Source organism: Enterococcus sp. 1001283B150225_161107_E12 (genome assembly GCF_015556925.1).
Taxonomy (GTDB): Bacteria; Bacillota; Bacilli; order Lactobacillales; family Enterococcaceae; genus Enterococcus_B; species Enterococcus_B mundtii.
On record NZ_JADNNI010000009.1, the window covers coordinates 1 to 115,343 of the forward strand.

General features: G+C 38.3%; 99 protein-coding genes, 1 tRNA gene, 2 pseudogenes and 1 other annotated feature. Of the genes and pseudogenes, 20 read left to right on the forward strand and 82 right to left on the reverse strand.

Annotation, left to right across the window (positions count from 1 at the left end; genetic code table 11):
* The 15 genes and pseudogenes from I2F89_RS15765 to I2F89_RS08490 form a co-directional block, all read right to left on the reverse strand.
* Nucleotides 1-566, reverse strand: a pseudogene (locus I2F89_RS15765) (IS607 family transposase); the annotation flags it as partial.
* A 54-nt stretch (nucleotides 567-620) separates the two neighbouring features.
* On the reverse strand, nucleotides 621-2,261 hold the full coding sequence (locus tag I2F89_RS08425) for an immunoglobulin-like domain-containing protein (protein ID WP_229078086.1): 1,641 nt from the start codon (nucleotides 2,259-2,261) through the stop codon (nucleotides 621-623).
* Complete coding sequence (locus I2F89_RS08430) at nucleotides 2,254-5,376, reverse strand: MSCRAMM family protein (protein ID WP_195514194.1); 3,123 nt, start codon at nucleotides 5,374-5,376, stop codon at nucleotides 2,254-2,256. The genes I2F89_RS08425 and I2F89_RS08430 overlap by 8 nt, the downstream gene beginning before the upstream one ends.
* Nucleotides 5,377-5,532: 156 nt before the next feature.
* A complete protein-coding gene (locus tag I2F89_RS08435) occupies nucleotides 5,533-5,976 on the reverse strand; it encodes a PTS sugar transporter subunit IIA (protein WP_071867859.1) in 444 nt (147 codons plus the stop codon).
* A 14-nt stretch (nucleotides 5,977-5,990) separates the two neighbouring features.
* Complete coding sequence (locus I2F89_RS08440; protein WP_074799404.1) at nucleotides 5,991-8,021, reverse strand: BglG family transcription antiterminator; 2,031 nt, start codon at nucleotides 8,019-8,021, stop codon at nucleotides 5,991-5,993.
* 1 nt (nucleotide 8,022) lies between these two features.
* Nucleotides 8,023-9,630 carry a PTS transporter subunit EIIC gene (locus tag I2F89_RS08445; protein WP_229078089.1) on the reverse strand — a complete coding sequence of 536 codons (1,608 nt, stop codon included), beginning with the start codon at nucleotides 9,628-9,630 and terminating at the stop codon, nucleotides 8,023-8,025.
* A 245-nt stretch (nucleotides 9,631-9,875) separates the two neighbouring features.
* The gene (rbsU, locus tag I2F89_RS08450; RefSeq protein WP_071867856.1) at nucleotides 9,876-10,763 is read right to left on the reverse strand and encodes a ribose/proton symporter RbsU; all 888 of its coding nucleotides are present in this window, start codon (nucleotides 10,761-10,763) and stop codon (nucleotides 9,876-9,878) included.
* 17 nt (nucleotides 10,764-10,780) lie between these two features.
* Nucleotides 10,781-11,176 (reverse strand): D-ribose pyranase, encoded by a 396-nt coding sequence (gene rbsD, locus I2F89_RS08455; RefSeq protein WP_010736652.1) that lies wholly within the window; start codon nucleotides 11,174-11,176, stop codon nucleotides 10,781-10,783.
* Between the two features lie 22 nt (nucleotides 11,177-11,198).
* Complete coding sequence (rbsK, locus tag I2F89_RS08460) at nucleotides 11,199-12,107, reverse strand: ribokinase (RefSeq protein WP_195514196.1); 909 nt, start codon at nucleotides 12,105-12,107, stop codon at nucleotides 11,199-11,201.
* 278 nt (nucleotides 12,108-12,385) lie between these two features.
* Nucleotides 12,386-13,339, reverse strand: a complete 954-nt coding sequence (manA, locus tag I2F89_RS08465) for a mannose-6-phosphate isomerase, class I (RefSeq protein ID WP_195514197.1) — start codon at nucleotides 13,337-13,339, stop codon at nucleotides 12,386-12,388.
* A gap of 45 nt (nucleotides 13,340-13,384) precedes the next feature.
* A complete protein-coding gene (locus I2F89_RS08470) occupies nucleotides 13,385-14,404 on the reverse strand; it encodes a serine hydrolase domain-containing protein (RefSeq protein ID WP_074799400.1) in 1,020 nt (339 codons plus the stop codon).
* 194 nt (nucleotides 14,405-14,598) lie between these two features.
* Nucleotides 14,599-15,453 carry a VOC family protein gene (locus I2F89_RS08475; RefSeq protein WP_195514198.1) on the reverse strand — a complete coding sequence of 285 codons (855 nt, stop codon included), beginning with the start codon at nucleotides 15,451-15,453 and terminating at the stop codon, nucleotides 14,599-14,601.
* Between the two features lie 244 nt (nucleotides 15,454-15,697).
* Complete coding sequence (locus tag I2F89_RS08480) at nucleotides 15,698-17,575, reverse strand: ABC transporter ATP-binding protein (protein WP_086335140.1); 1,878 nt, start codon at nucleotides 17,573-17,575, stop codon at nucleotides 15,698-15,700.
* Nucleotides 17,572-19,299 carry an ABC transporter ATP-binding protein gene (locus I2F89_RS08485; RefSeq protein ID WP_071867850.1) on the reverse strand — a complete coding sequence of 576 codons (1,728 nt, stop codon included), beginning with the start codon at nucleotides 19,297-19,299 and terminating at the stop codon, nucleotides 17,572-17,574. The genes I2F89_RS08480 and I2F89_RS08485 overlap by 4 nt, the downstream gene beginning before the upstream one ends.
* A 15-nt stretch (nucleotides 19,300-19,314) precedes the next feature.
* Entirely contained in the window at nucleotides 19,315-19,959 is a 645-nt protein-coding gene (locus I2F89_RS08490) for a TetR/AcrR family transcriptional regulator (RefSeq protein ID WP_071867849.1), read from the reverse strand.
* A gap of 194 nt (nucleotides 19,960-20,153) precedes the next feature.
* Here I2F89_RS08490 and I2F89_RS08495 point away from each other — a divergent pair, with 194 nt between their 5' ends.
* On the forward strand, nucleotides 20,154-20,462 hold the full coding sequence (locus tag I2F89_RS08495) for a rhodanese-like domain-containing protein (RefSeq protein ID WP_074799396.1): 309 nt from the start codon (nucleotides 20,154-20,156) through the stop codon (nucleotides 20,460-20,462).
* Between the two features lie 117 nt (nucleotides 20,463-20,579).
* Nucleotides 20,580-21,200: an NAD(P)H-dependent oxidoreductase gene (locus I2F89_RS08500; protein ID WP_034686954.1), complete on the forward strand. Its 621-nt coding sequence runs from the start codon at nucleotides 20,580-20,582 to the stop codon at nucleotides 21,198-21,200.
* 132 nt (nucleotides 21,201-21,332) lie between these two features.
* On the opposite strand, the gene I2F89_RS08505 is transcribed toward I2F89_RS08500, so the two are convergent.
* From I2F89_RS08505 to I2F89_RS08515, 3 genes are all read right to left on the reverse strand, one after another.
* Nucleotides 21,333-21,629 carry a bacteriocin immunity protein gene (locus I2F89_RS08505; protein ID WP_104871513.1) on the reverse strand — a complete coding sequence of 99 codons (297 nt, stop codon included), beginning with the start codon at nucleotides 21,627-21,629 and terminating at the stop codon, nucleotides 21,333-21,335.
* A gap of 375 nt (nucleotides 21,630-22,004) precedes the next feature.
* On the reverse strand, nucleotides 22,005-22,166 hold the full coding sequence (locus tag I2F89_RS08510) for a hypothetical protein (RefSeq protein ID WP_019724465.1): 162 nt from the start codon (nucleotides 22,164-22,166) through the stop codon (nucleotides 22,005-22,007).
* Between the two features lie 11 nt (nucleotides 22,167-22,177).
* On the reverse strand, nucleotides 22,178-23,197 hold the full coding sequence (locus tag I2F89_RS08515; protein ID WP_071867846.1) for a lactonase family protein: 1,020 nt from the start codon (nucleotides 23,195-23,197) through the stop codon (nucleotides 22,178-22,180).
* A 136-nt stretch (nucleotides 23,198-23,333) separates the two neighbouring features.
* Here I2F89_RS08515 and I2F89_RS08520 point away from each other — a divergent pair, with 136 nt between their 5' ends.
* Both I2F89_RS08520 and I2F89_RS08525 read left to right on the forward strand, forming a co-directional pair.
* Nucleotides 23,334-23,696, forward strand: coding sequence for a PTS glucitol/sorbitol transporter subunit IIA (locus I2F89_RS08520; RefSeq protein WP_195514199.1), 363 nt, complete (start codon nucleotides 23,334-23,336; stop codon nucleotides 23,694-23,696).
* Complete coding sequence (locus I2F89_RS08525) at nucleotides 23,696-24,853, forward strand: AI-2E family transporter (RefSeq protein ID WP_142433738.1); 1,158 nt, start codon at nucleotides 23,696-23,698, stop codon at nucleotides 24,851-24,853. Before I2F89_RS08520 ends, I2F89_RS08525 begins: the two co-directional genes overlap by 1 nt.
* A 59-nt stretch (nucleotides 24,854-24,912) precedes the next feature.
* Here I2F89_RS08525 and I2F89_RS08530 read toward each other — a convergent pair whose 3' ends face one another.
* The 9 genes from I2F89_RS08530 to I2F89_RS08570 all read right to left on the reverse strand — a co-directional run bounded on the left by I2F89_RS08530 (nucleotide 24,913) and on the right by I2F89_RS08570 (nucleotide 35,411).
* The gene (locus tag I2F89_RS08530; protein ID WP_108144519.1) at nucleotides 24,913-25,344 is read right to left on the reverse strand and encodes a hypothetical protein; all 432 of its coding nucleotides are present in this window, start codon (nucleotides 25,342-25,344) and stop codon (nucleotides 24,913-24,915) included.
* A 95-nt stretch (nucleotides 25,345-25,439) separates the two neighbouring features.
* Entirely contained in the window at nucleotides 25,440-27,296 is a 1,857-nt protein-coding gene (locus tag I2F89_RS08535; RefSeq protein ID WP_195514200.1) for an LTA synthase family protein, read from the reverse strand.
* A gap of 265 nt (nucleotides 27,297-27,561) precedes the next feature.
* Nucleotides 27,562-28,527 (reverse strand): family 43 glycosylhydrolase, encoded by a 966-nt coding sequence (locus I2F89_RS08540; protein WP_071867842.1) that lies wholly within the window; start codon nucleotides 28,525-28,527, stop codon nucleotides 27,562-27,564.
* Nucleotides 28,524-30,056 carry an alpha-N-arabinofuranosidase gene (locus I2F89_RS08545; RefSeq protein ID WP_195514201.1) on the reverse strand — a complete coding sequence of 511 codons (1,533 nt, stop codon included), beginning with the start codon at nucleotides 30,054-30,056 and terminating at the stop codon, nucleotides 28,524-28,526. Before I2F89_RS08545 ends, I2F89_RS08540 begins: the two co-directional genes overlap by 4 nt.
* Nucleotides 30,053-30,628 carry a DUF624 domain-containing protein gene (locus I2F89_RS08550; protein WP_074799390.1) on the reverse strand — a complete coding sequence of 192 codons (576 nt, stop codon included), beginning with the start codon at nucleotides 30,626-30,628 and terminating at the stop codon, nucleotides 30,053-30,055. Before I2F89_RS08550 ends, I2F89_RS08545 begins: the two co-directional genes overlap by 4 nt.
* A 4-nt stretch (nucleotides 30,629-30,632) precedes the next feature.
* A complete protein-coding gene (locus tag I2F89_RS08555; RefSeq protein ID WP_010736672.1) occupies nucleotides 30,633-31,496 on the reverse strand; it encodes a carbohydrate ABC transporter permease in 864 nt (287 codons plus the stop codon).
* Nucleotides 31,497-31,510: 14 nt separating this feature from the next.
* Nucleotides 31,511-32,407, reverse strand: a complete 897-nt coding sequence (locus tag I2F89_RS08560; protein WP_010736673.1) for a carbohydrate ABC transporter permease — start codon at nucleotides 32,405-32,407, stop codon at nucleotides 31,511-31,513.
* Between the two features lie 213 nt (nucleotides 32,408-32,620).
* Entirely contained in the window at nucleotides 32,621-33,892 is a 1,272-nt protein-coding gene (locus I2F89_RS08565) for an ABC transporter substrate-binding protein (RefSeq protein WP_108145432.1), read from the reverse strand.
* Between the two features lie 13 nt (nucleotides 33,893-33,905).
* A complete protein-coding gene (locus I2F89_RS08570) occupies nucleotides 33,906-35,411 on the reverse strand; it encodes an alpha-N-arabinofuranosidase (RefSeq protein WP_195514202.1) in 1,506 nt (501 codons plus the stop codon).
* Between the two features lie 203 nt (nucleotides 35,412-35,614).
* On the opposite strand from I2F89_RS08570, the gene I2F89_RS08575 reads away from it, so the two are divergent.
* Both I2F89_RS08575 and I2F89_RS08580 read left to right on the forward strand, forming a co-directional pair.
* Nucleotides 35,615-36,505 (forward strand): ArsR/SmtB family transcription factor, encoded by an 891-nt coding sequence (locus I2F89_RS08575; RefSeq protein ID WP_019723205.1) that lies wholly within the window; start codon nucleotides 35,615-35,617, stop codon nucleotides 36,503-36,505.
* A 288-nt stretch (nucleotides 36,506-36,793) separates the two neighbouring features.
* On the forward strand, nucleotides 36,794-37,132 hold the full coding sequence (locus I2F89_RS08580) for a RidA family protein (protein ID WP_195514203.1): 339 nt from the start codon (nucleotides 36,794-36,796) through the stop codon (nucleotides 37,130-37,132).
* A gap of 268 nt (nucleotides 37,133-37,400) precedes the next feature.
* Here I2F89_RS08580 and nadE read toward each other — a convergent pair whose 3' ends face one another.
* The 3 genes from nadE to I2F89_RS08595 form a co-directional block, all read right to left on the reverse strand.
* On the reverse strand, nucleotides 37,401-38,228 hold the full coding sequence (gene nadE, locus I2F89_RS08585; protein ID WP_071867837.1) for an ammonia-dependent NAD(+) synthetase: 828 nt from the start codon (nucleotides 38,226-38,228) through the stop codon (nucleotides 37,401-37,403).
* A gap of 12 nt (nucleotides 38,229-38,240) precedes the next feature.
* Nucleotides 38,241-39,713 (reverse strand): nicotinate phosphoribosyltransferase, encoded by a 1,473-nt coding sequence (locus I2F89_RS08590; RefSeq protein WP_195514204.1) that lies wholly within the window; start codon nucleotides 39,711-39,713, stop codon nucleotides 38,241-38,243.
* A 704-nt stretch (nucleotides 39,714-40,417) separates the two neighbouring features.
* On the reverse strand, nucleotides 40,418-40,777 hold the full coding sequence (locus tag I2F89_RS08595) for a DUF1827 family protein (RefSeq protein ID WP_023520312.1): 360 nt from the start codon (nucleotides 40,775-40,777) through the stop codon (nucleotides 40,418-40,420).
* A 189-nt stretch (nucleotides 40,778-40,966) separates the two neighbouring features.
* Between I2F89_RS08595 and I2F89_RS08600 the strand changes: the two genes are divergently transcribed.
* Nucleotides 40,967-41,719: a MerR family transcriptional regulator gene (locus tag I2F89_RS08600; RefSeq protein WP_195514205.1), complete on the forward strand. Its 753-nt coding sequence runs from the start codon at nucleotides 40,967-40,969 to the stop codon at nucleotides 41,717-41,719.
* Between the two features lie 43 nt (nucleotides 41,720-41,762).
* On the opposite strand, the gene I2F89_RS08605 is transcribed toward I2F89_RS08600, so the two are convergent.
* From I2F89_RS08605 to groES, 5 genes are all read right to left on the reverse strand, one after another.
* Nucleotides 41,763-42,686: a LacI family DNA-binding transcriptional regulator gene (locus I2F89_RS08605; protein WP_195514206.1), complete on the reverse strand. Its 924-nt coding sequence runs from the start codon at nucleotides 42,684-42,686 to the stop codon at nucleotides 41,763-41,765.
* Between the two features lie 16 nt (nucleotides 42,687-42,702).
* Entirely contained in the window at nucleotides 42,703-42,975 is a 273-nt protein-coding gene (locus I2F89_RS08610) for a hypothetical protein (RefSeq protein WP_074799385.1), read from the reverse strand.
* A gap of 72 nt (nucleotides 42,976-43,047) precedes the next feature.
* Entirely contained in the window at nucleotides 43,048-44,454 is a 1,407-nt protein-coding gene (locus tag I2F89_RS08615) for a PTS sugar transporter subunit IIC (RefSeq protein ID WP_104871532.1), read from the reverse strand.
* A gap of 331 nt (nucleotides 44,455-44,785) precedes the next feature.
* Entirely contained in the window at nucleotides 44,786-46,411 is a 1,626-nt protein-coding gene (groL, locus tag I2F89_RS08620) for a chaperonin GroEL (protein ID WP_195514207.1), read from the reverse strand.
* Between the two features lie 36 nt (nucleotides 46,412-46,447).
* A complete protein-coding gene (gene groES, locus I2F89_RS08625) occupies nucleotides 46,448-46,732 on the reverse strand; it encodes a co-chaperone GroES (protein WP_019723198.1) in 285 nt (94 codons plus the stop codon).
* 464 nt (nucleotides 46,733-47,196) lie between these two features.
* On the opposite strand from groES, the gene I2F89_RS08630 reads away from it, so the two are divergent.
* The gene (locus I2F89_RS08630) at nucleotides 47,197-47,859 is read left to right on the forward strand and encodes a CPBP family intramembrane glutamic endopeptidase (RefSeq protein WP_071866415.1); all 663 of its coding nucleotides are present in this window, start codon (nucleotides 47,197-47,199) and stop codon (nucleotides 47,857-47,859) included.
* Nucleotides 47,860-48,031: 172 nt separating this feature from the next.
* Here I2F89_RS08630 and I2F89_RS08635 read toward each other — a convergent pair whose 3' ends face one another.
* The 9 genes from I2F89_RS08635 to I2F89_RS08675 form a co-directional block, all read right to left on the reverse strand.
* The gene (locus tag I2F89_RS08635; protein WP_071866416.1) at nucleotides 48,032-48,841 is read right to left on the reverse strand and encodes an MBL fold metallo-hydrolase; all 810 of its coding nucleotides are present in this window, start codon (nucleotides 48,839-48,841) and stop codon (nucleotides 48,032-48,034) included.
* Between the two features lie 54 nt (nucleotides 48,842-48,895).
* On the reverse strand, nucleotides 48,896-49,768 hold the full coding sequence (locus tag I2F89_RS08640) for a two-component system regulatory protein YycI (RefSeq protein ID WP_010736689.1): 873 nt from the start codon (nucleotides 49,766-49,768) through the stop codon (nucleotides 48,896-48,898).
* Nucleotides 49,769-49,770: 2 nt separating this feature from the next.
* Nucleotides 49,771-51,078: a YycH family regulatory protein gene (locus I2F89_RS08645; RefSeq protein ID WP_195514208.1), complete on the reverse strand. Its 1,308-nt coding sequence runs from the start codon at nucleotides 51,076-51,078 to the stop codon at nucleotides 49,771-49,773.
* Nucleotides 51,075-52,916: a cell wall metabolism sensor histidine kinase WalK gene (walK, locus tag I2F89_RS08650; protein WP_010736691.1), complete on the reverse strand. Its 1,842-nt coding sequence runs from the start codon at nucleotides 52,914-52,916 to the stop codon at nucleotides 51,075-51,077. The genes I2F89_RS08645 and walK overlap by 4 nt, the downstream gene beginning before the upstream one ends.
* A gap of 4 nt (nucleotides 52,917-52,920) precedes the next feature.
* Nucleotides 52,921-53,625: a response regulator YycF gene (yycF, locus tag I2F89_RS08655; RefSeq protein WP_019723593.1), complete on the reverse strand. Its 705-nt coding sequence runs from the start codon at nucleotides 53,623-53,625 to the stop codon at nucleotides 52,921-52,923.
* A 302-nt stretch (nucleotides 53,626-53,927) separates the two neighbouring features.
* Complete coding sequence (locus I2F89_RS08660; RefSeq protein ID WP_195514209.1) at nucleotides 53,928-54,935, reverse strand: DUF1002 domain-containing protein; 1,008 nt, start codon at nucleotides 54,933-54,935, stop codon at nucleotides 53,928-53,930.
* A 256-nt stretch (nucleotides 54,936-55,191) separates the two neighbouring features.
* Nucleotides 55,192-56,262: a hypothetical protein gene (locus I2F89_RS08665; protein WP_195514210.1), complete on the reverse strand. Its 1,071-nt coding sequence runs from the start codon at nucleotides 56,260-56,262 to the stop codon at nucleotides 55,192-55,194.
* A 363-nt stretch (nucleotides 56,263-56,625) separates the two neighbouring features.
* Nucleotides 56,626-57,483 (reverse strand): DegV family protein, encoded by an 858-nt coding sequence (locus I2F89_RS08670; RefSeq protein ID WP_195514211.1) that lies wholly within the window; start codon nucleotides 57,481-57,483, stop codon nucleotides 56,626-56,628.
* Nucleotides 57,473-58,048, reverse strand: coding sequence for a DUF1836 domain-containing protein (locus tag I2F89_RS08675; RefSeq protein ID WP_010736696.1), 576 nt, complete (start codon nucleotides 58,046-58,048; stop codon nucleotides 57,473-57,475). Before I2F89_RS08675 ends, I2F89_RS08670 begins: the two co-directional genes overlap by 11 nt.
* 381 nt (nucleotides 58,049-58,429) lie before the next feature.
* On the opposite strand from I2F89_RS08675, the gene I2F89_RS08680 reads away from it, so the two are divergent.
* Nucleotides 58,430-58,502: transfer RNA gene (locus tag I2F89_RS08680), tRNA-Lys, on the forward strand.
* Between the two features lie 190 nt (nucleotides 58,503-58,692).
* Here the strand turns inward: I2F89_RS08680 and I2F89_RS08685 are convergent.
* The 12 genes from I2F89_RS08685 to I2F89_RS08740 all read right to left on the reverse strand — a co-directional run bounded on the left by I2F89_RS08685 (nucleotide 58,693) and on the right by I2F89_RS08740 (nucleotide 72,036).
* Entirely contained in the window at nucleotides 58,693-58,854 is a 162-nt protein-coding gene (locus I2F89_RS08685) for a hypothetical protein (RefSeq protein WP_161642838.1), read from the reverse strand.
* A 333-nt stretch (nucleotides 58,855-59,187) separates the two neighbouring features.
* The gene (locus I2F89_RS08690) at nucleotides 59,188-60,192 is read right to left on the reverse strand and encodes an SIS domain-containing protein (RefSeq protein WP_074799381.1); all 1,005 of its coding nucleotides are present in this window, start codon (nucleotides 60,190-60,192) and stop codon (nucleotides 59,188-59,190) included.
* A 10-nt stretch (nucleotides 60,193-60,202) separates the two neighbouring features.
* Nucleotides 60,203-61,252, reverse strand: a complete 1,050-nt coding sequence (locus tag I2F89_RS08695) for an SIS domain-containing protein (RefSeq protein WP_071866424.1) — start codon at nucleotides 61,250-61,252, stop codon at nucleotides 60,203-60,205.
* 12 nt (nucleotides 61,253-61,264) lie between these two features.
* Nucleotides 61,265-62,086: a PTS system mannose/fructose/sorbose family transporter subunit IID gene (locus I2F89_RS08700; protein WP_066025588.1), complete on the reverse strand. Its 822-nt coding sequence runs from the start codon at nucleotides 62,084-62,086 to the stop codon at nucleotides 61,265-61,267.
* Complete coding sequence (locus I2F89_RS08705; RefSeq protein ID WP_066025554.1) at nucleotides 62,070-62,855, reverse strand: PTS mannose/fructose/sorbose/N-acetylgalactosamine transporter subunit IIC; 786 nt, start codon at nucleotides 62,853-62,855, stop codon at nucleotides 62,070-62,072. The genes I2F89_RS08700 and I2F89_RS08705 overlap by 17 nt, the downstream gene beginning before the upstream one ends.
* 17 nt (nucleotides 62,856-62,872) lie before the next feature.
* Complete coding sequence (locus tag I2F89_RS08710) at nucleotides 62,873-63,343, reverse strand: PTS sugar transporter subunit IIB (protein WP_071866425.1); 471 nt, start codon at nucleotides 63,341-63,343, stop codon at nucleotides 62,873-62,875.
* Nucleotides 63,344-63,353: 10 nt separating this feature from the next.
* Nucleotides 63,354-63,773 (reverse strand): PTS sugar transporter subunit IIA, encoded by a 420-nt coding sequence (locus I2F89_RS08715; protein ID WP_066025589.1) that lies wholly within the window; start codon nucleotides 63,771-63,773, stop codon nucleotides 63,354-63,356.
* Nucleotides 63,774-63,856: 83 nt separating this feature from the next.
* Complete coding sequence (locus I2F89_RS08720) at nucleotides 63,857-66,631, reverse strand: sigma 54-interacting transcriptional regulator (RefSeq protein ID WP_086335152.1); 2,775 nt, start codon at nucleotides 66,629-66,631, stop codon at nucleotides 63,857-63,859.
* A 560-nt stretch (nucleotides 66,632-67,191) separates the two neighbouring features.
* Nucleotides 67,192-69,867 (reverse strand): mannosylglycerate hydrolase, encoded by a 2,676-nt coding sequence (mngB, locus tag I2F89_RS08725; RefSeq protein WP_115358254.1) that lies wholly within the window; start codon nucleotides 69,865-69,867, stop codon nucleotides 67,192-67,194.
* A gap of 268 nt (nucleotides 69,868-70,135) precedes the next feature.
* Complete coding sequence (locus tag I2F89_RS08730; RefSeq protein ID WP_161642842.1) at nucleotides 70,136-71,236, reverse strand: PTS fructose transporter subunit IIC; 1,101 nt, start codon at nucleotides 71,234-71,236, stop codon at nucleotides 70,136-70,138.
* Nucleotides 71,237-71,254: 18 nt separating this feature from the next.
* Entirely contained in the window at nucleotides 71,255-71,578 is a 324-nt protein-coding gene (locus I2F89_RS08735) for a PTS fructose transporter subunit IIB (protein WP_005225262.1), read from the reverse strand.
* The gene (locus I2F89_RS08740; protein ID WP_010734325.1) at nucleotides 71,575-72,036 is read right to left on the reverse strand and encodes a PTS sugar transporter subunit IIA; all 462 of its coding nucleotides are present in this window, start codon (nucleotides 72,034-72,036) and stop codon (nucleotides 71,575-71,577) included. Before I2F89_RS08740 ends, I2F89_RS08735 begins: the two co-directional genes overlap by 4 nt.
* A 247-nt stretch (nucleotides 72,037-72,283) precedes the next feature.
* Here I2F89_RS08740 and I2F89_RS08745 point away from each other — a divergent pair, with 247 nt between their 5' ends.
* Complete coding sequence (locus tag I2F89_RS08745; RefSeq protein ID WP_139843972.1) at nucleotides 72,284-74,218, forward strand: BglG family transcription antiterminator; 1,935 nt, start codon at nucleotides 72,284-72,286, stop codon at nucleotides 74,216-74,218.
* 203 nt (nucleotides 74,219-74,421) lie between these two features.
* Here I2F89_RS08745 and I2F89_RS08750 read toward each other — a convergent pair.
* From I2F89_RS08750 to I2F89_RS08770, 5 genes and pseudogenes are all read right to left on the reverse strand, one after another.
* Nucleotides 74,422-74,787 (reverse strand): annotated as a pseudogene (locus I2F89_RS08750) (HAD hydrolase family protein); the annotation flags it as partial.
* A 54-nt stretch (nucleotides 74,788-74,841) separates the two neighbouring features.
* Nucleotides 74,842-76,572 (reverse strand): ABC transporter permease/substrate binding protein, encoded by a 1,731-nt coding sequence (locus I2F89_RS08755; protein ID WP_071866430.1) that lies wholly within the window; start codon nucleotides 76,570-76,572, stop codon nucleotides 74,842-74,844.
* On the reverse strand, nucleotides 76,565-77,758 hold the full coding sequence (locus tag I2F89_RS08760) for a quaternary amine ABC transporter ATP-binding protein (protein WP_019723090.1): 1,194 nt from the start codon (nucleotides 77,756-77,758) through the stop codon (nucleotides 76,565-76,567). Before I2F89_RS08760 ends, I2F89_RS08755 begins: the two co-directional genes overlap by 8 nt.
* A 196-nt stretch (nucleotides 77,759-77,954) precedes the next feature.
* Nucleotides 77,955-78,590, reverse strand: a complete 636-nt coding sequence (locus tag I2F89_RS08765; protein WP_086335156.1) for a GntR family transcriptional regulator — start codon at nucleotides 78,588-78,590, stop codon at nucleotides 77,955-77,957.
* Between the two features lie 236 nt (nucleotides 78,591-78,826).
* Entirely contained in the window at nucleotides 78,827-79,645 is an 819-nt protein-coding gene (locus I2F89_RS08770) for a GH25 family lysozyme (RefSeq protein WP_086335157.1), read from the reverse strand.
* Nucleotides 79,646-80,292: 647 nt separating this feature from the next.
* On the opposite strand from I2F89_RS08770, the gene nrdH reads away from it, so the two are divergent.
* The 3 genes from nrdH to nrdF all read left to right on the forward strand — a co-directional run bounded on the left by nrdH (nucleotide 80,293) and on the right by nrdF (nucleotide 83,874).
* Nucleotides 80,293-80,517, forward strand: a complete 225-nt coding sequence (gene nrdH, locus I2F89_RS08775; protein ID WP_010734318.1) for a glutaredoxin-like protein NrdH — start codon at nucleotides 80,293-80,295, stop codon at nucleotides 80,515-80,517.
* Nucleotides 80,518-80,698: 181 nt separating this feature from the next.
* Nucleotides 80,699-82,858: a class 1b ribonucleoside-diphosphate reductase subunit alpha gene (nrdE, locus tag I2F89_RS08780; protein WP_195514213.1), complete on the forward strand. Its 2,160-nt coding sequence runs from the start codon at nucleotides 80,699-80,701 to the stop codon at nucleotides 82,856-82,858.
* Between the two features lie 50 nt (nucleotides 82,859-82,908).
* A complete protein-coding gene (nrdF, locus tag I2F89_RS08785; protein WP_010734316.1) occupies nucleotides 82,909-83,874 on the forward strand; it encodes a class 1b ribonucleoside-diphosphate reductase subunit beta in 966 nt (321 codons plus the stop codon).
* A gap of 75 nt (nucleotides 83,875-83,949) precedes the next feature.
* On the opposite strand, the gene I2F89_RS08790 is transcribed toward nrdF, so the two are convergent.
* From I2F89_RS08790 to I2F89_RS08800, 3 genes are read right to left on the reverse strand one after another with little or no spacing between them, the layout of a single operon-like run.
* Nucleotides 83,950-84,984 carry a dihydrodipicolinate reductase gene (locus tag I2F89_RS08790; protein ID WP_195514214.1) on the reverse strand — a complete coding sequence of 345 codons (1,035 nt, stop codon included), beginning with the start codon at nucleotides 84,982-84,984 and terminating at the stop codon, nucleotides 83,950-83,952.
* A 28-nt stretch (nucleotides 84,985-85,012) separates the two neighbouring features.
* On the reverse strand, nucleotides 85,013-86,113 hold the full coding sequence (gene ald / locus I2F89_RS08795) for an alanine dehydrogenase (protein ID WP_074799371.1): 1,101 nt from the start codon (nucleotides 86,111-86,113) through the stop codon (nucleotides 85,013-85,015).
* Between the two features lie 18 nt (nucleotides 86,114-86,131).
* Complete coding sequence (locus I2F89_RS08800; RefSeq protein ID WP_195514215.1) at nucleotides 86,132-87,472, reverse strand: aminotransferase class III-fold pyridoxal phosphate-dependent enzyme; 1,341 nt, start codon at nucleotides 87,470-87,472, stop codon at nucleotides 86,132-86,134.
* Between the two features lie 287 nt (nucleotides 87,473-87,759).
* Here I2F89_RS08800 and I2F89_RS08805 point away from each other — a divergent pair, with 287 nt between their 5' ends.
* A complete protein-coding gene (locus tag I2F89_RS08805) occupies nucleotides 87,760-88,788 on the forward strand; it encodes an AEC family transporter (RefSeq protein WP_195514216.1) in 1,029 nt (342 codons plus the stop codon).
* 39 nt (nucleotides 88,789-88,827) lie between these two features.
* Nucleotides 88,828-89,835 carry an NAD(P)-dependent oxidoreductase gene (locus I2F89_RS08810; RefSeq protein WP_071866437.1) on the forward strand — a complete coding sequence of 336 codons (1,008 nt, stop codon included), beginning with the start codon at nucleotides 88,828-88,830 and terminating at the stop codon, nucleotides 89,833-89,835.
* Between the two features lie 323 nt (nucleotides 89,836-90,158).
* Here I2F89_RS08810 and I2F89_RS08815 read toward each other — a convergent pair whose 3' ends face one another.
* Entirely contained in the window at nucleotides 90,159-90,791 is a 633-nt protein-coding gene (locus I2F89_RS08815) for an NAD(P)H-binding protein (protein ID WP_195514217.1), read from the reverse strand.
* A gap of 171 nt (nucleotides 90,792-90,962) precedes the next feature.
* Between I2F89_RS08815 and I2F89_RS08820 the strand changes: the two genes are divergently transcribed.
* Nucleotides 90,963-91,871, forward strand: a complete 909-nt coding sequence (locus I2F89_RS08820; RefSeq protein ID WP_195514218.1) for a cation transporter — start codon at nucleotides 90,963-90,965, stop codon at nucleotides 91,869-91,871.
* Between the two features lie 110 nt (nucleotides 91,872-91,981).
* Here I2F89_RS08820 and I2F89_RS08825 read toward each other — a convergent pair whose 3' ends face one another.
* The 4 genes from I2F89_RS08825 to I2F89_RS08840 all read right to left on the reverse strand — a co-directional run bounded on the left by I2F89_RS08825 (nucleotide 91,982) and on the right by I2F89_RS08840 (nucleotide 97,668).
* Complete coding sequence (locus I2F89_RS08825; protein WP_195514219.1) at nucleotides 91,982-94,999, reverse strand: polysaccharide lyase 8 family protein; 3,018 nt, start codon at nucleotides 94,997-94,999, stop codon at nucleotides 91,982-91,984.
* Between the two features lie 137 nt (nucleotides 95,000-95,136).
* Nucleotides 95,137-95,937, reverse strand: coding sequence for a PTS system mannose/fructose/sorbose family transporter subunit IID (locus I2F89_RS08830; protein WP_029593929.1), 801 nt, complete (start codon nucleotides 95,935-95,937; stop codon nucleotides 95,137-95,139).
* A complete protein-coding gene (locus tag I2F89_RS08835; RefSeq protein WP_010734299.1) occupies nucleotides 95,930-96,727 on the reverse strand; it encodes a PTS mannose/fructose/sorbose/N-acetylgalactosamine transporter subunit IIC in 798 nt (265 codons plus the stop codon). Before I2F89_RS08835 ends, I2F89_RS08830 begins: the two co-directional genes overlap by 8 nt.
* Before the next feature lie 17 nt (nucleotides 96,728-96,744).
* On the reverse strand, nucleotides 96,745-97,668 hold the full coding sequence (locus I2F89_RS08840; RefSeq protein ID WP_074799365.1) for a PTS mannose/fructose/sorbose transporter subunit IIAB: 924 nt from the start codon (nucleotides 97,666-97,668) through the stop codon (nucleotides 96,745-96,747).
* Between the two features lie 217 nt (nucleotides 97,669-97,885).
* Between I2F89_RS08840 and I2F89_RS08845 the strand changes: the two genes are divergently transcribed.
* From I2F89_RS08845 to I2F89_RS08855, 3 genes are all read left to right on the forward strand, one after another.
* On the forward strand, nucleotides 97,886-98,593 hold the full coding sequence (locus I2F89_RS08845) for a GntR family transcriptional regulator (RefSeq protein ID WP_195514220.1): 708 nt from the start codon (nucleotides 97,886-97,888) through the stop codon (nucleotides 98,591-98,593).
* A gap of 266 nt (nucleotides 98,594-98,859) precedes the next feature.
* The gene (locus I2F89_RS08850; protein ID WP_019722288.1) at nucleotides 98,860-100,023 is read left to right on the forward strand and encodes a glycoside hydrolase family 88 protein; all 1,164 of its coding nucleotides are present in this window, start codon (nucleotides 98,860-98,862) and stop codon (nucleotides 100,021-100,023) included.
* 12 nt (nucleotides 100,024-100,035) lie between these two features.
* Nucleotides 100,036-101,823, forward strand: a complete 1,788-nt coding sequence (locus tag I2F89_RS08855) for a glycoside hydrolase family 35 protein (RefSeq protein ID WP_115358269.1) — start codon at nucleotides 100,036-100,038, stop codon at nucleotides 101,821-101,823.
* Nucleotides 101,824-101,886: 63 nt separating this feature from the next.
* Here I2F89_RS08855 and I2F89_RS08860 read toward each other — a convergent pair whose 3' ends face one another.
* The 9 genes from I2F89_RS08860 to I2F89_RS08900 form a co-directional block, all read right to left on the reverse strand.
* A complete protein-coding gene (locus tag I2F89_RS08860) occupies nucleotides 101,887-103,023 on the reverse strand; it encodes an AI-2E family transporter (RefSeq protein WP_010734294.1) in 1,137 nt (378 codons plus the stop codon).
* A gap of 107 nt (nucleotides 103,024-103,130) precedes the next feature.
* Nucleotides 103,131-103,844: an MgtC/SapB family protein gene (locus I2F89_RS08865; protein WP_010734293.1), complete on the reverse strand. Its 714-nt coding sequence runs from the start codon at nucleotides 103,842-103,844 to the stop codon at nucleotides 103,131-103,133.
* Between the two features lie 141 nt (nucleotides 103,845-103,985).
* Nucleotides 103,986-104,687, reverse strand: a complete 702-nt coding sequence (nagB, locus tag I2F89_RS08870) for a glucosamine-6-phosphate deaminase (RefSeq protein WP_023520342.1) — start codon at nucleotides 104,685-104,687, stop codon at nucleotides 103,986-103,988.
* 192 nt (nucleotides 104,688-104,879) lie between these two features.
* Entirely contained in the window at nucleotides 104,880-106,112 is a 1,233-nt protein-coding gene (locus tag I2F89_RS08875) for a Fic family protein (RefSeq protein WP_115358270.1), read from the reverse strand.
* A 186-nt stretch (nucleotides 106,113-106,298) separates the two neighbouring features.
* Entirely contained in the window at nucleotides 106,299-107,492 is a 1,194-nt protein-coding gene (locus I2F89_RS08880; RefSeq protein WP_086335167.1) for an MFS transporter, read from the reverse strand.
* An 80-nt stretch (nucleotides 107,493-107,572) separates the two neighbouring features.
* Nucleotides 107,573-108,250 (reverse strand): TVP38/TMEM64 family protein, encoded by a 678-nt coding sequence (locus tag I2F89_RS08885; RefSeq protein WP_086335168.1) that lies wholly within the window; start codon nucleotides 108,248-108,250, stop codon nucleotides 107,573-107,575.
* Nucleotides 108,251-108,862: 612 nt separating this feature from the next.
* Nucleotides 108,863-109,213 carry a hypothetical protein gene (locus tag I2F89_RS08890; protein ID WP_071866449.1) on the reverse strand — a complete coding sequence of 117 codons (351 nt, stop codon included), beginning with the start codon at nucleotides 109,211-109,213 and terminating at the stop codon, nucleotides 108,863-108,865.
* A gap of 123 nt (nucleotides 109,214-109,336) precedes the next feature.
* On the reverse strand, nucleotides 109,337-109,531 hold the full coding sequence (locus tag I2F89_RS08895) for a hypothetical protein (RefSeq protein ID WP_019722298.1): 195 nt from the start codon (nucleotides 109,529-109,531) through the stop codon (nucleotides 109,337-109,339).
* A 382-nt stretch (nucleotides 109,532-109,913) separates the two neighbouring features.
* A complete protein-coding gene (locus tag I2F89_RS08900; RefSeq protein ID WP_229078088.1) occupies nucleotides 109,914-111,422 on the reverse strand; it encodes an RNA-binding domain-containing protein in 1,509 nt (502 codons plus the stop codon).
* A 645-nt stretch (nucleotides 111,423-112,067) separates the two neighbouring features.
* Here I2F89_RS08900 and I2F89_RS08905 point away from each other — a divergent pair.
* The gene (locus I2F89_RS08905; RefSeq protein WP_010734286.1) at nucleotides 112,068-112,325 is read left to right on the forward strand and encodes a hypothetical protein; all 258 of its coding nucleotides are present in this window, start codon (nucleotides 112,068-112,070) and stop codon (nucleotides 112,323-112,325) included.
* 332 nt (nucleotides 112,326-112,657) lie between these two features.
* On the opposite strand, the gene rplL is transcribed toward I2F89_RS08905, so the two are convergent.
* The 4 genes from rplL to rplK all read right to left on the reverse strand — a co-directional run bounded on the left by rplL (nucleotide 112,658) and on the right by rplK (nucleotide 115,177).
* Nucleotides 112,658-113,026 carry a 50S ribosomal protein L7/L12 gene (gene rplL, locus I2F89_RS08910; protein WP_010734285.1) on the reverse strand — a complete coding sequence of 123 codons (369 nt, stop codon included), beginning with the start codon at nucleotides 113,024-113,026 and terminating at the stop codon, nucleotides 112,658-112,660.
* 58 nt (nucleotides 113,027-113,084) lie between these two features.
* Nucleotides 113,085-113,588 (reverse strand): 50S ribosomal protein L10, encoded by a 504-nt coding sequence (gene rplJ / locus I2F89_RS08915; protein WP_071866450.1) that lies wholly within the window; start codon nucleotides 113,586-113,588, stop codon nucleotides 113,085-113,087.
* Nucleotides 113,589-113,758: 170 nt separating this feature from the next.
* Nucleotides 113,759-113,884 (reverse strand) — a sequence feature (ribosomal protein L10 leader region).
* A gap of 79 nt (nucleotides 113,885-113,963) precedes the next feature.
* Nucleotides 113,964-114,653 (reverse strand): 50S ribosomal protein L1, encoded by a 690-nt coding sequence (gene rplA, locus I2F89_RS08920; protein ID WP_010734283.1) that lies wholly within the window; start codon nucleotides 114,651-114,653, stop codon nucleotides 113,964-113,966.
* A gap of 101 nt (nucleotides 114,654-114,754) precedes the next feature.
* Nucleotides 114,755-115,177: a 50S ribosomal protein L11 gene (gene rplK, locus I2F89_RS08925; protein WP_010734282.1), complete on the reverse strand. Its 423-nt coding sequence runs from the start codon at nucleotides 115,175-115,177 to the stop codon at nucleotides 114,755-114,757.
* Between the last annotated feature and the right edge of the window lie 166 nt (nucleotides 115,178-115,343).

A 115,343-nucleotide genomic window follows, 5' to 3' on the forward strand; every position in this document is an offset into this window, starting at 1 on the left:
GTAGTTCCATAAATACGGAAACTAAAAACGTGAATGATTGAAATTAAATCTTCAACTAATTCCTGTTGTGGCTATAATCTGGGTTATAACATACAATAATCGTCATACGAAACTTTGCCCATGTTTTTAACCCGTACAAATCTATCTTTGGATGTGATATAAATGGTGTCTATGTTTCCCGCCATTACTTCGTCTAACAACAGACTCCATTTTTTGCGCTTGTAATTAAGACCACTGCCAATATCCACAAATACATCATCTAAATTTATGCCTTTTCCATTTACATAATTTCTCAAAAACTCCACTTGATTGTTCAAGTCATCTTTTTGTCCGACACTAGACACTTGAGCGTAAGCAATGTTCTTTTTGCCACTTGTTTTATTGCCTTTGATGTAAGTTAAATACTGGTCTTCTGTATACTATCTTCGATTTTTTGGTGTCCGATGTGCTTTTAACATACCATCGTTAGCCCAACGTTGTAGCGTTTGCACAGAACCCCCTAATCTTTCTGCCATATGCTTTGGTGCTCCATCATTATTTCTCCTCTCATAAAAACCACAGCACATAAAACTACTTTTGTGGATATTTGTATATAAAAATCACTGCTGTTTAGTTTCTCCTTATTCGCTCAATTTCTCTGGCATTTCTGGATCGTTGTCTTGAATAATGACATGAAAAGATACTGTCGTTTCTGTAAATGTATCTTTGACCGTCAAATAAACAGGGTAGGTTCCAGGTGTATCCCAAGCGATTTCTTCTATGATCTCAACATCTTCTATGCCTATCCTCTCTTCACGATCCGACACGGAGATCCCTGCTAATAAATCTGACTTTTCTTCGCCTACAATGATTCTCTTATCCTCTATCCCAGAAAATACAGGTGGTTCATTGATTACTTGGATGCTCCCAAAGGTTTTGGTGATGCCTCCATGTGTATCTTGGACTTGAAGAGGAAAACGATAGGTATTTAATCGGGAAGTGTCGATTTTCTCCCAAAATGGCAGATCGATTGCCACATGTAATTGCTCAACCGGATCTTCACGATCTGCAAGAACTAGTTTTGCTAGATAGCTTTCTTTATTCAGTTCACTAAATACAGGAAGAGTCATATGCGTATTTGTAATCGTCGGCGCTTCATTTGTTAAGTGAACACGGATCGTTCGCTCTGCCGCTCTTTTGCCATACCGATCAACGACATTCCCAATTCTTACGAAGTAGTTTCCTGGTACATAGGGGACAAGATCGGATGCTAAGATGTTTTCCGAAGTAAGATTGATGGCACCATCTTCTTGATCATTTACGGAGAAATAATCAAATAAAGAGAATGATTGATCAACAGGTAAAACGAGCTGGTTCGGCCCCGCGATTATTGGTGCTTCATTGGTGATCGTCATATTACTTATCAGCTTGGCACTTGCTCCAAATTGATCAGTCACAGAATAAATCACTTCATAACTGCCTTCTTTTTCTGTCTGGAGTGTGGTTTTCACTTGAATCTCTGCGGTCAATTCACCATCTTCTTCATCGTGAGCGGAAATGCCAGCCAATAAGTCAATACTTGAACCGATCGTGGCGTGATCACTTTGTCTTACTTGTTGAATGGTCGGGGAGTGATTAAACAGAAAGGTGACTGTCGCAACACTCACTTTCCCTTTTGAATCAGTTGCTGTGATCTGCATCACTTGATAGCCAGATTCGTTAGGATTGACGGGCGTATAATGGATCACTGGAACGGGATCACTTCCTTGAACAACAGTAAAATAGGTAAAGGGATCAATTGCTGTTCCTCTTGGTAAGATCTGCAATGGGTCGTTTACATGCACGTAGGGACTTTGCCAGTGATTGTCGCTCTCTGGAATTGCTACAACCTCCGATAGCGTAACTTTTTGTTCGTCTTCTGCGAGGCGATGCGTGAGATTGCTTCTTGATACTGAATTTTCTAGACTTTGAGGTACTGTTGTTGCTTCAAGGTAAGCGATCCTCAGCTGATTGGTTTCATCCTTGATCGTTGCTTCAGCGGGGAGAGTCAATGGTTTTCGAAATTGAGAAGCAAACTCAAACAACTGAGAAGAGTTCTCTTCTTTTTTCAGATGGCTCTCCTCTGGTGTTTTCACTTTGATTGCCTGTTTCGTTTTGTTTGAAGCGGGCCCCACTGTTGGTGAGACTTCTGTTTGTTGTGGTTTACAACCAGTAACTAATAAAACAACTGAACAACTGAATATGAACAAGCCAAATCTCATGTATTTTTTCCTTTTAGTCATTCAACCCACCCCTTTTTTGTTGATAGATCAAAACACCACTCACTCCTAGAAATAAGCTACCTAGCCCTACTAGAGAGACAGAAGTACGACTATTCGTTTTAGGTAAATTCCGAGTATTATCCTGCTTTTTCGCTTCTTCTTTTTTCTCGTTTTTTGGTGTATTGAAATAAACAGTCTGCTCTTGATTAGTCAGATCATCTTCACGTGCAACCTCATTTTCTTGTTCAGATTCGTAGTACAAAATATGAGTGGCAATCAGCTGATCATTGGCTTTTAGCGTATTGGCTTTCATTTCCAGAAAAACTTCAAACTGATCTTCTTTACTCTTTGCTGTGTAGGTTGAGATTGCTTCGTTGATGACTTCTCCGGTGTCACCTTTTCGGTACTGCGTCACTACGGTATACGTATGACCGACTTCAATGGCTGCTCCTTTGATCCAGACTACGTCTTTTAATTGATTGTCTTTGGTTGGGTCAAGCTCCTTGCTTCCATCGAGAGATGTGAACAAACTCGTCAATGCTAATTTTTCTCGTTCGTTATAGGCTTCTAATACGATCAACTCACCATCTTTTTCAACAGTTACTGTAAAGTCTAAAGGTTCTTCTAATGGTAAATACCCTTCTAATGGTTTTCCTTCAATAAATTGATAGGTGCCATAGGGCAAATCGCCTACTTCGATTCTCCCCTCATCATCCGTGAGATATTCTTCAATAAATTGAAGATTTTCCTCGCCATTTTCTGATTTTTCTACTTGATATAGGCCAAATGGTACTTGCACCAAAGGTTGTTCATTCAAGCGATCTCGTTTGATCAACTCAATGGGTTGTCTTGCTAAACGGTTAGGGACTTCTAAGCGAATCAATGCACTATGATTTTCCACTGTTACACTGAAAATCAATGGTTCTTCTAACGGGAGATAGCCTTCTGGCGCTTTGACTTCATGAAGCTCATAGCGATCCACGCCCCAAGGTAAGCTCTCAGTTGTCACTAATTCCCCTTTTTGATTCGTTTCAAAAATCTCAGTTTTTTCTGTATCATTCGGACGCGTCATTGCTACAAATGCCCCTTGTCCATCATTCGCCCAAGTATCAAAAATCTTGAATTGTGCGCCAGCATAGGGAATTTGTTGTCCTGTTTCTTGATCGATCTTGATGAGATGTACGCGTGATTCGATGATTTCATCTTCTAATAAAAAGAAATGTGTATAACCTTCCTCACTGATCGTCACTTCAAATGGTTCAATGATCAAATAGCCATCCGTTCCTTTTGTTTCAGCGATCGTATACGTGTCATAGGGTAAATCTATAAATTTAAAGTAGCCGTTTTTTTCAGTGACTTGGACAAATTCTTTTCCTGTGGTATGAGCGGTGGCTGTTAGTTCGATTCCTTCGAGTGGTGGTTTATGATTCGTTTGATTGGTTGTTAATGCGTGTAAAATTTCGAAGATAGAAGTGGGGATAAGAGGTTTTGAACCAAATTTATACCCTTCGACATGACCCTTGATGACGCGATCAGTGACTGTTTTACTATGGATAGCCACTGTTTCATTTTGTCCTGCGTAGGTCAAATGTATAGGGTAGATCGTCGGATCTAAGTTATAGCCTTTCGGTGGAATGGTCTCTTGTAAATAATAGGTTCCTAGTCTTAACCCTTTTAGCTCAGCTGATGCACTTCCATTAACCTCTTCCATCGTCAATTCCGCAACTGTTTCTCCGTCTTTGTCCGTTAATTTATAGACAGCTCCGATCAATTGGGCACCTCCTTGAGGCTGATTGCCTGTTTCTGCATCTTCTTTGATGACCATCAAATTAGCTGTCTGTTCTTGATTAGCTAATGTGATACTCGTCAATTCATTCACTTTGACAGTGACAGTCTGGGGCGTTGGATTTAAAACGTAGCCTTCTGGCGCTTTGATTTCTTGAATCGTAACAACCGTATCAACGAGTAGATCATGCCAAATAGCAACACCATCAGAATCTGTCGTCAATTCTTTTATCTGTCCATCCGCAGTCGTGAAACGAAAAACGGCGCCTACTAATGGTTGTTTTGTTTGTTGATCGACTTTGCGGATACCTGCATGTCCATATTTTTGCACGCGTAACTGAAAGGAAGTTCTTGTCAGCTGCGGCACTCTACCGACTACCATATTTTGTGTATAAGGATGTTGGTACACGACGATTGCTCCTTGATAACTACTGGGGATATGATAATCAAATGCGATCTCACTTGTCGCCGGCGCCTCTTTCGATGCAGTGACAGTTACTTGATTCCCTTGCTTTTCAATGGTTACTCCATTGATTTGTTGAACAGGCGATGAGCTATAATTCGAAAATGCTCCTGTTGTGTCGGTCAATGTTTGGCTTTCGCCAGCTTTTATATCCAATATTTGTCCATCAAAACTCGGTTGGGTATAGAACCGTTCCACTTGTTCCATCACTGTTCGTTTGAATGTTTGGTAATCGTTCATTGTCAAAACACCAGAAATACTGGTGGGGGTGATTCCTTGTTGCTCCCAAGCAAGGAGTTGAGTCATCAATTCTTTTTCCATCGTGTAGTTTGTCGCAATTACCCCATAGTATTTGATCAAAGAAATTTTCTTCAATAATTCTGTATTTTGAATACTTGAATTATACCCGCTATTTTCTCCGATATTCAGCGCTACTCCTTGTTCCAGACAAAGCGCAATCTCTCCCTTCACTCGCTTGCCGTACCAACCAATTTCTCTGCCACCATTAGATAGATGGATATCGATATGAGGGATATGGATTGCTGGATCAACAACGACACTTTCATTTGCAAATGGATCAGCCAATCTTGGAGAATGTTCATGGATCGCCGCTTCAATATAATTCGTCGAGCCAATAGTAATCAATTTCCCATTGGCCCTTTGGACTAATTGATAGTTTTTTTTGAAACTTGTCCAGCTATTATCTGGTGGGATTGTTTGTTCAGCTGTAAGTAAAGTTTGATTGGGGTCTGATGCAGTGATTTGTTGATACGTGGGGAGGTCAGGCAATGTTTCTGCCGAGACTGGTCTTACTTTCATTTGAAAAAAAATCGTGATTAAAATAATGATCGGTAGCATCAAAAATAGTGATTCAGAGGATTTCTTCATTCTTTGACTCCTTTCCTTAGTGAGATAAATCAACTGAGAACGTGATGTCTTCTCCTCGCACCTCCTTCACTATATAATTACGATTTTGGCGAGATTCTCCCAAAAAAATAGAAAAAAAAACGACCAATCAATTGATTGGTCGTCGCGTATTTTACGTCAAAACTCCTCAGCTTGTTTTAAGATTTGTTGGATTTCCTCTACTGTTTGGGCATCGCTCAATGCCATCACTTGATCGACATCGGAACAAAAAAAGGCAAGTTCTTGTAAACTTGTTAATTGTTGGTTTTCTCGCATGATCACTGCAAATAAAATCGTTGCGACTTTCTTTTCTTCGTCGATACCAAAGTCAACGCCATCAGGTACTTGGAACAAAAAAATACCCTCTTCAACAATCTGTTCATCTTTTGCTTTTCCATGTGGAAGTGCCACAAAGTTGCCGATATAGACACTTGCTGCTTCTTGGCGAGCAACCATCGCATCGATATATTCCTTTTGGATGACTCCTTTTTCAAGTAGTTGTTCACCAATCTGCTGAATGGCTTCTTGCCAGCTACCAAACTGTTGGTTCAACCAAATATGTTCAGATGAAATCTCAAGCATCAATAGAGCCCCCTTTATTTTTTTATTTCATCGATCAAAATTTTAGATAACAACTGATAGATGATTGCCTCATTTCCTGATCGAAAAATCTCAGTATTCAAATCATTCATGATCAATGCACCACTTATTTTTCCAAGTAATTTTCCAGTAGCTTCGTCAATAGGGGAAGGTGCTAGCATCACTAACATTCTTGATAAATCAACTTTCGTTTTGTCCATTCCCTCGATCTCCAATACTTGCTTCAATTGAAAAATACAGAATAAAGGTTCCGTGATCTCAGAACTAGAGGTATGGAAAAGCCCCATGTTGGTATGAGGTAACCCGATCGGCGCTTGTTGATATCTTTTCATTAAACGCTGATAGACTTTTTCTTTATCTTGGACCACCCCTGTAGGTAAATAGTCGAAAATATCCTTCAACGTAGCTTCTACTGTCGTTGGATTGTCTAATTCTTGAATGAAGAAATACTGGAGTAGCTGATTGATTTTACTCATCATCAACACCGTTTCTTCATAAGTATCTTCGATAACAGAAGGTTGATCAGCTAACCGGATATGTGCCGTTCGATGTGCTGTCAAACGAGCAAATTCTGCTTTTAATTGTTTGATTTCTTCTTCAAGAAGTAACGGTGAAACTAATAGATATTTCCCCTCATAGCCACTTAAGATCGAAGTAGAAATGACGAGATCATACTCTTCTTCTAAATTGATTTTCTTTAGATCAGCGATTCGATAAAAATGGATATGTTGAACAAATGGGAAGTATCTCTTTAGTTTTAACTCAAGCATACTTGTCGAAGCTAAGCCACTAGGGGAAAACCCGGCGATTTTGATCGTGCTGTCCTTTGGTGTTTTTTCTAATGAGTTCGCAAAGTGTAGAACCATATAAGCAATTTCTTCTTCGGATAGTTTCTTTTCTTGAAAAATCTGCTCGATTCCTTGACGGATGGCTTGGGCGATCTCTTGATACTGGACCATGATTTTTTCCAAGATTGGATTAGTCAATTGTTCTTCTTGAAGTACCGCTCGAGAAAATACTCCTGATAAATGGGTCAACAACATTTTGTAGAGTGTTTCATCTTGGTAGAATGGATTATTTGTTGCTTCACTGACTACTTGGATCAATTGTTTCACAAGATAAGCGAGTTGCGTATCAAATGTTTCTTCAAAGAAATCCTGATCAAAGGAATTCGAGAAATCATTTAATAGACTAGCAAAAAAGACGATTTCATTGACTGGATAAAGTTGTTGCGTTTCCTTAGCGATTTTAGAAAATAAAGCTTTGGCGATACGTAATAACTCTTTATTCACTAGTCCAGTGTAGGTTTCATTCGTCAGCACTTGATTTTTTTTGACACGGTCGATCGTAATGCTGAGTATCAAAACTAAATGTTCCAGTTTCCGGTCACTTAATTCTTTCTTTTGTTGAACCAATTCTTCTCGTACCACTTGACGCGCCAGTAATAAACTATCTGTCGTGATAAATTGAAAAAAGAAATTCGTTGTCGTATCAAATTCCAGCAAGTGAAAGATTTCATACGCATTGATTTCCAACTCTAAGATATTTGCGATCAGCAATCTTCGGTATTTTTCCGGTCCAGTGATTTCATAACCACGGTTACGAGTGATAGATAGCGGTAGCTGTTTCATACTGGTTTCAAGTTGCTTGATATCAGCATAAAAAGTCGTGTTACTAATCAAATACTTTTCTAAAAAATAACTTAAAGACAATGGTTCTTTCGTGAGTAACAGTTCTAATAAAATCGCATGTTGCCTTTCGATTGTCGATAGTTCCATCTCTTTTTCGTTCAGTAGTTGGCGCAGTTGTGTCATTGTTTCAGGTGTTGCTTCAATCGTAAATGACCCACGGGCTATTTTTTTCAGCGAAGCATTTACTTCCTCGAGCGATCGTTCTAATTGCTCCAACTCGCGGTATACAGTCCGTTTGCTGACACGTAAAACATTGACCATTTTTTGTATAGAAACAGGTGCTGGACTATTGATGAGTTCTGTCAATAATTCTTTTTCCCTTGGTGACAAATACATCTTAGTCCACTTCCTTTACTAAGGATAAATAAGTTTTGGTACTGACAAAATGATCAATGATCAACAAATGCTCCACTTGTTGTTGCAGTTGATACGCCTTTGCCATACTTTCATTCGCAAGATATACCACTTCTTTTTCGGGTACTAGGTCTTCGACGGCTGCTTTTTCTACAGATAGACCAACCTGATATTCCTTGGCTAGCTTCATTAAAATCGTCATCCCCATCGTTTGTGAACCTCGTCGATTTCCTTGGTATAAAAACACAACTCTGGTTCTAGGTTGTTCAACTTCTTGTTGTTTTTTGATCTGAGGTTCAATGTTTATTTCATGAAGTTGCTGCTTGATCAATGGTAGATACGACTCAACTTCTAAAAAATGATCGACAGCAATGATCTGACTTTCTTTGGCTTTTTCTTGCGCCAAAGATTGAAAGGCGCTTTGTACGATCACCAATTGTTTCTTGTGATTCGGCAGATCGTAAATCGATGTATAGCTTATAGGTATATCTATCCCTTGCGCATGCAGTTTTTTCTTCAAAATGGCTGCGCCCATTGCACTAGAACCCATCCCGGCATCGCAAGCAAAGATGATTTGGTTGACCGCTTCATGATTCATCAGTTGGCTCCTTTCTTGGAGGATTGATTCCACAGGTTTCGTTTTTTTCAATAACAGTATGGCACAAACAAATGTAGCAAGCGCACTGAGAATAATACCTAAAATGACACCTGCTAATTGTGAGGGTGGTGTATTCCCTAAAATAATCACCAATGAACCTGGTGAAACCGGAGCATTCAACCCACTAGCAAATAGTTGGAACACAAACGTTCCAGTCGCTCCCCCAACCATGACTGCAAAAAAAAGCGCAGGTTGCATCAAAACAAAAGGAAAATAGATCTCATGGATTCCTCCCACTGCTTGGATCATCAATGCTCCACCTGCTTTGACACTTTTTTCTCGATCACCAGCAAATAAAAATGCACTCAAAATCCCTATTCCTGGCCCAGGATTGGCTTCCATTAAAAATAAGATCGAATGCCCCGTATGTTGTGCCATCTCCATTCCTATAGGTGTCAAGATGCCGTGATTGATGACATTATTCAAAAATAAGACCTTTAACGGTTCCAGCACTAAACTGACTACTGGTAACAAATGTTGTTCAATGAGCCAATAAACAAAGCGTCCAACATAAGATAAACTACCTTCAACAAGTGGTTGGATGACCAGTATACCTAACAAACAGACAAAGCCACCGATTAGACCGATCATCAAATTATTCAGCAACATCTCATAGCCAGGCTTGATTTTCGGCGCCAACCAACGATCCGTCCAGTGAAAAAGACCACCTGTAATCAAACCGATAACCATCGCGCCAAATAGTTGTGGAAGATCAGAAACTACTATCATACCGATGACAGCAATCCCACCTGCTACAGCTGCTTTTTGATCAAAAATCTTTGCTCCAGAGTAACTGATCAAAATGGGCAATAACAGATAAATCAACCAGTCAGTAACATGGACAAGTGTTTGGTGCAAATCACCTGATACGATATTTGCTACAATCGATAACAAACCCCAAGCAATAAAAATACTTAGATTTGGTATGATCATTTGTTTGAAATAATGTAGTAATTGACGAAACCAGGTTAATTTCGCCACTGCATTAGCAGGAAGCGCATTCAAATTCTCCCCCACGTTGATCACCTGCCCTTTCTACTTCAGCAGACTGCGCTTATGCTTTTTTTCAGATAGCTCTATTCTAACAGTTTCCGTTATCTATTTTCCACAAAAAAAATTGGGCAAGTAACCGCAGTCACTTCCCAATTTTTTTAAAATAACACTTCTAACAAAATATCTTATATCAAAACAGTCATCGTTGCGGCTGCTAAGATAAGGACCAAGCCAATGATCGTGACAGTCATTTCTTTTTTCGTTTTCTTTTGTCCTAAGAACCAGATACCAGTCAAGGTTGCTAGAACAACAGAAGTTTGCGACAAGATGAAGCCCGTTGCCAAACCATTCATATTTGGTTGTGCAGAAATCAAATAGGTCAATGCAGCAAAGGCAAAAAAGAAGCCAGAAAAAATTTGTTTATAAGAAACAACTTCCGTAAATGCTGATTTTTCATGCCCTCTCATACTTAATACAGCGGTGTAGATGATCGCCACTAAGACCATCCCCATTGCTTGTGGCAAGAAAGCGTGCATTCCGTCGATGGTTGTTGCTTGAGGTGCTGCGGAATATGCCCAATACCCAATCTCTCCGACTGCTAATAATAAAACCGCTTTTTTCAGTAAACTGCTATTTTCTTTGGTTTTTTTCTCAGTCCAAACAGTCATCCATGCGCCTAAAATAATCAAGATCAATGCTAATCCACCAAGAATCTTCGCTGTCGTTCCTGGCCAATTGCCTAGCGCAAAAACACCCCATAATGAAGCCCCAAGTAATTGAAAAGCTGTGGTGATAGGCATTGCACGTGACGAGCCAATCAGTGTGAAAGATTGAAAAGTAATGATTTGAGCAGTCGCCCAGCCCACACCGGAAAGAATAGAAAAGACAAGATCCATTCCAGATGGCAGTGCTATGCCATTGATCAGGGCAAAAATAAGTGCGAATATCAAAGTTCCTATTGTTGATCCCAAAATCTGGTTCACAGGACGTCCACCGATCTTCGAAGCAATCGTTGGATAAAGTCCCCAACCTAGTAATGGTCCTAATCCGATCAATAATGCTGTTGCATTCATTTATTACATCTCCTTTTTTAGAATACGACGCCACTTTCTAACAAGATATTCGCATAAGGAGTCATCTCACCTGTGCGAATAAATGCGTGACAATTGTTTAACTCAGTTTTCATTTCACTATGCGGAATAAACGTGATCGGTGTCTCCGGCATTTCTTTTTGGATTTCTAAAAGAATGTCAGGATTCTCTTTTTTGATTTCCTCTGCTAGATAAATACGTTGCACCTCTAATTCTGACAACACATTGCGTAAGACTTCCATAAAGCTAGGAACCCCTTGCGTGACTGCTAAATCGATTTTTTCAGTGGTCATAGGTACAGGCATTCCTGCATCTCCAATACTTAATTTATCAAAATGTCCCATTTGTGCAATCACTCGTGAGATATCAGAATTGATTACTTTTGTTTTTTTCATTATTTGTTCATCCTTTCCGCAATCAGATTAATTCATGTTTATATGGAATAGACGGTTGAGCACCAAAACGTTGAACAGTCACAGAAGAGGCTTTATTACCATAATTGATTGCTTCTTCTAGGTTGCTGAAGTCTTTGGCTAATACACTGCTCATCGCGCCTATAAAGGTATCCCCAGCAGCCGTTGTATCCACTGCATGGACTTTAAAAGCTGGTACGATCCCACTAGCGCCGTCAGCAATATCATAATAAGCGCCTTTACTTCCGATCGTGATGATCACGGCTTCAATACCTAATCCATGAAAGACTTGTGCCGCCTCTTTCAGACTTTTTTCGTCGGTAATAGTGATGCCTGTTAAGATCTCCGTTTCTGTTTCATTCGGAATGATCATGTCTGTCACTGCTAATAACTCATCCGGAACATTTTCTAGCGCCGGTGCCGGATTCAAGATCGTTTTCACGCCAGCTTCTCGAGCGATTTTGAATGCTTCGATCGTTGGTTCTATAGCGCTTTCAAACTGAGCAATAATAAAATCACTTTTTTGGATGATTGTTTTGTTTTCTTGCACTTGTGTTACGGTAAACGCATTGTTTGCACCAGCATGGATCATGATACTATTTTCACCTTGGTCATCAACAATGATATACGCTTGTCCAGTCGCTTGATTTTCTAATGTCGCTACACCAGATAAATCGATTTCTTCTTGTTCAAGTAATTCTGTCATCGTTTTTCCTGCTTCGTCTTTACCCACTCCACCAATAAAGTAAGTTTTTGCCTCCGAACGTCTAGCAGCAACCGCTTGGTTAGCTCCCTTCCCTCCACCAGCTGAAAAAGTTTCTTTCGTATGGATCGTTTCTCCAGGTTTTGGCATATAAGTCACACGGATGGTTCGATCTAAATTGATACTTCCGATAACTGTAACAGTATTCATCGTTTTCCCTCTCCTTTAACAAGAAAATCATTTTAACGTTCTATTAAAACGTTTTAACTCTACGAGAAGAATATAACATATTTTGTAAGTGATTTCAACAAGCAACTTTTCAACTATAAAACTAACTGTAATTTGTACCTTCTTTGTTCTTATATCACTAGATCAATGATAGCCAATCACTGATCTAAAAAAAAAGCACCAACCAAAAATAGGAAGTCCATTTTCGGTTGGTACGCTTTATTGTTGTCGCTGAACCTAGCAACGACAGTTTTATCTTATTATTTTTTTCCTGGCTCAGAAGCGATGATCGAAAGTTCTCCTTGAACTTTCCACTCCGTGATATCGCTTGGTAAGATCGCACTTGTTCCTTTTTCTAATGGGTATGTTTGGTTGTCTATCACCAATTCTCCCGCACCATCAATAACTGTCATCAATGTATACGGTGCTTGTTTTTTAAAGGATGTGATTCCTTTGATGTCCCATTCGTAGACGTTGAAAAATTCTGTTTCTACGTAAGTGACGATCGAAGAGTTTCCTTGACGGATCTCTTTGATCTGTAATTCAGGAGCTTTTGCTGGTACTGTTGTTACGTCGACCGATTGTTGGATGTGTAATTCCCGAGTGTTTCCTTGATCGTCTTTGCGATCATAATCATAAACACGATAAGTCGTGTCTGAACTTTGTTGTGTTTCTAAAATCATGATCCCTTTACCGATTGCATGGATCGTTCCACTTGGTACGTAGAAAAAATCACCTTTTTTGACAGGAACTTTTTTCAATAAATCATCCCAGCGACTATCTTTGATCATTTCGGCTAACTCTTCACGTGTTTTTGCATGATGACCATAGATGATCTCTGCCCCTGGTTCGGCATCAATGATGTACCAGCATTCTGTTTTTCCTAGTTCTCCTTCATGTGCCATACCATAAGCATCATCCGGATGAACTTGGACAGATAGATCATCTTCTGCATCTAAGATTTTGATCAATAGCGGAAAAACTGGTTCTGTTGGATGGCCGAATAATTCCTTATGTTCTTTCCATAGATCATCTAGTTTCCAGCCTTTGAATGGGCCATTTTCAACGACACTCACGCCATGAGGATGCGCACTGATCGCCCAATCTTCCCCAATTTTATCATTTGGGATATCAAAGCCAAAAACACTACGTAAGCGACTGCCTCCCCAGATTTTTTCTTGAAAAACAGGTTTTAAAAATAATGGTTCTTGCATACGTCAAACTCCTCTCAATTTTCAATTGCTATTATAGCATTATTTTCAGTGTAACGCTTTCTCTTGTAAATAAATTTCAATGATTTCATCCCGACATTTTAGATATTCTTCACGATGATCGTTTGGATGCAGGCGATTGGATAGAAAGATGAACGCTTCTTGATCGATTGGGTCGATCAATAGAAATGTCCCTGTATAGCCTGTATGGAATAGTAATGGGTGCCCATCCTTTTTATCTTGTTTTAAATCCCATCCGAGTGAGCGACCACCTTTACCAGTTGGCGTATGATCAGCCAATAAGGAACGGATGGTTGCCTCTTCCAAAAAATGACCAGAATCTAACTTTCCGTATTGCAGATACATCCGGACAAACTTCTCACAATCCGCAAGATCAATAAATAGACCAGCATTACCTGCATGTTCTGCTAACACTCGTGCTTTTGGATCATGTGTCAAGCCATGGATCACCTCACCAGAAGGAAGTTGTTCAGTCGGAACGATCCGTTCTGAAGGACGTGGTAAGAATAAGCTATTCATCATTCCTAACGGTGCTAGTACTTGCTCTTCAAAAAGCTCGACCGCCTCTTCCTGGAAAATCTCCTCTAACATCAATCCTAAAAGAATCGTGCCTGCATCCGTATAGCGAACTTCGATTCCTAATTGATCGCCTGGTTGAAGTTTCAAATAAGCTTCAATCAATTCTGTTTGTGATAGATGATCTCGATCAGGAATAAATGTCTGGATGTCTGAGGTATGTGTCAATAAGTGGCGAATCGTGATCGTTTGATTCTCAAAAGTCGGCAAGTACGTATGCAAAGGTTCATCTAATTCAACTTTCCCGTCTTCGATCAATCGCAAGACAAGGCTTGTCGTTGCAATTACTTTTGTCAGGGAGGCTGCATCAAAGAGCAAATCTTCGGTCATTGGTCTGATTGTAGGAATGATCTGCGCATCACCTGCGATCACTTTTTCAATCTGATCCTCTTTCATAAAAGCAGCAACGACCCCTGGATAATATCCCTCATTCATTTTTTTTAGTATATATTCTTTCGTTTTAGCGTACATAGTTTCTCCTTATTCATCTATGGATATGCTTGTTTGCTCCCCAAGCATAATTCTTTCTTCCATAAGAATCAATTGTTTTTCTCATTTATCCCAGTATTTAGTGGCTGACATAAAAAAGCAGGAAACTTTCAGCATCAGCTGAACTTTTCCTGCTTTTTCCAACGGTCGAGCAATCGACTGATCCTAGCCACTGTTCATTGGATAATATTAGTTGCTTTTGTTTCATCCACGAACCACCATTCGATGCCAATTGCATCATACAAAGTCAAAACTTTTTGTTTTTTGTCAATGTAAAAATCGATCGTTTCTGTGTTCAAATGTGCAATCAGACGTTGCATACTTTCTGGATCAACAACAAATTTCAAAAAGTCTAATCCTAAGATTTCATCAGTCGGTAAGGCAATCACTGGACTCTCAGCTTGAGTCAGTCCTACATGAAAATCACCTTTATTCAAGATAAATTCTTTCTCTTCCTCTTTATGCACAGTCAGACCTAAAAGCTCTGATAAAAATTCTCGTTCCTTTTCCATATCTAGTACATTTAGGTGGATTTTTTGGAAATAAGTACCAGCAGACAATTTCTTAAAGCGTTCATTTGATTGTCTTAATAGCGCTTCTTGGTCTAACTGTTCCGCCGCTTGTTGTTGTGAAGTGTGAGTCTCTTCATGATAGATCTCTAACATATTGCCTTCAGGATCTTTCATTAAAATACCGATTCTGCCATCACTTTCCAGTGCTTCTTCGATCGTTTGATTCGTTTGGCGAATGCGATACAGCATATCTGCCATTTCTTCTAATGTTGGAATGATCAAAGAAAAGCGGTTGAGCTTTTTGATTTCCCCAAAGTGATCATTTGCTCGTGGACTTTCCTCTAATAATAACATCTCGCTGTCATTTTCTACTGTACCGAAAATCGCTAATTCATTTTCTTCTCTCTTTAAATCGAAACCGATCGTGTCTCTATAAAACTCGATCATTTTATCACGGTCTTTTACACGTATCGCAATACTTTTCAAATAAGTAGTAGACCCCAAATCAAAAACTTTCATAATTTCTTGCTCCCCTCTACGTTAAGCTTTATTTTAACGATGCTTCTCTTTTCTTTCAAGCAATATCTTAGTTTTTGTTGAATTAATTCTTAGATTGTCTTATTTTTTAGCTAATTATCAGAATGGGAAGGGAAAATCATTCAATATGTAAGAAAAGCGGCGAATCTTTGATAAAACTTTTTTATCTTTTTAAACGCCGCTTTCCCATAATCCTATAAAGATTATTATAACTTATTTTATCTTATTATGAAGCTTCTTCTGTAAACTGACTATTATACAGATCAGCATAGAACCCATCTTTTTCCATGAGCGTATCATGGTTTCCTGTTTCAACGATCGATCCTTGGTTCATCACGATAATATTATCCGCATCACGAATCGTTGATAAGCGATGCGCAACTACAAAACTTGTACGATTTTTCAATAAACGGTTCATCGCTTTTTGAATCAAAATCTCCGTACGAGTATCGACACTTGAGGTTGCTTCATCCAAGATCAAGACATCTGGATTTGCTAAGAATGCTCGGGCAATCGTAATCAATTGACGTTGACCTTGTGAGATATTGCTTGCATCTTCATTTAAGATCGTATCATAACCGTCAGGTAATTTGCGGACAAATTCATCGACATGGGCAGCTTTCGCAGCTTCGATCACTTGTTCATCCGTTGCATCATCATTTCCATACTTGATATTGTCATAGATCGTTCCAGTAAATAACCATGTATCTTGGAGTACCATTGAAAATTGCGCACGTAATACATCACGAGAAACATCTCTCGTATCGACACCGTCATACCGAATGCTTCCGCCTGAAACATCATAAAAACGTTCCAATAGATTGATCAAAGTCGTTTTACCAGCCCCAGTCGGACCGACAATAGCGACCATTTCACCTGGCTTCACATCCAAATTGAAATCTTTCATCAATAAATGATTCGGCGTATAACCAAACTGCACATTTTCGAAACGAACTTTGTAAGGTGTATTTTCTTCGACTGGTAAACCAGATTTTTCATTGGTCATCTCTTCTTCGTCTAAGACTTCAAAGACACGTTCAGCCGAAGCGACTGTTGATTGGATCGTATTCATCAAGCTTGCCAATTGTGTGATCGGTTGAGAAAATTGCGTCGTATATTGTAAGAATGCTTGCACATCCCCTAATGCCATATTCCCATTGGCTACTTTGATCCCACCAAGTACAGCCACAAAGACGTACCCTAGATTTTTGACGAAGTTCATCAATGGCATGATGATTGCAGAAATAAACTGTGCTTTCCAACCAGAGGCATATAAATTTTGGTTTTCAATCTCAAAAACTGCTTGGTCTTTTGCTGTATGGTTGAACGTTTGGACGATCGTATGTCCAGCATAGGTTTCTTCGACTTGGTTGTTCAATAATCCTAAACTCTTTTGTTGATCCGCAAAGAAAACTTGTGATTTCGGTGCAATGATCATCACGATGATCAAGCTCAATGGAATCATCAACAACGCCACTAATGTCAGTTGCCAGCTGATGGATAGCATCATAACGATGACCCCAATCAGTGTGACCGCACTTGTGACAAATTGAGTCAAGTTTTGTTGTAACGTGCTGGCGATATTATCCATGTCGTTGATTGCTCGAGACATGATATCCCCATTCGTATGTGTATCATAATAAGAGATCGGCACACGATTCATTTTTGTCTCTAAATCATGTCTTAACTCATATACCGTACGTTGCGACACGCGAGTCATAATGAACTGTTGCAAGAAGTTGAACACGGCAGAAATCAAGTACATAACAATCACTGTCGCAATGATTTGACCAATTTTGTCAAAATCGATTGGGAATTTAGTGACTTGTTGCCCTTCTTGCATTTGTCTTGCGCCAAGCATCACACCGTTAAAAATTTCTGTGGTTGCTTTCCCTAATACTTTTGGTGTCTGGATTTGGAAGACGACAGCTGCAATCGCTAAGACAAATACAGCAATGATCGCTACTAAACGCTTAGACATATAGCCGAATAACCGGCGAACAGTGCCCCAAAAGTTTTTTGGTTTTTCTCCTTTAGCACCAATGTTACGTCCTGGTCCCCCACCCATTGGCCCTTGAGGAGGTCGATTGTTTCCTTTACTCATGCTAAATCCTCCTCTCTCAATTGTGAGTTGACGATTTCTTTGTATGTTTCATTTGTTGCTAGTAATTCTTTATGCGTTCCTTTTCCAACAAGTTTTCCTTCATCTAATACTAAGATCGTATCTGCATCCATGACGGTACTTACTCGTTGCGCCACTAAAACGGTGATACTTTCTGTCATATTTTCTTTTAATGCTTGACGGAGTTTCGCATCTGTTTTGAAGTCTAGTGCTGAGAATGAATCATCAAAGACATAGATGTCGGCTTCTTTTACTAAGGCACGCGCAATAGCTAATCGCTGTCTTTGTCCACCAGAGAAATTTCCGCCACCTTGTTCGACATGACTATCTAAACCATCTTCCATTTCAGAGACAAAGTCTTTTGCTTGGGCGATCTCTAATGCTTTCCAAATCATCTCATCTGTTGCGTCTTCTTTCCCATATTGCATATTCTCACGAATCGTTCCAGAAAAAAGGACAGCTTTTTGGGGAACAAATCCCATCAATTCACGCAAATTATATTGCGTCATATCAGTGATGCTCGTTCCATTGATCGCGATCTCACCCGATTCAATATCATACAAACGTGGGATCAGATTCACTAAAGTCGTTTTTCCTGAACCAGTACCACCAATGATAGCTACGATATCGCCGGATGACGCTTCAAAGTTGATATCTTCCAACGCTAGTTTTTCTGCACCGTGGTAACGGTAATTCACCTGTTTGAATGACAAACTTGCGTCTTTTCCAGCTAAAGCAACCGTTTCTGGTTGTTCTGGGTCAACGATACCTGCGTCTTCTTCAAGTACTTCATTGATCCGATCAGCCGAAGCTTGGGCACGAGGAACCATGATAAAGATCGCTGATAACATCATGAAACTAATCAAAATTTGCATCGCATAAGTCATGAAAGCAATCAGATTTCCGACCTCTAAGGTCATATCCGCTATGTAGTGCCCACCAAACCATGTGATCGCTACGTTCGTCCCACTCATGATCAACGTCATCATTGGCATCATTAATGCAACGATCGTGTTGACTTTGATTGCCGTATTTGTATAATCCTTATTCGCTAAATCAAAACGATTTTCCTCAAAACGTGTTTTGTCAAATGCTCGAATGACACGTACACCGGTTAATCCTTCACGAAAAACAAGGTTTAAGCGGTCCGTTTTCTTTTGCATACTCTTGAATAGCGGAACAGCAAAATACATGATACCACCGATCAAAATGATCATGACAGGAATCACGACTAAGAAAATCCTTGTCAGTTGATGGTCCTTTTGATAAGCAAGGATACTTGCCCCAACAAGAGTGATCGGCGCATTGATCATCATCCGTAAAAACATTTGCATCACCAATTGGATCTGCGTCACATCATTCGTTGTACGAGTGATCAATGAAGCTGTTCCGTACTTGTCGAATTTGTCTTTCGTCAAATTTTCGGCTTTTTGATAGACTTCTGTTCGTAATTGTTTTCCTAACTTTTGAGATTCTCGTGTAGCAAAAAACGTATTGGCAATGGCGGCTAAAATACTGATCAAAGAAAATCCGATCATGACAAATCCCGTCTGCCAAATATAGTCGACGTCACCTTTTGCTACGCCTTTGTCAATAATATTAGATGTTAACGTTGGCAAATAAAGATCTGCTAACACTTGAATAATCATAAAAACCGTTGCAGCGATTGCTGAGGTCAATGAAATTCGTTTGACAATTTTTAGCATTCGTTCCCCTTCTTTCTATTTATAAGCGCCATTTTTTATCCATGACAGTTTTAGATTGAATTCTGCAATGGCTTGTTCAACAGAATACTCCTCAGAGGTTGAAAATGATTTATAGGCATGAGCAATCGTTGTAAATAGTGTACTCATGACTAACTGAAACAATAATTCCATTTCATGGTCATCTTTTACTCTAAGATTGGAACGATCAATCAAACCAATCAACTCTTTGGACGCTTTTTTATGATTTTTATGTGGTGATGGACGATGTCCTTGTGGATGCGGCACGACTTTTCGTGAGGCACGGTAATCCATGTGCATAAAAAGATGTTTGTAAAACGCAGCATTTTCACCTTCTAGAATATCTCGAATCATTTTCCCAAAATAAAGTTCAAAACCGATAAATAAGTCTCCGTTCGATTCTTTGATTAGTTGGATCATATTTTTTGTACTATCACTACGAACGGTTTCAAAATAATAAAAATAAAGATCTTCTTTATCTTCAAAATATTGATAAAAACTACCTCTAGAGATCCCCGCAAGTTTCACGATCTGAGCAATCGAAGCTTCATTCAATGGTACTCTTGAAAATTCGACCCTGGCAGCTTCTAATAGTCTTTGCTGTTTTTCTTCAGGTAGATGAAAAAAAGTCTGTGTCGGCATCGCTGATTCCTCCCCACATAAAAATGACACACTGTCATATGACACCTTGTCATTATAACACCATATGAATGTTTTGCAAGTCATTTACATTCTTTTTTCATAATTATTAAAAAAAGAATAAATCGAGTAAAAAGATTTGTTTCTACTATTCTATGCATCTAAAATAGGATCATTATATAAAAAGGAAGAATGCCATGAACAAATCAATCACCGTCCACGAACTCTATTTCGTCTATCAAAAAAAGGATATAGTGATTTTAGATGTCCGTAAAACGAACGAGTATATAAAAAAACATTTAAGTCATTCAATATCCATTCCTATTGCCAGTTTATCCGCTCAATTAAATAATCTGGATACAAAAAAACAGTATTATATTGTTGGGGCAGCGAATCATTTAGCACAAGAAGTTACTAGTTATCTAATAGAAAATGGTCTGCAAGCGACTTATGTCGTTGACAACATGAAACTATTTGAAAATCGTGAATTAACTAGTTCTCTTTGATCTTACTGGAAAATAACTTACTTTTTATCAGTAAAAATACTTGATAGCCTTTTCTGTTTCAAGTAAACTGGTATTGTTAGCAGTAAAGTTAACAATTACGACTAAAGGAGAGAGATTATGGCATCAGTATTAGTAATCAAAGGACATCCATTAACTGCACAAGAATCACGTTCAGTTAACGCATTAACTAGTTTTTTAACTAGCTACAAAGAAAATCATCCAAACGACGAGGTAACTGTTTTAGACCTTTATCGTGATGATATCCCAGAAATTGATGAAGAATTGCTTTCTGGATGGGAAGCGCTTCGTGCAGGTGCAGATTTCTCTAGTCTATCTGAAAACCAACAACAAAAAATTGCTCGTTTCAACGAATTGACAGAGCAATTCCTAGCAGCAGATAAAATCGTTATTGCCAATGCTTTATGGAATTTGAACATTCCTACAAAATTAAAAGCTTGGTTTGATACTGTCAATGTTGCTGGTAAAACTTTCAAGTATACTGAAAACGGTCCTGTTGGCTTAGTTACTGGTAAGAAAGCACTACACATCCAATCAAACGGCGGAATCTACAATGGTCAAGATTTTGCTTCTCAATATGTAAAAGCAATCTTGAATTTTGTCGGTATTGAACAAGTCGACCAATTATTTATCGAAGGGATCGACTATACACCTGATCGTGCAGAAGAATTGATGCAAGCTGCTTTAGATAAAGCAACTGCATTTGGTAAAGACTTCTAGTCACTATTAGATAAACATTTCTCTAAAAATATTGAGAAAAGAAAAAAGGATTTCACTAAACATTCATTGCGAATGTTCGTGAAATCCTTTTTTATTTGTTGTAAAGTGGCTGTTCGGCGACGCTTAAAGTAATTAATAACCATATCTAATACTAGAAATAGCCATCAGTTCATGTAGCTTTTCGGATTGATGCTCGTTGAGAGATACACCAGCTTTTTTCAATGCATTGGATATATCTAAATTCATACGGCTTAGAATGAACGGCACTGATGCTCCATCATTTTGTAATTTTTCTAGATAAGCTTGTAAAACCTCTCTAAGAGATTCATTTCCAAGGTCTAACGCTAAATCAGCTATCAATTCATTAATGATTGTTTCTGCTCTATTACGTCGATCGTTTCCACCAGAAAACCATCTTAGATGACTCATTTACTGTTGCTCCTTCTCTTAATTTCAAGGAATATTACTATAGTCTTACGCAAAATAAACTTTGGTTGAAATCAGATGTTAATAAAAGAAAGAGTTCAAAAAACATCTATTTGTTTTTTGAACTCTTTCTTGAACCAACTAAATAAGCAATGGAGAATCCTATGAACATACCTAAAGTAATCCACCATTTGAATGGACGATTTAATAGATAGGATAAGCCCCAGTTTAAAAGTAGCGACAAAAGAAACGCACTAAAAATCATTTTCAACTCTTTCATACGTCCCCCATTTTTATCCCACTAAACAGCTTTGGCATGCTAGCGTGTTGGTTCAAGATAAGATAGAAATCATTTTACTCTAGGCTATATTTCCTTCTTTAATTTTCAACATTACGAACATAGTCATCAAAATACTGGATCAAATCATTTTTGATCTTTTGGTATTCTTCTTCACTATACTCTTTGTCTTCGATTTTTCCTTGAAAAAACGGAATCTCTAATTCTTCACGTAAACGGTCTAACACTTCTTCTTTATTCATGTCACTACTCCTTAATCAAAGTAAACACAGACACACTCAGGTGCATAGATGTCTTTTTGGATCAATGTCAATTCTCCAGTTGTAGCATCACGTTTATACAAGGTAAGATTATCCGTATTCTGGTTGGCAGATACCACGTAATCATTTTCTGGATCTAAGGCGAAATCTCTTGGGAAATCTCCTTCAGTTGAAATTGTTTGTACGTGTTCTACATGTGAACCTTCTTCATTCACAGCAAATACAGCAATCGAATTATGTCCCCGATTTGATGCGTAGACAAAACGTCCATCGTTTGAAATACGGATGGCGGCACCACCATTTTCTTCGGTGAATCCTTCAGGCAATGTACTGATTTTTTGTACTTCTTTGAATTCGCCTGTTGTTTTATCATAGGAAAGAACACGAACTGTACTGTCTAACTCACCAAACAAATAGGCGAATTGATTATTAGGATGAAAAACTAAATGACGTGGGCCGGTTCCTGGCTCTACTTCTAATACAGCTTTTAAAGCTAACTTACCATTTTCATCTACATCATATGTGTACACACGATCAGTTCCTAAATCACAGACCGCTAATCGTTGGTCAGGTGTTAAGTCTGTGTAATGGACATGGGCATGATCTTGGTTTTTGTGTGGACCAGTCGGTTCTTGGTGAAAGACTGCGTCTGTCGCCTCTAAACTACCGTCTTCAGTGATACGGTAAACATTGACTTCCCCTTTATGATAATTTGCTCCATAAACCAGTTGGCGTTGCTCATCGACTGTCACGTAACACAAAGGTGCGCCTGCTTCTGTTACCGCATTCAAAAAATTGTAAGAATCATCATATGCAGCTACCCCACCTAAGCCATCAACACTGGTTACTGAATACAGATTGCCTGCCTGACTTTTTGCCACATACGTTGGGCTATTTTCTTTAGCAACTAATGTTAGATTCTCTAAAGTTCCTTTATCTGTATCTAATTCGATTTGATAAATCCCTTCACTTTTTCGTCTTGTATATGTTCCTAGAATGATTTTTTTTATCATTTTGATCCTCCTCAAATTAAGAATTCTAATTTATTCTATCATACATCCATTCATGACGTTAATCAAAGAGAATATGTTATACTGTTTTTGTAACCATAGAATCATTGATTTTTTAGGAGTAAAGGAGAGAAATGAGATGACTCAAGCAACGATATCAGAAATTGGCACCTCAGCAATCAATTCAGAGGAACCTATGCTGATTTTATTCGATCAGTCGGCAACATCCGCGTTGCGTGACTATACGATCATTCAAGAATTTAGTACAAAAGAGAATTTTTCACTTAATCAAGGTGATCAAATTTCTTTTGATCATCAAGAATATACTATCGAACATGTTGGTCCTTTGGCCAATGAAAACTTAACAACGGTTGGTCATGTGACTCTAGTTTTTGAAGAACCACCAGCAGGTGACAGAATCGTCAATGGAATCTATTTGTCCCCCTATCAACTACCAGAAATCGCTGTTGGCACGACCATCGATTATAAGCAGGTGAACTAATGGAAGAGGATAAAAAGAGAAAAATCAAACCTGTTTCATGGTTTTGGCGTTGGTTTTTGAATAATCAAGTAGTCACGGCTTTATTAGTCGTTCTTTTGGTCTTACTGATCGTTTTTTTGTTTACAAAAGTTTCTTATCTTTTTGAACCAATTTGGCAGTTTCTAGCAATCGTTGGTTTACCGATCATTCTATCAGGTATCTTATATTACCTGATGAATCCTGTCGTCGATTATTTTGAAAAGAAAAAGATTCCAAGGCTCTACAGCATCATCGGTTTATTTATACTTGTAGTCGCTTTGATCGTCTGGGGAAGTGTAGTGATCATTCCGAAAATCCAAGAACAAACCGTCAGCTTTGTCAGCAATTTTCCACAATACGTTGAGACCATCGATGACAAGTTAACCGAGATTTTTCGTGATCCACTATTCAGTCAATTCAGAGAGCAACTGGAAAATACAGGCGATCAATTTATGAATTCTGCTGGCGATATTTTACAAAATCTATCGAAAAGCACCGTTCAAAGCTTAGGTAGTTTTGTTGGCGCTGTAGCTACGATCGTTGTTGCCGTATTGACGATGCCGTTTATTTTGTTTTATCTGTTGAAAGATGGAAAACAATTAGCACCTTATTTGGTCAAGTTCTTACCCACTCGTATGAGAGTGCCTACGTTAAAAGTCTTAGGTGAGATGAACAACCAAGTCTCTTCTTATATTCGTGGACAGTTGACTGTGGCTTTCGCAGTTGCGGTGATGTTCATGATCGGATTTGCAATCATCGGGTTAGATTATGCTGTCACTTTAGGAATCATTGCCGGTTTCTTGAACTTGATCCCTTACTTAGGCTCATTTTTAGCGATGATCCCTGCGGTATTTTTAGCCATCGTTGCAGGACCAATCATGTTGGTCAAAGTATTGATCGTTTTCGCCTTAGAGCAAACCATCGAAGGCCGTTTGATCTCGCCACTTGTACTTGGCAATCAGTTGTCGATCCATCCAGTGACGATTTTACTTGTCCTATTAACATCTGGAAAATTATTTGGTGTGGTCGGTGTGATTTTAGGGATACCTGTCTATGCCGCAGCGAAAGTATTGATTTCTCACATTTTTGAATGGTACACTACGATTTCTTCTCTTTATGAAGAAAAGCAACAAGAATAAATGAAAAGCCGAGATGATCGAGAATAGGAAACCTATTCTCAGTCGTCTCGGCTTTTTGATTATTTCATCAATAAGTTCGTCATTTTTTGGATCGCTGCGGAAATATCATCTGTCGCTTGGTCTTGTTTTGCTTCTGACGCATCAAATTGTGCAGCATCGATGCCTTTTTCTGGTTGGATGCTTTGAGTCATTTCTTCACAACCAGCTACATAATTTTTGTAGGCTTTTTCAAAGTTCTTATGGATACCCATTACTTTGGCTGGTGGACGCAACGTACTGATTTTCTTTAGCATATTACGATATTTTTCAGTACCTTGATCAAATAACTCAACCGTCTCAACAAGCTCGGCTTGCGTTAGTTCAGCTGTTTTCTTTTGATCGATTGCTTCTCTGATTTTTTCATATTTTGGGTGCATCGTTTCGCCGATTGCTTCTGTTTCTTTCACGATTTTATCGACTGTCTGCACGTAATAACCGAGATTCGGTAACATAGGTTTTCCTACTTTCTTCTTTTTCTTTCTCTATTTTACCTGTTTATTCTAGTAGAAAACAAGTCATTACATCAATAAAATGTTATTTTTATCGTTTATTTTTCATAAAATCCTGCATCTAAACTATATTGTTCTCCTGAAACTAGATCATATTGGATCAAGCGATACGCCTCGTATACTTCCTCTTGTGCCTGATTCAACTGAGCATCTTTTCCCCATTGGCCATTTTGAAAATACAGTTCTCGTTCGAACGCGGGAATAGCCGACTCCATTTCAAGCAGTAATTGATAAAAACCAGTGGTCTTTTGATTCGTTTGTTCTAAAAGATTCGCTGCAAAATAAAAAGGGCTAGTGACTGCATCGCTGGTTTCACGTTTCTCTAACTCACCTGCTGTATCGAACATGAGAAACTCTGTCTGATGTAAGGCTTGTTTCTCATTTTTATTTTTGATCTCGTCCGAATAGATCCCCGGTAAATGATCTCCCCAAAAAACGACTAGCGTTCTTCTTGGAGTATCTTTCAGCGCTTCAGTGAATGCTTTCAATGCTTGACTACTATAAGCAATATCTTGCAAATAATTGTTGAGTGTGTCTGTTCCAGTATCATCTTCTGTTGTAGCCGAAAAATCTAATTGCGAATACTTGCCTGCATAAGGCATATGGGTCTGCATCGTGACCAGATGGACAAACTGAGGCGTTTCCTCATCTTTTAATAAGTCTAAAATTTCTTTATAGGCAGACTCATCTGAAATATATGGATTATTATCAATAGTATCGGTGTAAGTCATATTTCCCTCGCTGATAAACGTATCAAACCCTAGCGTCTGATAGACATCTTCACGTTTATACATCGATGTATTATAAGGATGGATCGCCGTTGTTCGATAGTTTTGTGCATTAAGCGTGGAAACAAGCGATGGTAATTGATCCAGCTTGGGAACGAGCATCGTATATGGTGTGGTCATTTGACCATTGAATAGTGCCATGGATAGACCCGTTAAGGCTTCAAATTCAATATTTGCTGTTCCACCACCATAATTTTGCGAAAGCATTCGGCCACTATAGGTTTGATTTGCCACTTCACGATAGTCAGCTAAGGGATCACCGGTCACCGTGACACCGTTTAGATGACTTGGATCAGAAAAGCTTTCACTCATCACATAAATGATATTTGGCTGCTCATCACTTGCCGTTTGATTTTTTTCGTCTGCGATTGCTTGATATTTTTCAGTGATTTCACTGATTTTTTCTTTTGAATAACCTTCTGGTCGTTCCATCGGTTCAACTTTTAGATTGTACAAAAAGCCACCAATGAATCCTGTATTATAATAATTCATTTTTTGACTATAAGGAATCCACAAAGCCGTTTGATTATAAGCTTTACGCAACAAATTATTGGGATTATTGAAGTTACTGAAATAACCCATCATTGCAACGGTCATCACTAAAGTCAAGATACGATAGATTTGGAATGTTCGATCTTTTTTGAAACTACGGACAATTGCCCAGACTACTCCCCCAAAGGCAAGTGCCGCTATTAGCATCAACCCAATAAAAATCGGTGTTCCGGTCATGTCTTTGAGTAAATTGAACTCTGTGATCATCTTTAAGTCATCTGGATAGATTGGTTCTTGTCGATAGCTCATTTTTAAGTAATTCGCAAAACCTAATATACCGATACTTACGAGATAAAAAAGCAGACCAAATAAGTAAGAACCCGCGAAAGCGACCATAAATAAGAAGACAGTAAGTAATACGAAACAAGCAAGTAAAAATTTTTCTGTGTGCCATGAAAAAGCAAATTTCAAGGCTAAATCAACCGAAAGATTATTCTGGCACCATTGTAAATACAAATTGCTTATAAGTATCACTAAGACTGTTACTACCCCCAGAGTAGTGATTCGTAAAATTTTTTGTTGTTTGGTTGAAAGCTTATCTAAATGTTTGTTCAAGAGAGCGCTCCTTCACTTTTTCTAAACTACTTTAACGCCTATTTTATTCTAGTCGCTTCACAAATGAAAGTAAAGTTCAAAAAACAAGTAGTCTGAACGGCCAATTTTATAAAAAAATAAATAGAAAACAAAAGGAATGAAACTGTGTCTTAGTCTCTCCAGCTCGCAAAGAATAAGCGGTAATAGCCACAATTTTGAACAACAAATTGTGGCTATTACCGCTTATTTCTTGAAGGGCTTTATGTCACTTTGATTGAAATGATGCTCAAATATCAGCCGAATACGCAACTGGTTCACCAAAAACTGGGAACCCCTCTGTGTCCCACGAAAATACTTGTGCGTTGGCATGACGATTGGGATTGTTCAGAGGATCGATTCCTTCATTTTTTTCTGGTCGTGCATGGTAAACTAATACATCTTCTTTGCCATCTTCTGAGCGAGTAAAGGAGTTATGTCCCGGTCCAAACTGCTTATTTTTCTCCGAAGAGACAAAGACAGGTTCAGGGTTCTTATGCCAAGAATAACCATCAAGTAGATCCGCTGACTCTTCTGCCCACAGCAAACCCATCGCATAATTTTCATCAGTGGCACTCCCTGAGTAAGTGATGAATATTTTCCCATTACGAACCAGTACGGCTGGTCCTTCATTGACTGCAAATCCTTGCTTTTCCCAAGGAAATTCTGGGATGGCTAATAATAGTTGTTTCCCGGTCAGTGTCCAAGGATTTGCCATTTCTGATAAATAGAGATTGGAGTTCCCCGGAATGCGTGGGTCTAATTGCGCCCAAACATAATACAACTTTCCTTGATGTGTAAAAGTCGTGCCGTCTAAACTAAACGTATCTGTAGCCGTGTTGATTTGCCCTTTTTCTTCCCACTCAGTATTCATTGGATCAATTGACGTGTTTTCAAGAACGAACATCCGATGGTGATGATCACGATCACGAATCTCTGCATGATCACTGGCTGCAAAATAGATATACCACTTTCCTTGGATATAATGGATTTCTGGTGCCCAGATCAACTGACTCATGGGTCCAGTTTTAGGTGCATGCCAAACCAGTAACGTTTCTGCATGCTTCAAGCCATCGATCGTTTTCGCACGTCTTAATTCGATGGACTGATAACCAGGTAGAGAACCCGTAAAATAATAGTAGCCGTCCGTATGTTTGTAGATCCAAGGATCGGCTCGTTCAAGGACGATTGGATTAGCATAAGTTGTTTTTTTCATAAAGGTTCCTCACATTTTTTTAGTCTGATGACATTCCAAGAATATGCTTCAAGCACCATATGGATCGTGTTCTTTTCATTTACATCGATTACTTGTTCTATCGGCTGGATCGTATTCGGTGCGTCTTTCGTATTTTTATCAAGTAAATGATCACTTTTTACGACTAGTTGGACTGCTTTAGTCTCCAGCTCAAAATCATGCGTTGTCGTAATGGACACTTTCTCTTCTGTGCGATTCACTAGAAACAGTACGATTTCTTGCTCATTTTCGACAACGACGCTATCAATGATCGGCACTTCTTTTCCAGTATCACAGTCATAAGTGGGACAAAACGTTTGTTGATCTAATACAGTGCCTTTCGCATATTTTGCCAGATGTTGCATCACATAATAGGTCGGATTTACCCATGCGATCCCATTTTTCTCTGTTAGGATAAGCGGGATGGTATTGACTAAAAGCGATTGGCAAGCAATTTTGACACGATCTGCATGCCGTAAAATCGCAAGACCCAATGTGCCGAACAGTAATGTATCTTCCATAGTGAACTGGCACCAATCGATTGGTGACCCCTCTTGGAATTTTTGATAGGTTTGTTCTGGTTGGCTATGAACATTCCATTCATCAAAAGCTAAGTACATCGTCTTGTCACTGCGTAGATAGCCTTTCACATAGTCACACGTCGCAATGATTTCTTCGATTTGTCGATCAAACCGTTCCGCTTTAGCTAAGTAAGTTTTGGTATCTGCTCGCTCATTTTTTGGAGGTTTAGTCAAATCTTCTTCGTCATATTTATCGATGTAATTATGCAAAGCAATATAATCTACGTTTTCATATGCTTCTTCTAAAGCGATTCGGTCCCATTCAGGATAAGACGCTAAGCGTGGCGTCGAACTACCGACTAAAATCGTTTCGATCGATTCATCGACTAATTTCATCGCTTTGGCAGATTCATTGGCTAAGCGACCATACTCATAGGCACTTTTTGCGCCAATTTGCCAGGGACCGTCTAACTCATTTCCTAAGCACCAAAGTTTCACGTTAAAAGGTTGCTCTTGTCCGTTTTGTTTGCGTAACTCACTCCAAGAGGTTCCTTGAGGAAAATTACAATACTCTACTAGATTACGCGCATCATCGATTCCTTTTGTGCCTAGATTTACCGTCATGATTGGCTCCGCTTCTACCATATCTAACCATTTGAAAAATTCATGTAGCCCGAATGTATTTGGTTCGATTCCTTGCCATGCAAGATCGATTTTTTTTTGACGCTCGGTGACTGGACCAATCGTATCTTGCCAGTCATACCCTGAGGTAAAATTCCCTCCAGGATAACGGATCACCCCTAAAGACAGTTCTTTTACATAAGAAAGTACGTCCTGTCGAAAGCCATTCTTATCCGCGGTCGGATGTCCTGGTTCAAATATTCCGTTATACACGACACTTCCCATATGTTCAACAAAAGAACCGAAGAGTCGTGGACTGATTGCTCCTTTAGAAAATCCTTGACGTACCTTTAGTTCAACTTTTTTCATTGCCACACTCCTTTCCTATTATTGTTTCCCACTAAATGATTGATCAACCACCAAACCCCACCTGCTAATACAAAAATAATCGGCGGAAACATAAACACAAGCACAAGAAAAACTAATAATATGCCACAACATACAAGATTCTTCAAAAAGTTGGTCAACACCCACCACGTACTTTCTTGAAAAAGTTCCTTTCCGGAAAGCACGTCATTTTGGGCAAGAGAGCTACACCAAGAAAGTAAAAACATCGTAAAAACCAACATTGTTACATACCCACAAATCACTAACCAAATAGCAGATTCTTGCAAAATAAGATTCATCGCAAAATAACTGATAATGGTCACGCAACTCATCACTAATTGAAGAAAAAACTTACGCTTAAAGCCTTGCAAAAAGGAATAGCAAACATGCCCTGATTCGCCATTCTTCCATTTATTCAATGCTGTAAAGACCCCTGTTGTGGCTGGTACTACTGTGACTAAAGGCAAAGAAACGACGACCCATAAAATACCTAATAAGATATGATCGGAAATTTGGATCAATTGACCATACCATTTTGTTTCGACTAATTTCATTTTCTCACTCTTTCATGCCAGACATTGCAGTTCCTTGTACAAAGTATTTTTGAGCAAAAATATAAATGATCAACAATGGCAACATCGAAATAACTGTTCCTGCCATCACCGGTCCATAAAATGAAATATTTTGTCCGGTGAATAAAGCTAATCCTGCAGGTAACGTCCGCATTTTCGAACTTGTTGTCAAAATCAAAGGATACAATAAATCATTCCAACTGTTCATCAACGTAAAGATTGCTAGTGATAGAAGTGTTGGCTTACTCAAAGGCAACATGATCTTCAAGAAAATCTTGAACTCACCTAACCCGTCAATACGTGCAGCTTCTTCCAATGAATCTGGTAAAGTCACAAAAAACGACCGCATCATAAATATCCCAAAAGCAGTGGTCATCCGAGGAATGATCAATCCGGCATACGTATCTAACATACCTAAAAAGTTTGCTTGGATGAACAGTGGGATCATGAAGACTTGAAATGGGATCATCATCGTTAACAAAACAAAGTAAAACAACACAGATTTCCCTTTGAAGCGCATCCGAGCAAAAGCATATCCTGCAAGAGAATCAAAGAAAACAGAAGTGATCACTGTCCCACCTGCAAAGATTACTGTGTTTTTGATGTAATCTAACAACGGAATAGTCGTCCAAACCTTGATATAATTCTCAAAGGTATATTCATCTGCAAAAATTCTCGGGGGAAAAGAAATAATGTCTTTTTCATATTTGAACGAGGAAATGATCAACCATAGAAAAGGAAAAGCGATAATCAATAATACGAGTAACATTCCGACGACACGCAACCATTTCTTTCCATCAAACTTTTTCCGACGATTCGTTGAAACTGCTGTATAACTTTCCGAAAGCATATTATTACTCCCCCCTATTTCATTTGTTTTTCTTTTCTTGACATATACAAGTTAGTCGAAATTGCCAGCACAGCTACGATAACAAACAATACTGAAGATAATGCGGAAGCATAGCCTAACTCATATGGAGCGGTGAAGCCGCGACTATAAATGTATTGGACAGCTGTTTCCGTTTTGAATTGTGGGCCACCGTTCGTTGCCACATATACTTGGTCAAACACTTGCATGGAACCAATCAGATTGGTCAAGATACAAAAACCAAGAGATGGGACGATCTGCGGTAACGTGATATTAAAGAATTGTTGACGATTGGTTGCTCCATCCATTTGCGCTGATTCGTAAAGCGAAGGGGAGATTCCTTGAATAGCAGTGATCAGGATCGTCATCGTGACACCGAAATTTTTCCAAACCGTCATCAGCGCAACTGTTGGCATTGCTAACGTTGGATCGCGGAAAAATTGTGGAATCGGCAAACCTACTTGTGAGAAAAGGTAAGGGATAGCCCCAACGTTTGGGTCAAGCAACATTGAAAAGATGATTGCAATGGATGTTAAGGAACAAATAACAGGGATATAAAAAGTTGAGCGACAAAAGCGATTGAAACGAGTATTCTTTGACAAGATCACCGCAGCTAATAAACCAACGATAATCTGTGTTGGTGTTTCAAGTAAGGTAAAATACAACGTATGGAAAAGTGAATTGACCGCACGTTCATCCCCAAAGATCCGCAAAAAGTTATCCATGCCTACGAACTCTCTTGAAGTAAAAAAGATGTTCAAATCAGTAAAACTGATCGCAAATGTACCAATCAGTGGCACCACTGTGAATAACAGTAGAATCAAAAAGGATGGCACTAAAAACAAATAAGCCGCTCGATCCGGTCGGTTCCAGTATCTGGTGAATGCTTTCATTTCGTCTATTTCCCCTCTTTCTTATTCGATGGATTCCTTGATGAAAAGTTCAAGCGATAAAAAATCAGACCAAGAAAGGAAAGAAGTTTTTCTCGAAAAAGGAAAGCGAAAGCGATAAATAAGTTTTTGAAATTTATAGACTTTCGCCTTATCTTCTACGAGATTACTTCTGTTTCCTTTGTTGTTTTGATTTCATTGTGAACTGTTACTCGATTATTCCTTTAGTAGATCATTGATCTGATCATCTGCATCATTCATGAGTTGCTCTGGATCTTCACCAGCCAACAATTTTTCGATCAATGGATTGATGATGTCATTATTGATTGCTGCGATCTTCGTGAATCCTGGTAGATAAGGTTCAGCATATTCCATTTGTTTGGATAGTTCCGATACGATAGGATCATTCTTCACTTCTTCATCTTCTGCGACAGATGATAAATAGGCAGGGAAGCCATTTTCAATACTCCATTTTTTACCGATTTCACTTGTGTTCCAGTATTTTAGGAATTCATAGATTGCCTCTTTTTTGTCACTATCTGTACTTGCTGGGATGGCATAACCAACACCATCTAAAATCGCTGTTTTTTCACCGTCCGCACTTGCTTGCGGTAATGTCGTTACACCATAATCGATTTCGTTTGCTTTCAAGCCGTTATTCAACCACGGTCCGTTGATGATGATCGATAATTGTCCAGCGTTCATCAAGTTATCCATTTCTGCTCCTGAAATCGATTCTGGTCCTGCTTTATCGACATGGATCATTTTTTGGATGGCTGTTAATGTTTCAAGATTTTCTGGTGAAGCGAACTCAGATTTTGTATAGTCATCGCTGACAAGTTTTCCTCCATTTGCCTTCATCCAGTTATAAAGTGGTGCAGTACCGTCTTTATTGAAGACAAAACCTGAGACATTTTTACTACTATCGGTCAGTTGCGGAGCCATCTCTGTTAATTCTGTCCAAGTAGTTGGTGGTGTTGTTTCATCCAAGCCAGCTTGTTTGAATAATTCTTTGTTCCAATACATATACATCCCTTGTACTTGCATCGGAATAAAGTATTGCTGATCATCCACCATTCCTAGATCTACCGCAGTATCTTTGAAATCTCCTTTATCCACACCGTCATATTCCCAGAAATCATCTACAGGCTGTACAGCCCCATTCTCCACATATTGAGCAAAATCAGCGTAGTTCAGTGCAACAAAATCTGGCGCTTTTTTTGAAGAAATAGCCGTTGGTAATTTTTCATTCAAATTAGCCCATGTCATCACATCCATCTCAATCGTGATGTTTTTGTCATTATTCTTATTAAAATCATTGACGATTTCTTGTAAGATTTCCCCGTCAGAAGCTGTAAACCCATTCCAAAAAGAGAGTGTGACTTCTCCGTCATTTTTACTTTGGGAAGAAGCCCCACCGCCACAAGCACCTAATATTCCAGTCGCAGCCAACAACAATGAACCAATAATCAATTTTTTTCCTCGCATCTCTATCTCCTCCTTATTTGTTCGGGGTCAATCTTGTACGGATCACATTCCAAGATAACGGTTTCAATTTGCAATTCAACTGATTTTCTTTATGTTCGTAGGCTTTTGAAGACACAGGTTTGATTTGCTCATTTCCTGCTTGATTGACCGCTTTGATTTCATAGCCAGACATCTCTGAAAACTCGATGACTTCCTCAATCTTTAAGTCAGAAAATTGTAGATCTAAACTCATCTCTTCTTCTCCACGATTCACTGCAAAGATCACCAACTCATTTTTTTCTTCATTGAGTACTGCGATACTTTCTAAATATGGGACTGTATCAAATTCACTCGTTGCATACGTATCGACAGTGATTTCAGGTCGTAAAGCAATACCTTGTCCTAAAGTCGCGACTTGCATAAATGGATAATAGATTGTTTGACGCCATGCTTCACCGTCTTCTTCTGTCATGATCGGCGCAATCACGTTGACTAGCTGCGCCAAACAAGCAATCTTTACTCGATCAGAATGTTTTAACAAAGTGATCAATAAACAGCCCAATACTAAAGCATCCTCAAAATTATAGTGATCTTCTAATAAAGGTGGGGCAACTTGCCATGGCTTGACTGTTTGATCATGTTCTGTCGAATGATACCAAATATTCCATTCATCAAAAGATAGATTGATTTGTTTCTTGCTGTGTTTTTTCGCCTTGATTGCATCACACATCGCAACAACACCAGAGATGAACTGATCCATATCGACTGAACGAGCTAAATAATTTTTCAAATCATTTGTTTGATTGCCATAATACTGATGCAATGAAAGATAATCGATTTGTTCATAGGCTTGATCCAATACAGTCAATTCCCACTCACCGAATGTCGGCATTTGACTATTCGAGCTACCACATAAAACGACTTCGATCGATTCATCGACAAGTTTCATTGCTTTCGCTGTTTCTTCTGCCAGCCGTCCATACTCCGCTGCTGTCTTATGACCGATTTGCCAAGGACCATCCATTTCATTGCCTAAACACCACGTCTTGATCGCAAAAGGTTCGGTTTGTCCATTTGCTATTCTTTGCTCACTCCAATAAGTACCACTAGGATAATTGCAATATTCTACTAGATTTCTTGCAGCATCTAAGCCACGTGTTCCAAGATTGACCGCCATATTGATCTCAGCGCCCACTTCTTGACACCACGCAGCAAATTCATGCACACCCACTTGATTTGTTTCTAAAGATCGCCAAGCAAGGTCTAATCTTTTCGGCCGCTCCGCTATAGGACCCACGCTATCTTCCCAATTGAACCCAGAAACAAAATTCCCACCTGGATACCGGATCAATGGTACCGATAATTCTTTGACCAGCTCCATGACGTCTTGGCGAAATCCCTTATCATTTGCAGTCGGATGATCCGGTTGATAGATCCCTCCATACACTGCACGTCCCATATGTTCAATAAACGAGCCATACAAACGACGATCGATTTCCCCTATCTTTTGCACACGACTAACTGACATTACAGCTTCCATGATTCCCCTCCTTTAATTTATACATGAATCATATCTTTCTTTGAAAGCGTTGTCAATAATAATATTATTAAATATAAAAATATTTTTACATTATAATTAACATAAATATTAATTATAAATATTAGTTTTATGATATTAACCTATAAATTAATATTTATGTTAATATATAGTTAAACAAAAACCTAAATAAGAGGTGAAAAATCATGCAACTCCAAATCAATGAAGAATCATTACCTGTTTATGAAGCTTTAGCTAGTAAAACAAGGATAAAAATCATCCAGTTACTTTCAAAAAACAAAATGAATATCAAAGAGCTTGCCCAAGCACTCGGTATCAGTAGTGCGATTACAACAATGCATGTAAAAAAACTTGAAGAAGCAAATATCATCAAATCTGAAAAAATAGGTCAAAAAAAAATTTCCAGCTTACGTGTCGATAAAATCAACATCACGTTTCCAGAAAAAATCTTCAATGCCTTTGATACGAAAGAAACATCGATCCCTATCGGTCATTATACCCGCTATTCAATCGAGCCGACATGCGGTCTGGCAACGATCCATGATTTTATCGGCAAAGTCGATGAACCACGTTACTTTGCCGATCCACGACGAATGGATGCACGGATTCTGTGGTTTACAAGCGGATTTGTTGAATATCAAACACCAAACTTCCTAAACGAAGAAGATACTTTGGAAATGTTGGAATTGTCCGTTGAGCTGTCTTCCGAGTTTCCCTTTTCGAACGACAATTGGCCATCGGATATCACTTTCAGCCTAAACGGCGTGGAATTAGGTAACTGGACAAGCCCAGGAGATTTCGCAGACATTCGTGGAAAACATACCCCAGACTGGTACCCAGATAATCTAAATCAATACGGACTATTGAAAACAATCCGTATCACTAAACATTTGACCAATATCAACGGCGAACCATTATCTGAAATCACGATCAATGACATCCCAAGAAACGAAGACGTCTGGACCTTCCGCATCGAAGTCAAAGAAGACGCCAAAAACGTCGGTGGCTGCACCCTATTCGGCAAAGGCTTCGGCAACTACGATCAAGATATCAAGATGAAGGTGTATTATAGTTAAGGTTGTGAAAAAAGCGTCTTGACCTGAGCAGTAAGCTGGAAAATCAGAAAATAGCTTTCCATATTTTTCAGCTTAATGTTGAAGGTCAGCTTTTTGAACACCGTTTATCTAGGTTGTGAGAAAGCCGTTTAGCTCCAAGTAGTAAGGCAGAACTTGAGAAAATAGCCCCTCATATTTTTTCAAGTTTTGACTTACTATTGAAGGAGCTGGCTTTCGAACACTGTTTATCTGGGTTGTGAAAGAAGCGTTCAGCACTGAGTAATAATATCAATGAAAAGGAGTAATTTTATGGCTATCTATTCAAATAGTATTATGACAGATTCACCTTTATTATTTATTTCCGGACAGACACCTCAAAAAAGGGATTACATTCCCGATGGTATCGATGAGCAAATACAAATCGTTGTTGAAAAAATAAATTCCATCATTATGGATAACAAAGCAAGTACCCAAAATATTGTTAAAATGAACGTGTATTTAACTGATGCTTCCTTTTTAGGATCGCTTAGGACGACACTTATAAAAATGTATGGAGAAAATAAACCGGCAATGACAGTAGTAATAGTAGCCGGATTGATTGATCCAAGATTCAAAGTAGAAATAGATGCTATTGTCGCTATCAAATGATTTTTTTAAGGAACATTGATTTGTTTCAAACTGCCGAAGAGTGCCAATCAAGGATAGCCAATCCTATTTTGTTTCTTTCAATACTGACTCTTCTAATGTGGACAACTTGTTTTTTAAGCCTTCTTTTCTATGAGAATGAAGCAAAGCAATAAAAATTTCCATCTTGAAAATACACTGGAGAGCAAAAAACGAATACAAACAAAAACAAACCGTGAATCCCTTGATCAACAAAGGATTCACGGTTTATTTGATTATTTTTTCACTTCATTTATTTCCAAAAATCATCAAAGATCGAAATTGGCAAATGACGTTTATGCTGTGTTTTATTCCACCATTGCTCGATTTTTTGCTGTGCATCTGCAGGAATTTCTTTTCCTTCCAAATAGTCGTCGATTTCATCATATGTGACACCTAATGCGACTTCATCAGCAATCATCGGCTTGCCTTCTTCAAGGTCAGCTGTTGGCACTTTGGTATAGAGATGTTCTGGCGCGTCTAAAGCCTTCAACAATGCTTTTCCTTGGCGTTTATTCAAGCGGAACAATGGCAAAATATCTGCCCCACCGTCACCATATTTCGTAAAGAAGCCAGTAATATTTTCAGCTGCGTGGTCGGTACCGATCACAGCCCCTGCGCGTTGTCCTGCAACCGCATATTGCGTGATCATTCGTTGACGCGCTTTAATATTTCCTTTATTGAAATCACTGATTTCTACACCTGCTTCAATCAACGCTTGCGTTTGCGCATCTACTGCAGGTTTGATATTTACACGTAATTGGACGTCTGGTTGGATAAAATCTAACGCAGCTTTAGCATCTTCTTCATCTGCCTGTTCTCCATAAGGCAAACGTACACCGATGAACTGGTAACTGTCATCTTTCGTTTCTTCCCGCATTTCTTCCATTGCTAATTGAGCTAAGCGTCCAGCTAAAGTAGAATCTTGTCCTCCACTGATACCTAAAACCAAGGTTTTTAAGAAGGGATTCTTTTTCAAATATTCTTTCATGAAATCGATACTCACACGAATTTCATTTTGAGGATCGATGACTGATTTCACGCCTAATTCTTCGATGATTGCTTGTTGTAAATGATTCATCTTCCATTCCTCCTATAGTTCATTCGTTAATTGTGTGACGCTTTTTTTCATTCGTTCCATGATTGCCATCTTATGATTCCAGCAATCTGTTGATAGATCCACAGGATATTTTTGCGGATTCAAATCACGTTTGTATTCTTCCCAAAGAGAATCTAAGTTTCCTCTGCTATACTCTTTGATTTCTTCTAATGTCGGTAAGTCATAGACTCTCGTTCCTTCAACAAAAATATCTTGTAAAATTGGCCGAGCTGTAAAATCACGAACGGTTTTATTGATAAAGGTATGTGTCGGGTGGAACATGAAGATCTCTTCTTCTTGTCGAGGATCTTCATCCCATAGCGTCACATAATCGCCTTCTGATTTTCCATCAAAGTTACGAGTGATACGCCATACTTGTTTTTTACCTGGTGTAGTAACTTTTTCTGCATTGCTAGACAATTTGATCGTATCGATCATTTCACCTTGTTCATTTTCGATGGATACCAGTTTGAAGACTGCACCTAAAGCCGGTTGGTCATAGGCGGTGATCAACTTTGTTCCCACGCCCCAAACATCGATTTTCGCTTTTTGCATTTTTAAGTTTAAAATCGTCGCTTCATCTAAATCATTTGAGGCATAGATTTTCGCTTCTGTAAAACCAGCGGAATCTAATTGTTCTCTGACCCGTTTCGAAATATATGCCATATCGCCACTATCGATACGTACACCTTGGAAATTGATCTTGTTGCCAAGTTCTTTTGCCACACGGATCGCACTAGGAACACCCGATTTCAAGGTATCGTAAGTATCCACTAGAAAAACACAATCTTTATGTGTCTTTGCATACGCCATAAATGCTTCATAGTCATTCCCATAACTTTGAACAAGAGAATGAGCGTGGGTACCGCTTGCTGGAATCCCGAAAATTTTCCCTGCACGAACATTGCTCGTTGCATCTGCTCCACCAATGTAAGCAGCACGAGTACCCCAAACCGCAGCATCCAATTCTTGCGCACGACGTGTACCAAACTCCAATAATGGATCGTCACCGATCACTGATTTGATACGAGCCGCTTTCGTCGCGATCAACGTTTGAAAGTTCACCATATTCAATAAGGCTGTTTCTACTAATTGACAATGGGCTAATGGACCTTCCACTTGGATCAATGGCTCATTCGCAAAAACAAGTTCTCCTTCACGAGCGGAACGGACAGTCGCTTTGAATTTGAATTCACGTAAATACGTCAAAAAACCTTCCGGATAAACAGCCATCTCACGAAGATACGCAATATCTGTATCTGTAAATGTCAAATTTTCTAAATAATCTACTAATCGTTCTAACCCTGCAAAAACAGCATAACCATGATTGAATGGCATCTCGCGGAAGTAACATTCAAAAACTGCATGTTTATCTGCTCTATCTAGTTCCCAGTAAGTCTGCATCATGTTGATCTGGTAAAGATCCGTATGTAGCGTCAAACTGTCATCTGAGTAAGTTGTCGTCATCTTTTTTATTGCTCCTCTTAGCCAATTTTCATTTCTTATCCATTATAACAAAAAAATACCCTAGTAAAAGAAATCTTGTTTTATTTTGTACAAAGTAAAGAAATAAGAGACAGGTTGTGAGAAAGCCGGGCAGCTCCAAATAGTAAGGCAGAACTTGAGAAAATAGCTTCTCATATTTTTTCAAGTTCTGCCTTACTATTGAAGGAGTTGGCTTTCGAACACCGTTTATCTAGGTTGTGAAAGAAGCGCTCAGCACTGAGTAATAAGACAGGAAAATCAAAAATGGCTTTTTCATTTTGGATTTTCTTGGCTTATTATTGAAGTGTTGCTTTTTGAACACCGTTTATCTAGGTTGTGAGAAAGCCGGGCAGCTCCGAGTAGTAAGGAAAAACTTGCGAAAATAGCTCCACATATTTTTTGATTTTTCAGCTTCATGTTGAAGGTCAGCTTCTTGAACACCGTTTATCCAGGTTGTGAAAGAAGCGCTCAGCACTGAGTAATAAGACAGGAAAATCAAAAATGGCTTTTTCATTTTGGATTTTCTTGGCTTATTATTGAAGTGTTGCTTCTTGAACACCGTTTATCTAAGTTGTAAAAAAACGCCTAAATCCCAAAAATCAAACTATCTTGGAATTTAGGCGCTTTACTTCCTATCGCTTATTCAATTTAGGATCATCCATAACTTTCTTGCTGTATTGATCGAGCTATGCAATCGTTGCAATGGCTTGTTCTACAATGACGATGTCCTTATTCGGCCGTTTGAACTGAACACCCGCTTCTTCTAATTCTTGCTTGACACCTACATGGATATTGACCGCTGATCGTTCTGTTTTCAGCACTTTTTTGATTGCATAATCAATTTCCTGTTTAGTGATTTTCTTTTTTGTATTGATCATCACTAATTGGACTTGATTATAGGTATCGATCAACAAAATCTGTGTACGATCTAAAGAAAATAGTTTATAAAATCGAATAGCAGAATTTCTAAAAAAGAAATCAACGATTTTTGGATAAAAAGTTTTGATATTCAAGTTGCTCGTAATCGGGGTTTCAATCAGTTTCATACTTTTCCTCTTTTCTTATTTTTTTAATCAACAAAATAAATCGCTTTCATAAGACGATAAAAAAACAATTTGATTTCCCTCTCTTCGTTTAATAGTATAACATATAATCAATTAGATAAAAAAGATGATTTTTCACTTGACCTTCTCGTTACGTCAAGGATTATGCTAGTTTTGTCAGGAGGGAAAACAATGGAATACACAATTAAGAAAATGGCACAGCTCTCAGGAGTAAGTAGTCGTACACTACGTTTTTACGATGAAATTGATTTACTCAAACCCAAACGGATCAATTCAGCTGGTTATCGTATCTATGGTTCTCAAGAAATCGATCGTCTACAACAAATTTTATTTTATCGATCCTTAGATTTTCCACTGAATCAAATTCGCGAATTATTAGATGATCCTACCTTTGATCATCAACATGCACTCATCGAACATCAGAGAAAACTACTAGAGAAACGAGCAGAAATTGATACTCTCCTGGCAACCGTCCAACAAACATTAGCACAATTCAAAGGAGGAAAAAAGATGACTGACCAAGAAAAATTTGAAGGATTTAAAAAACAAAAAATAACTGAAAATGAAACAAACTATGGCACAGAGATCCGTGGAAAATACGGAGAAGAAACGATCGATAAAGCGAACGAACAATGGCAAAACCTTTCCCAAGAAAAATACCAAGAAATGCAAGAAGTTGAGCAACAATTACTAACGAACTTAACGTCTTATCTGTCTGACCAATCAAATCAGGCACGTGCAAAAGAAATTTTTGATGCACATAAAAAATGGCTATTATTTAGTTGGCCCACGTATCAAGCAGAAGCCCACAAAGGATTAGGTATGCTGTATATCTCAGATGAACGTTTTACTGAATACTATGATTCTCGTTGTGGTAAAGGCGCCGCTGTAGCATTGAATGAGATCATCCAAGCTCATGCATAAATAAAAAAAGACAAATCCTTTTTGTGGATTTGTCTTTTTTATTTCACGGACGTTGAATAAAAGTATACGGAATCTTTACTTGTTCGACTGTATCATTCAAAAACAAACGAAAAGCGGTTTCACCACATTGTTTCAGATGGTGATCAATTGTTGAAAAATTTAATAATTCACTAATCAGCATATTTTCCCTACCAACGATCGGTATTTTTTGGTTTTTATAACTTTGGAGAACTCCGGCTGCTACTGTGTCTGAATTCGTGAAAATGCCATCAATTCCTCGTTCCTTAAAAAATTCCCCTGCTTGTTTCCCATGTTCGGTATCAATACACTGCCAGTAGACATCACCCTCATTAAATTCAGGAAAGATCTCTTTACACAGTTTCAATGTGATTTTCGAATTGTAACTCATTCGACCGGTTCTTCCTAAGGTGACACCTAAACGTTTGACACCTTGATCTTTTAAAAAGGATAAGCCATCAGTAATCGATTGTTTGCGATCAATATAGACGCTCGTTACTTCCAAGTCTTCGATCTTTTCGCAAAAGACGATAGGGCCATAGCGTTGATAATCAAGCAACAACTCTAAGGGATTTGCTCTTGATGTAATGATCAATCCGTCAAATGCTTTCGCCGCAAACTCTTCTAAATATTGTTGTTCCCGTTTTATTTGGTAGTTTGTTGGCAACAACGTCACTTTATAGCCCTCACTAAAAGCGACTTCAATGATTCCACTGAGCAACTGATCAAAATATGGGTGATTTGTGTAAGGTAAAATGACACCTATATTTTTAGTTTTTCCAGAACTTAGTTGTCTGGCATTGGCATTCGGTACATAATTTAATTCTTTGATCACTTTCAAGATCTCTGTTCGTTTCGCTTCATCGACATAAGGATGTTGATTGATAACACGGGATACCGTCGAAACAGAATATCCTGTTCGTTTGGCTATATCTCGGATGTTTGCCATGACTACTGTTCGCCACCTATACAAAAAGATTTTCTTGTAGATAGTCTACCACAGCGGGTCCACATTCGAAAAATTGATACAATGTTCCTTGGTCGTAGAAACTGATTCGTTGACCACCCCAATAATTATCCTTGGTCAAACCAGAAATATCTGCTAAATTGATTTTTTTGATCACCGATCGATTAAGGCCTTGAAAACTAGACAACACGAGCATGGAATCTTTAAACTCAACAAATGCGTAAAAACAATGATCCTTTGTGCCTTGCGTTGCTTTTATATAGGTATTCATAAGAAGCCCTCCTTTATTTATGCTTTGAGTATACGGTATGAAACGCGTCTCATAGCAAGGAGTTTGCTTCTTTTATTCCTCTGGTTCACCTAGATTAGGATCTAAACGGTTTGCAGCCAAGATAAATGGTGCCCAAATCAAAGCAGCGACTAAGAGATTGACGATCGTCAAGACGATGGCACGCCAGTCACCTGCGGTTGCTAAGAACCCACTGATAATCGTTGGCATGACCCAAATCACATTTACCACCACTGGGCGAACCAGTCCGGCCATTGTCGCGAAGTAAGCGATGGTTGCCGTTACAAGTGGTGCGACGATGAATGGGATCATCAACAATGGATTCAATACGACTGGTAGACCAAACATCACTGGTTCATTGATATTGAACAAACCAGGAGCAATCCCTAGCTTACCAACTGTTTTATAATCGGCACGTTTTGATAAAAATAAAATCATGACGATCAATACCAACGTTACGCCGGCACCACCAGGCCATACGAATGCTTCAAATGAACCTGCTACCCATTTGAAAGGGATTGGTTCATTATTTTGAAAAGCATTGGTATTTTCGACCATCGCTGTACCATAAAGTGTCTGTAACACTGGTGACATGATGTTTGTTCCATGTAATCCAAAGAACCAAAGCACATGAACAAGTAACACGATAATAAATACTGCACCATACCCTTGCGATAAATTCATCAAAGGTTTTTGAATCGCTTCAGAGATCCAGTCAATCAATGGTACTCCTGCTGTTTGTCGGAAGATATAATTGATCGTTCCCACAACATATAAAGAAACAACTGCAGGAATGATTGCGGCAAAAGCACGTGCAACTGCTGGTGGCACTGATTCTGGCATTCTGATAATAATTTTTTTACGCATCAATAGTGCAAAAATGATAACAGAAATAAAACCAAAGATCATAGCTGTAAAAAGACCAGAACCGCCCATGTATTTCCCAAAGTTGAAATAACCCCATGCGCCCATTGAAAGCGTCTGTCCACCATCAGCACCATCAGCAATCACGCCGCCTGCTGTAGTGATCATGTCCATCGCATCTTGTGACAATTTTTCTGGCAACGTCAAAACAGCTGTGGCAGCATCAGGTAATCCAATAATAAATGCAACTAAAGATACAATACTTCCTGATACAGGGTCCACTTCATATGCCTTTGCCAAATTTGCACCTAGTGACAATGCGAATACGACCGCCATAATCGCTAGCGTACCATTCCAAATCAACCCATTCACACCAATTACTGGTGTAAAGAAAGTCGTAATGGCATTCCCTTCACCTAGATACGTGTTAGGAAAATCACGCATAAACGCATTCAATAGCACAGCAATTGCCCCAGCCATCGTTGCCGGCATGGTTCCAATAAACGCATCACGTAAAGCAACCAGATGCTTTTCCGAACCAATCTTCGTGGCAACTGGCAAGATATATCTCTCCATCCATTCCATCAATTTATTCATTTTCATCCTCCTACAATTCGATCTCCTATCACTATGAATGCGTATACATTATAATGATATCACAAATATAGCATAACTTTGTGAACTTCGCTAGCGAAAGAGTGAAAGAAATGTCAAGAGAAATGAAATTTCCGTAAAAGGTAATATTTACGAAATAAACATACAAAAACGATGATGATTTGATTATCTATTCAGCGGTTTATATCGTTTCTATCTAAACAATATGAATGCACAATCTCATTACTATACACTCGATTTTGCCCTATTTATGCTTTTTTCTAAGAAGACAAAAAAAGAAGAACCTTGATTGAACAAGGTTCTTCTGGAGTTATTACATCATGCCGCCCATCATTGATGGATCCATAGCTGGTGCAGCAGGTGCTGTTGGTTCTGGTTTATCTGCAACAACTGCTTCAGTTGTTAATAGTAATGCAGATACAGATGCTGCATTTTGTAATGCTGAACGAGTTACTTTTGTTGGGTCAACGATTCCGGCTTCCACCATGTTTACCCATTCACCAGTTGCTGCATTGAATCCTGTTCCTAAATCAACATTTTTCAATTTATCAACAATAACTGATCCTTCATAACCAGCATTTTCAGCAATTTGGCGAATTGGTTCTTCTAATGCACGAGTAACGATCTTGATACCTGTTGCTACATCGCCCTCTGCTTCGATCATGGCTACTTTGTTGATCACGTTCACTAATGCTGTACCACCACCAGAGACCATACCTTCTTCAACAGCAGCACGAGTAGCGTTCAACGCATCTTCAATACGTAGTTTCAATTCTTTTAATTCTGTTTCAGTTGCTGCTCCGACTTTTACGACTGCTACTCCGCCGGCAAGTTTCGCTAAGCGTTCTTGTAATTTTTCACGGTCAAAGTCTGAAGTTGTTTCAGCGATTTGATTTTTGATCAATTGAACACGTGCATCAATGGCTGTTTTATCGCCTGAACCTTCAACGATTGTTGTGTTGTCTTTATCCACAACTACTTTTGAAGCATTTCCTAAGTTTTCGATTGTTGCATCTTTCAATTCTAATCCTAGGTCATCTGTAATCACTGTACCACCAGTCAAGACAGCAATATCTTCTAACATTGCTTTACGACGGTCGCCGAAACCTGGTGCTTTTACAGCAACAACATTGAATGTTCCACGGATTTTATTCAATACCAATGTTGGTAACGCTTCGCCATCCACGTCATCAGCAATGATCAATAAAGGACGTGATTGTTGTAAGATTTGTTCTAATAAAGGTAAGATATCTTGGATATTTGAAATTTTCTTGTCAGTGATCAACAAGTATGGATTTTCCAAAACAGCTTCCATTTTGTCGTTGTCTGTTACCATATATTGTGACAAGTAACCACGGTCAAATTGCATACCTTCTACGACATCTAATTCTGTTTCGATTCCTTTAGATTCTTCAATTGTGATAACACCGTCATTGCCGACTTTTTCCATTGCATCTGCAATCAAACGGCCCACTTGTTCTGAACCAGAAGAAACAGCAGCAACTTGTGCAATAGCCTCTTTTGAGTCAACAACAGTTGAGATGTTGTGTAATTCTTCCACTGCTGTTTTAGTGGCTAATTCGATCCCACGACGAATACCTAATGGGTTAGCACCAGCTGTGACGTTTTTCAAACCTTCACGGACAATTGCTTGAGTCAAGACAGTCGCTGTCGTTGTACCGTCTCCAGCGATATCATTTGTTTTAGATGCAACTTCTGAAACTAGTTTTGCACCCATGTTTTCGAAATGATCTTCTAATTCGATTTCTTTTGCAATCGTCACACCATCATTTGTGATCAATGGAGAACCATATGATTTTTCTAAAACAACATTACGGCCTTTTGGTCCTAATGTCACTTTTACTGTATCTGCTAATTTATCTACACCACGTAACATTGCTGCACGTGCATCTTCTGCAAATTTCAATTCTTTTGCCATTTTTTCGTCACCTCATCAATTATTTTTGTTTTGTACTTACTCAACAATCGCCATGATATCTTTTCCAGAGACGATCAAATATTCTGTTCCTTCAAATTTCACTTCTGTACCGGCATATTTTTCAAACATTACTTGGTCGCCTACTTTAATAGCTGCAGGAACTTTTTCGCCGTTTTCTAGCAAACGTCCCTCACCCACTGCTACAACTGTCCCAGTTTGAGGTTTCTCTTTCGCTGATGAAGCTAAAACGATTCCTCCAACAGTTTTTTCTTCTTCTTGCGCGACTTCAATGATGACGCGATCACCTAATGGTTTTAACACGATAAATCCCTCCGATAACTCTTTTTTTGAATCCATTAGCACTCTATCACATCGAGTGCTAACCTACATTTTTAATAATACTCATTCTCCTATTCTTTTGCAAGCTTTTTAAATCATAGAAAAAAAATTTTTAAAGAAGGTTGTGAAAATGCCTATCAGCTCCAAGTATTAAGGCAAAATTCGAGAAAATAGCTTCTCATATTTTTTCAAGTTTTGACTTAATATTGAAGGAGCTGGCTTTTGAACACCGTTTATCAGGTCGTGAAAAAGCCGATCAATACTAACTGATCAGAGAAACATCTTGATATGGTATAATGAATAATGGATAGTGTTTAGTAACACAGAAGTTGATTAAGCTACTAAGTTTCTTCACTTAAAGTTCAACGAAAGGTTGCTTTTCCTATATTATTAGAGCAAGAAAGAAAGTTATACTTGGCTTTTCACTTAGCTCAAGGAGGTTTCATATGTCATTAAAAAAATATAGCTTTTTTAGCATTTTTTGTTACGGACTAGTGTTTGTCTCGCCTTTACTTCTGACATCTGTCGGACTTGTAAATTCAACGTCAGGTTTGATCAATGCAACAACAGTTACGTATATCTTAGGTGCAATCATTCTGTGGTTCTTGTACCTCAAGCATAAAGAACCGATTGAAATCGAAGCAAACGTACCAGTTGCTTCTCGCTCAAAAATCATTTTATATGGAGTCATTGGTATCTTTATCGCTCTGATTTTACAAAGTATTGCGGTTATGATCGAGAGTTTCTTTTTTGGAGAAGTCTCTCCATCTGAAAATACGCAAAATATTATCCAACTGATTTTAGATACTCCTGCTTTTATTATTGCTACAACTATTGCCGGACCAATCATGGAAGAATTTGTATTTCGTCGGAGTATTCTTGGCATCGTTGGTCACTATACTAACTTTTGGGTAGGTGCAAGTGTTAGTTCCTTGCTCTTTGCATTAGCACACAATGATGGGCATTTACTCGTCTACTTCTTTTTAGGATTTTTCTTTAGTTTACTATATCGATCCACTGGGCGAATCTGGGCACCAATGATCACCCATATTGGTATGAATACTCTAGTTGTCATTGTACAATTGGCATTGCAACAAGGTTTACTGTAATATAATAAAAAAAACCTGTGACTTTCATCATCAGGCACTCCCTATAATAAAATAAATAGCATTCAGGAGGTAACTCCTTATGAAATAAGCGGTAAAGCCCAAAAATTCCTTCAAATTTTCGGACTTTACCGCTTATTTCTATGAGCTGTTCACTTCCGTCACAACTGATTCATCAAATTGAAAATAATTCTGTTGCAGCATCCGGGTCAGTGTCGTACACATTGAAATCATATCCCACACCTAGATCTTTTTCCTTAAGAATATTTTCCATAGTCAAATGGGCCAATTCTTTCATATTGTTTTCTTTACTTAAATGGCCTAAATAGATTCGTTTTGTACGATCGCCAATTACATCAGTCATCACTAACGCACCATCTTCATTCGATAAATGACCACGATCGCCTAAAATACGTTGTTTCAAATTCCAAGGATAAGGTCCCATACGCAACATCTCTAGATCATGATTGCTTTCCATCAAGTACCCATCAGCATTTTCAATGATCCCTCGCATATGATCACTACAATAACCTGTATCCGTCAGCATGACAAACGAACGATTCTCTTTATGGAAACGATAAAATTGTGGTGAAGCTGCATCATGGGAAACACCAAAACTCTCGATATCTAAATCGCCAAATGTTTGGACTTTCCCCATCTGAAATAAATGTTTTTGTTCGATTGGGACATTTCCGATCATCGGAGCCATTGCTTCCCATGTTTTTTCATTTGCATAGATATCTAAATGGTACTTACGCGCCAAAACACCTACCCCATGAATGTGATCTCGATGTTCATGTGTCACAAGAATACCGTCTAATTGATCGGGCGTCCGACCGATTTGTGCCATTAAGGAAGTAATTTTTTTCCCACTCAGTCCTGCATCTACCAGAAGTCGCTTTTTGTCACTCTCGATATATAATGAGTTTCCTGAACTCCCACTTGCAAGGATACTGATTTTAAAAGCTGTATTTCCTTCAGCCATTTTACTACTACTTCCCTTCTTACTTTGTAAACTTTTTTCATTATACCTACTTTTTTAATGATCTTCCACCTTTGGGATCGAATTATTTGTAATAATCGTATTACTAAATGCATTGACCGTTTCGATCTGATAGGTCTTATCCGGCGTTTCAATTGCGACATACCACACCGGTACATACACATTTTTCTCTCGTACTTTCAAAATACGAGAGTAAGCCAGTTGACGCCAAAGGATATTCGATCCTCGAGAGATTTTATTATTTACATACAATGTATTAATGGCTTCTTCTTCCGTATGCAATTCTGTTTTTTCTCGCAACTGTTCAATATTCGTTAAATGGGTTTGAGTATACTTCAAAATGCGATACTCATCCCCCTTTTTTTCGAGGGAAAAAATAAGTTTAGCTGTATCATCATAGAATGGCAATCCTTCATACGTTTGGCTCGCTGTGATTTCAGGAGAATCACCTTCTAATACAGAGAAATTTTTCATATAGATATACTCATTACCAAATAAAACATCTTCCTCGTTATCTAAAAAGTCATTGAGTGAACTTGCTATGCGATTTGGATCAAGCACTTTGCTTTCAGATTCAGAGTCCGATAACGTTTTAGTCAATATATTATCATTGATCGAAACGCCACTCTCTAATAAACCACGTCGATTATTATCTTGGCGATACTTGAACAACGTTTGACTCAGTTCCGTTTCCTCCGCACTTAAATAGTATCCTTGCTTACTTTCTGAAGAAAAATCACCCGTATAAGTAATATCATCATTTGCTAACCGTTTTTTGATCGATTCTGTCTGATCTGAGCGTATTACCGTATGCTCTTGGTTGATCGATTCATGGTAACTACTAAACAAAAAAACATTCAATCCTAAAAAGGCGACGAAGAAAATCCATTCAATTTTTTTGAAATCCATAGTTACTCCGCCTCCTTCTCAGGTAGTTTGGTCAATAAGTCATTTGCAGAATACCATTCTCCTTGATATTTCACATACCACTCTGGGAATAGATCAACCACCCGATTCGTTTCTTCGATGTTTTGCCATGTATAGCCAACAATAATCAACTCGATTTTCGATTCTTCTGCCCCATTATCTACTAATTCCTGATATACATCGTCGGTGCTAGGCAACTCGACTTCTTCATCTGAAGGAATTGGGACTTGGATGGTATTTAAACTCGTTTGGATACTTACTTGATTATTCACTTGCTCATTACCGATTTCGATTCCAACTTTTCCTTTACTATCTGAACCAAATACGGGAAATCCTTCTACAAAAATACGATAATCGATTGTATTCTTATTACGATCAAAATATCGAACATTGCCTAACGCGCCACCTAGTTTGCTGACATAAGGAAAACTGTCCGTAAAAATATTATTTGGTTCATTAATCGTCGGTAAATCTCCTCTAAAATCGACGATCTGATTTTCTGAATGGATCGTCATTGTTTCATTGCCATCATAAAAAATCAATTCCGTACTTTCATCATTGTTTTTAACCGCGTCTGGCTGGGAAAAAAAAGCATTCCGAAAGACGGTGTATGGTTGCTGAGATAAGATATAACTGTATTTTTTTAGTTTCATTGGTTCTTTGATACTGTGCTGTGTCTCAATACTTTCTGGCGTTCTGAATACAGGTGTCCAGTTGACATCTGAAGAATTCAAATCATGTTCTATTTCTTTCCAATCCATCGATAGACTGGCTTCGTAAATCGTCCGCTGATCATAATCAATAAAACTAACTTTTTCGTCTTTTAGATCAAATTGGACACTCGTAAAATAGACATCTTCATTTTGGACTGAACCTAGATCAATATTCAAACCAAATGCTTTTACATAGCCACTGAGTAGATAAGGTGCGTTATAAGAGAATTCGATTCCTTCATTGAGAGACTTCTTTTGATTGAACTTCTCTTGGTCTGCTTCCACGACTTCTGTCAGCTTGCCAAAACGAGCACCTTCGATCAACCCATGTATTTGAGAAATCAGGTTCTCACTATTCGTTTCTTTCACTGTATCTGTTTGAAACCATGTGAGGTGTAAAGGCAAATAAATTTCTGATGCTTTACGATAGCTTTGTGATTCAATCACTTGTGAATTGCTCTCTTCTAAGTTGATTGAGGTTTTCCCTGCTGGACTCAACCAAATTGCATAAGAGAAGTACAGGCTTAATGCAACCATCAAGATCAAACCAATTCGTATAAATTTTTCAGAAATCTTCATTCCCACCATTCCTCCTCATACGGTTCATAAGGTAAAGAAATATAGAAGGTTGAACCTTGTCCCTCCTTACTTTCTGCCCAGATTGCGCCACGATGTGCTTTCACTACTTCGCGAGAGATTGCTAAACCTAATCCTGTTCCACCTTGCGCTCTAGCTCTTGCTTTATCCACTCGATAAAAACGTTCAAATACACGATTCAAATCTTTTTTAGGGATACCTAGCCCTTGGTCTGTAATACTTAAAATCACATTGTTATGTGTTTCAAGCAACCGGCAAGTGATTGCTCCCCCATCGGGTGAATATTTGATCGCATTGTTCATGATATTGTCAATAACTTGGATGATTTTATCTGTGTCGATCTCGACCCACAGATCTCGTTGCGTAAATTCTCGACGGATCGTATAATTTTTTTCTTGATTACCAACCATCATATCAAAACGATCTAACACAAAATTAACGAGTTCATTAAAATTGACATATTCTAATTGTAATTGAGTATTCCCCGTATCCATGCGAGATAGATTCAGTAGATCATTGATCATGCGAATCATACGATCGGTCTCATCTAAGGTCACTTTTAAAAAGTTCGGTGCGACTTCTTCGTCCTTCCAAGCACCCTCACTCAGTGCTTCGATATAACTACGCATACTTGTTAAAGGCGTACGCAACTCATGGGAAACGTTCGATACGAACTCACGACGTTCCCGTTCTGTTTTCTCTTGTTCCGTTACATCATGTAAAACTGCAACCAACCCACTGATAAAGCCAGATTCTCGACGGATCATCGAAAAATCGACGCGTAAAATCATCTGGTCAGCTTCTCTCGCTCCAGTGGATCGATCTAAAATCATTTCATTCGGATCTTCTAACAGTTTTCGTAACGTGTATTCTTCTTCAATTGCTAAAAGGGTCAAGATTGACTGTCCGATTGCTTCTTCTTTTTTCAAGTCTAATAATGAGACAGCCATATCATTGATCGTAATGATCTTCCCACGACGATCGGTTGCAATAACGCCATCTGTCATATGTGACAAGACGCTGTCTAACCGATTTCGTTCAGCTTCCATCGTATCTTGCGCTTCCTCGATCCGTTCTGCTAATTGGTTGAACGTTTCAGCCAACTGACCTAATTCATCTTGACCATGGACCTTTACTTTACGGCTATAATCACCACGAGCAATGCGGATCGCTTGCTCACGCATTTCACCGATTGGTTGCGTAATGGAACGTGCGACCAGAACAGACACAACCATTGAGATAAATGCAGCAATTAACGAAGCCGTAAAGAAAATCAGTGCTGTATTATTGATTTCTGAATATTTTTGTTCGATATCACTTTTGACGTAAAGAGCCCCGATGACGGCGTCGCCGGTCGGGGACAAAATCGGTTGAATATTGATATTTACTCGTTTTCCGTCATCATCTAATGCGACATAGCGTTTGGTTGTAAAATCATTCATATCGACGTAATCATTTTTTTTGCCGACTGAACCTTGTTCGCTTACCTCTGTCGTTGCTCGAATGATGCCTTTTTCATCCACGACACGGATCTCGATGATATCACTTGAAGCACTGGTCTCAATAAAACGCTTGATATTCCCATTGACATCATCGATAGTCGCACTTTCATTGCCTTTCCCATTCAGTTCTGGACTGATCGTTGTCGCTAATGTTTCGACTGTTTGGTTCATATCTTTGATAAAGGTATTGATCGTTGAACGTTCCAATCCTCTAATAAAGTAAGCACCTATAATTTCAATTGAGATCAGTAAAATCAAAATAAATGTAATAGCTATTTTGAAGTTTACTGATCGAAAAAAACGGACTTTTCCTTTCATCCAATTACTCCTGTTCTTGATTACGCAAGTAATACCCTACGCCTCGGCGTGTAACTAAATAGCTAGGATGACTTGGATTATCCTCGATTTTTTCACGCAAACGACGAACGGTCACGTCTACTGTACGAACATCACCAAAATAATCATAGCCCCAGACGGTTTGTAACAAATGTTCCCGTGTCATGACTTGACCAATGTGTTTTGCTAAATAAAAGAGCAGTTCAAACTCACGGTGAGTCAATTCAATCGTTTCGCCACGTTTCGTCACCATATACGCATCGGGATGGATCGTTAAGTCCCCAATGATCAGTTCAGAAGGTGTGACTTCTTCCACTTCTTTGGTAGCAGAAGCGCCACGTCGAAGATTTGCTTTCACACGTGCCACTAATTCACGATTAGAGAACGGTTTGGTCACATAATCATCTGCTCCCAGTTCCAAGCCTAACACTTTATCGATTTCAGAATCCTTAGCTGTCACCATGATGATCGGCATATCAAACGTTTTTCGTACTTCACGAGCCACTTCTAAGCCATCCATTTTTGGCAACATCAAATCTAGTAAAATCAAATCAGGTTCCACTTCGGCTACTTTTGCTAAAGCTTCTTCCCCATCATATGCTGTATAGACGTCATAACCTTCTTTTGCTAAGTTAAATTTGACGATATCCGAAATCGGTTTTTCGTCGTCGACAACTAGTATTTTTTTCATAAAGAGCCACCTCTTAGTTAGTATTGTCATTCTGTTCCATTATACCGCATTTCTTATCAGGTTTCATCTTTCTAAAAAAATAGGACGTTATTGATAAAATTTGCATGATTGAACAGGCGGATTCGGATTCCTACAAACCTCCACGAATCCCACTTGTAGCTTATTAAAGTATGCGATTAGATGATTATAAAAATAAACCGCTAACTCGGAAAAGTTACAGCGGTTTATTCTTGCTTCATTTATTAAAGATCCGTATAGTGTAGCTCAAATCAAATATTTCATATATAAAAAAACTATTTCGATTATTGAGAGTCACCAGAAAACATACCAGTGATCGAATCCCATATGCCACTAAAGAATCCTTTGATATTTTCCCAAAGCCCTTTTGATTTTTCTTGAATTTGCTTGCTTGCCTCAGTCAAGTCTAATTCCTTCACGAAGTCTTCAAAAATATTTTTATCTTTCATTTCACTCATCAACGAAGTTATTTCTGTGACTTGATCGCTTGTCATTACATCTTCTAGTCCATTATCCTTCAGAGCTTTTTCTACTGTCGTTTGAATATCCGCTTGTGTCAGCTCTTTGCCATCAGCAGTCTTAGCTGCTAATTCTTCTTTCGCTTGCTCCTGTGCTTTATTTAATGCTTCATCGGAATAGCCATCTTTGTCTTTGTTTTCTTCTGTGATAGACGATAAAACATCCATCTCATTTTGAGCCACGCTGACACGGTCTTGATTAATAATGCCCCCTGACTCTTCTACGATTTTGTACACACCAGCTAAAGCACCTGAACCATCGATTGGTACTGCAGATGCGACCGTCAATTTTGCATCGGTGATCCCAGCTGTTAACGCTGCATTTTGATACTGAGCGGCTGTGATCCGTGTGATATTTTCTGGTGTCGCGATATCAACAGTGATCCCTTCGCCTTCAGCAAGCGTCTGCATACGTACAGAACTGTAAACTGCCCAGTCCTTGGTAAATCCACCGTCAGGAATATAGGACATCAAGTCTGTCCCGGACGTTTTATAGATCGGTGTTTCTCCTTTGATCCCTAATTTATCTAATGTAAAAGTTTCTTGTTCTTTCGTTAACGCATTACCGATTGCTACTGCATTGATCTGTAATCGTTCACTAGAGCTGGTTGTCGTTGTTGACTCGGAGGAATCCGTAGCAACTGTCGAGTCGACCGTTCCTGAAATTGGGACAATACTTTGCGTTGTTGCTGTCTCGTCTGCTAATACGATTGGTGTTGCTAGTAAAACTTGGCTTGAGACCAAGAGAGTGGCAATAAGTTTTGTTTTCTTCATACATAACCTCCATGTAGCTGTTTTCTGTTTTAAACATTGTACTATAAGGTCAATAAGATAACCTACGCCTCAAGGCTGATTTGAAAAGAATCTTATACTATCTTTTAAGATTACGGGTGTTTTCTTAGCTATTCAAAACTTTTTAGACTTTATCTTTCATCAAAAAGCCCAACCTCCGAATGTATCCGAGTGTTGAGCTTGGGCTATTTCCTTATTCTTCTAAGCTTCCTAGTTTACCATTTGTATGAATCGATTTTTAATAACGTAATTGCAACAGGATCGGCGATTGATTTTCTAATACTTCTGTTTCGGCAAAGATAACTTCTCCTCCGTAACGCATGACTTCATAAATGATTTCATTGACGATATCTTCGACGTAACCTTCGTCATTCGGTGAGATACCTACTAATTTGACTTGATGATCTCTAATCACTGCCTCTTGATAGTAAGCGTGATCCACAATCAATTTTTGCCCTTTTCCTTTAATTACTTGTCTGTAGATGTTGGCTACATCACGCTCTACACGCCCTTGGTTTTCCATCCCTACTATAGTGTGTAGTATCGTCTTTTTTTGATGACGAATGTATTCTTGAATCACCTGATTTGCTTGCTCTCCTATTGCCAACTCATCTTCGCCACTATCAACTGTAAAGTTCCCATAGATTTCTCCAACAATCAGTTCATCTTTATGTGAAATCTGTTTATATGTCGCAATATTTTCTGTTGTTCCAGCTAAAATGATTGGGCGTGGGTGACGATTCAAGTAAGGTTGTAACTCCGAATCAATCCATTTGAAGAACTCTTTTTTGTAATTCGTTTGAACACTTCCCATTGAATTCAATACGCGGTCTTTTGTCCAGTAGCCTTTATTCCTGATTGGGAAATGTGCGTCTTTCACTTCTTGTATCAGCGTATCATCTACATATTCTAGTAGACGTGAACAATCCATCCCAATCGTTAACACATAATAATGGTTCATTTTATTTTCACTTCGTAAGATTTCCTTTGTATGGAAATACGCATCAATAACAAATTGACTCTCCAACACAAACGGTACTTCGATTTGTTCATTGACGCTTGGCGAAATAAAATAGACAATGCTTCCTCTTTTATGCGTAGGTTGAAAGTCTTTTAACACTTGATCGATTTTACGAATCATTGTTCTCGCCGCTGTTCCTTCCCTTTCTTCCAACTCTAAAATAATCTGTTTGACTAGATTTTTTAACACTAGTTTATATTTTTCAGCACTTTTTTCGTCATTTGGCATCCCTAACATGATCGTTACCGCTGGATTTTCTCTGTGGGCACTTAATTCTAAATAATTCATTTTTAAACTCCTTCTTTCTACCTAAAAATAAACTGGCATAGTGATCAATCGATATGATCCGCATTTCTATGCCTACTTTAATGATATTGGTTAGAGCGATTCTAAGGTCAACCTAATGTTTTATACAAAATCAAAAATGCCGGAATAGTGTTTTTTCTTCTCCCAAAACTCTTGAAGCATGTTTCATTAAATTCAAAAATTAAATTTCCCCATAAAAAATCCCGCCCTAGAGAAGTCAGATCAATATCTAACTTCTAAAGAGCGGGATTCTATTTACGATTTTTTTCCTGTCCACTATTTTTTTCTAATTATTTTAGATAAAAAATAAATCTGTTCTTTGATGATCACTTCGCTTTGATCATATTATGCTTCAAGTATTTGTACACCGATCCCTAATAAACCTGGGCCAGTATGGACAACCAATGCCGGTGAGATTTGTCCAAAATAAATCTCTTGGGCATTTGGGAATTCACGTTCAAAGCGAGCTTTCATTTCAATTGCTTCTTCTTCCGCTGCACCATGTGCGACTGCCAAGTTGAAGACTTTCGCATCCCCGACAGTTTCTTTCACATAGGACATTGTTTTGTCTAAACTTTTCTTTCTGCCTCGTGCTTTACCTACAGTATAATAGATGCCCTCTTCATTACAAGAGATAATGGGATTCAACTTTAAGGCATTTCCTAAAATTGAGGCAACTAGACCGATACGTCCGCCTTTTTGCAGGTATTCAAGTGTTGCTACATTGAAAAAGACTTTCGTCCGTTCTGCTAATGCAACTAATTCATCGATCAGCGTTTCCCATTCCATGCCTTCTTCGATCCATTTTGCGGCTTGGATTGCTGTAAAACCAGCACCGATCCCAATATTTTTAGTATCTAATACATGTGTTTGGATTCCTTCTTGTTCTTGCGCAACAAGACGAACCACATTATTCGTTCCGCTCAAACCACTTGAAATAGTGACTGCTAGAACTTTATCATAGCCATCATTTTTGATTTGATCAAAAATTTTAGTGATTGATTCTCCATCAGGTAACGAAGTACCCGGAATTTCCTCAGGTAAACGCTTATAAATCTCTTCAGGAGTGATATCGACCTTGTCTGTATATTCTCTATCTTTATAAATGATTTTCAAAGGGATCACATAAATATTGTACATATCGATGATTTCTTGTGGCACATCTGTTCCTGAGTCTACTAAAATCGCAATCTTATTCTTCATTTTCTTTCTCCTTTTTTGCCTCTTGTAAATATTCGCTTTCTAGGCTGATCGTTTTTTCTGCTAGTAGCTTCATTGCAAAAGAAATCGTCGCTGAACGAACAGCAACATACTCTAATGGAAGTTCTTGATTCAATAATTGTTCATGTTGTTTTCCTTGGGCTAATTGACTGACCATTCGTATTGCATTTTCTTGTTCATCACAAAAAAGATTGTATGCTTCACGGATGCCCACTGTTTTTCCTTGAAACAAAATTCCTTCTTTGATTTCAGGAATCGTCAACACTTGTTTAAGCGTTGTGATAGCAATCAGAAATGCCACATGTTGTTTGTTGTATCGCTTTTTGATTGGCGCCGGTACCAAACCTAGTTTCACATAATTATTAACCATTGAAGAAGTTAACAAAGGATGTTTTTCTCCTTGGATCACTGGTGATAAGTGACGATCCACCAGGGTCTTGACTTGATCCATGTATAGCTCCAAGTCTGGAAGTTCTTCCCAATGAGGTAAACGAAACGTTTCGATACTGACAGCCCAATCAATTAATTGCTGGCGCATTTTTTCCATTATGAAAGCTCCTTTAATGTTCTCATTAATATCTTATCAAAGTTTTCAAAAACATTCAATCTAGTTACTCAAACTAGATAAATTAATAACAAAATCAAACACCAATAACAAGTGTTTAAATGAGGTTTGTTCTAGATTCTTCTTGGAATAAAAAAAGACCCGCCATTTTCATGACGGGAAAGGAGTAAAAAAATGAAAAAGTGTTATGGGTTGTTCTTTTGCAAGAACTTTGTTGGTTGGGATACATTTATCATAACGGTCATTTATGAATAAACTATGAATGAATTTCTAGGAAGTAGTAAAGTTTTCGTAGATTTTTTATTGTACGTACCTTGCATTTTAAAATGCTTAGTGCTACTATAATAAAGTACTTTTTCATATGGGCCGTTAGCTCAGTTGGTAGAGCAGCTGACTCTTAATCAGCGGGTCGCGGGTTCGAGCCCCTCACGGCCCATTGGGTGCCAAACCCACGTCACCAGTACACTCTTGGCTACTTCGGTAGTTTGGAAAAGAGTGTACGTGGTGGCATTTTTTTGTTTTAAACATTTTTTTATCACCTTTAAAAAGGCGTACAAGGGTTTTATTCTCTCCTGTTGATTATTGGGATACTTACGTGATTATCATTATCTTCACCACTTATCTATTTACTCCCAAAACGCTTCGCCTCTAAGTAGATGATCTATGCTCTTTTCAAGAATCAAAATATTTCTGTCTAAATTCTTAGAAAGAATTCCCACTTTTCGGGTATCTTTCAAAGATAGATTACCACCATATCTTTCAAAAATATTAGGAACCTTTTGATTCAAAAAACCCCCTCCTTTTCCAGTTAACTTTAAACTAAATTAATTGCCTTCTTTCCCTCGCTAATCGTCTCATCCTCTTCATCGAGTACTTGTAATAGCGTTCCCAAACTAAACATTTTCTTCTTTTTGTCCCCCAAAAACATACCAAAAAAGCGTTCCATTAACATTTGGTTAACGAAACGCTCTATACATTGTTTAATTATATCATTTAAAGATAGATCACTTTCTCTTATTCAGATTGATTCCCTATCTACTCCATAGAAAAATTATGTTTCAGACTCCCTCTGAGATCCATTAAAATTGTCTTTTTCTCTATCATCTTACCCTTTTTTTCTATCAGTACTCAAATTGGCGATAATAGCGTCGAATTTCCAGCGGGTGGCAATTCATTTGTTCGACATAGGCATCAATCCGCTGTGTCACGCAATGCATCAATAAGTGAGAAAGCACTCGGCCACGATATTTCTCACTTATTCCTGAAACAGGATAGTCCTTCGTATCGATCAATGTATAGTTTGCACAAATTCTTGGTAACAATTTAGCGACTCTTTCTGATAATGGGCGTTGTTCGTCTTCTCCTAAAAACACTGTGACAGGTGTAGTTTCATCAACGATTTCCAACGTTCCGTGAAGAAACTCAGCAGCATGGATCGATTTTGAACGTAACCAGCTTTGTTCCTCCCAGTAGCACATGGCGTAAGAATAGACTGCACCCCATTGATTTCCCGCACCGATGAAATAATGCATGGCATCATGACGATGTTTCTCCGCAAATCCTCGCCCAAATTCATCCGCCTGCTTCTCAGCTTCTACTAATCCTTTTGCTAAATATTGTTCCAATTCTTGATAGTAGGCTTCGTAATCAGGAAAATCTCCATGGTTTTTCATTAACCGATCTGCCACCATAAAGAATTTTATTTGTTCTGTTCCTGCTGCAGGATACGTAATGATATGGTCACATTGTTCCGCCAAAATACTGCCTTTTGTATCAATAAACCCTAATAAGGTTGCTCCTACTTTTTTGATTTCTTCAACTGATTTAACCACTTCTTGTGTCGTTCCAGTAACAGAGGACAAGATAACTAACGAGTCTTTAGTCAAACGACGGTTACCGGTTGTATAATATTCTGCCGCATGTTGGACGTAAACTGGTAGGTCGCTTTTTCCATTGATGTAGGTAACTGCTTGCATGGCAGAAGCATACGTACCACCAATTCCTAGATAATAAATCGCATCAAAGCCTTGTTCATCAAGGAAATCGACTATTTTTTCAATTTCAGGACGTAGCTCTAACATTCCTTGGATATCATCAATTTGTTGTTGTTCATTAAATTTAAGCATTTTTCCACCTCTAAATTTTACTTTTTAAAACTTGATCAAAGTCATCAAAAATACGGTTATTCAAATCGATCCCTTTAGCACCTGCCCCGAGATAGGAGAAAATTTGGAACGGAATAACTAAAAGCAAAGAAGAAAAAGTTTCTTCACATGCTACATCCAGCCCAAGTGTATCGGGATTCTTTGCTACTGCTGTGGTGATCGTATAAGCTTTTCCTACATGAGATTCTATATAATCATGCAATAGTTGGGCTCTTGATTGATTCGAGCTTGGTGCTTCTATAAAGAAGAGCACATGTTGATGATTGGCTTCAAGATAAGGTCCGTGCATATAAGCTTCCAATTCAAACCCTTGAGAAGGCACTCGAATGGTTTCGGTGAATTTCGTTTCAAATTCTTTAGCGGTTCCCCAGTTTGGTCCATAACCGACTGCCACAAACCGATTCGCTAGTTTAAAGATGCTTGCGTTTTTCTCAAAAAAATCAATCGTTTTAGCTATAACTTGCGGAATGGCCTCAATCATCTCCTCTAACTGGTTTTTGGTCATCGACACTTGTTCATCGGATAGTATTCCTTTACTGTAACCAATAGATACCCCCATTAAATAGAGTTGTAATACCGTTGCTACATATCCTTTTGTCACGAATCCAACGGTTTCGATCCCAGTTCCTAGATCAATTCTTTCGTTTGCTTTTTGAGCCAGAAGACTTTGGGAATCACTACTTAAACTGATTGTGTAAAAACCTTGTTCGGACAAATGCGCCACTGCATCTATAGTAGAGGTACTTTTTCCGCTTTGAGAAACCGCCAAAACTGTCTCTATTTCTTTAGAAAGATGTCCGTAATGATTAAAGTGGTATGGCTCTTCAATAGTGACAGTGATCCCCGCTAATTTCTCCATCGCGTACTTTGCTGCTAAACAGGCATTTGAAGAAGAACCTGTTGCCAAAATCAATAGATGTTCGATCGCAGCTCTTTTTTCTTCTTTTTTAGGAACAAATTCCTGCAAGATCTTAACTAATGTTGCTTGCTCTTCCTGTATATAGTCCATCATTGTTGCCACAACAATTCCTCCTTAAAAGAGTCCAATCAAGGATCCCAAAATACCTAAGACTGCTAATCCAAGCAGGATAATCAACGGTTTGACTTCTTTTTTCAAAAGATAAAAGACAGCGCCAAATGCACCTAATGATAAAATTTTCGGTACGATATCATCAAAGATACTTTGTACCGTAACCGCATTCTCTCCTGAACCGATCTGCAACGGAATGTTGATATCAATCATCGTAGCGGTCATTCCTCCTACGACCATCAACCCAATAATCGCCGCGCCATAGGTTAAGCTTTCCATCAAACCGTTTTCCTGAATTTTCTTTAAAAATCCCGATCCAAGTTTATATCCCCAACCAGTCGCAAAATAACGAAATAGTAGATGTGGGACATTGAAAATCAATAGAAACAGAATCGGACCTAGTATATTCCCTTGTAATGCCAATGAAGTTCCTACCCCTGTGGCAATTAACCGTAACGTTCCCCAAAAGAAAGAATCGCCAATCCCTGCTAAAGGCCCCATCAAAGAAGTCTTGATGTTTTCGATTGCTGATGAATCAAAATTCGGATCATTGCTATTTTCTTCTTCCATCGCCGCGTTGATTCCTAAAATAAGCGTGACGATATGCGGGGTCGTGTTGAAAAATTCCAGATGTCGTTTCAACGCATCAGCCATAGATTCTTTTGTTTTATAGAGTTTCTTCAAAATCGGAATCATAGCATAGACATAGGCTAAATTCATTTGTCGCTCATAGTTCCATGAGAACTCCATTTGAAATGAACGCCAAAAGACATGATTCAACTCTTTCTTGGTAATCTCGGGTTTCTCATTAGAAGTCTTCTTCATCATCAAGTACCTCCCCTGAAGTCATTTGAACAGATTGCCCTTGTTCACGAATGTTTCTTAAATTCACAACTACAACAGCAGTTATCGCTCCAAAGATCGCAATCCCCGTAACAGGAATCTCTAAATAAGCTGCTAATGCAAAACCTAAAAAGAAATAAGGAGCAACTTGTTTGTTGATCAGCAACCGAGCCAACATGGCAAACCCTAAGGCTGGAATCAAACCAGTTGCAACTGATAATCCATTCTGTACAAATACCGGAATCATCTCCAATAACTTACTAATCGTATTGCTGCCCACCATGAAGGAAATCGTAACTATAAGGGCTAACATCAAAGACAAGCCAAAACCGGCTAATAAGTGCATTCGTTCCACGCCTTTGTAATTCCCATCAGTCGCGTATAAATCAGCTTTTTGGTTCATCATTGGAATAAGCAGTCCTAAGTATACATTTTTTAGGATTAGCGTTAATGTAGCGATTGGAAGTCCTAATAGTAAAGCCGTCTCAGTTCCCGCTCCAGCTGTAATTGCGAATGCTGTGCCAAGAATTCCTCCTGTTACAACATCTGGTGGGATAGAAGCACCTACAGAAAACGAACCAATAAAAGCTAATTCCAGTGTGGCACCCATAATAATTCCTGTGTTTACGTCCCCTAATACGATTCCTGTAAACAACCCAGTAACAATCGGACGCGACAGTAATGACGTTCCCAATGCGTATTCAGACTGCGCAATAAATGCAACAATTCCAAGTAATATTGCTTGCAGCATCTCTTTTGCTCCTTTCTTTATAAAACATCTTCGACAGCGACTTTTTTATCCGAAGGTACTTGACGGATATCGACAGCAATTCCTTTAGCAATCATTTTTTTCAAAATTTCTTCTTCCGCAGGTAAAATATTAACTGCCTTTCCAATATTCTTAGTTCCCTCTTTGGCTTTGATCCCACCCAAATTGACTTTAGTGATTTCTGGATAGTGTTCTGCTAATCTATAGGCATCCTCGATGGAATCTACTACGATGAACAATTTGTATTTATCGGTCACGCCGCTTTGTAATGCTTGGATGGAATCCTCAATTGTTTTAATCACCAGTTTGATGCCTTGCGGTTTTGCTAGTTTGATCGCTGTCTTACGAATATCATTTGTCGGCACATCATCATTGGCAATCAAGATGCAATCTGCGCCTAAATTTTGCGTCCAGGAAAATGCGACTTGTCCGTGTAATAGTCGATGATCGACTCGTGTCAAAATAATCATGTTGTCCCTCCTAAAATTCTTCTTCTTCGATTTCTTTTTCTACACTATCATTACAAAACTGGATCATCTCTTTCGAATTGGCCAGCGTTTGGTGGATCGTTTCTGAGATTGCACCTCCTCTTTGAAATTGTGTCGTCAATTCAATCAACAATGGCAAATTCAAGCCTGCAATCAAGTAAAAATTTGGTTGTTGGATATAACGCAAAAATTCATTGTTCACGCTACCGCCGAAAATATCTGTGATAACGATCACTTCAGAATGTTTATATGTTTGCATCAGGGTATCCACCGTTGTCGTCAGATCAAATGTTTCTTCCACATAGCAGTCAATCGCAACGACTGATTGTTTTTTACCGCAGATAAGTTCTAACGAATGTAAGATTCCTGATGCAAATCTTCCGTGTGATGCTAAAATAACGATTTGTTCCACTGCTTTCACCTCACTTTGCTCCAAGTTACACCTTACTAAACGCAAAAAGCGTGCCAAAAAAAGTGGCACGCTTTTCTTATTGATTAAAAGTCCGCTTCACCCATTGAATAATCAGTGTTTCCAAATAAAACATCATAAATGTAGCAAACTTCAGATTCCGGTATCGCGACACTGTAAACCTTCTCAATGACACTAAACGCTTTTTTGATTTCATTCAGCTGTTTTTCATGACACTGGAGTAATGTGTTGCTAGCATGATAATTATCAATGGCTTCGTTTCGAATAAGACGTTCAATCAAGCAACTCGTATGGACAAACAACGCAAGTTTGCGATCATTGGTGATCCGTTGCTGCCACATGCGTTCCAGATCTCCCGCGAAAAATTCCATTTGGGAAATTACTTTTTCTGTATCTAGAATCGTTACCGATTGAATCACTCGATTCAATGAAAAGTTTCTTACTAATTGATTGTTCACATAGGCGATCATCTCTTCATCCAATTCTTCCTTTAACCAACTTAATAACACTTCTGTCCCAGCGCCTGAAATCAGTTCTTCTAAAGAAATAAAAGGAGCCAGCTCTTGGCGGGGTTTAGTGGTTCCTATAATACCAACAACATCATAAGATGTTAATATCTGTTTCATATGTTCACTATTTTCCAACTGGTTGAATTCATAAGGAAGGATCAGAATCTGTAAATGATCAGGAATACTTTTTTCTAATAAGGTGGAGATTTGAACAGCGGTTCCAATTCCAGTTGAACAAGTCGTAATGACAACTTTCTCTTTTTTCACTTTCGGAAGAATGATCTCCCATTCATTTTGGTGGTAAGCATTTACCCGCTCAGGAATCTCTCTCAACGAAACGTTCTGCTGAATGCATTCTCCGACAGCGAGGGCTACACTTGTCGTTACATTGTTCATCATGACAATCGGTACCGTCAATTCTGGAATATATTGATAGACTTCTTTCAAAGAACCCATGTCGAACAAGACAACGAGTCCATTAGATACATCGTTTTTCTGAATATATGCGGTGACCCTTTCCGCAATTTGCTTAGGAGTAACTTCTAATGGCATATCAAAAGATTGAAAAACCGATTCATTCAGTAAGCGATTCGCAACATTTGCGATACTGCTGGCGGTTGCATAGCCATGGGCTACTATGATGCTTCGTGGAAGCAACGTTTCTTTGGAATATCCCATATCGTTGATATAAAGTGTAAAAATGATTCGGTCCATACTCGTTAGTTCAATATCCAATGCGTTTTGTACTAAACCTATCAGATTTTCGGTGTAGCGATCACTTGTAGAATAATGCTTCTTAACACTTTTCAACAGGTCTTCTGTCAATAAAAGTTTGTCTTGATCATCTGGCAGCCACTCCACATTTCTGCGCAGCCACAAATAATAACTGATCGTATAAACCATACTACCGTTAAAGCTGATTTGGAAAGAATGCTCGATTTGCTCCATCATTCGCTGAACATGCTCTGTCACAAAAATCATTGTCCGCTGTTTTTGTTCCTGCTTATGGTCAAATAATAAATTTTCAAACAGCCTTTCAATCACTTTAGAAATAGGAGGGACAGCTGTCGCAAAGTCCTGTCCCGCCTGGACATAATTGAACAAAATCTGTTCATACGTTTGAATGATTTTTTGCTGTTCTGGCTCACTTTCCGCAGTTAGCTGCTGAATTTGTGTTTGCCCATCAATAAGAATCGGTTGCATCATCACTAATTCATTGGGTTCCTTTGTCAACTGCAATAACTGTTCTGGTAAATGATACACAGTGACCGCTATTTTTTTCACCTCCCGTTTTAGACTGGCTGTATAGCTTTTAGCTGTAATAATCTTAATCATACTTTTCAATTCACCGACATTCCCAGAAAAATGACTAGTCGTTAATATTTCGATTACTTGGGGCGAGAGCTCCAAGGGCAGGCCAATACGCTTTTGCTCGTCAAAGAATGCTTGCAAGGTCAGCTGTTTCCGTTCGGAAATCGTCCGTTCTTCCAAAGCAGGCAGTGTTGCTTGAATTGGGATTCGTCGCAAAAAGGTTGTTAGAAATGTTTGTTTCAAATCTTCGGTCGTCGCAAACACTAGCCGACAATCCACTGGGATTGACCGGCTCGTATCCCCCATTCGATAGATAACTCCCTGATCCATAAAAGTGAATAATTTTTCCTGTCCTTCGGCATTCAGTCGATGAACTTCATCTAGGAATAGTACCCCGCCGGCTGCTGCTTCAAATGCACCTCTACGATCTTCTTCTGCTCCAGTGAAGGCTCCTTTCACATGTCCAAATAAATTACTCGTCAATAAATCTTGGTTGTTGGCATACTGCGCGCAATTGATCGTGATCAGCGGAGCATCGCTCTCTAATAATTCATTTTCCACACAATAATGATGGAACATTTTTACAAGAAAACTCTTCCCAGTACCACTTTCCCCCGTCAGCAAGAAGGGAAGCCCACCATTTGGATAGAAGGCTGCCATCTTGATCTGTTCAATCACTTCTGCCAGACTGCCTTTGCTGCCGATTACACTGGAAAAGAAATCTTCTTTTCGATCAAAAAAGGGCTTTTCTGCTCCAACAGCAGCTAGACTATCATATACGTTTTGGGTTAAGGGATAATTTTGGATTTCAAATGCCTGTTTATGAAAAAAATACACTGGCCGGGTAGTAATTTTTACTAGATGTCTTTCTTCCGTTAACTGATTTAAATAGTGACTGATCGTGTTTCTCTTGACTGAAAACTTCTCAGCAATATCCTTCGCGGTGAAAATATCGCTTACATTTTCGATAGAGAAAAAAGCTGTTTGATTTTGTAAGTAAGCAAGTAATTGTTCTTTCATCGTCGTTCTCCTTGTCCTCTTTATCTGATTATCATAACTTAAAAGGCTAAGACTTGCTATACAATGCATAATAGAGTAATTATTCTTTTAAACCACAAAAAGTAGCATACTGAATAACGATTGCTACTTTTTATTCTGTATATATAATACTTATGTGACAGTCAGTAAATAGTTCTATTACTATTTCCGATTCATTTATGTTCGCTTAACACTATTCACCACTTCTACTTCAACTCCATCTTTTACCATATTGGTGAGGATCAGTGGTCCCTTATTTTTTCTGATCCAAGCGCCAATTACCCTTATTTGAGTTCGATCCATTTTTTTCAGTTATTTTTGTGCTGAAGTCATGGGGACGTGACATAAGTTAACTAGTTACGCTTTCCAGATTTGATTTTGCACAACTTATTAGTCCTTATTGAAAAAGAGCCAGATTCTTGCTTGTTTCGCATTAGTAAACAAAAAGGGTCGTAAGTACTTTAATAAGACTTACGAACCTTTTTCGCTTTTCTGTCTCATAAGCGGACTCACTACTTCGTGTCACTTTTTCTCAGTAACGATCATTCCACATACAATGTCACAAATTTTGCATGGTCAATCTTTTCAAGAGTGACGGCATTCTTTTCCACCAGAAGTGCTTCTTTCTTAGCTTCTTTTAGATTGACTGTTTCTACTACGTTCACTGGATGGTTAAATGTGATAGTCGCATGCCCCACTTCATCTAAAAGCCCATTGTATAGACGCAAAATGTAACCTGAACGCTCTTCCGCCTTTTTCAATACACTCAAGGTTAAATTGCCATTGATCTCAAGAAGACTAAAGTTTGTCGGCAAAGTTGGTTCAACCGATCCTAAAGTAAAAATCAAGCGGGAATTCAGGAATTCTGCGTATTGATAAAGAGTGATCGGTGTTACTGCTTGTTTGGCACGTTGTGCAACATTTGCTTGATCAAATCCCTGAGCAAAGTAAGCAATGGAGAAATCAAAATGCATCGTTTTGTGGCACTGTGCAGCTGGTGTCTCAATCACTGATTCTCCTGAAGCACGCCCTGGACGATACAGTAGATTCTCTTTTCCCATGAAGCCATAGGTCCGGAAAATCGTTAAGCGAATCGTATCAAACGCTTCTCCCACAATCTCATATTCACGTACCCCTTGGGGCATGACTGCTACGCCATGGGACGCATCGAATAAACCGACAAAGGATTGACAAGTTTCTATGGCAATCGGTTGCTCATTCCATTGCTCTTTATTGGCTTCCCAAAGGGCCATTTCTTTTTCAAATACAACTGGGCGCTCCAACGTACCAAACTGTTGGTCAGCAAGCGAAAATTTCGAGGCAATCCCAGTATTAAATAGCACACATACCCGATGGCTATCCACTTGTTGGTTTTCAACCGTTAATTTGAAATCAATTTGTTGTGATTGTTTTTTCAACACCATCGTCAATTGGATCGGCAGTGAAGACGAGACTTTCTTTTCTGCACGTTCAGCTAAATTCTTCGGAACCTTCAACGTGAAAGCCACATGAATCTTTTGATAGATTTCTGATTGCTGAATGGTGATCGTTGGTTGCGCATCAATTGATGAAATCACAAAATCTTTCACAGGTGGTGAATAATTGAATGAATCACCATCGTCGCCATTTTCTTCTATGATCCCTTGGTTTTGGTAAAGCACTTGATTGGTTTTATCAAGAATATCCAAAGAACCATTGTTATTGACAGTGATCTGATAGTACTCATTTTCAACCGTATTGGTTTTAACCTCCTGCAATGGTGCGCTTGTATCACCTTTCAAATCAACCGTCAGCTGGGTATACCCCATACTCGGCACGTCCGTCGTTTCTAAGGCAATCTTCGCTTTATAGACTTTCTCCGGCAAATAGATTTCCTTGACTGGATTTAAAATATTTCCTTGATTCAAAACATACTCCGTTTGGTCGGTAAGCTCTAAAATCGTATAAGGCAACGCCTGACCAGCTTGATCAAGAATCGCAAACTCTTTTTGTGGCAAATAAACCTCTGCTTCAATAACCCCATTGCGCCTTGTATCATAGGTATTGAAGAGCGTGAAAGTAATTTCTTGTGCTTGTGGGTTATTGATTGCAGTAGAAATCTGTCGTAAAGTCAATTCGACAAGATTCATGGAAATATCTCGCGCCTGTTTATAGCGCATATAGATATCTTCATTGGTCGTATCAGAAACACAAGAACCAATCGAATCATGCGCCGCATTTTCAAACATTAACTTCCAAATCTCTATGACTGTTTCCACGGGGTACTCAAATCCTAATTGCATGGCCATCGTTAAGATAGGCTCCATGACATTGACTAAGTAATGTTGGATCTGAGTGTTCATCGCCTTCAAATCAGGACGTGAAGAAAAAATCGTTTTATGGATTCGCATCAATTTGCCATTGATCAGTTCACCGGCGATTTCTTCCAACTCAGGATGGCGTTCTTTGACTGCGGCAATGTATTTTTCAATCGTTGAAAATTGTAACTCATACTCATCCTCATAAAGTTGATTCATTCGATCAACCAATTCTGGAAGATTTTCTCTGACTGGTGCTTGGTCGAAACCATTTGGAAAATACACTTGATCCGTAGCACTGCGTCCCCAAGTCGTTTTAAACGGTTCTTGATGTAAGAACTCTGCTAATTCTGCTTCTCGTTCAGGAATGGCACCGCCAATGTAGTACCCACTTGGGATCTGATAGACATTGACCACCGAACCATCTTCTCCACGCCATTTGTACTCTGTATGTTTAACGTCGTCATCACTGACACCACGCCAAAACATCGTATCATTGATGCCAAACTCACGATAGATTTGTGGCATACTGGCTGCTTGGCCGAAAGAATCTGGGACGTACCCAACATTCATGTATGTCCCGAATTCTTCACAAATTTTCATGCCGTATAACATATTTCGAACAATGCTTTCTCCCGAAATCACTAATTGATCGGTTTGAGTGTACCATGGGCCAATAACCAACTTCCCTTGTTGAACAAGTTGTTGAATCCTTTCTTTGTCCTGCGGTCGCCACTTCAAGTAATCATCTAACAGCGAAGCCTGTCCATCTAAAATGAAACTCTCATAGGGATCATCCTTTTCTAGTTGTTCAATGACTTTTTTTAAATCGTGCATCAAATAGATTTTCGAGCGACTCGTAGTAAAATACCATTCGCGATCCCAATGACTGTGGGGTACGACATGTACTGTTTTTTTCATTCAATCATTCCTCTCCAGTAGTTAAAAAGGCACGTAACGATGGTTGTCGTTAGTGCCTATTAATTTTTCTCAATTTTTTTACCATCTGGTACGCATAACGTGATCCTTACATAAAATACTTCGAATTTTGAAAATCGTTTCTCTTTAAATACTCATGTTTTCTTACCCAAGTTTTGCCATTATCATACAAGCTAAAAGCGTTCTTAGAAAATCATCTGCTTGTGCCTTTTCTTTCGCTACTATTTAGTTAGCTAATCGGCTTTGTTACTCAATTTTCAAAGCTCAATTCAATATCATCGAGCGTAATGTCTTCTTTTTGTTCTTCTTGCTTATTGAAATTCACAAATAAAGGAGCGATAAAACCGATAAAAGCAGCTCCTGCAAATAGTCCAATCAAATACGCCCAACCGTTCCCAACAGTGAAGAAGCCATAAATCCCTCCAACTGGCGGCATTTTGTCATACATTCCTAACGCGATCCCCAAACCTGAAGCGATTGCTCCTCCCAACATGTTGATCGGTACAAGCCGTAATGGATTGACTAATGTAAAAGGAATTGCTCCTTCTGTGATTCCGATAAAGCCCATAATAAAGTTATTACGACCAGCATCCAATAGCTCTTTATTGAATCGATTTTTGTGGAATAAAGTTGCTAAGGCATATCCAAATGGCACCGCACAAATCGCAACATTCACGATAATTGCTGGTAAATACACTCCTTCAGCTAATAAAACATTTCCTGCCATCCAAGCAGCTTTGTTTACAGGTCCCCCTAAGTCAGAGCCAATCATTGCCCCCATGATGACTGCAAGCAAAATTTTGTTGACGTCATTTTCAATCATGGTTCGAATCCATTCAACCAAGCTAGTATTGATCCACGCCAATGGCTCAGAGAGTAATGCGCCCATGACGATCGCTACGGATAATGTTGCAATCAAGGGTAAAATGACTAACGGCATCACTCCAGCAAATGACTCCGGTAATTTGATATGTGCTTTAGCCCACTTCACTAAGTATCCTGCTAAGAACCCAGCAATAACTGCACCTAAAAAACCAGCATTTGTGCTAGAAGCGACCGCACCGCCGATAAAGCCGGCCCCTAAAGCAGCTTTATCTCCAACAGAATACGCTATAAACCCAGCTAAGACAGTATTGATCAAGCCGATTCCTGTCCACCCTACTTGTTCAATCAAATAAAGCGCATGTTTAAAGCCTTCAGTGCCAGCATAAGGATCTAAGCTTGTTATCCCCATACCAAGAGCAATCATTTTCGGAATGGCAACAACTAGTGAAGCGCCAATAATCAACGGCAGTACAAAACTAATTCCACTCATCAAGTGGCCTTTTACATCTGCTAGAACTCTTTTCATCATCCTTGCCTCTTTCCTTTAGTTTGCGTTTCTTTGTTCCACAGCTGCGACACATTTCTTTAGCACCGCTTCCGGTGCTTTGATACACGTATTAATATTTACCCGAATTTGCGGTTTTCCTTCAAACCGTTCCATCCCAACAACTTTTTGATCAGTCGCTAAAAGCAAGAAATCTGCTTCTTTTGCTTCTGCTGCAGTGATCTCGTTGACTTGCCCTAACGAACCTTGCTGTTCGATTTTGACCTCATAGCCCAGTTTCACACCAGCTTTTTCTAAAGCTTTAGCGGCCATCGGTGTATGTGCCAATCCTGCTGGACAGGCGGAAATCCCTACTATTTTCATATGATTTTCTCTCCCATCATTTCCTTTTTGATCAATTCTGCTAAATAAGCTTTATCTTTTGATTGTTGAATCTGCTGGATGAATGTATCTTCAAGCAACGCTGTTGCTAGGCGACTCAACATTTGCAAATGCACCGTTCCTTCATCTTTTTTAGGAACCATCAAAGCAAACACATTTTTGACTGCAGAATCATCGAAGGTTTCCCATTCGATGGCTTGTTCTAAGCGAATAAACAAAACGGTCGGTTTCAAAACCGGTTCAGCTTTTGCATGCGGAATAGCAAAGCCTTCTTGTAAGCCGGTTGAATATTGTGCTTCCCGTTCAATGAATGCCGCATATGTGTCTGTTGCATCGGTAACGATTCCGGATTCATAGGCATGATTTGCAATCACGTGAAACAGTTCTTCTTTTGATCTAACAGCCACATTCAAGAGAATATTTTTTTCCTGAAAATCCATCTCATCTGCTCCTTTCCTTTATTCTAAAACCATCATAGTAATTCGTGTGGTTTATTTTCTGTACACGTTTAATTTACGGTTTCTGATACACGATGTAAACACACCAAATTTCCAATTCAAGTGGCAATCATTAGTAAAGCGTTTTCCAAAATGATTGCCAACTCTTCTGGAAATTTTCAGTACTAGTGAAGCATTTCATTCTTATTCTTTCTATTGTATGATGGGGAAGAGCACGGAGGTGAAACAATTGTCAAAACTTGCTTATCAACGATTAGATGATCTATTGGAAGTATTAACTAGACAAACGGTGCCACTACCAATGAAGGAGTTAACGAAAAACTTCTCGATTTCTGAACGAACGGTTCGGACAGACATTGCGAATTTGAATGATTTATTAACAAACGTGGGGGCCTCCATCAAGTTGATTCGAGGGCAAGGCTATTTGTTGTCCATTGGTTCAAAAGAGCAATTTCATGACTGGTGGGCAGAAAGTATGTCGACCTCAGAGTCCTTTCTAACCACCAGTGAAGAACGACAAACCTACCTACTTTTCCTATTATTCAAGAATGAAAACCCTTTATCTTTGGATGATTTTCTCGATCGGTTATTTATTAGTAAAAACACATTTTACTCATACTTAAAAACGGCCCGAGACAATTTAGCCACCTATCACTTAAAAATAGTAAATCGTCCAAATATTGGCTTTGAAGTCTTGGGTAACGAATTCGCCAAGCGTCAGGCAATCAGTGATCTGTTGATTGAAAAAGATCTACAAGAGTACTTGATCGGTTTTACAGAAATGGAACTTGAGTTGTTTGATACGATCAATCTAGTCCACTTACAAGAATTGGCATTAAATCATCTGGCATCCTTAGACTTGTTAGACTCTGACTACTATCATAAAAACATTCTTTCTCATTTTGCTTTAGCAATCAGCCGCTTTATAGCTGGCCATGAGATCAACGAATTTCCCTTGCACGTGCCTGCGCTCAAAAAAGACGCCCAGAAAGTAGTTGGTCATTTCTTAGAAGAAATCGATCATGCATTTGATATCCAATTGACTGCAGGAGAAAAACAATACTTTATTTACTATCTTGCAATGAATGCACCACGTTTAGTTGAAACTGGCGATGCAAACGATTCTTCCACAGAAACTGCTAAAGCTATCGTTGAAGAATTACTAACTGCGATCAAACAGACGTCAAACTATGCATTAGAGACAGATAAGATGCTAATAGAAGATTTGACTTCTCATATAGAAGGTTTTATCAATATGAATCTAATGGATGCACGCCGCAGCAATCCTTTACTGGCAACGATCAAAAAATCTTTTCCACAGGCTTATGATTTATGTTTGACCCATTTAGAAACGGTAAGCATGAAACATGGTTTTTATTTTTCTTCTGATGAGATCGGCTATATTGCTTTGCACATTGCAGGTGCTATGGAAAGGAGTTCTATCAGAAATCATCATAAACATCGCGTCATCCTTGTTTGTGGAACCGGTCGAGCCATGAGCCGTATTATTGAAGCGAAAATCATCAAGCACTATCAAGAAACGATCGAAGTCGTTGATCGCTTTTCTTATGTTGAGCTACAACAATGTGATCTTTCTGCGATTGATTTTGTAATCACAACCGTTCCATTAGAGCATTTCTCTGTTCCTTCAATTTATATCAACATGGCCAAACTAGACAAGGAAATTAGCAAAATCGAATTGTTCATTGAAACGCTAAGCGAAGTAAAAAACGGCATCTATTCATTGTTTCAAGAAGCATTTTTTCTTCATGAAAATCATGCAGATAAAGAGACCCTGTTAAAGAAAATGGCACAGCAATTGTACCAAAAAGATTTTGTGCCAAAAGATTTTTATGACAGTGTGAAGAAACGAGAAGCAATCAATCAGACAAATATCAACGAGTGGCTAGCTATCCCCCATCCCATGACATTGATGGCGAAACGCTCGGTTGTTTCAGTGGCAATCATTCCTGATGGCGTTGATTGGGGAAATGGTGACTTGGTTAGATTTGTCTTTCTCTTTGCGATTCAAAAAGACGAATATGAAGATACCGAAGAAATCTATAATCTTTTATTAGAGTTGATGGATCGTGAAGATGTTCAACAAGCAATCTTGCAAAAAAGTGATTATCACAACTTTTTGAGTTATATGAAACAATTATAAAAAAATGGGATCACTGCTAGTAGCTTTACACGTCTAAATCAATCAGATGACTGGAACAGTGTAAAATTTGGCACAATGATCTTATTAGCTCATGCAGCTGATTTATCACTTGATGGATTCGTTGATTATTTACAGACAAAAAAAGATTCTTCTGCCAATTAAATGGTTGAAGGTTCTTTCTCTGAAATCAACTCACTGGGTTTTCATGCTTGTAAAGCAATCATTTTTTTGATGGTATGGAGCACCGCATCTTCATCGTTCGACTTTGTCACAAATTGTGCAACTTCTTTGATTTGCTCAAAGGCATTGCTCATCGCAAAGCTGTAATCTGCACGTTCTAATAATTCGACATCATTTAGACCATCGCCAAATGCCATGGTTTCTTCTGGTGTGACGTGGAGGATTCTTTGCAATTCTGCCACTGTTGTTCCTTTATGGACATTATGATTTGAGATATCGAACCAAGCGGCTTCTGAAGCAACGATATAGGCTTGTTTTTTAAATTTTTCCAATTGTTTGACATGGTCAAAACAGTTTTTTTGCGGATCAAACACGGTGATTTTAAAAAAAATGACTTTACCGAAACAGTTTTTGTTTCAGTAAAGTCGATTTTTTTTATTTACTTAGTTTTTCCAACTAGCAACTTTTTCTTGGTTCTTATCAATCCATTCTCTTGCTGCTTGTTGTGGGTCTTTGCCGCTGTTGATTTCCAACATGACTTCTTCCATGTCTTTTTCTGTCCAATTGAATTTGTCCAACACAGCATATGCTTCTGGTTGATCTTCTTTTAAGCCTTGGCGAACGATGGTGTGGATTTCTTCCGCATCTCCCATCGCATTTTTTGGATCTTCTAGATATTTCAAGTCATACTTCGCAAACATCCAGTGTGGCGTCCAACCAGTAAAGACGATTGGTTCTTGATTTTTGATTGCTTGTCCTAATGCAACCGTCATCGCACCTGAAGAAGAGGTCTCAACTGTCCAACCTTCCAGATTTGGATATTGGGCAATCGTATTTTCTGCAGCATTCACCACACCTGCACCAGGTTCGATACCGGTGATTTTTTTGCCTGCTTCATCGGTTAGATCCGCGATCGAGTTAACATCCATGTATGCTGGAACAGCTAATCCGACTTTGGCACCTTTCAAGTTTGCACCTAGATCATCGACTTGATCTTTGTATTGTTCATATTGAGAACCATGAGTCTTAGGTAACCAAGCAGCCACCATTCCATCTGATTCTCCTTTTGCAACAGATTCCCACATGATCGAATTATCAAGAGGCGTCACTTTCACATCATAGCCCATCTCTTTTAAGACTTCTGCTACGACATTCGTTGAAGCAACTTCTGTATCCCATTCCACATAAGAAAGATTGATCGTGTTTGTTTCTTTTGTTGAAGAACTAAAACTTCCAACACCGATCGCACCTAATAAAACGACGACTACTGCACCAATGATCACTCCTTGGCGCTTTTTATTTTTTTGTTTCGCAGTACCTGCTGCTTTTTGATCATTTGGTTGATTCAAGTGTTGCGTAAAACGGTCAATGATAATGGCTAAGATCACTAATGCTACCCCATTGACAAAACCGTTTCCGACTTGTGCACGTTGTAAAGCAGAAAGGACACCACGACCTAAACCAGGCGCTCCGATCATTGAGGCAATCACGACCATTGAAAGAGAAAGCATAGTTGTCTGATTGATCCCTGCCATGATCGTTCCTTTTGCTAGTGGTAATTCAAGTTTCACTAGTTTTTGCCAACTCGTACTACCAAATGAATCAGAAGCTTCTACTAACTCTTTCGGTACTTGGCGAATACCTAGGTTCGTAAATCGAACCGTTGGTGGTAAGGCAAAAATCACTGAGGCAAACACCCCTGGAACCATTCCGATTCCGAAAAAGGCAACCGCTGGAATCAAATAAACAAAACCAGGCATTGTTTGCATAAAGTCAAGGATCGGTTTAATGATTCCTTGCGCTTTATCATTTTTTGCCATGAGAATACCAAGAGGTACACCAATGATGATCGAGATCACACTAGATAGTAAAACCAATGTGACAGTATTCATCAAATCTGTCCATAACCCTTGATTATAAATGAACCATAAGCCAATCAACGTAAATAATGTCAATCCGGGACGTTTTTTTGAAATAAAGAACGCTGCAACTGCCATTAAAAGAATAAATAGTGGTGCTGGTATCACTAATAAAAGATTCGTGATAGCTGTCATCACTGCTTGACCAATCGTTTGAAGGAATGAGAACAGTCCTGCGAACGTTGTTGTCAACCAATCAGTGATCGTTTCGACCCAGTCAGCGACGGGTACTTGATAGTTCAATAGATTATTCATGTTCGCTCACCTCACTTGTTGCTGCTAATGCTTCGATTACGCTACCTCGGATAATAACACCTTTTAATTTCCCGTTATCAACCACGGCTAATGGCGTCGGCGAATCATAAATAATATTGAAGATATCACTAACTAACATATCTTTACCGATCACTGTAACATTTTCATCAAGGAAATCGATCAATGGACGTTTTTGACGTCTTGCTTCTAATGCTTGATCTGCTGTGATGATCCCTTTTAAGTTACGTTTTCTATCAACAGCCATCAACATGCTGACTTCTTCATTACGCATACGTGTCAACGCAACGTTTGGACCATCTGATTCGATATTTGTGGTTAATGCTGGAACCATGATGTTTTGCGCCGTCAAGACTTTTGAACGATCGACTTCTTCCACGAATTCTCTCACGTAATCATTGGCTGGATTGGTCAATATTTCTTCCCCAGTACCGATTTGCATGATTTCTCCGTCTTTCATCAACGCAATGCGATCCCCGATACGCAAAGCCTCATTTAAATCATGTGTGATGAAGATGATCGTTTTTTGCACATTGGATTGTAGTTCCAATAATTCATCTTGCATTTCACGACGAATCAATGGATCAAGTGCTGAGAAAGCTTCATCCATCAATAGGATCTCTGGATCATTTGCCAATGCTCGAGCTAACCCTACACGTTGTTGCATCCCACCAGATAATTGACTAGGATATTGATCTTTAAAGGATAACAAGCTTGAGTTCTCTAACGCTTTTTCTGCTTTTGCTTGACGTTCTTCTTTAGGAACACCGCGAACTTCAAGTCCGTATTCTGTATTTTCTAAAATCGTACGATGTGGGAAGAGACCAAAGTTTTGGAACACCATGTTGATTTTGTGACGACGAACTTCACGAAGTTCTTCTTTGCTAAGTGTTGAGATGTCTTCTCCATCAATCAAGATATTGCCAGATGTTGGTTCAATCAAACGATTTAACAGACGGATCAAGGTTGATTTCCCACTCCCCGAAAGTCCCATGATCACGAAGATCTCACCTTCTTGTACATCAAAACTCGCTTCATATACACCGACAGTTGCGCCGGTTTTTTGTAAAATCTCTGTTTTCGATTGGTGCTTTTTCATCATTTCCAAAGCAGTTTGTGTTCGTTTACCAAATATTTTCGTTAAGTTTTTGACTTCTACTTTTACCAAACAAATTCTCCTTTGTATGTAAATTCATTTTTCTTTCTGAAAAAAGTGACCACACTACGATAACACCATGTAGTCACTTTGTCAAAATTCAAGTATCTGTTTTATTAGGGAAACTACACAAAAAATTGGCCAATCCCTTATCAGTATAGGGATTGACCAAAATTAGAATTAAATGAGATTTTTCTTATCCGCTCGTTCACTGCCCATCTGGATAAAAAAAGTTCGTCATTCGTTGCAGCGTATACTCGTTCCCAATGAAGTGGACGGTATCGCCCGCTGAGAATTTAGCATATGGGCCAGGAGAGACCAACAGCTCTTGATCGTGGGAAATAGCAATCACTGTTGCACCAGTTGCTTGCCAGATATTCAATTCGCTGATGGATTGATCTAAGTGAGCCGCTTCCTCTGTCAAAGCAAGTTCAAAAGGCAGAAGTGGGTTCATCTTATGTATTCGTTTCGTTTGACTAACAAGTTGGTCCAATAGTTGCGAAAAATGATTCAACTCTTCTTGTTGTTTTTTCACACTTTCCATGATTTCTGCTTTTGTTTCTTGGATCGATTGCACATCTTGGTATTGTAAAAGGAAATCCTTTGCTTTTTCTTTAGATGCTACAAACGCACCACTGCCATGACGGACTTCCATGATCCCCAGATCGACCAAAACATTGATTGCTTTACGAGTCGTCTCTGGAGAAGCGTTATACGTGCTTGCTAAAGTGGATCTTGCATGGATCTTCTCGCCGATTTGATAACGATTTTCTACGATTCGTTCTGCCAAGTCAACGGCGATCTGTTGATAACGCGGACGAACCAGTTTGGTTTTTTCACTCATTTTATTCTTCCTCTTTCATCTACTTGTCAGCTAACATCTTACTATGGACGCTTCAAAGAAGCAAAAGTAAACTGGTTTTATTTTTTTCTTCTATACAAGAAATCCGGTAGTTGTCAGTTGATTTTTCCAAACTAAACAGTTCGTATCACACACTTTGAGAATAAAGCGACAACCACGAAAATCAAAAAATTTTCGTGGTTGTCTTTTTGTTTCTTACGCTAAAAAACAAACTTCATTTAACTTGTAAATTTTTTCAAATAGTCAGTACTTACATCAAAATGACGGGCAGGAAATTCTGGGAAATACAGATCACTTGCCCACTGCCATGCTGCTGTATCTGTATGCAAAGGATTTTTATCAGAAGGATCATACGGCCACTGTGCAACCCAACAATTTTCTTTTCCTAGACGTGTCATATCTAGCTTGTTTTCGGTAAACCAAGAAGCACTCGAATAGTGGATGACGTTTTGATAGCCTCCCTGTTGGATCTCTTTTTGGAAAATCAACGCATTATCTGTCACTTTGTCCAAGTTCATCTTTGGATTTTCACTATCGTTGACAACCACAGTTGATGATGGCAGGTTCAACTCTTTCATATAATCCAATAAAAACTGGGCTTCCCCTTTTGTATCAGCTTCTTCATTGAACCACGCATAATGATAGACACTTACTTTTAGACCTGCTGCAACGGCTGAAGCAATCTGTTCAGGAGCAAGCGGATTTTTATACGAGTCTCCTTCAGTCAATTTCACGACTACACCCTTAATGCCATAGTTTTTCATCGTTTGAAACTCTTCACTCGATATCTTGCCGTTATTAGAAGATATGTCAATAAAATCTTTAGCTGGTCTTCCTGATTCGGCAGCGGAGATTCCAGAATCGTCTGTCAGACTTCGAGTGAGTGATTCTGAGAATTGGCTGCTGCTACCTAACTCATGTTGATTTTTTTCAGTAATCATAGGCTTGATTGGAATCGAAGTTGCCTGTGCTGTTCCTCCAACGTAAACTAGTAAAGTAAAACAAATAACACCTACCCATTTGATCATTGTACGCATCTTGGATCGCTTCCTTTTATTGAATTTTTAAAGCATCAACAAGACGTCCTGTTGGCTCCATTTAACCAAAAATCAAGAAATAAAAAAACAGATAACATGACAATTAACTAATTTTTAAACATAACATTGTTATTAAAAAATAAAAATATTGTTAGTTCAATTTTTACAATATTTATCATCTTACTACTATATATAGTAAGTACTCTTTTGACTTTTGCTATTTTGATTCGAGTTTCTCTTTTCGATGATCCCTAGACTCTTCATGATCATTTTTCATTTTGTGAAAAAATTTCTATCTCTAAAATGTATAAATACCTTTTTCTTCTGGTTTTGATCTACAATTATTTCTCTTCTTCTTTCCATCTTTTTGCATACCTTTTTCGTTTGTGATTTTTCGATCGAACATTCATTTATTGGCAAGCAAAGGTTAAAAAAATATTTTTTAACGGAGTTTTCCACAAGCACTTCTGTATTAATACAAGCGAATCTGCACGAGATACTTGTTTTCATTGTTTTTCAAAAACCACAAAACATAGTATTCCACAATTTCCACAACACAAGATGTAGTGTTTGTTGATTGACTTTTTTACTAATAGATTTATACTATTGATTATAGAGAAAACACATGGGCAAGGAGGCAAATAATAATGAACGTAAAAATCTTTTCAAAAAATAATTGTATGCAATGTAAAATGGTGAAACGCTTTTTAGCTGAAAATAAAATCGACTTTGAAGAAGTAAATATCGATGAACAACCTGAAGCAATCTCATGGTTAAAAGACCAAGGATTCCAAAGTGTTCCGGTCATCACTTCTGACGCAGCGACTGTCATTGGTTTTAGACCAGATCAACTACGTCACTTAGCTAGCTAAGAATCATTCAAACAGTTGTCAAATAGATCGAGGATTTACTTGATCCTCTGCCACCATGGATTTGATGGACTTACGGATATTCTCCGTAACCTCCCCAAATCCTTTTTTACAGCAATGAACACCACTATATCTTGTGGTCAAACATGTATCATCAAAATCAAAAAGAAGGTTGGGCGTATGTATGAGTCTTAAAAATCTAAAAGATGTCAGCTACTTTAAGCTGAATAATGAAATCAATCGACCAGTCAACGGGCAAATCCCTTTAAATAAAGATAAAGAAGCTTTAGCTGCTTTTTTTGAAGAAAATGTCAAACCAAATACGATGATGTTTCCAACAGTGATCGACAAAATCCAGTATTTGATCGATAACCAATATTTAGAAGCAGAGTTCATTCAATTATATAGTAGTGAATTTATTGAAAAACTTTATCAATTCCTATTCGAACAAAACTTTACATTTAAATCATTCATGGCAGCCTATAAGTTCTACTCTCAATATGCGTTAAAAACAAATGATGGTTCTGCCTACTTGGAATCTTATGAAGATCGTGTCGCATTCAATGCGTTGTACTTTGCGAATGGCGACGAAGAACTAGCCTTAGCTTTAGCTGATGAAATGATCCACCAACGTTATCAACCAGCAACCCCTTCATTTTTGAATGCTGGACGTAAACGTCGCGGTGAACTTGTTTCTTGTTTCTTGACTCAAGTAACGGATGATATGAATTCGATCGGTCGTTCGATCAACTCTGCCTTACAACTTTCACGAATCGGTGGCGGTGTTGGGATCACTCTTTCTAACCTACGTGAAGCCGGAGCGCCGATCAAAGGATACGAAGGTGCAGCTAGCGGTGTTGTTCCAGTCATGAAATTGTTTGAAGATAGCTTTAGTTATTCGAACCAATTAGGACAACGTCAAGGTGCGGGTGTCGTTTATTTAAACGTCTTCCACCCAGACATCATGATGTTCCTTTCAGCAAAAAAAGAAAATGCAGACGAAAAGATTCGCGTGAAGACTTTATCACTTGGTGTGATCGTCCCAGATAAATTCTATGAATTAGCACGTAAAAACCAAGAAATGTATCTATTCAGTCCTTATAGTGTGGAAAAAGAATATGGTGTGCCATTTTCTTATGTAGATATCACTGCGGAATATGACAACTTGGTAGCAAATCCAAATATCCGTAAACAAAAAATCAAAGCCCGTGATTTAGAAAACGAGATCTCTAAATTACAACAAGAGTCTGGTTATCCGTATATCATCAATATTGATACAGCAAATCGTGAAAATCCTGTAGACGGTAAAATCATCATGAGTAACTTATGTTCTGAGATTTTACAAGTACAGACACCTTCTGTCATCAATGGCAAGCAAGAATATGAAGAGTTAGGGACAGACATCTCATGTAACTTAGGTTCTACAAACATCGTCAATTTGATGGACAGCCCTGACTTTGGTCGTTCTGTCCGCACGATGACTCGTGCATTGACGTATATCACAGATGCTTCAGACATTGACGTGGTTCCACCGATCCAAAACGGGAACAAATTGAACCATACGATCGGACTTGGTGCTATGGGACTTCATACTTATTTTGCCAAAGAGCAAATGGAATATGGTTCCGAAGAATCAATTGATTTTACCAATGTTTATTTCATGTTGTTGAATTACTGGACACTTGTTGAAAGTAACAATATCGCACGTGAGAGAAAACAAGTCTTCCATAATTTCGAAAAATCAGCTTATGCAGACGGCACTTATTTTGATAAATATGTCACTGGCGAATTCCAACCAAAATCTGAACGAGTTGCTGCTTTGTTTGATGGTATCTTTATTCCGACTGCCCAAGACTGGGAAAACTTGAAGCAAGCAATCATGAAAGATGGTATGTACCACCAAAATCGTTTAGCTGTAGCACCTAATGGTTCTATTTCTTATATCAACGATACGAGTGCAAGTATCCATCCGATCACTCGTATGATCGAAGAACGCCAAGAAAAGAAAATTGGGAAAATCTATTACCCAGCGCCTTATTTATCAAATGAAACAATCCCGTATTACACTTCTGCTTATGATATGGATATGCGTAAAGTGATCGATATTTATGCCACAGCACAAAAACATGTGGATCAAGGAATGAGTATGACGTTGTTTATGCGTTCAGAAATCCCAGAAGGTTTGTACGAATGGAAAGAAACGACAAAACAATCCACACGTGATCTAAATATTCTAAGACACTATGCTTTCCACAAAGGAATCAAATCGATTTATTATGTACGTACGTTTACAGACGATGCAGAAGAAATCGGCAGCAACCAATGTGAAAGCTGTGTGATCTAATTTCACTTAGTGATAGAACCGTTACTGGATTTTAATAAAGGAGCATTCTCATGTCAGAAACTTATTATGCAGCGATAAACTGGAATGAAATTGAAGATATCATTGATAAATCGACTTGGGAGAAATTAACTGAGCAATTTTGGTTAGACACACGTATCCCTTTGTCAAATGATTTAGACGACTGGCGTACGCTTTCCCAATTAGAAAAAGATACAGTTGGTCACGTATTTGGTGGATTGACTTTACTTGATACCGTCCAATCAGAAAGCGGGATGGATCAATTACGTAAAGATGTCCGCACGCCCCATGAAGAAGCGGTATTGAACAATATCCAATTCATGGAGTCTGTCCATGCGAAAAGTTACTCTTCGATCTTCAGTACATTGAATACGAAAAAAGAAATCGAAGAAATCTTTGAATGGACGAATACCAATCCTTATTTACAGAAAAAAGCTGAGCGTATCAATGAGATCTACAAAAACGGTACGCCGTTAGAGAAAAAAATTGCGAGTGTCTTTTTAGAAACCTTCTTATTTTACTCAGGATTCTATACACCACTTTATTATTTAGGAAATAATAAATTAGCCAACGTGGCAGAGATCATCAAGTTGATCATTCGTGACGAATCTGTCCATGGCACGTATATTGGCTATAAATTCCAACTAGGTTACAACGAATTACCTGAAGAAGAACAAGAAACATTGAAAGACTGGATGTATAATTTGTTATATGAATTATACGAAAACGAAGAGCGCTACACAGAAGAATTATATGATCCAATCGGTTGGACGGAAGAAGTCAAAACATTCTTGCGCTACAATGCAAATAAAGCATTGATGAATCTAGGAATGGACCCACTATTCCCTGATACAGCAAACGATGTCAACCCAATCGTGATGAATGGGATCTCTACTGGTACAAGTAACCACGATTTCTTCTCTCAAGTCGGAAACGGCTACCTATTAGGTAACGTGGAAGCGATGAAAGATGAAGATTACTTGATTGGTTTAGACTAAACGAAAAAGAGCTTGGATATTGCATCCTCGCTCTTTTTTTGTTTCTCTTTAACCAACTGACAACCTTAGTTCTTCCTATTTTTTATCTAAATAAAGATGTGCTGGATACGCCATATATTCGACAGGTTGCAATTGATCGATCGTGACATAGCCTGCATTGGAATTGATCACTGTCGGTATCCGGTTGATCAACGTAGCGCACGTATGCTTTGGTGTATCTGGTTTGGTTACTTCAAATTGCATACTTGGCGTTCCTTCGATCGACCAAGTACATAGATCTCCTTCACCTGTCTGATAGACTTTTCCAGTACAACCGACTTCCACAACTGGTCCTTGTACCGTTTCGATCGTTGCAACGGCAGACATCCCAATTGCTTCGCCTGCCTTGATTGTCCGCCCCATGGTTTTTGACGGAATATCTTTATCTAAAATGATTGGAACGTTTTTTTGAGAAATGCGTTTGATCGACCAATCCATTTTGGCACAGATTGCTTCAGCGGTCATCCAAGAATAGGAAGGCAAATCGGTTGCATTGGCAATTTCTTTGTCAAATCTTTCTTGATCATAGCCCACACCATGCGCTTCCGCTAACGCTTTTCCATAGTGTTCGACATCATAACTAACTTCCCCACTGATTTTTTGTACATCATTCACGCCAGCAGCCAGCAGCGTTGGAAACAACACCCAGTAAATATCTTGCATTCCTGTTCCTGAAATCGTCACGTTGTTGGCTTTTGCGATTTTATCTAAACGATTGGTTTCTGCAACCGAAGTCGTCCAAGGATACAAAGCTTCTTCACCGATCGTTAAAACATTGACTCCATAGGTCAAGGGTATCTCTAAACTCGGCATGAAATCTTTGATATAACTAGCAATCGTGACTAAAGCGACATCTGCATCACAGTTTTGAAATACTTCATGAGGATCGCTGGAGATTTTAATACCTAAGGCTTGTTCATAGCCTAAATATAAGCCTAGATCTTGACCGATTGCCTCTGGACGATTGTCTACAGCTCCAACGATTTCAATATCTTTTGCCAAGGCATATTTGATAATCTCTTTCGACATTTTTCCACAGCCGACTTGGACCATACGAATTTTTTTAGTCATTTTATTCCCTCACTTTTTTTAAAGATTTTTAAACAAGCTCACGAACATCAACTACTGTTCGCTCAAACACCTCACCTACTTCAGGACAGGTCAGTCTTCCTTTATACGTACTGATACCTGGAATGATTTCTGGATAGGTTTGGATCACGTCAGTCAGTGATTGAGAGGCTAATCCTTTGATATATCTCATCGTGACATTCGTTAAAGCTAACGTAGACGTTTGAGGAACTAAACCTGGCATATTCGCAACCGAGTAGTGGATCACTCCATGTTTAACGAAAGTCGGTTCTTCATGGGTGGTTGGCTGGCTCGTTTCAAAACAGCCCCCTTGGTCAATCGCAATATCCACCAAGATCGTTCCTTCTTTCATCTGCTTCACTAATTCTTCTGTGATAAGATGTGGGGCTTTTTTACCTGGTAATAAGACTGAACCAATCACGATATCACTAGTCAATGCCATTTTCTCAATATTCGCTGGGCTTGAGTAGAGCGTTTTTACTTGTCCATTGAACATCTCTGACAATTCACGTAAGCGGTCGACATTGATATCTAAGATCGTCACATCTGCCCCTAATCCGTGCAAGTAATGCGCGGCACTCACTCCGGCGATCCCACCACCTAAAATAGTTGCCTGAACTGGTAAAACACCGGTTACACCTGAAATCAATTTTCCACTTTGCTTCGCTAAAATCTCCGCACCCAATAGACCGCCTAAACGGCCAGCGACTTCACTCATTGGCGCGAGTAATGGAAATGCTCCGTTTTTCGTAACCATTTCATAGGCAATTGCGGTTGTCCCAGACTTGATCAACGCTTCGGTCAATTCAAGATTTGCGGCTAGATGCAAGTACGTAAATAAAATCAAGTCTTTTCTAAAATATTGATATTCCGATGCTAGTGGTTCTTTGACTTTCACGACGATTTCTGCCGACCAGACTGTCTCTGGATCAGCTTTGATTTGAGCGCCAGCTTCACGGTATTGACTATCTGTAAAGCCTGACCCTTCCCCTGCACGTTCTTCCACATAAACGGTATGACCAGCTGTAACTAACTCTTTGACTCCTGCAGGTGTCACGCCTACACGTTTCTCTGAATTTTTGATTTCTTTTGGTACACCAATGATTGTCATATTATATCCTCCTTTGAATTATTGTTGCTTTTGCCACTCCTCAAAGCCCATATGAATCGCATCGAATAGTTGATCTGCGTTTTCCTTTGAAAAGGTCAACGATGGTGAAATGATAATCGTTTGTAATTCATCACGGAGCAAGACGCCTGCATTGATGGCATAATCAGCAACTGCTTGCACATTTTTTGCTGTTTGTTCCACATCATATTTCCCTGTATTCTCAAAATCGATAGCGATCATCAAGCCTTTTCCACGAACATCACTAATGCAGTCATATTTTCCTTCAATACCTTTTAGACGTTCCAATAAATATGCACCGACTTCACGAGCATTTTCAACTAAGTTTTCTTCTTCCACAATACGTAAAGCTTCTAATGCTGCCACACAGCCGAGCGGGTGTCCACCGTAAGTATGCCCATGGATAATGACATTAGCTCCATTGGTCGCTGATTCGATGCCTTCAACAATGCGTTTGTTAAAAACAGTTGCCCCTAGTGGAACATACCCAGAAGATAATCCTTTTGCTAGAACCATGGCATCTGGTTTGATGCCCCAGCCACGACTACCAAAAAGATATCCTGAACGGCCAAAACCTGTCACAACTTCATCTGCAATCAATAAAATATCATAAGTATCACAAACTTCCCTTAAAGCTGGCCAATAAGAAGTTGGTGGAACGATGATACCGCCAGCACCTTGGATCGGCTCAGCAATAAATGCAGCAATATGATCTGCGCCAATCTGTTCAATCGTTTCAACTAGTTCAGCGATACAGAGTTTTGTCAATTCTTCTGGATCTTGGCAATTCCATTTATTTTTCTTCAAATGTGGAGAAGAAACACGTACACAATCTTGTAAACCTGGACCAATAAATTCCCGATAGATGGGGTTACCACCTATCGACGTTCCACCATAATGCATCCCATGATAGGCTTTTTCCAATGACAGAAATACTTTCTTTGTCGGTTTACCTACTGCTTGCCAGTATTGTCTTGTTATTTTCAACGCAGTATCTACTGAATCACTTCCTCCAGAAGTAAAGAATACTTTCGCCATCTCTTCTTCTTGCGTCATTTGAATGATTTTTTCTGCCAAGTCATATGCCTTGGGATGGGCAATATTCGTAAACAATTGATAGTAAGATAATTTTTCCATTTGATCAGAAATTGCTCGGTTCATTTCAGGGCGATTATGACCAACGTTCATACACCATAACCCACCGACACCATCGAGTAATTTTCTCCCTGTATCATCATAGATAAAATTCCCATCTCCACGTTCGATAACGATTGTTTCTTCTTCACTTGCTCGGGTATCCGTCATCGGATGCCAAAAATACTTTTTCTTGCGATTATTCATATTATTCTCTCCTTTATCTGTTTTCCTGTTTACATGTTAAGACTAAAGGGTAGAACTACTCTAAGGTCAATCTTTTTTTTATTATTTTAATAAAATCGCTTACATTAAAAAAAGTAAAAAATCACTTATATAGAAGAAAAAATACTTTTGTAATTTTATTTGTAAAGCATATTGACCTTAGAACGATTCTAACCTCTAGGATGTAATTGAGGAGGATTGGTAAACATGCACAGCTGATTCAAATAAACAAATTAAAACATTCACAAGAATTGAGGAGGAAAATTTAAATGTCACTATCAGAAACATTGAGCAATGTCATCAACATGGAAATTATCAGTGCGATCACTTCCACACTGTTTATTATATTATTAGGTTACTTTTTAAGAAAGCGCGAGATTTTCTCATCTGATGTCGGAAAGACATTGTCTAAGGTCGTCTTAACTGTCGCAATTCCTGCATTAGCTTTTAATTCGTTTATGCAGGACTTGAATGATGAAGTATTGAATCAAGGAATCAACATTTTGATTCTTGGGATATTGGTCCACGTTTTCTTGATTTTTCTAAGTAAATTCTTCTTTTTTAGATATGCACCAAGTAAAGAAGACACATTGCGTGTACTCTCTATTTTCGGGTCAACAACATTTTTCGGTATTCCTGTTGTCGGTGCAGTCTTTGGTGCAGAAGGGATTTTGTACGCATCGATATTTAATATCGGTTACCGTATCTTCTTATACTCTTATGCTTATTTAAAAATGAGTGGATTGAAAATGGCACGCAAGAATATTAGAGAAATGATCTTGAACCCAATCGTATTGGCAACTTTTATCGGATTATTTATTTGGCTCTTCCAAGATAGCTTACCTCAAATTGCTCAGTCTAGTTCTGAATCTGTTGCTTTTTTAAGAATCGATCAGACGTTGCCATGGCTATTTAAACCTTTGACGTTCCTCTCTAGTTTAGCCTCCCCACTCGCTTGGTTGGCAATCGGGATCACATTAGGCGATCTGCCATTCGGAAAAACCCTCAGCAGTCACACCTCTTGGTACTATTCATTCATCAAAGTCATTGTCTTCCCACTTGTGATTTTACTTTCAATTTTACTGTTGAACGCAATGAATATTTTACCAGTGAACGCAGTTGGTCTAAGTACGATAATCATTATGATGGCTACTCCGGCTGCAACAGTTGCGGTTGCTTATGCCATCAACTTTGAAAAAGAAGCAGTACTTGCCTCTAACGCCTCTTTGCTTTCTACACTCTTCTCGATCGTGTTGATCCCTATCTGGATCATCGTCTTAAACTTGCTTGGAAATTAACCCACATTATATAATTAATTAACGAAAGGAAACTATACTATGAAAAATTTAAATGTTGTATGTTATGGTGTTCGTCCTGCTGAAAGATCTCTCTTTCAGCAGTTGAATATCCACGGATTCAATTTGAATCTCGTAGAAGATTTATTGAATGAGACAAACTATACAGAAGCAAAAGGAATGGATGCCGTCATTCTTAGAGGTAACTGTTTAGCAAATCGCATAAATATCGAACGTTTTGCCCAATTTGGGATCAAGTTCCTACTCACACGTACAGTTGGGACAAATCACATTGATTTAATGGCAGCTCACGATCATGGAATGCAAGTCGCGTATGTACCATTTTATTCACCAAATGCAATCGCTGAATTATCTGTTACTTTAGCAATGATGCTTTTACGTAGAACAACTCATACAACGAATAAAACAGCTTCTTATAATTTTACGATTGATCGCTTTATGTTCAGTAAAGAAGTCCGAAACTGTACAGTTGGAATCGTTGGCGTGGGGAACATCGGACTAACAGAAGCAAAACTTTTCAAAGGATTAGGCGCAACGGTGATTGGTAATGATCTATATCCAAGTGAAGAAGCAAAAGCAGCCATCGAATTTAAGTCTCTTGATGACTTACTGGCAGAAAGTGATATCGTCAGTATCCATATTCCTTATATCCCCGGTAAAAATGAACGTTTCATTAATAAAGATTTTATCGAAAAAATGAAGGATGATGCGATTTTGATTAACACTGCTAGAGGAGAATTACAGGATAATCAAGCAATTCTTGATGCGTTGACGAGCAAAAAACTATCTGGATTTGGTACAGATGTCTTGCCTAATGAAGCGCTGATTTTCAACAAAAATTTTGATGAAGATCCGTTATTGATCGATGCAACAGCTAAGGCGCTGATCGATATGTATCCGCGAGTGATCGTTACACCACATATTGGTTCGAATACCGATGAAGCAGTATCAAATATGATCGAAACAAGTTTTGACAATCTCTATAAAATGTTCAATCAATTGGACTGTGCCAACATGCTTTCTAGTTAGGCTGGAGCATTGACAGCAAAGAACTAGCGATCCGATATTGGGACAGAAGTGTTTCCCCTCAACAAATAAGGCGACAACCATGAAAATTGCTCTTCCAATTTTTGTGGTAGTTGCCTTATTTTAAAAGAGACTACTTGATTCCCGCCGTTGACTCATTTCTATAATCACAGACAAAAGTGAATCTTACGTTTGTTTTAACTACTTTCCTTTCGATCATCACAAAAAATAGTAAGACAGAATCCCCAGAAAATCAAAGAATACTTTCTGGGGGTCCTGCCTTATTTTTCAAAGCTGAAAACTTCTGTCAAACCTCAATTATTTTTTTACTCGTGTATTTTTCCCTTTGCTGTTAATGCAATAGAGTCATACATATGAGTAGTTGGCTCGTTGATCAAAGTTGCTAGGTATTTCCCTACAGTTTGTCGGCTGATTTCACCAATGAGACTTTTTCCGTTTCTATTCTCGATACGAATATCCTCAATGATCTCTTTATCGGTTAACCAATTGGGGCGGATGATGGTAAAGTCTAGATGACTGTTCTCAATCAAATCTGCTGCAATACGCTGATCCCCTAAATAAGTATCAGGATCGCGATAGTCGCCCAACTCTGCAATTGCTTCTTCGTCATTGAAGTCAACTTCACCGTAGATCCCAAGTGTTGCCATCCAATATACGCGTTTGATCTTATTCTGGTTCATGGCCTCGATCACATGTTTAGCTAAAGGCACCATGTTGTAAGGACCTAAGCAAGAATAGACGATATCAATGCCTTTCATTGCATGAACCAAATCATCTAGATTCGTCGCATCACCAATGATACTTCGCTCCTTATCAAAGACTTTATCCGGATTTTTTAAAAATAAAGTTACATTCACCGTAGGATCATTTTTTAAAAATTCATAGCTATATCTAGCAATTGGTGCTGATGCACCAAGGATCAATACGTTCTTTTTCAATCTATTTCCACCTCTAATTTTGATTTTTTACTTGTACAACGCTCCTCCTTTGATAAGATGAGTAAAGTATAAGGCTTAGAACGACTCTAACCGCAAGTATTTATTCGCATCTTTTATTACAATTAGTATGATTCTCAAAAAAGCATCTATTCCAGAAAGGGTTTTAGTTATATGAAAAATACGCAAAAAATAAAAAAATTATTAACTGCCTCCATCATTGCAGGAACCGTTTATGGTCTTTTAGCGCTACTTACGGGATTGATGATCAATTACAATGTCCTCTTGCTTGATGGTGTCTATACGATGGTCGGTGCGCTGATGTCTCTGATCGCATTATATATTGCTAAGTTTATCCAGACACAAGATTTTGAACGTTTTCCATTTGGAAAGGAATCACTGATGCCCTTGGTTGTTTTTATCCAATACAGTGTCATCCTATTGATTTCTTCCTATGGTCTGATTGAGTCTTTTTTCAGTTTGCTTTATGCAGATACCTATGTTGATTTGGCGATTGGCTTGCCCTTTTCTTTGTTTGGGACACTCTTTTGTTTTGTCTTTTATCTTTATTTGAAAAAAAATCCGATCAATCATTCCTTTTATAAGATGGAGCTGGAACAATGGCGCTTCGGTTTTCTATTCAGTTTAGGAGTCGTGGTCTCGATCATCGTCTCTGGTTTACTAGCAAGAACGCCATATCTTGCCATCGCACAACTGATTGACCCAGTGATTTCTATTGGAATCACCATTTTTTATATTTATCTATCGGTGACTGAAATCAAAAATGCCACATTAGAACTTACTTATGCACCCCCAAAATATGAATTACGCGAAAAAATATTGTTAGTAGTTGATAAGCTCTTGCAAAATGTCGCCATCGAAACCTATGTCTTACGAATCGCAAAAGTAGGGGATCAAGTCATTCTTGAACTAGATATCGTGATTTTACCCGATAGTGAATTAGATAGTATCCGCGCGCAAGATCATCTAAGAGATAAACTCAACCGCAAAGTAACTGAAGGTTTCTCTGACTATTCTTTATGGCTGAATATCAACTTTATCGGTGATCTCAAGTGGGCTTAAGAAAGAGCATACTTTATAAAAAAACAGAAGCTCCCCCAATACGAAAACGATTGGGAAGCTTCTGTTTTTTTCAATTGATCTGTGTTTAATTATGACCTAGAAAGGTAGATCTATTTGACAACAATCTCTTTGCTTTCAAATTGACCGAAATCAATGGTAAACGTATTGGTTTGACTATCATAGACAATACCCTCACTCGTAGACGCCACGTCAGTAAAATCACTTGGTAAACTAAGTGTTACTGGTTCAGTTTGTTGCGTTGGATTGGCAATTGTATAAACTGTTTGTTCTGCCTTCGTTTGTTTTAGTAAAGAAATTGGTTTATTCGTTTTGATTCCTACCAGTTCTCCGCCTTGTTCTTGCCAAAAATTGATGCCTAAATAACCAGATATTTTCACTTCGACTGCTTGGATTTCTTTGGTATTTTGCAAAATCGCAACTGGCTGTTTTGCTGCATAATCTGCTAATTCCGATTGAGTCTTGCCGGGCAACATCACATAAGCATATTCTGCATCTTTTGGTTGCTGTCCATGATTGATTGAGAAGGTGCGGTAGTCACCTGTATATGGTGTATCACTAGGAAATGCTTCATTGATTTCTCGATAAGTCCCTGTGCGTGTCTCACTGATCACCTCGACTGTTTCCTTCTGTGGGAAATAATAACCGATTGACGCATGTTGATGATCTGATTCTAGCAATAACCAAGAGGTCTCCTTCGTTTGTTGTGACTGATCAATCATTCCTGTATCCGAAAGTACTTGATACGTATACGAATCATTTAATAAACGATTATCGACAATTGTTTCGATTGAGGCAGTTGTATCTCCTGTAATACCAGCACCTAAGGCAATGATTTGCCCATCCAATGTAAACCATGACTTCTTCCCTTGTACATTCATCGGTAAAGTCGTTCCATTATTCTTTGTTCCTTCTTTGTTAAGAGCCATCCCTACTACACCTTGATCTCCAGCAGCGGCACCGCCTACCCATGTTTCATTTGAAGTCACTGTAGTAAATGATGAAACTTCATCTGCTAAAGGAACTGTATCAATGGTCGTACCAGGTAAACGATAAGGATCGACTGTTGGCCAATAACTCGGACCAAATTGGACTTGGTCATCATTGTAAAGATAAATCATCCCATCAGACGTATGCCAGCCTCGTTGATTTTCCAGATTTCCTGCTTCAAATGAAGAGATTCGCTTCGAATACATGCTTAATCCTAAATGGTAATTCTCTGTTCGTTGGACAAATCGATCCATTGCATGATACATCTTTGTTCCGATGAATGGTAGTTGATCGCCCATGATCGTTGTATTAGCCAATAGCTCCGTTGTCATCATCAAATCATTGTAATCTCTCGTATTTGTCAAATAATAGTCAGGATTAGACAGCATCCAATATTTTACTGCTTCTTGCAAAGCTTTTTGCTGTGTTTCAGGTGCAAATTTCGCCACGATCATTAAATTGTACATCGTTGTTGATCCGTAACCCGTTTTTGTCGCAGCGGGCGTTCGAGAAATGGAGCGTCCATTGACTAAAGGCAACATTTCACCTTGATACACTAATGGGATAAATGCCGATTGTACGTTATCAACAAAGGACTTTATTTGATCAGCTGTCAACGTATAGCGAGACTCTTTGACGATCGATAAAATTTGGCCTACGCCTTTGACTAGTACATTCCCATAAGAGCCTGTATAAGGGATCGTTTCATGCTGGATAAATGAACCATCTTGATAAAATCCATCGCCATGGGTCACCAATTTAAAGACATCTGTGATACTCTCAACTGCTTGTGTCACTTTCGCTGGATCATTTTGTAAGAGCCCTAGTCCTAAGACAGTTTGCGCTAAATCTGTGCGATTCGCACCAGTCGTTGAAAAATTTGGTATAAAATCAAGCGCGACAAAAGTTCCTTGTGATTTTGTGTAGAGTTGTTTAAATGGATCGGGTACATATTTACTCAACACAGTCGTATACTCTTGAAGTTTCTCCTCTGGCACGTCTTCATCCAGTACCATCAAAATCGCCACAAATTTTTGAGCTACTCCGATTTGCCAATCCCACCAATTGCCATGATACTTTGTTCCATCATAGCCTTTTTTTGTGATCATAAAATCTAACCCACTTTGAATCGCTTGACTGATGACTTCATCTTGATAAAAACTTGTCCCATTCGTTCCGTATGCTAACGCTAGTTTTTGCAACTTTGTAAATTGCGTGGTTAAATCTGCCGAAGCGGTATTTCCAGATTCTAATGGCCATAGATAAGTGCGGTCAGGATCTTGATTCATTGTCTCGTAAAGTTTTTCTGCTTCGTTAGAAAGAGCGTTTACATAATTGGCAATCGCTGGATTAGCTAAATCGGTCGTTGTTGACACAAGTTGATCTTTCCAGTTTTCTTTCATTGTTTGAAATTCTTCTGTCGGTTCTTCCACTTGTAGACTATTGACCGCTCCACTACGCATGGAATAAATCGTTAATTTACTCTCATTCCCAAATAACCGAATCCCTGAATAACCTGACCAGTCCCCATTGATCGTTGTCCCATCAGAATAAAGAACTTCTTGATTTTCATACAACAAACGGTCGTTCAAATATGCTTGGAACGATGTTCCTTCATATCTTAGTAACAATTTATAGGTTTGTCCTGAAATCAGTGTAGGGCCTTTGATGGCTGTCAACCATTTCCCCCCAGGCTGCCCCAATTGCCATTCACCATCGCGCATATAGGCAAACGATTGCCAGTTCGATGTCATCTGATCGTTTCCTCGAAAAACTAGTCCAAAATTGGTCTGTCCCTCATATAGAAACGTGTATTCTAGATCACCTGAGCTGCGGACACCTGCATCTAATAATAACGACACAGACTCAAATTGTTGATTGACTTTCTGGTTTGCGATCTGTAACCCATTCTCGTTGGTATATTTATCTGCTTTTCCAACAATGTCTTGCCAAGTACCCAAATGCTGCGAAAAATCTGACTCATAGTTTCCTGATGTCGTATTTTTTTGCATGTCACTCTGTGTTCCTTCTGCACCTACTTGTTGACTGTACCCTAACCCAATACCAACGAATAAACTACACCCTAATGTCACCACTAATTTTGTTGACCAACGCTTCATTTTGTTCTCCTTTTTGATTATAGATATTTTTTGAACTAAAAAAATCTGCAAGAAAGGCGCATTCTTATTTCGAACGATTCTTTCTTGCAGATCGGATCACGACCTTGCGATCACTTCATTCATTTTTTATGAATCATTTAAGCTAAGATCCCGGCAGCACTTAATGCAATCGAAAGAATCAAAATGATCCAGATCACGCGAGTTGAATTCAATTTCTTCTGACCTAACATCCAGTAAGTCAATAAGACTAATAAAACCGGTACTAATGAAGGTAAGATCGCATCTAATGTATCTTGAACAACTAACTCCACCCCATTTTGTTTGTAAACGAAAGGAACCGTTGCTTTGATAACTGACGGAATCAAGGCACCAATAACTGTGATCCCTAAAACAGTTGCTGCGTTGGTGAATGCTGTTAGTTTATTTTTCAGAGTCGTAACTAATTTAACTCCTTGCTTATAGCCAAGTGGTAATAATGCTGCTCGTCCAAAAAGTAAAGCGATATTGGCAATGATCCAGATCACACAGCCAACGACTGATCCGCTTTGTGCTAATGTACCCGCGATTGAACCAAAAATCGTTCCCCAGATGACATGGAATAATGAATCGCCTACCCCTGCCAATGAACCCATCAACGCTGTTTTCAACGCGACGATCGTATCTTTTGCTTTGTAACCATCTTCTTCTTCAATTGCCACATCGATCCCCATGATCAAGTTCCCAAAAATCGCATTCGTATTGAAAAATTGATTGTGGGTATTCATCATATCTTGTAATTGTGATTTGTCTTCCCCATAGAATTTTTTCAGTACAGGTAAAATACCATAGAGATAACCGGTACTCATCATACGCTCATAGTTCCAATTCAATTGGCTACCAAGGATATAGCGCCAACTGATGACATTCAATTCTTTTTTCGTTAACTTTTGATTACTCATCGCCATCAAAACCTCCTTCAAGTGTTCCAGTGGTTGTCACTGTTTGAGCAGTTGCTTCTTTTTCGTTATCTCGTTTGAATACTAACAATGCAGCAATAACACCAACGATTGAAATCCCAAGCATTGGTACTTGTAGATATGCTGATAAGAAGAAACCTAAAAGTAAGTAAGGAATATACTGTTTTGCTGGTAAATAATGTAAAAGGATGGCCACACCGACAACTGGTAGTACGCCACCTGCTGTACGTAATCCATTCATCAACCATTCAGGTGTATTTTCTGTGATTGTTGAGACTGCCGCATCTCCGACTAGTAACATCAATAAGATCGGGATTGCTCGAGAAAGCCCCCATAGGAATGAACCAGATAATACTAACCGTGGGATACTGTTGATACGCATATCTTCAATCGCACGATCTACACGGTGTAGCAAAAAGACATTACAGAAGCGAGCAACGACATCAAGCTGTAGCATCAGTAAGGATACTGGTACAGCTAGACCGATCCCATATTCCGCGCCTTTACCAGAAATGACAGCAAACGCCGTTCCTAATACAGCGCCAGTAAAGAAGTCGGGTACAGATGCGCCCCCAAAAGCCGCAATCCCTAAACGCATCAATTGAAGGGTTCCCCCTACCATCAAGCCAGTTTCTAAATCTCCCATGATCATCCCGGAGATCATTCCCGCAATGGCTGGTTGTGTCAACGTATTTGAAATAAGTGAATCATTGATTGCAATAAAAGCATAAACTGTAATAAGAATAATTTGATACATGGCTAAATGTTGCATGATTATTTCCTCCTAAATCACTTTCTTAGTTTTTCCATAAAATCGATGACTGGATCATTTGGTACCAGTTGAGCGGTCACTTTTATGTCTTTGGCTGCGATTGCTTCAAATACTGCTTCTTCTTCTTTCATGACCTTGATACTTTTCGTGATTTCTCTCGCACCTTCTTTGTGACTCATGTTTCCTACATTGATTGCAGCCAGCTCACCGCCCGCTTCTAAATACCGCAAGACATCTGTTGGATTTTTAAAAAGTAAAAAAATACGTTGCTTGCCATATTTTCCAGATTGAACATTTTTTGCCGCCGCAGCAACAGTTAAAACGGATAGCCGCATAGATGTAGGCGCTGCCATTCTTAATGAAGATTTTTGTAAAGAATCCATTGCCGCCTCATCATTGATCACGATGATCCGTTGTGTATTCAAACTTGTGGACCAAATTCCTGCCACTTGCCCATGAATCAAGCGTTCATCAATCCGTACATTGACAATATTCGCTTTGCCTTTAAATTCCTTATATTGTGCTAGATCTTCCTCTGCCACTTGCGTTTCTTCCGCTTCCGTTGCGATCATCTTGTTTTTGACATCTACGATACCCCCGCGTGCCAAATCGATCAACGCCTCGATCGTTGCTTGTGGATTAAGGGTCGCTTCCATGACTAAGGGTAAAGACATCCCCGCAATAATTGTAACTTCTTCATCTTCTAAGTAATTTTTTAGCGCTGTGTTGCATGGTGTCCCACCTAGCAGATCTGCAATAATCAAGGTCGAACCGTTAAGGGCTTTCATTTTCTCAGTTAATTCATGTTCAAATTGCAAATTATCGCCATCTGGTCTTAAAGAAAGTGTATGAACATGTTCTTGCACGCCAACAATCATCTCTAAACTGGCTTTGACTCCATCGGCCATGCTACCATGACTGACCAATAAGATATTTCTCATCTCTCTTCCCCCTTAAATAAACATCTAAGCTACTTAACATGTTAGCTATTGATTACGTACACTATATCACATATCAACTCAAACGTAAACCTAACATCTTAACATATTATATTTTTTTCTTAAAAAATTTAGTTCCAAAATTAATCCATTGCCACAAACAAGTTAACATGTTATGGTAAGATTAATTGAATACCGCAAAAAAAGGAGGTCTCATGTGGTGATTCCCAAATATGAACAAATTAAGCAAGAATTATTAGCTGAAATAAAAAATCATTTATTTGTTCCTGGAGATAAGTTTTACTCAGAAGCAGATATCAAGAAAAAATATTCTGTAAGCTCGATCACAGCCGTTAAAGCATTGAACGAACTTACAACCGCTGGCTATCTCTATCGCGTCCAAGGAAAAGGGACCTTTGTTTCTAAATCAAAAGTCTCTCAATCAGTCAAATTCTCTGATATCGAATTACATTCATTAGATAAAGAAAAGGTCAAGGTCGTTTCGATAGAAGAAGCGCAAGAACCTGACATTTTAGAAGAACTTGGACTACCGAAAAATGGTTCTTATTATCGCATCAAACGAGTGCGGTATTTTGAGGATATCCCTTTCCTTGTGCATATCACTCATCTGCCAAAACGTTTGGTCAAGGAACCTATTAGTAAAGACTTATCTCAATACTCCAGTATCTACGAGAGAGTGAGAAAAGATTTTGGGATCGACCTCTTCTCTCTTTCATCTGTTGAGACGAATGAAATCGTCTTTCCCGATGATCCAGAATTATTGAACTTTTTAAAGTTAAGCTTTCGCGAACCAGTCGTCAAACAAGTCAAGCATTCTTTCCTAGCTGACCGTAGCGTAGCCGAATATATCATCAGTTACAAACACTGGAAATATTTCAAAACAAAAATCGAAGTAGAAGCAGAATAAGTATAACGGTAATAGCCGTAATTTCGCATCCATTGAATTAAATAAGCAAAACCAGAAGGAATCCATCAGACCGTTCTTTGAACGTTTTGTGGATTCCTTCTTAACTATATATATCTATCCATGATCAGAGTTACCTACTTAAAAAATAAATAAGGTTATTTATTTTCCGATTTTTCTGTTTTTTTATTTTGCCATTCGCTTTTTCTGATTATTTAGGTTATACTAGTTTAAAGTTAATATGTTAACAAATTAAGAGGAGTGGTATGATGGGATTACAACAAACAAAAGATTCCCTTATTTCCATAAGCAAGTCTGTCGATAGCGCCTGGCTAGCGAAACAAATTGATTGGTGTTGCCAAAAAATCGAACATAATATGACACGCTACGGTCTAGATTTTCCGTCGGCTTGCGCAACAAATGGGATCTATCGGATCAAACCTAATGATGACTGGACGAATGGCTTTTGGACTGGCATGTTATGGTTGGCTTATGAATGGACTGGCAAAGAGAAATTTCTCGTACGCGCCATGGAAAATATCCATAGTTTCAAAGAGCGTTTAACCACACATCACGTATTAGATCATCATGATATTGGTTTCTTATATAGTTTATCTGCTGGTGCAGGCTATCGTTTGACCGACAGCTTATTATGCAAAGAAGAATTGCTTCAAGCCGCAGATGTCTTACTTGCACGTTTTCAAGAAAAAGGACAATTTATCCAAGCCTGGGGCGCGTATGGCGATCCAAAAGAGTATCGCTTGATCATCGATTCATTGATCAACTTACCTTTATTGTTCCAAGCTTCTGAGATTTCAGGTAATGATCATTATCGAGAAGTAGCAAAGAAACATTACGAAACAGTGTTACGTACCGTTGTTAGAGAAAACGCAACAACTTTCCATACGTATTATTTTGATCCTTCAACCGGCACACCAACTCACGGTGCCACACATCAGGGAAATAGCGATGCGTCGATTTGGGCACGTGGACAAAGTTGGGCTGTTCTTGGGATTCCTTTAAATGAAAGTTATTTAAGATCTTCGTCTTTACCTAAAAATTATGAAGCAATCGTTGATGTCTTTTTGACACATTTACCAGAAGACCTTGTTCCTTATTGGGATTTTGATTTCACAGATGAATATCCTTCTGACAAAGATAGTTCCGCCTTAGCGATCACCGCCTGTGGATTATTAGAAGCCGCAAAAATGGAAGCGTATCCTCAGTCTGAAGAATTAGCGAAAGGAATGCTCTACCAATTAGGCGAACATTACACATCCTTGTCCGAACCTGATAATGAAGGTCTACTACTACATGGCGTATATGCCCATGCAGAAGGTAAAGGAATCGATGAACCTAATCTTTGGGGCGATTATTTCTACCTAGAAGCTCTGATGCGTTTAGCAAAACCCTCGTGGAAAAAATATTGGTAAGGAGAAACCAACATGCAAACTTTTGAAATAAAAGAAGACTTTCTTTTAGATGGGCAACCGATCAAATTGATCAGTGGCGCCATTCACTATTTTCGTCTTCCTCAATCACAATGGGAAGATAGCTTATATAACTTGAAAGCATTGGGCGCAAATACTGTCGAAACCTATATTCCTTGGAATATCCATGAACCCAAAGAAGGCGAATTCAACTTCGAAGGAATGAATGATTTCACTGCTTTTGTTGCACTTGCTCAACAACTCGGACTAATGGTGATCCTACGTCCTTCTGTATACATTTGTGCAGAATGGGAGTTTGGCGGTCTACCCGCTTGGTTATTAAAAGAACCAGGTATTCGTTTGCGTTCGACGGATGAACGATTTATGACAAAAGTCAAAAAATACTATGATGCCTTACTGCCTAAGATCCTACCTTTGCAGATTTCAAACGGTGGCCCTGTTATCATGATCCAAATCGAGAATGAATATGGTTCTTATGGAATGGAAAAAGCGTATCTACGTGAAACGAAGCAACTACTAGAGAATGCCGGAATCACTGTTCCTCTATTTACTTCTGATGGTGCTTGGAATGAAGTATTGGATGCTGGAACGCTGATTGAAGATGATGTATTCGTCACTGGTAATTTTGGTAGTCATTCTAAAGAGAATAGTGCGGTCTTGCAAGCCTTTTTTGAGAAGCATGGGAAAAAATGGCCCTTGATGTGTATGGAATATTGGGATGGTTGGTTCAATCGCTGGGGCGAGCCGATCATCAAACGAGATGCTCAAGACCTAGCGAATGAAGTCAAAGATATGTTAGAAGTTGGTTCTTTGAATCTGTACATGTTCCATGGAGGCACCAATTTTGGTTTTTATAATGGCTGTTCTGCTCGTGGAAATACCGACTTACCGCAATTGACAAGCTATGACTACGATGCGTTGCTCACTGAAGCTGGTGAACCTACAGAAAAATATTATGCTGTCCAACAAGCAATCAAAGAAGTTTGCCCCGACGTATGGCAAGCAGAACCACGTACAAAACAATTAGACTCTCTTGGGAGTTACCCAATTGATACTAGCGTTTCTTTACTAAATACAAAAGAAACACTAGCAAAAGCGGTACCTACCGCATATCCTATGACGATGGAACAAGTCAGCAATGGATATGGCTATGTCTTATATTCCTTAGTGCTGAAAAACTATTACCATGAAAACAAAGTTCGGATCATCGAAGCAAGTGATCGAGTTTCCGTTTATGTGGACGAAACCTATCAATTGACGCAAGACCAAACAACGATCGGTGAAGAGTTCATGATCCAAGGAAAGACAGAAAGCGAAGAAATCCAATTAGATGTATTAGTAGAAAATCATGGAAGAGTCAATTATGGCTCAAAATTGAATAACCCGACCCAAACAAAAGGGATTCGTGGCGGAATCATGCAAGATATCCATTTCCATCAAGGCTATCTACATTATCCTTTGCCACTATCAGCCGAGCAACTTCAGCTGATCGACTATCAAGCTGGCAAAAATCCAGCTCACCCTTCGTTTTACCAGGTATCATTTGATGTAACAGAACCTGTAGATACGTATATTGATTGTTCCGCATATGGCAAAGGTGTTGTTTTTGTCAATGGGATCAACTTAGGGCGTTATTGGAATCGTGGCCCCATCTATTCACTTTATTGTCCAAAAGATTTCCTTAAAAAAGGGAAAAATGAAGTGGTGATCTTCGAAACAGAAGGCGTCGAGATCCACTCTTTAGATTTTCTCGCAGAACCGAAAGTTGAGCAAAGTGTTTGATAATGATAACTAAACAAAGACGAGGGTCATCATCTGATGACCCTCGTCTCTTTTCGTTGACAGTTATTCATGTTCTAATTCAATTTTCTTGGGTTGTTCTTCTGCTGGAACTTGTTCAAACTTCCGCAATAAATAAATCTTACGAATATTCAATACTAATGTTTTGATCACCGCATACACAGGGATACAGATTAACATTCCCATGATCCCAGCAACACTTCCTGCACCGATCAATACTAAAATGATCGTTAGTGGATGAATGTTCATTGTTTTTCCGAAGAGTAATGGCTTGATCACATTGCCATCCAATTGTTGGATAACAAGAATGGATAACGCCATGTAGAGTGCTTGAAATGGCGAAATAAACAGTCCGACAATAATAGCTGGTACTGCACCAATAAAAGGGCCAACGTACGGTATGATATTCGTCACTCCGCAAACGACTGCCAGCAACAAACTATATGGCTGCTTGAAAATCGTCATTGCAATAAAACTCATCACGCCAATGATCACTGCATCCACGATCGTGCTACTGATATAAGCAGATAACGTTTCATTCAACTCTCTGACCGTTTGGCGTAATTCTCCTCGAATTGCTTGAGGAAAGAAAGGCGACAACGCATCGATAAATTTATGTCCATCTTTGAACATAAATAATAAGATGAATGGGACAGTAAACAATAAAATAAAGAATTGCATCATAAAAGAAAGAATTCTTGAAACGCTCCCTGTCAGACTAACCAACAAGATATTGAACAAGTTGCTCAACGACAAGTTGGCAGACGCAAACTGTTCTTCTAGATTCAATGAACGAAACTCTTCTCTTTGCATGATCTCAGTCAACCAACGACTTGTTTCGTCTGCATATGCAGGGATACTTCTGGTTAATTGCACTGCTTGATCAACCAATTGAGGCAAGATGTTCATGATGGTCAAAAAGACGATCACTAATAAAACGATCAATGTCAATAGATAGCCCAACACGCGTGGTACTCGATGTTTTTCTAAAAACAAGACAACTGGATTAAACATGTAATAGAAAAATCCAGCAATGATCAACGGCATAATGATTGCAGATGCCATTCTCAAAATCGGGTGAAACACATTTGGCATACGTAAAATAAAGAAAACGCCAATAATCGTTAAGACTAATTCCACTGTCCAAAATAACAATTTTGACTCTTTGAACCTTGAATACATAGATATCCTCCAAATTTCATGCTTACAGATACTCTTATTTTATCATTTATTCATCGGTAAAGCGCTATTTTTTCTTTTATTTCTTGTTATTTAAAAAAAGTGGTTACTCAGGTAGATAAACTAACCAGATGTAAGTTAGTAATATTTTTATACGTGGATAATTCTTCGATCACTTCTGCATACGTCAATCCTTTTGGTAAATCGATCGTATACACGTTTTTATAAATACGGTAATCATCCACAAATTTTACATCAAAATTGACATCCTCGATCGTAATGTTTCTTTTTTCAAAATAATCATTCAAGAAATCCTTGGTTTCTTTTCGATGAATAAATTGGATCACTAATTTTTTTGTTGTTGGTACATGGATGATGCGCTTCACTACAGTCAATGCAAACACAATACCGACGAAACTAGTGAGTGCAATGGCATAAAAACCCATTCCGATTGCAATACCCAATCCTGCGATTGCCCAAAGTGATGCTGCGGTCGTTAACCCAGTCACTGATTGTTTCGTAACAATGATCGTACCTGCTCCTAAAAAGCCGACGCCACTGACAACTTGCGCAATCAAGCGAGCTTCATCTGAACGGAGGGTCCCAACTAATTCAGGATACTCTAATGCATTTCTCAAAGCACCACTAGCAATTTCCACTTGGATCAAGGCAATAATACAAGCCCCCATACAAACCAAAATATGTGTACGCATCCCTGCTGGACGGTTTTTATATTGTCGCTCAAAACCAATTGCTCCGCCAAAAAGCAATGCGATACTCAATCGTATAATAATTTCTGGTATGGATAAAACCATATCCTCCATGAATATCCCCCCTCTTATCAAATATAGCACGACTAAAAAAAACAAACAAAATATAACTATTTTTTATGACCTAAAAAAAAGCCACTGTGCCAGATCATCTGATAAAAATCAGATGATCTCCAGTGACTGAAATCTTTTCTATTATAATTTGCTTGCTGCTGCTTCATCAACAATGACTATCACGTCATCATGATTTTGCAAAGCACTTGCTGGCATATCTGTGGTAACAGGTCCGTTGATCATTCCTTTGATTGCTTCTGCTTTACTTTCGCCATAAGCCATCAAGACGATTTTTTTACCGTTTAGAATTGAGCCGATTCCCATAGAAACTGCTTTCGTTGGGACGTCTTCCACTTTATCAAAGAAACGTTTATTGGCATTGATTGTTGATTCAGTTAAATCGACAACACTTGTTTTTCCATCAAATGGAGCACCAGGCTCATTAAAACCGATGTGACCGTTTTGACCGATCCCTAAAATTTGGATATCGATTGGATGTTCTTCAATGATTTGGTCGTAGGATTGACAAGCTTGATCTAAATCAGCTGCTTTTCCATCAGGTACGAATGTTTCTTTAAATGGTTTCTTGTCGAATAATTCAACATTCATAAAATGGCGGTAGCTTTGATCATCTGAGCCACCTAGTCCAACATACTCATCCAAGTTAACAGAAGTCATGTTACTGAAATCCATGTCGCTTGAAGTCATTTCTTTATATAAAGTGATTGGCGTACTCCCTGTTGCTAAACCTAGAACTTTCGCACCATTTTCCATTCCATTTTTAATTATCTCAAAAGCTTTTTTTCCGCCTTCTTCAGCATTTTTCACACGAATGATTTCCATAACGATTACTCCTTTTGTTTTGGTATAGCCCAATTATAGCACCTTTATTTCAAAATGACAATATCTGTATAGACCAAATATAAAAAAATCATTTATTAAGATGTAACTATCATTATTCCGTTTACCAAAACGATCCCCTACAAATTTGAAAATAAATAATAGGTAAATAAAACATGTCACAAAATTTTGTTCTTATGAAAATGACTCTAGCCTCTCTTGAAATTCTGTTGAAAGGATATGGATTGAGGGTTTCTTTTTAATCTGTACAATGAGCTTTTTAGCGATCAAATATTGATTGATTTGTTTTAATTTAGGATAAGATATATTAAGGTGTTTTCTCAATTCAATGTCCGTAATATATTCATTTACCTCATTATATAAATGACCTTGAATCAATACAAATAATACTTCAACCATATCTTTGTCTTTCAGATCCAATTGTTTAAGATTATTAATTGCATTATCTAGTTTGGCTTTTGCTATCTGTAGCTCTTCAATCACCTTAGTTTGTCCATCAATAATCAATTGATACATATTTTGTACAAACAGAGTCAAATCCGCTTTATTTCTCGGATTTGAAACTTCTTCGAATAACTTTCCATAAGCTTTTTTGTCATGTGTGATTGCATTTGAAATTGTGATCCCAGTTAAAAAATCTAATTTTCTAGAAAGATAATTTGAAATTAAAAATCTCCCCATCCGACCATTTCCATCGTAAAAAGGATGGATATATTCAAAATAGTAATGGGTAATCACGCATTTTAATAAAAAAGGAATATCTTTTCTGTTCATAAATAAAACGAGATTATTTAAATCTCTTATGATTGTTTCCTCGTTAGGATTGCCTTGATGAACTCGTTTGTTCTCAGAACCTATATAGACTACTTCCTTTCTGAATAGCTGTCCATCTGGTTGATCCTCTTCTGGAATATCTTTACGAAATAATTCATCATATATATTTCGTATTTTCACAATATCGTGAATCTCCTCAAACTCAGACTCACCCAAGTTCATGTACATATTTACTATTCCTTTAAATCTAACTATTTCATCACTATTTCTTTTCTTTATTGCTGTTCCGATTTCTTTTCTTGTACTTTGTACACCTTCAATATCGTTTGTTGATTTTATTTCATCAATGATTTGCGAATTAAAGATGTTTCTCTGGATAATCGGCGGAAGCATACTAATGTATCTTTCAATTTCTGATGAATTTTTTTGAATTCTTTCTTTTAAGTTTTCATGTTCTAATAATGGTATGTAAAATAGTTCATAACTTTCTGTTGTGATACGTTGCTCTCGATCAAAAGGATGAATTTTAAGTCCAGTCTTAAAAGTAGAAAAAAAGTTAAATCTAGAGTTATACTCTTCCTCAAATTCGTTTCTATTTTCATAAAAAGTAATTTTTAATGGTTTATAGCTCATTTTCACCACTTCTCCTTCACTCTATTTTAATAAAAATACCATTTATTAAAATAGAATGCAATTTTTTCTTGATAACCAACATCTAAATCCATAATTATGCTATAACAAAATATACCAACTAAAAAGAACCTATCCTCTCCTTTAGTTGGTATACGAAATTTATATAGTTAATTAATTTATTCTATCTTATTTTCTTTTATCAGGATAAATAATTGCTTGAAAGAAAAACGCGCACAATTGGAAAATCAGTCCCGTAACAGTCACACCTACCCAACCATAATGCTGCCACATCACTGAGCCTAATAAAGAGCCTGTTGCTCCACCGATAAAGTACATAAACATAAAAATCGTGTTGTTGCGATTACTTGTTGCTTCGCCAAGCCCTTGTACTCTGCTTTGATTCGCTACTTGCCCGAACTGGTTCCCAACATCTAATAAAATGATTGCAACTAATAGGACGGCAACATAGTCACCCGCAACAAACAAAGCGAGAAAACTAATTGTCTGCATCACTAAGCCCATACCAACGATTCGTCTTTCCGAATAAGTATCCGCCAAGCGACCAACGATCGGTGCAGCTACTGCTCCCGACAAACCAAAGATTGCCAAGATCCCTGCTTCAAAAGTTCCCCATCCATAAGCTGGACTACTGATATAAAAGATCAGCGTTGACCAAAAAAGCGAAAACGTTCCAAACATAAAAAAGCCATTGATTGCAGCTTCACGCAACAATCGTTGCTCTTTGACGAGTTTCGGTAAGCTTTTTAGTGAGGCAAGATAAGAGACTGTTGACTCTTTTTCCAACGTTCCTTGTGTTCTCGGTAATTTTAAATAGAGTAGCACAGTTAGCGCTCCAACTAGGCAAAGGGCAAATAGGTAAACACTACGCCAAGAAAACCAACTAGCAAGAAGTCCTGAAACAGTTCGAGAGAGCAAGATTCCCATTAGTAAACCACTCAATAAGATCCCCATTGTTTTTCCTCGCGCTGCTGGTCCTGCAAGTACGGCGCCGTAAGGAATAATGATTTGCGGAACGATCGATAGTAGACCAATCAAGAAAGAAGCAACTGCAAATAGAGCAAAGTTTGGTGCGAAAAAGGCTGCTAATAAGGATAGTGCAGATAATCCCGCCATGCGAATGATCAATTTAGGTCGATCGACGACATCCCCTAATGGAACTAAAAATAATAATCCTAATGCATAGCCTAATTGAGTCAGCATCGTCAACAAACCCACAGCACTCGTATTGACTGATAAATTTACCGCTACTTTTGTGCCAATTGGTTGGATATAATACATATTTGCGACGACTACCCCACAGGTGATCGCTAATAATAAAATCAATGATTTCGAAAGCGGTGTTTGCTTATTCATTTCCATCGGATTCCCCCATTTCCTTTCTTAGTTTACAACTTCTTAGAATAATTGAAAACAGGGAGGCTCAAATAAAATAAATAAGGTTATTTAACTAAATGTTTTCTTCGATCACGATAGATAATAACCACCAATACTGTTAAAACTAACACACTAGCGACCAAAACAAGTGCTTTTATATGTTCCCCATGAAACAATGCTTCTCCGCCACACGCATATAAAAGGGAAGATGGCACTACGCCGATAAGGATCGATAATAATAACTCACGAACCGAAAGATTTAAGGAGGTTGCGGCAAAGTTCACGACAGAAGACGGAATCACCGGTACCATATAGCCGATCATGACTCCTATTTTTGGATGCTTCATCCGACGTATTGCTTTGACCCAACGATTCTCTTTTTTACTATGATCCATAAAGGATAAATGTTGCATCAAAACGATCGATAAGATATTTCCAAGTGCATTGCCTGTTACATTGATGACTGTTCCTAGAAATGGACCATAACTTAGGCCGACGACCACACCGATCACAGAAGTAGGAATACCTGGCACCGCACACATCAAACTGATCAACAATGTCAAAATAAACGCAGCAGATACTCCGTGTGAACGAATTTCTCGCATCCATTCTTTGCGACTTGCCTGTGGATCTAGTAATAAGTGGATATCTGGTCGATACTCTAAATAAAGTTGATAGCCAACAAACAAAATCAGCAGTAATCCTAAACCAATCAATGTATTACGTATATATTGCTTTTTCATAGCGACTTCTTCTCCTCCTCAGACTTACTCACTGTTAGTGTATCATTAGATGAGGAAACAGAACAAACGTGATACTTAAAATACCAGACTTTCTATCACCATTATTCTAAACATGCTGAAAGCAAAACAATTCGCTCAAAAAATACCGAAATCACTCATATCAAAGGCTTCGGTGCATAATAATGAATAGAAAAGATTTAATTACTTTTACTTTGCAATAATTCACTGCTTTTAGTTTACCTTGGTTGCTTTAATATCTGGCTTTCTAATTTTTCATTAATATTTCCTATTTTTTTCTACATCGTAAGAGGATTTTTTCGATTCACCAGACTTTACTATCAGAGGATTTATTGTATATAAAGTCTATAGCTACGTTTAAATTCAATATTTGCCATTTTCATCACTGCTTTTATTGCTTCATCTGAAGAGTCGAACTGATACTTACTCTTTTCGAATCCATCTTCAACTATTGTATATCGTTCTTGATCATAACTGATAAGTAAATAGCGATCTTTTTTAAACGTAAGAATTTTTAACTTAAAACAATCCTTCGATTTAAATTTTCTTTTCAAAAATTGCTTTAATTGCTTTTTACAAATCATGTTCATTTTACTATGCCTCTACTTTCTTCATAGACTTAGTAATTCTGTGTTTTTTATTGAATCGATGAACAAATCTGTTTACTTCTTTATCAAATAATTCTTTTTTTAACGTTCGACTAATATAAAAAACTTGTACCTCCTTATCCTCTATTATAAAAGCAATTCGAAAATTTTCTTTTCCTAAACGGATTTTCATTTCATAAATCGATGGTTTTACAGGTGTATCAACAAGTTTGATTCGATAAAAGTTGTGTGTCAAATACTCATTCACTTTATATAAGATTATTTCTTGATACCTTTTTGATTGATTCTCAGAAAATATATTCAGAATTTCTTTACTGACTTTAACTTCATATGTCATGCCTATCCCTTCTTACATATATTTTTAAAGTCTATCTATCCACACTTTCTCACTGATAAGCTTTATGAAATTAAGCACGTGTTGTCCTTCTATTGCTTTGCCTGGTTAAAGTTTCAATCATTTTCACTTTTCTATGATAGTGACATTTGCTTTTCCACAAGTTAGTTCTTGTTCTAATATTGACTTTATTTGCAATGCACATTCTTTTGAAAATGGTTCAGCCTCTTCCCATGATCCTAATAATGGATAATTATGGCGTACCGTTTTAACATACTGTTTATTTTTTACTCCTCGCGTTTGGACTTCTACATAATACATAACTATACCTTCTTTGTTAAATTATTTATGTAAAGGCTACTCTTTCAAGTAGCTGAGAAAAAAATGGCAGAAAACACAGAAGATCTGGCGAGATTAATTGAAGGTTGCAACGACAAGCCTTTTGTCCAACAAGTTGGATAGAAGATCATGTAAATGCAGAACAGATTAACATCATGTAACACAATATAATTATAATCTATAAAAAAAAGTTTTTTTATTCGTTTTATTTATATCTGCTATAAAAAATACCACCCGAAGGTGGATGGGAATGGCATTTAGTTAGGAGTTGGTTTGCGCGGTGATTTTAGTATAAAAAATTATTCAGAACATTAATTGAAAAACGGAAAATATCTCACAAGTGTCATTGAGGGAGATTTTACTTTTATCTACTCTTCATAAAACCAACTTCTATTTCTTTCAGTAATCTTTTAAACGTCATCACCCCAGTTTCCTCAGAAGAGCTTAAAACAAACATGGTGGCTTTACCATTACCTATCTTTTGTAGCATCTCCTTTTCAACTAAGTTATTTACATTTTTTCTAACAGTGTGATCTTTATAGCTTGTAGAATTTACTATATCTTTAATTTTAAAAGCAGGTTTTTCCATGGCATATTTAATTATGCTAGTTTCTACTTCGTTCAGACCACTTAAACTTTCTAACATATTTATTTTCCATATCCTGACTTCAGTAGAATCAAAATTGGTATCAACTTCTGGAGTACGCAAGCTGTTCTTTGTAGCTACCTCAAAAATTCTAGGTCCTCCTGATCCTCCTTTTTCAGCAATTCCAACTCTTCTAAATAACGTTGAGATAATCGAATTTCTTGTTACAGAAAAACTTCCATTTATAAATTCATCTTTAGAAACTTTCATTTCTCCCGGGTTGTAGAAACTTACGTAATCATCACAATTGATTATTTTAATTACTTTATCAGAGTCATAATAAGCATGCATTAATGTATTTACTAATGCTTCTTTTAATGCAAGTAATAAGTCTGTTCTATAGGACCCTCTCGTCATATTTTCTTCTTGTCTATAGGAATCAGGCACACTAAGTTCTAATTTTTGAATAACTAAATTGTAGAACGAAAACAAGTTCATCTCAGGATAATTCATATCTCCACTTGATACCCTATCTCGCCAGTCAGTATCTAAAAAGCTTTGCTTTTTAAAATAATCTAATTGAAATTTTTTAAATCTATCAGTTATAGAATTATATTTGCCAAAAAATAATAATCCGCCTATTGTTAGTCTATATGGCGACTTAGAAGCTTGTCTATCTTTTTTTAATACTCCAATATTCTTTAATAATTCTTCATGACTAAGCTCTAAATATTTAGAATTATTCGTATTTCTATAAAGTAGATTTTTATATTCGTTCACTGTTTCAAGATTTAAATCGTCTATGTCATAGTTTTGCAACAGCTCACTATCAATATCATTCTGCGAGTCTACGATTAGATATTTAAATTGTGCATCATCTGCAATACGATCACCATCGTCTGTTCTAATATATGTTTTACTTTTGTTGTTGTTTATATAAACTGGTCTTCTTTCATACGGTGCTTTGGGTACATTTATTTCTATAATAGATTTACCTGATACTTTGAATGTTTGAACATCTTCATTAGTAAGTAAATTAACACTAACTTTTTGTTTATCATGGATACAATTCCAAAATTCCGTAATAACTTTTTCTGGGTTGTCGACTCCAACTACTTGGTATTCTTTTTTAGATACTAGCTCTTCTATACCTAAAATTATAATTCCGCCATTAGTATTTGCAAACGCACTATAAGTTGACCATACATCATTCGATAGTTTAGTTTGAGACTTTTTAAACTCAAGTTGGAAATTTTCTTTTGGTTCTGTGAAGATTTCATCTTTCAATTCAATAAACTTAATTTTTTACACCCCCTGATCTTAATTCAAAAGCATTTCAAAAGTATTTCAAAAGTATTCTTCTTTAAAAAATGTTGCTATTTCAACCTTTCCAATATAATTATGCTCAATAGTCTAGATAAATCAAAAGTATTTCAAAAGAATTGACAATATAAAAATTCGAGATATAATTTAGGTTTAATATATTTTAATCTGAATATTATGCCCATCATTAGATAGAGAATAACTCTAATGAGAGGTTTTTTTGTATACTCTAGAACTCGAACCTACACACCTTCTATTATGAGCTAAATACTCTATCTAACTGAGCTAAAGGTACAGGTTGTTACCACTAATTTATTTTTGAGTATGTAAATGAGAAATCGCGGCAACAAACTTGTTATCATAATAAAGGTACGTGTATGGACGGTTATGAAATTGATTATTTTGTATATGATGACAAAAATATTTTGTTGAATGATTTTTAACTTCGTCAATAAGCATTAGTTCATACAAGCTGTTCACATATAGTATGATATACTTTTATTATGTTCTTCTCTATTATGCAAATAAGCATATATAAGGGTTTTATTTGGAAGAATTTATGGCAACGTCCTATACTTAAATTATCAAATAAAAAGGACGTGAAGATAAATGTCAGATTTAGAACACAAAGAAGAAAAAGCTTTAGACAAAATTGTTGCTACAGTCAATAAACTGGATAAAGAATTAAATGAACTTGATACGTTATCTGAAAATCCAGAAAAAAAACACAACCTAAAAAAATGGTTAGTTGAACGTAAGGCGATTCATGAAATCAAAAAAATTCTTCATGAAGCTGATAAATACGAAAAATATGATGAAAAAGAACTTGATAAAGAATTTAAAGAAATTAATGATCTATTACAATAATCTGTTAAAACGACTCATTTTGAGTCGTTTTTTTATACAAAAACACTACCAGAACGCTTCTGGATAATAGTTGAGTTACGAGAAGATTATACACGTATCCAAATTCCTTTTAGCTACCGTCATCTATCACCAACTATATCTAATTACGAATAAGTTTTAGTAATAGACTTGATGAACACCTTTCTTTTCTGCTACTCCTCATGATCAAATGGTTTTTACGTTTTTACTTGTGTTGCCACGAGTTATACTAGAAACACAGCGCATTTCAAGAAACAAAAAAAGGCTAAAAACCTTAATCAATAAGGTTTTTAGCCAATCAAAAATCAATAAAATTATTTAACTGTTACAGAAGCGCCAACTTCTTCAAGTTTAGCTTTTAATTCTTCAGCTTCTTCTTTAGAAACGCCTTCTTTAACTGGTGCAGGAGCGCCATCAACTACAGCTTTAGCTTCTTTCAAGCCTAAGCCAGTTGCTTCACGAACTGCTTTGATAACTTTAACTTTTTGGTCTCCAGCTGCAGTTAATTCTACAGTGAATTCAGTTTGTTCTTCAGCAGCAGCACCGCCACCAGCAGCAACTGCAGCTACAGGAGCAGCAGCAGATACGCCAAATTCTTCTTCAATAGCTTTAACTAGGTCGTTAAGTTCTAGGATAGTTGCTTCTTTTAACTCAGCAACGATGTTTTCAATGTTCAATGCCATTTTTGTTTCCTCCATTTTAAATGTTCTTTTTTTATTTATTGTTTATGCTATGCGGCGATTAAGCTGCATCTCCATCTTCTTTGTCTGCGACTGCTTTGACAGCGTAAGCCACGTTGCGGACTGGCGCTTGTAGTACAGATAGCAACATAGATAGAAGTCCTTCGCGGTTTGGCAATTTTGCCAATGCTGTGATTTCTTCCAATGTAGATACTTTACCTTCGATGATACCGCCTTTGATTTCTAATGCTTTTGCATCTTTAGCAAATTCGTCCATGATTTTCGCTGGTGCTACTACGTCTTCGTTACTGAATGCAACGGCTGTAGGGCCAGTGAAAACTTCGTCCATGCCGTCTAGGCCGGCTTTTTTAGCTGCACGTGAAAGGATTGAGTTTTTGATAACTTTCATTTCAACGTTAGCTTCACGAAGTTGTTTACGTAAGCGTGTTACTTCATCAACAGTTAATCCACGGTAGTCAACTACGACTACAGAAGCTGCTTCTGTAAATTTTGCACTTACTTCGTCAACGATTGCTGCTTTTTTTGCGATAATTGCTTCACTCATTTTTGAGTTTCACCTCCTGAATTTTGATGGAAGAGTTTTTTACGACTGAATCGTTTGTGCCTCATCTAATCACTGCGTTCTTAGTGATTCTACTCGCTTGCGCTCGAAAGGAAACTCCTTTCGTTCAACTCAACGAGTATTGTTCATCATCTAATCACTTCGTTCTTAGTGATTCACAACAAAAAACTCTATGCCACCGTAGACATAGAGGGACTATTGAATATATTCAATAAACGTCCTCGGTAGGAAATTAAGGCTAAGCCACCTACTGTCTTCGGTACAAGTTAATTATTAACCTCAACTAGCTTAGCACGCTAAACTAGTTGAGTCAAGAATTATTTTTCAGTTGGATCAATCAACGTCCTAATCGTTGGATTAGAAAGAAGCTTGGTCTACATGGATACCAGGTCCAAATGTTGTTGTTACAGTAATGTTTTTCATGTATTGACCTTTAGCTGCAGATGGTTTAGCTTTCACTAATACATCATGGATCGCAGCAAAGTTTTCAACTAATTTTTCGTTGTCGAAAGAAACTTTACCGATTGGTACGTGGATGTTTCCAGCTTTGTCAACGCGGTAAGTTACTTTACCAGCTTTTACTTCGTTGATTGCTTTTGTTACGTCCATTGTTACAGTACCAGTTTTAGGGTTTGGCATTAAGCCTTTAGGTCCTAATACACGTCCTAGACGACCAACAGTAGCCATCATGTCAGGTGTTGCAACAACTACGTCAAAGTCAAACCATCCGTTTTGGATTTTTTGAACCATGTCGTCGTCACCAACGAAGTCTGCACCAGCTGCTTCAGCTTCTTTTGCTTTGTCTCCTTTGGCAAATACTAAAACAGTTTGTGTTTTACCAGTTCCGTTTGGTAATACAACAGCTCCACGAATTTGTTGGTCTGCTTTTTTAGGGTCTACGTTTAGACGGTATGCAACTTCAACTGTTGCATCAAATTTTGCAATGTTTGTTTCTTTCGCTAATGCTACTGCTTCAGCGACAGAATAAACTTTACTTGAATCCACTTTTTTCAATGCTTCTTGCATTTTTTTGCTCTTTTTAGCCATTTTGGTTCCTCCTTGATTGTGGTTATAACGGTTGTACCTCCCACGTGTCCTATACCTTTCAATACAGGGCCAACTGAGAAGCTACTTTCTTAGGGTGCAGATTATTCTACAGTGATCCCCATGCTTCGTGCAGTTCCTTCAACCATGCGCATTGCTGCTTCAACGTTAGCTGCGTTTAGGTCTTCCATTTTTAATTCAGCGATTTCTTTTACTTGATCGCTAGAAACTTTAGCAACTTTATTTTTGTTTGGTTCGCCTGAACCTTTTTCGATTTTCGCTGCTTTTTTCAATAATACTGCAGCTGGTGGTGTTTTTGTAACGAATGTGAATGAACGGTCTTCGTATACAGAAATCACAACTGGGATGATCAAACCTGCTTGATCAGCTGTACGAGCATTGAATTCTTTTGTGAATCCCATGATATTGATACCCGCTTGACCTAGTGCAGGACCTACTGGGGGAGCTGGAGTTGCTTTACCTGCAGGAATTTGCAATTTAACGATTTTTTCTACTTTCTTTGCCACGAGACATACCTCCTTAAGTCCGTGATGTGGTTAATTGGAGATGCATATTTCTCCTCCCACGTATTGTCAGTTGATCTTAAAATCAATTGACATATCATGTACATAACGAATGCACACTGATACAGTATAGCAAATTATTCTTTTTTTTCAACAATTTTTTCTGATT

Coding starts and splice junctions, on each gene's coding strand:
- nadE (WP_071867837.1), bottom strand. CDS start 38,228: ATGAATCATTTACAACAAGCAATCATCGAAGAATTAGGCGTGAAATCA.
- I2F89_RS08810 (WP_071866437.1), top strand. CDS start 88,828: ATGAAAAATTTAAATGTTGTATGTTATGGTGTTCGTCCTGCTGAAAGA.
- I2F89_RS08430 (WP_195514194.1), bottom strand. CDS start 5,376: ATGAAGAAATCCTCTGAATCACTATTTTTGATGCTACCGATCATTATT.
- nrdH (WP_010734318.1), top strand. CDS start 80,293: ATGAACGTAAAAATCTTTTCAAAAAATAATTGTATGCAATGTAAAATG.
- I2F89_RS08640 (WP_010736689.1), bottom strand. CDS start 49,768: ATGGATTTCAAAAAAATTGAATGGATTTTCTTCGTCGCCTTTTTAGGA.
- ald (WP_074799371.1), bottom strand. CDS start 86,113: ATGACAATCATTGGTGTACCAAAAGAAATCAAAAATTCAGAGAAACGT.
- I2F89_RS08865 (WP_010734293.1), bottom strand. CDS start 103,844: ATGGAGGATATGGTTTTATCCATACCAGAAATTATTATACGATTGAGT.
- I2F89_RS08560 (WP_010736673.1), bottom strand. CDS start 32,407: ATGAAAGCATTCACCAGATACTGGAACCGACCGGATCGAGCGGCTTAT.
- I2F89_RS08480 (WP_086335140.1), bottom strand. CDS start 17,575: ATGAGTAAAGGAAACAATCGACCTCCTCAAGGGCCAATGGGTGGGGGA.
- I2F89_RS08665 (WP_195514210.1), bottom strand. CDS start 56,262: ATGAATTATTTAGAATTAAGTGCCCACAGAGAAAATCCAGCGGTAACG.
- I2F89_RS08545 (WP_195514201.1), bottom strand. CDS start 30,056: ATGAAAAAAGTTGAACTAAAGGTACGTCAAGGATTTTCTAAAGGAGCA.
- I2F89_RS08720 (WP_086335152.1), bottom strand. CDS start 66,631: ATGAAAGAACAATTACTTGCTTACTTACAAAATCAAACAGCTTTTTTC.
- I2F89_RS08840 (WP_074799365.1), bottom strand. CDS start 97,668: ATGAGAAATATCTTATTGGTCAGTCATGGTAGCATGGCCGATGGAGTC.
- I2F89_RS08755 (WP_071866430.1), bottom strand. CDS start 76,572: ATGAATAATCTATTGAACTATCAAGTACCCGTCGCTGACTGGGTCGAA.
- nrdE (WP_195514213.1), top strand. CDS start 80,699: ATGAGTCTTAAAAATCTAAAAGATGTCAGCTACTTTAAGCTGAATAAT.
- yycF (WP_019723593.1), bottom strand. CDS start 53,625: ATGAAAAAAATACTAGTTGTCGACGACGAAAAACCGATTTCGGATATC.
- I2F89_RS08675 (WP_010736696.1), bottom strand. CDS start 58,048: ATGGAAAAAATGCGCCAGCAATTAATTGATTGGGCTGTCAGTATCGAA.
- I2F89_RS08615 (WP_104871532.1), bottom strand. CDS start 44,454: ATGAATAAATTGATGGAATGGATGGAGAGATATATCTTGCCAGTTGCC.
- I2F89_RS08425 (WP_229078086.1), bottom strand. CDS start 2,261: ATGACTAAAAGGAAAAAATACATGAGATTTGGCTTGTTCATATTCAGT.
- I2F89_RS08630 (WP_071866415.1), top strand. CDS start 47,197: ATGTCATTAAAAAAATATAGCTTTTTTAGCATTTTTTGTTACGGACTA.
- I2F89_RS08890 (WP_071866449.1), bottom strand. CDS start 109,213: ATGACATATGAAGTTAAAGTCAGTAAAGAAATTCTGAATATATTTTCT.
- rbsD (WP_010736652.1), bottom strand. CDS start 11,176: ATGAAAAAAACAAAAGTAATCAATTCTGATATCTCACGAGTGATTGCA.
- I2F89_RS08800 (WP_195514215.1), bottom strand. CDS start 87,472: ATGAATAATCGCAAGAAAAAGTATTTTTGGCATCCGATGACGGATACC.
- rplJ (WP_071866450.1), bottom strand. CDS start 113,588: ATGAGTGAAGCAATTATCGCAAAAAAAGCAGCAATCGTTGACGAAGTA.
- I2F89_RS08875 (WP_115358270.1), bottom strand. CDS start 106,112: ATGAGCTATAAACCATTAAAAATTACTTTTTATGAAAATAGAAACGAA.
- walK (WP_010736691.1), bottom strand. CDS start 52,916: ATGAAAGGAAAAGTCCGTTTTTTTCGATCAGTAAACTTCAAAATAGCT.
- rbsU (WP_071867856.1), bottom strand. CDS start 10,763: ATGAATGCAACAGCATTATTGATCGGATTAGGACCATTACTAGGTTGG.
- I2F89_RS08880 (WP_086335167.1), bottom strand. CDS start 107,492: ATGGAAATGAATAAGCAAACACCGCTTTCGAAATCATTGATTTTATTA.
- I2F89_RS08550 (WP_074799390.1), bottom strand. CDS start 30,628: ATGAAATTAGTCGAAACAAAATGGTATGGTCAATTGATCCAAATTTCC.
- I2F89_RS08825 (WP_195514219.1), bottom strand. CDS start 94,999: ATGAAGCGTTGGTCAACAAAATTAGTGGTGACATTAGGGTGTAGTTTA.
- I2F89_RS08730 (WP_161642842.1), bottom strand. CDS start 71,236: ATGAAAAGAGTTCTAGCAGATGTAAAAGGCCACTTGATGAGTGGAATT.
- I2F89_RS08805 (WP_195514216.1), top strand. CDS start 87,760: ATGTCACTATCAGAAACATTGAGCAATGTCATCAACATGGAAATTATC.
- nagB (WP_023520342.1), bottom strand. CDS start 104,687: ATGGAAATCATTCGTGTGAAAAATGCTGAAGAAGGCGGAAAAAAAGCT.
- I2F89_RS08830 (WP_029593929.1), bottom strand. CDS start 95,937: ATGAGTAATCAAAAGTTAACGAAAAAAGAATTGAATGTCATCAGTTGG.
- I2F89_RS08590 (WP_195514204.1), bottom strand. CDS start 39,713: ATGACGACAACTTACTCAGATGACAGTTTGACGCTACATACGGATCTT.
- groL (WP_195514207.1), bottom strand. CDS start 46,411: ATGGCAAAAGAATTGAAATTTGCAGAAGATGCACGTGCAGCAATGTTA.
- rplA (WP_010734283.1), bottom strand. CDS start 114,653: ATGGCTAAAAAGAGCAAAAAAATGCAAGAAGCATTGAAAAAAGTGGAT.
- I2F89_RS08790 (WP_195514214.1), bottom strand. CDS start 84,984: ATGACTAAAAAAATTCGTATGGTCCAAGTCGGCTGTGGAAAAATGTCG.
- I2F89_RS08905 (WP_010734286.1), top strand. CDS start 112,068: ATGTCAGATTTAGAACACAAAGAAGAAAAAGCTTTAGACAAAATTGTT.
- I2F89_RS08505 (WP_104871513.1), bottom strand. CDS start 21,629: ATGAGTCATCTAAGATGGTTTTCTGGTGGAAACGATCGACGTAATAGA.
- I2F89_RS08440 (WP_074799404.1), bottom strand. CDS start 8,021: ATGTATTTGTCACCAAGGGAAAAAGAATTATTGACAGAACTCATCAAT.
- I2F89_RS08475 (WP_195514198.1), bottom strand. CDS start 15,453: ATGAAAGTTTTTGATTTGGGGTCTACTACTTATTTGAAAAGTATTGCG.
- I2F89_RS08515 (WP_071867846.1), bottom strand. CDS start 23,197: ATGATAAAAAAAATCATTCTAGGAACATATACAAGACGAAAAAGTGAA.
- I2F89_RS08595 (WP_023520312.1), bottom strand. CDS start 40,777: ATGAAACTGATTGAAACCCCGATTACGAGCAACTTGAATATCAAAACT.
- I2F89_RS08470 (WP_074799400.1), bottom strand. CDS start 14,404: ATGTACGCTAAAACGAAAGAATATATACTAAAAAAAATGAATGAGGGA.
- I2F89_RS08660 (WP_195514209.1), bottom strand. CDS start 54,935: ATGAAGAAAACAAAACTTATTGCCACTCTCTTGGTCTCAAGCCAAGTT.
- I2F89_RS08670 (WP_195514211.1), bottom strand. CDS start 57,483: ATGAAGAATAAGATTGCGATTTTAGTAGACTCAGGAACAGATGTGCCA.
- I2F89_RS08525 (WP_142433738.1), top strand. CDS start 23,696: ATGGAAGAGGATAAAAAGAGAAAAATCAAACCTGTTTCATGGTTTTGG.
- I2F89_RS08555 (WP_010736672.1), bottom strand. CDS start 31,496: ATGCTTTCGGAAAGTTATACAGCAGTTTCAACGAATCGTCGGAAAAAG.
- I2F89_RS08540 (WP_071867842.1), bottom strand. CDS start 28,527: ATGAAAAAAACAACTTATGCTAATCCAATCGTCCTTGAACGAGCCGAT.
- rplL (WP_010734285.1), bottom strand. CDS start 113,026: ATGGCATTGAACATTGAAAACATCGTTGCTGAGTTAAAAGAAGCAACT.
- I2F89_RS08600 (WP_195514205.1), top strand. CDS start 40,967: ATGGAATACACAATTAAGAAAATGGCACAGCTCTCAGGAGTAAGTAGT.
- I2F89_RS08490 (WP_071867849.1), bottom strand. CDS start 19,959: ATGCCGACACAGACTTTTTTTCATCTACCTGAAGAAAAACAGCAAAGA.
- I2F89_RS08710 (WP_071866425.1), bottom strand. CDS start 63,343: ATGATTATTTTGACACGAGTCGATCATCGACTATTACACGGACAAGTC.
- I2F89_RS08770 (WP_086335157.1), bottom strand. CDS start 79,645: ATGCGTACAATGATCAAATGGGTAGGTGTTATTTGTTTTACTTTACTA.
- I2F89_RS08495 (WP_074799396.1), top strand. CDS start 20,154: ATGAACAAATCAATCACCGTCCACGAACTCTATTTCGTCTATCAAAAA.
- I2F89_RS08520 (WP_195514199.1), top strand. CDS start 23,334: ATGACTCAAGCAACGATATCAGAAATTGGCACCTCAGCAATCAATTCA.
- I2F89_RS08565 (WP_108145432.1), bottom strand. CDS start 33,892: ATGCGAGGAAAAAAATTGATTATTGGTTCATTGTTGTTGGCTGCGACT.
- I2F89_RS08510 (WP_019724465.1), bottom strand. CDS start 22,166: ATGAATAAAGAAGAAGTGTTAGACCGTTTACGTGAAGAATTAGAGATT.
- I2F89_RS08850 (WP_019722288.1), top strand. CDS start 98,860: ATGGGATTACAACAAACAAAAGATTCCCTTATTTCCATAAGCAAGTCT.
- I2F89_RS08885 (WP_086335168.1), bottom strand. CDS start 108,250: ATGAAAAAGCAATATATACGTAATACATTGATTGGTTTAGGATTACTG.
- I2F89_RS08835 (WP_010734299.1), bottom strand. CDS start 96,727: ATGCAACATTTAGCCATGTATCAAATTATTCTTATTACAGTTTATGCT.
- I2F89_RS08820 (WP_195514218.1), top strand. CDS start 90,963: ATGAAAAATACGCAAAAAATAAAAAAATTATTAACTGCCTCCATCATT.
- I2F89_RS08575 (WP_019723205.1), top strand. CDS start 35,615: ATGCAACTCCAAATCAATGAAGAATCATTACCTGTTTATGAAGCTTTA.
- nrdF (WP_010734316.1), top strand. CDS start 82,909: ATGTCAGAAACTTATTATGCAGCGATAAACTGGAATGAAATTGAAGAT.
- I2F89_RS08700 (WP_066025588.1), bottom strand. CDS start 62,086: ATGAAGAAGACTTCTAATGAGAAACCCGAGATTACCAAGAAAGAGTTG.
- I2F89_RS08645 (WP_195514208.1), bottom strand. CDS start 51,078: ATGAAGATTTCTGAAAAATTTATACGAATTGGTTTGATCTTGATGGTT.
- I2F89_RS08895 (WP_019722298.1), bottom strand. CDS start 109,531: ATGTATTATGTAGAAGTCCAAACGCGAGGAGTAAAAAATAAACAGTAT.
- I2F89_RS08705 (WP_066025554.1), bottom strand. CDS start 62,855: ATGCTGCAAGCAATATTACTTGGAATTGTTGCATTTATTGCGCAGTCT.
- I2F89_RS08765 (WP_086335156.1), bottom strand. CDS start 78,590: ATGAGTGAAAAAACCAAACTGGTTCGTCCGCGTTATCAACAGATCGCC.
- I2F89_RS08690 (WP_074799381.1), bottom strand. CDS start 60,192: ATGCTTAAATTTAATGAACAACAACAAATTGATGATATCCAAGGAATG.
- rbsK (WP_195514196.1), bottom strand. CDS start 12,107: ATGAATACTGTTACAGTTATCGGAAGTATCAATTTAGATCGAACCATC.
- I2F89_RS08740 (WP_010734325.1), bottom strand. CDS start 72,036: ATGGATTTTCAGGAAAAAAATATTCTCTTGAATGTGGCTGTTAGATCA.
- I2F89_RS08580 (WP_195514203.1), top strand. CDS start 36,794: ATGGCTATCTATTCAAATAGTATTATGACAGATTCACCTTTATTATTT.
- I2F89_RS08860 (WP_010734294.1), bottom strand. CDS start 103,023: ATGTATTCAAGGTTCAAAGAGTCAAAATTGTTATTTTGGACAGTGGAA.
- mngB (WP_115358254.1), bottom strand. CDS start 69,867: ATGAAAAAAACAGTACATGTCGTACCCCACAGTCATTGGGATCGCGAA.
- manA (WP_195514197.1), bottom strand. CDS start 13,339: ATGCAAGAACCATTATTTTTAAAACCTGTTTTTCAAGAAAAAATCTGG.
- I2F89_RS08485 (WP_071867850.1), bottom strand. CDS start 19,299: ATGCTAAAAATTGTCAAACGAATTTCATTGACCTCAGCAATCGCTGCA.
- I2F89_RS08445 (WP_229078089.1), bottom strand. CDS start 9,630: ATGATCATACCAAATCTAAGTATTTTTATTGCTTGGGGTTTGTTATCG.
- I2F89_RS08500 (WP_034686954.1), top strand. CDS start 20,580: ATGGCATCAGTATTAGTAATCAAAGGACATCCATTAACTGCACAAGAA.
- I2F89_RS08605 (WP_195514206.1), bottom strand. CDS start 42,686: ATGGCAAACATCCGAGATATAGCCAAACGAACAGGATATTCTGTTTCG.
- I2F89_RS08855 (WP_115358269.1), top strand. CDS start 100,036: ATGCAAACTTTTGAAATAAAAGAAGACTTTCTTTTAGATGGGCAACCG.
- I2F89_RS08735 (WP_005225262.1), bottom strand. CDS start 71,578: ATGAAAATAGTAGGGATTTCCGCCTGTCCAGCAGGATTGGCACATACA.
- I2F89_RS08610 (WP_074799385.1), bottom strand. CDS start 42,975: ATGAATACCTATATAAAAGCAACGCAAGGCACAAAGGATCATTGTTTT.
- I2F89_RS08570 (WP_195514202.1), bottom strand. CDS start 35,411: ATGGAAGCTGTAATGTCAGTTAGTCGTGTGCAAAAGATAGGGGAAATC.
- I2F89_RS08435 (WP_071867859.1), bottom strand. CDS start 5,976: ATGCTTGAGATTTCATCTGAACATATTTGGTTGAACCAACAGTTTGGT.
- I2F89_RS08530 (WP_108144519.1), bottom strand. CDS start 25,344: ATGTTACCGAATCTCGGTTATTACGTGCAGACAGTCGATAAAATCGTG.
- I2F89_RS08635 (WP_071866416.1), bottom strand. CDS start 48,841: ATGGCTGAAGGAAATACAGCTTTTAAAATCAGTATCCTTGCAAGTGGG.